This window comes from Symmachiella macrocystis, assembly GCF_007860075.1.
GTDB lineage: Bacteria > Planctomycetota > Planctomycetia > Planctomycetales > Planctomycetaceae > Symmachiella > Symmachiella macrocystis.
The window spans coordinates 3850590-3965932 of record NZ_SJPP01000001.1 but is presented as its reverse complement, the minus strand read 5'-3'; the positions used below and the strand labels follow the sequence as shown (position 1 = coordinate 3965932).

At 55.2% G+C, this 115343-nt stretch carries 94 protein-coding genes and 2 tRNA genes (2 of these 96 cut by a window edge); 52 read left to right on the top strand and 44 right to left on the bottom strand.

The window, feature by feature from the left end; translation table 11 throughout:
• The 5 genes from CA54_RS15365 to CA54_RS15345 form a co-directional block, all read right to left on the bottom strand.
• On the bottom strand, positions 1 to 528 hold the 5' portion of the coding sequence (locus tag CA54_RS15365) for a CoA-acylating methylmalonate-semialdehyde dehydrogenase (protein WP_146371711.1). The gene continues 954 nt to the left of window position 1, outside the view; the window shows 528 of its 1482 coding nt (coding positions 1–528); its start codon is at positions 526 to 528; its stop codon lies off the left edge, out of view.
• 64 nt (positions 529 to 592) lie between these two features.
• Complete coding sequence (locus CA54_RS15360; protein ID WP_146371709.1) at positions 593 to 1654, bottom strand: ComEC/Rec2 family competence protein; 1062 nt, start codon at positions 1652 to 1654, stop codon at positions 593 to 595.
• Between the two features lie 46 nt (positions 1655 to 1700).
• Complete coding sequence (locus CA54_RS15355; protein ID WP_146371708.1) at positions 1701 to 2987, bottom strand: AI-2E family transporter; 1287 nt, start codon at positions 2985 to 2987, stop codon at positions 1701 to 1703.
• Between the two features lie 195 nt (positions 2988 to 3182).
• A complete protein-coding gene (locus CA54_RS15350; protein WP_146371706.1) occupies positions 3183 to 4667 on the bottom strand; it encodes an aminotransferase class I/II-fold pyridoxal phosphate-dependent enzyme in 1485 nt (494 codons plus the stop codon).
• Between the two features lie 65 nt (positions 4668 to 4732).
• Positions 4733 to 5659 (bottom strand): MBL fold metallo-hydrolase, encoded by a 927-nt coding sequence (locus tag CA54_RS15345; RefSeq protein WP_197532482.1) that lies wholly within the window; start codon positions 5657 to 5659, stop codon positions 4733 to 4735.
• Positions 5660 to 5920: 261 nt separating this feature from the next.
• On the opposite strand from CA54_RS15345, the gene CA54_RS15340 reads away from it, so the two are divergent.
• From CA54_RS15340 to CA54_RS15330, 3 genes are all read left to right on the top strand, one after another.
• Positions 5921 to 7291 (top strand): DUF1501 domain-containing protein, encoded by a 1371-nt coding sequence (locus tag CA54_RS15340; protein ID WP_146371703.1) that lies wholly within the window; start codon positions 5921 to 5923, stop codon positions 7289 to 7291.
• A gap of 31 nt (positions 7292 to 7322) precedes the next feature.
• Positions 7323 to 8762: a DUF1501 domain-containing protein gene (locus CA54_RS15335; RefSeq protein WP_146371701.1), complete on the top strand. Its 1440-nt coding sequence runs from the start codon at positions 7323 to 7325 to the stop codon at positions 8760 to 8762.
• A 144-nt stretch (positions 8763 to 8906) separates the two neighbouring features.
• On the top strand, positions 8907 to 10412 hold the full coding sequence (locus CA54_RS15330) for a pectate lyase (protein WP_146371699.1): 1506 nt from the start codon (positions 8907 to 8909) through the stop codon (positions 10410 to 10412).
• Here the strand turns inward: CA54_RS15330 and CA54_RS15325 are convergent.
• On the bottom strand, positions 10409 to 10903 hold the full coding sequence (locus CA54_RS15325) for an SRPBCC family protein (RefSeq protein ID WP_146371697.1): 495 nt from the start codon (positions 10901 to 10903) through the stop codon (positions 10409 to 10411). The genes CA54_RS15330 and CA54_RS15325 overlap by 4 nt on opposite strands.
• 268 nt (positions 10904 to 11171) lie before the next feature.
• Here CA54_RS15325 and CA54_RS15320 point away from each other — a divergent pair, with 268 nt between their 5' ends.
• Both CA54_RS15320 and CA54_RS15315 read left to right on the top strand, forming a co-directional pair.
• Positions 11172 to 11906 carry a tetratricopeptide repeat protein gene (locus CA54_RS15320; RefSeq protein WP_146371695.1) on the top strand — a complete coding sequence of 245 codons (735 nt, stop codon included), beginning with the start codon at positions 11172 to 11174 and terminating at the stop codon, positions 11904 to 11906.
• Between the two features lie 134 nt (positions 11907 to 12040).
• Entirely contained in the window at positions 12041 to 12988 is a 948-nt protein-coding gene (locus CA54_RS15315) for a polysaccharide deacetylase family protein (protein ID WP_146371693.1), read from the top strand.
• Positions 12989 to 13002: 14 nt separating this feature from the next.
• Here the strand turns inward: CA54_RS15315 and CA54_RS15310 are convergent, their stop codons facing one another.
• Complete coding sequence (locus tag CA54_RS15310) at positions 13003 to 14217, bottom strand: M28 family metallopeptidase (protein WP_146371691.1); 1215 nt, start codon at positions 14215 to 14217, stop codon at positions 13003 to 13005.
• Between the two features lie 514 nt (positions 14218 to 14731).
• Here CA54_RS15310 and CA54_RS15305 point away from each other — a divergent pair.
• Both CA54_RS15305 and CA54_RS15300 read left to right on the top strand, forming a co-directional pair.
• Complete coding sequence (locus tag CA54_RS15305) at positions 14732 to 14986, top strand: hypothetical protein (protein ID WP_390816757.1); 255 nt, start codon at positions 14732 to 14734, stop codon at positions 14984 to 14986.
• 269 nt (positions 14987 to 15255) lie between these two features.
• Positions 15256 to 15327 (top strand) — tRNA-Gly (locus tag CA54_RS15300).
• Between the two features lie 216 nt (positions 15328 to 15543).
• Here the strand turns inward: CA54_RS15300 and CA54_RS15295 are convergent.
• From CA54_RS15295 to ppk2, 4 genes are all read right to left on the bottom strand, one after another.
• Entirely contained in the window at positions 15544 to 16956 is a 1413-nt protein-coding gene (locus tag CA54_RS15295) for a DUF1501 domain-containing protein (RefSeq protein WP_146372407.1), read from the bottom strand.
• A gap of 242 nt (positions 16957 to 17198) precedes the next feature.
• The gene (gene ruvA / locus CA54_RS15290; protein WP_145378841.1) at positions 17199 to 17819 is read right to left on the bottom strand and encodes a Holliday junction branch migration protein RuvA; all 621 of its coding nucleotides are present in this window, start codon (positions 17817 to 17819) and stop codon (positions 17199 to 17201) included.
• A 127-nt stretch (positions 17820 to 17946) separates the two neighbouring features.
• Positions 17947 to 18333 (bottom strand): cupin domain-containing protein, encoded by a 387-nt coding sequence (locus tag CA54_RS15285; RefSeq protein ID WP_146371689.1) that lies wholly within the window; start codon positions 18331 to 18333, stop codon positions 17947 to 17949.
• Between the two features lie 287 nt (positions 18334 to 18620).
• Positions 18621 to 19508: a polyphosphate kinase 2 gene (gene ppk2, locus CA54_RS15280; protein WP_146371688.1), complete on the bottom strand. Its 888-nt coding sequence runs from the start codon at positions 19506 to 19508 to the stop codon at positions 18621 to 18623.
• Positions 19509 to 19957: 449 nt separating this feature from the next.
• Here ppk2 and CA54_RS15275 point away from each other — a divergent pair, with 449 nt between their 5' ends.
• Positions 19958 to 20986 (top strand): KpsF/GutQ family sugar-phosphate isomerase, encoded by a 1029-nt coding sequence (locus tag CA54_RS15275; protein ID WP_146371686.1) that lies wholly within the window; start codon positions 19958 to 19960, stop codon positions 20984 to 20986.
• A 48-nt stretch (positions 20987 to 21034) separates the two neighbouring features.
• Positions 21035 to 24235 (top strand): LptA/OstA family protein, encoded by a 3201-nt coding sequence (locus CA54_RS15270; protein ID WP_146371684.1) that lies wholly within the window; start codon positions 21035 to 21037, stop codon positions 24233 to 24235.
• Positions 24236 to 24247: 12 nt separating this feature from the next.
• On the opposite strand, the gene CA54_RS15265 is transcribed toward CA54_RS15270, so the two are convergent.
• On the bottom strand, positions 24248 to 25000 hold the full coding sequence (locus tag CA54_RS15265) for an alpha/beta hydrolase-fold protein (protein ID WP_146371683.1): 753 nt from the start codon (positions 24998 to 25000) through the stop codon (positions 24248 to 24250).
• Between the two features lie 90 nt (positions 25001 to 25090).
• Positions 25091 to 26899, bottom strand: coding sequence for a M3 family oligoendopeptidase (locus CA54_RS15260; protein WP_146371681.1), 1809 nt, complete (start codon positions 26897 to 26899; stop codon positions 25091 to 25093).
• A gap of 526 nt (positions 26900 to 27425) precedes the next feature.
• Between CA54_RS15260 and CA54_RS15255 the strand changes: the two genes are divergently transcribed.
• From CA54_RS15255 to ruvC, 9 genes are all read left to right on the top strand, one after another.
• The gene (locus tag CA54_RS15255) at positions 27426 to 28343 is read left to right on the top strand and encodes a YybH family protein (RefSeq protein WP_146371679.1); all 918 of its coding nucleotides are present in this window, start codon (positions 27426 to 27428) and stop codon (positions 28341 to 28343) included.
• A 328-nt stretch (positions 28344 to 28671) separates the two neighbouring features.
• Positions 28672 to 29508 carry a hypothetical protein gene (locus CA54_RS29845; protein ID WP_231963075.1) on the top strand — a complete coding sequence of 279 codons (837 nt, stop codon included), beginning with the start codon at positions 28672 to 28674 and terminating at the stop codon, positions 29506 to 29508.
• A gap of 158 nt (positions 29509 to 29666) precedes the next feature.
• The gene (locus CA54_RS29840; protein WP_231963074.1) at positions 29667 to 30443 is read left to right on the top strand and encodes a tetratricopeptide repeat protein; all 777 of its coding nucleotides are present in this window, start codon (positions 29667 to 29669) and stop codon (positions 30441 to 30443) included.
• A gap of 154 nt (positions 30444 to 30597) precedes the next feature.
• A complete protein-coding gene (locus tag CA54_RS15245) occupies positions 30598 to 32145 on the top strand; it encodes a hypothetical protein (protein WP_146371677.1) in 1548 nt (515 codons plus the stop codon).
• Between the two features lie 162 nt (positions 32146 to 32307).
• On the top strand, positions 32308 to 32811 hold the full coding sequence (locus CA54_RS15240; RefSeq protein WP_146371676.1) for a hypothetical protein: 504 nt from the start codon (positions 32308 to 32310) through the stop codon (positions 32809 to 32811).
• A 434-nt stretch (positions 32812 to 33245) separates the two neighbouring features.
• Positions 33246 to 34436: a pyridoxal phosphate-dependent aminotransferase gene (locus tag CA54_RS15235; protein ID WP_197532481.1), complete on the top strand. Its 1191-nt coding sequence runs from the start codon at positions 33246 to 33248 to the stop codon at positions 34434 to 34436.
• A 154-nt stretch (positions 34437 to 34590) separates the two neighbouring features.
• A complete protein-coding gene (gene ispF / locus CA54_RS15230) occupies positions 34591 to 35085 on the top strand; it encodes a 2-C-methyl-D-erythritol 2,4-cyclodiphosphate synthase (protein WP_146371673.1) in 495 nt (164 codons plus the stop codon).
• 164 nt (positions 35086 to 35249) lie between these two features.
• Complete coding sequence (gene cysS, locus CA54_RS15225) at positions 35250 to 36803, top strand: cysteine--tRNA ligase (protein WP_146371671.1); 1554 nt, start codon at positions 35250 to 35252, stop codon at positions 36801 to 36803.
• 113 nt (positions 36804 to 36916) lie between these two features.
• The gene (gene ruvC, locus CA54_RS15220; protein WP_145378853.1) at positions 36917 to 37453 is read left to right on the top strand and encodes a crossover junction endodeoxyribonuclease RuvC; all 537 of its coding nucleotides are present in this window, start codon (positions 36917 to 36919) and stop codon (positions 37451 to 37453) included.
• 14 nt (positions 37454 to 37467) lie between these two features.
• Here ruvC and CA54_RS15215 read toward each other — a convergent pair whose 3' ends face one another.
• Entirely contained in the window at positions 37468 to 38217 is a 750-nt protein-coding gene (locus CA54_RS15215) for a TrmH family RNA methyltransferase (protein WP_146371669.1), read from the bottom strand.
• A gap of 57 nt (positions 38218 to 38274) precedes the next feature.
• Positions 38275 to 39687 (bottom strand): type I glutamate--ammonia ligase, encoded by a 1413-nt coding sequence (gene glnA / locus CA54_RS15210; protein WP_145378855.1) that lies wholly within the window; start codon positions 39685 to 39687, stop codon positions 38275 to 38277.
• Positions 39688 to 39880: 193 nt separating this feature from the next.
• Between glnA and CA54_RS15205 the strand changes: the two genes are divergently transcribed.
• Positions 39881 to 40246 carry a DNA polymerase ligase N-terminal domain-containing protein gene (locus CA54_RS15205; protein WP_146371667.1) on the top strand — a complete coding sequence of 122 codons (366 nt, stop codon included), beginning with the start codon at positions 39881 to 39883 and terminating at the stop codon, positions 40244 to 40246.
• A 31-nt stretch (positions 40247 to 40277) separates the two neighbouring features.
• Here CA54_RS15205 and CA54_RS15200 read toward each other — a convergent pair whose 3' ends face one another.
• The 7 genes from CA54_RS15200 to CA54_RS15170 form a co-directional block, all read right to left on the bottom strand.
• Positions 40278 to 40535 carry an SHOCT domain-containing protein gene (locus CA54_RS15200; RefSeq protein ID WP_146371665.1) on the bottom strand — a complete coding sequence of 86 codons (258 nt, stop codon included), beginning with the start codon at positions 40533 to 40535 and terminating at the stop codon, positions 40278 to 40280.
• Positions 40536 to 40733: 198 nt separating this feature from the next.
• Positions 40734 to 42002 (bottom strand): hypothetical protein, encoded by a 1269-nt coding sequence (locus CA54_RS15195; protein WP_146371663.1) that lies wholly within the window; start codon positions 42000 to 42002, stop codon positions 40734 to 40736.
• A 78-nt stretch (positions 42003 to 42080) separates the two neighbouring features.
• The gene (locus CA54_RS15190) at positions 42081 to 42449 is read right to left on the bottom strand and encodes a hypothetical protein (protein WP_146371661.1); all 369 of its coding nucleotides are present in this window, start codon (positions 42447 to 42449) and stop codon (positions 42081 to 42083) included.
• 140 nt (positions 42450 to 42589) lie between these two features.
• Positions 42590 to 43693: a glucose 1-dehydrogenase gene (locus tag CA54_RS15185; protein ID WP_146371659.1), complete on the bottom strand. Its 1104-nt coding sequence runs from the start codon at positions 43691 to 43693 to the stop codon at positions 42590 to 42592.
• 157 nt (positions 43694 to 43850) lie between these two features.
• Positions 43851 to 45167: a Gfo/Idh/MocA family protein gene (locus CA54_RS15180; RefSeq protein ID WP_146371657.1), complete on the bottom strand. Its 1317-nt coding sequence runs from the start codon at positions 45165 to 45167 to the stop codon at positions 43851 to 43853.
• 153 nt (positions 45168 to 45320) lie between these two features.
• The gene (locus CA54_RS15175) at positions 45321 to 46208 is read right to left on the bottom strand and encodes a DUF1559 domain-containing protein (RefSeq protein ID WP_146371655.1); all 888 of its coding nucleotides are present in this window, start codon (positions 46206 to 46208) and stop codon (positions 45321 to 45323) included.
• A 405-nt stretch (positions 46209 to 46613) separates the two neighbouring features.
• Positions 46614 to 47051, bottom strand: a complete 438-nt coding sequence (locus tag CA54_RS15170) for a DUF2946 family protein (RefSeq protein ID WP_146371653.1) — start codon at positions 47049 to 47051, stop codon at positions 46614 to 46616.
• A gap of 577 nt (positions 47052 to 47628) precedes the next feature.
• On the opposite strand from CA54_RS15170, the gene ruvB reads away from it, so the two are divergent.
• Complete coding sequence (ruvB, locus tag CA54_RS15165; RefSeq protein WP_146371651.1) at positions 47629 to 48723, top strand: Holliday junction branch migration DNA helicase RuvB; 1095 nt, start codon at positions 47629 to 47631, stop codon at positions 48721 to 48723.
• Positions 48724 to 49030: 307 nt separating this feature from the next.
• Here the strand turns inward: ruvB and CA54_RS15160 are convergent, their stop codons facing one another.
• The 7 genes from CA54_RS15160 to CA54_RS15130 form a co-directional block, all read right to left on the bottom strand.
• Positions 49031 to 50806, bottom strand: a complete 1776-nt coding sequence (locus CA54_RS15160; protein WP_146371649.1) for an Hsp70 family protein — start codon at positions 50804 to 50806, stop codon at positions 49031 to 49033.
• Positions 50807 to 50893: 87 nt separating this feature from the next.
• On the bottom strand, positions 50894 to 51433 hold the full coding sequence (locus CA54_RS15155) for an O-acetyl-ADP-ribose deacetylase (RefSeq protein WP_146371647.1): 540 nt from the start codon (positions 51431 to 51433) through the stop codon (positions 50894 to 50896).
• A 56-nt stretch (positions 51434 to 51489) separates the two neighbouring features.
• Positions 51490 to 53280 carry a cytochrome c peroxidase gene (locus CA54_RS15150; RefSeq protein ID WP_197532480.1) on the bottom strand — a complete coding sequence of 597 codons (1791 nt, stop codon included), beginning with the start codon at positions 53278 to 53280 and terminating at the stop codon, positions 51490 to 51492.
• A 27-nt stretch (positions 53281 to 53307) separates the two neighbouring features.
• Complete coding sequence (locus CA54_RS15145; protein ID WP_197532479.1) at positions 53308 to 54675, bottom strand: S41 family peptidase; 1368 nt, start codon at positions 54673 to 54675, stop codon at positions 53308 to 53310.
• Between the two features lie 383 nt (positions 54676 to 55058).
• On the bottom strand, positions 55059 to 58412 hold the full coding sequence (locus CA54_RS15140) for a protein kinase domain-containing protein (protein WP_197532478.1): 3354 nt from the start codon (positions 58410 to 58412) through the stop codon (positions 55059 to 55061).
• A gap of 153 nt (positions 58413 to 58565) precedes the next feature.
• A complete protein-coding gene (locus tag CA54_RS15135; RefSeq protein WP_146371639.1) occupies positions 58566 to 59291 on the bottom strand; it encodes a hypothetical protein in 726 nt (241 codons plus the stop codon).
• A gap of 602 nt (positions 59292 to 59893) precedes the next feature.
• A complete protein-coding gene (locus tag CA54_RS15130) occupies positions 59894 to 60241 on the bottom strand; it encodes a hypothetical protein (RefSeq protein ID WP_197532477.1) in 348 nt (115 codons plus the stop codon).
• 704 nt (positions 60242 to 60945) lie between these two features.
• Here CA54_RS15130 and CA54_RS29835 point away from each other — a divergent pair.
• Positions 60946 to 61134, top strand: a complete 189-nt coding sequence (locus CA54_RS29835; protein ID WP_231961952.1) for a hypothetical protein — start codon at positions 60946 to 60948, stop codon at positions 61132 to 61134.
• A 77-nt stretch (positions 61135 to 61211) separates the two neighbouring features.
• Here the strand turns inward: CA54_RS29835 and CA54_RS15120 are convergent, their stop codons facing one another.
• On the bottom strand, positions 61212 to 62207 hold the full coding sequence (locus tag CA54_RS15120; protein WP_146371637.1) for an alpha/beta hydrolase family protein: 996 nt from the start codon (positions 62205 to 62207) through the stop codon (positions 61212 to 61214).
• Positions 62204 to 63817: an NCS2 family permease gene (locus CA54_RS15115; RefSeq protein ID WP_146371635.1), complete on the bottom strand. Its 1614-nt coding sequence runs from the start codon at positions 63815 to 63817 to the stop codon at positions 62204 to 62206. The genes CA54_RS15120 and CA54_RS15115 overlap by 4 nt, the downstream gene beginning before the upstream one ends.
• Before the next feature lie 362 nt (positions 63818 to 64179).
• On the opposite strand from CA54_RS15115, the gene CA54_RS15110 reads away from it, so the two are divergent.
• The 4 genes from CA54_RS15110 to CA54_RS15095 all read left to right on the top strand — a co-directional run bounded on the left by CA54_RS15110 (position 64180) and on the right by CA54_RS15095 (position 67874).
• The gene (locus CA54_RS15110) at positions 64180 to 65601 is read left to right on the top strand and encodes a phytoene desaturase family protein (protein WP_146371633.1); all 1422 of its coding nucleotides are present in this window, start codon (positions 64180 to 64182) and stop codon (positions 65599 to 65601) included.
• A gap of 147 nt (positions 65602 to 65748) precedes the next feature.
• Entirely contained in the window at positions 65749 to 66177 is a 429-nt protein-coding gene (gene fabZ / locus CA54_RS15105; protein WP_146371631.1) for a 3-hydroxyacyl-ACP dehydratase FabZ, read from the top strand.
• An 81-nt stretch (positions 66178 to 66258) separates the two neighbouring features.
• Positions 66259 to 66474, top strand: a complete 216-nt coding sequence (locus tag CA54_RS15100) for a hypothetical protein (protein ID WP_146371629.1) — start codon at positions 66259 to 66261, stop codon at positions 66472 to 66474.
• The gene (locus CA54_RS15095; protein ID WP_146371627.1) at positions 66471 to 67874 is read left to right on the top strand and encodes an amidase; all 1404 of its coding nucleotides are present in this window, start codon (positions 66471 to 66473) and stop codon (positions 67872 to 67874) included. The genes CA54_RS15100 and CA54_RS15095 overlap by 4 nt, the downstream gene beginning before the upstream one ends.
• 41 nt (positions 67875 to 67915) lie before the next feature.
• Here the strand turns inward: CA54_RS15095 and CA54_RS15090 are convergent, their stop codons facing one another.
• Together CA54_RS15090 and CA54_RS15085 are read right to left on the bottom strand one after the other, a co-directional pair.
• Positions 67916 to 68620 carry a hypothetical protein gene (locus tag CA54_RS15090; protein ID WP_146371625.1) on the bottom strand — a complete coding sequence of 235 codons (705 nt, stop codon included), beginning with the start codon at positions 68618 to 68620 and terminating at the stop codon, positions 67916 to 67918.
• 34 nt (positions 68621 to 68654) lie between these two features.
• Positions 68655 to 69335 (bottom strand): hypothetical protein, encoded by a 681-nt coding sequence (locus CA54_RS15085; RefSeq protein ID WP_197532476.1) that lies wholly within the window; start codon positions 69333 to 69335, stop codon positions 68655 to 68657.
• 374 nt (positions 69336 to 69709) lie between these two features.
• On the opposite strand from CA54_RS15085, the gene CA54_RS15080 reads away from it, so the two are divergent.
• The 13 genes from CA54_RS15080 to CA54_RS15020 all read left to right on the top strand — a co-directional run bounded on the left by CA54_RS15080 (position 69710) and on the right by CA54_RS15020 (position 83674).
• Complete coding sequence (locus tag CA54_RS15080) at positions 69710 to 70720, top strand: HAD family hydrolase (protein ID WP_146371621.1); 1011 nt, start codon at positions 69710 to 69712, stop codon at positions 70718 to 70720.
• A gap of 362 nt (positions 70721 to 71082) precedes the next feature.
• Positions 71083 to 71925, top strand: coding sequence for a DUF1571 domain-containing protein (locus CA54_RS15075; RefSeq protein ID WP_197532475.1), 843 nt, complete (start codon positions 71083 to 71085; stop codon positions 71923 to 71925).
• A gap of 170 nt (positions 71926 to 72095) precedes the next feature.
• Positions 72096 to 72587: a hypothetical protein gene (locus CA54_RS15070; RefSeq protein WP_146371617.1), complete on the top strand. Its 492-nt coding sequence runs from the start codon at positions 72096 to 72098 to the stop codon at positions 72585 to 72587.
• A 523-nt stretch (positions 72588 to 73110) separates the two neighbouring features.
• A complete protein-coding gene (locus tag CA54_RS15065) occupies positions 73111 to 73632 on the top strand; it encodes a hypothetical protein (RefSeq protein WP_146371616.1) in 522 nt (173 codons plus the stop codon).
• Positions 73633 to 73699: 67 nt separating this feature from the next.
• Complete coding sequence (locus CA54_RS15060) at positions 73700 to 74857, top strand: baeRF7 domain-containing protein (RefSeq protein ID WP_146371613.1); 1158 nt, start codon at positions 73700 to 73702, stop codon at positions 74855 to 74857.
• A 56-nt stretch (positions 74858 to 74913) separates the two neighbouring features.
• On the top strand, positions 74914 to 75345 hold the full coding sequence (locus CA54_RS15055) for a CBS domain-containing protein (RefSeq protein WP_146371611.1): 432 nt from the start codon (positions 74914 to 74916) through the stop codon (positions 75343 to 75345).
• Between the two features lie 80 nt (positions 75346 to 75425).
• Positions 75426 to 75947, top strand: a complete 522-nt coding sequence (locus CA54_RS15050; RefSeq protein ID WP_146371609.1) for a hypothetical protein — start codon at positions 75426 to 75428, stop codon at positions 75945 to 75947.
• A 110-nt stretch (positions 75948 to 76057) separates the two neighbouring features.
• Positions 76058 to 77071 carry a PRC-barrel domain-containing protein gene (locus CA54_RS15045; protein WP_146371607.1) on the top strand — a complete coding sequence of 338 codons (1014 nt, stop codon included), beginning with the start codon at positions 76058 to 76060 and terminating at the stop codon, positions 77069 to 77071.
• Positions 77072 to 77179: 108 nt separating this feature from the next.
• Positions 77180 to 78688, top strand: coding sequence for a mechanosensitive ion channel family protein (locus CA54_RS15040; RefSeq protein ID WP_146371606.1), 1509 nt, complete (start codon positions 77180 to 77182; stop codon positions 78686 to 78688).
• A gap of 242 nt (positions 78689 to 78930) precedes the next feature.
• A complete protein-coding gene (locus tag CA54_RS15035; protein ID WP_146371604.1) occupies positions 78931 to 79593 on the top strand; it encodes a class I SAM-dependent methyltransferase in 663 nt (220 codons plus the stop codon).
• 346 nt (positions 79594 to 79939) lie between these two features.
• Complete coding sequence (locus CA54_RS15030) at positions 79940 to 80236, top strand: DUF4118 domain-containing protein (RefSeq protein WP_146371602.1); 297 nt, start codon at positions 79940 to 79942, stop codon at positions 80234 to 80236.
• Positions 80237 to 80272: 36 nt separating this feature from the next.
• Positions 80273 to 83155, top strand: coding sequence for a hybrid sensor histidine kinase/response regulator (locus CA54_RS15025; protein WP_146371600.1), 2883 nt, complete (start codon positions 80273 to 80275; stop codon positions 83153 to 83155).
• 273 nt (positions 83156 to 83428) lie between these two features.
• Positions 83429 to 83674, top strand: coding sequence for a hypothetical protein (locus tag CA54_RS15020; RefSeq protein ID WP_146371598.1), 246 nt, complete (start codon positions 83429 to 83431; stop codon positions 83672 to 83674).
• A gap of 139 nt (positions 83675 to 83813) precedes the next feature.
• Here CA54_RS15020 and CA54_RS15015 read toward each other — a convergent pair whose 3' ends face one another.
• The 5 genes from CA54_RS15015 to pckA all read right to left on the bottom strand — a co-directional run bounded on the left by CA54_RS15015 (position 83814) and on the right by pckA (position 88503).
• Entirely contained in the window at positions 83814 to 84989 is a 1176-nt protein-coding gene (locus CA54_RS15015) for an endonuclease/exonuclease/phosphatase family protein (protein ID WP_231963073.1), read from the bottom strand.
• A gap of 354 nt (positions 84990 to 85343) precedes the next feature.
• Positions 85344 to 86087, bottom strand: a complete 744-nt coding sequence (locus CA54_RS15010; protein ID WP_146371597.1) for a phosphatase PAP2 family protein — start codon at positions 86085 to 86087, stop codon at positions 85344 to 85346.
• Between the two features lie 126 nt (positions 86088 to 86213).
• Entirely contained in the window at positions 86214 to 86444 is a 231-nt protein-coding gene (locus tag CA54_RS15005) for a hypothetical protein (RefSeq protein ID WP_146371595.1), read from the bottom strand.
• 172 nt (positions 86445 to 86616) lie between these two features.
• A tRNA-Lys gene (locus tag CA54_RS15000) sits at positions 86617 to 86689 on the bottom strand.
• Positions 86690 to 86919: 230 nt separating this feature from the next.
• Positions 86920 to 88503, bottom strand: coding sequence for a phosphoenolpyruvate carboxykinase (ATP) (gene pckA, locus CA54_RS14995; protein WP_146371593.1), 1584 nt, complete (start codon positions 88501 to 88503; stop codon positions 86920 to 86922).
• Positions 88504 to 88998: 495 nt separating this feature from the next.
• Between pckA and CA54_RS14990 the strand changes: the two genes are divergently transcribed.
• Positions 88999 to 89370: a hypothetical protein gene (locus CA54_RS14990; RefSeq protein WP_146371591.1), complete on the top strand. Its 372-nt coding sequence runs from the start codon at positions 88999 to 89001 to the stop codon at positions 89368 to 89370.
• Positions 89371 to 89390: 20 nt separating this feature from the next.
• Here CA54_RS14990 and CA54_RS14985 read toward each other — a convergent pair whose 3' ends face one another.
• Positions 89391 to 90938: an alpha/beta hydrolase-fold protein gene (locus tag CA54_RS14985; RefSeq protein ID WP_146371589.1), complete on the bottom strand. Its 1548-nt coding sequence runs from the start codon at positions 90936 to 90938 to the stop codon at positions 89391 to 89393.
• Positions 90939 to 91294: 356 nt separating this feature from the next.
• On the opposite strand from CA54_RS14985, the gene smpB reads away from it, so the two are divergent.
• Together smpB and CA54_RS29830 are read left to right on the top strand one after the other, a co-directional pair.
• On the top strand, positions 91295 to 91795 hold the full coding sequence (gene smpB, locus CA54_RS14980) for an SsrA-binding protein SmpB (RefSeq protein WP_146371587.1): 501 nt from the start codon (positions 91295 to 91297) through the stop codon (positions 91793 to 91795).
• Between the two features lie 378 nt (positions 91796 to 92173).
• Complete coding sequence (locus CA54_RS29830) at positions 92174 to 93181, top strand: fasciclin domain-containing protein (RefSeq protein ID WP_146371585.1); 1008 nt, start codon at positions 92174 to 92176, stop codon at positions 93179 to 93181.
• Positions 93182 to 93268: 87 nt separating this feature from the next.
• On the opposite strand, the gene CA54_RS14970 is transcribed toward CA54_RS29830, so the two are convergent.
• The gene (locus tag CA54_RS14970) at positions 93269 to 94012 is read right to left on the bottom strand and encodes a hypothetical protein (protein ID WP_231963072.1); all 744 of its coding nucleotides are present in this window, start codon (positions 94010 to 94012) and stop codon (positions 93269 to 93271) included.
• A gap of 608 nt (positions 94013 to 94620) precedes the next feature.
• Here CA54_RS14970 and CA54_RS14965 point away from each other — a divergent pair.
• From CA54_RS14965 to CA54_RS14955, 3 genes are read left to right on the top strand one after another with little or no spacing between them, the layout of a single operon-like run.
• Positions 94621 to 95091, top strand: a complete 471-nt coding sequence (locus tag CA54_RS14965) for a CBS domain-containing protein (RefSeq protein WP_146371583.1) — start codon at positions 94621 to 94623, stop codon at positions 95089 to 95091.
• A gap of 3 nt (positions 95092 to 95094) precedes the next feature.
• Positions 95095 to 95583, top strand: a complete 489-nt coding sequence (locus CA54_RS14960; protein ID WP_146371581.1) for a CBS domain-containing protein — start codon at positions 95095 to 95097, stop codon at positions 95581 to 95583.
• A gap of 60 nt (positions 95584 to 95643) precedes the next feature.
• On the top strand, positions 95644 to 96702 hold the full coding sequence (locus CA54_RS14955; RefSeq protein ID WP_146371579.1) for an ornithine cyclodeaminase family protein: 1059 nt from the start codon (positions 95644 to 95646) through the stop codon (positions 96700 to 96702).
• A gap of 254 nt (positions 96703 to 96956) precedes the next feature.
• Here CA54_RS14955 and carA read toward each other — a convergent pair whose 3' ends face one another.
• On the bottom strand, positions 96957 to 98087 hold the full coding sequence (gene carA, locus CA54_RS14945) for a glutamine-hydrolyzing carbamoyl-phosphate synthase small subunit (protein ID WP_146371577.1): 1131 nt from the start codon (positions 98085 to 98087) through the stop codon (positions 96957 to 96959).
• A 218-nt stretch (positions 98088 to 98305) separates the two neighbouring features.
• A complete protein-coding gene (locus tag CA54_RS14940) occupies positions 98306 to 98710 on the bottom strand; it encodes an ArsR/SmtB family transcription factor (RefSeq protein ID WP_146371575.1) in 405 nt (134 codons plus the stop codon).
• Between the two features lie 592 nt (positions 98711 to 99302).
• Here CA54_RS14940 and CA54_RS14935 point away from each other — a divergent pair.
• The 8 genes from CA54_RS14935 (at position 99303) to CA54_RS14900 (ending at position 113898) form a co-directional block, all read left to right on the top strand.
• Positions 99303 to 100313 carry a Kelch repeat-containing protein gene (locus tag CA54_RS14935; RefSeq protein WP_231963071.1) on the top strand — a complete coding sequence of 337 codons (1011 nt, stop codon included), beginning with the start codon at positions 99303 to 99305 and terminating at the stop codon, positions 100311 to 100313.
• Between the two features lie 436 nt (positions 100314 to 100749).
• Positions 100750 to 101817, top strand: a complete 1068-nt coding sequence (locus tag CA54_RS14930; protein ID WP_146371573.1) for an AAA family ATPase — start codon at positions 100750 to 100752, stop codon at positions 101815 to 101817.
• An 84-nt stretch (positions 101818 to 101901) separates the two neighbouring features.
• Positions 101902 to 102813, top strand: a complete 912-nt coding sequence (locus CA54_RS14925; RefSeq protein ID WP_146371571.1) for a DUF58 domain-containing protein — start codon at positions 101902 to 101904, stop codon at positions 102811 to 102813.
• A gap of 65 nt (positions 102814 to 102878) precedes the next feature.
• Positions 102879 to 105101, top strand: a complete 2223-nt coding sequence (locus CA54_RS14920; RefSeq protein ID WP_146371569.1) for a BatA domain-containing protein — start codon at positions 102879 to 102881, stop codon at positions 105099 to 105101.
• A 66-nt stretch (positions 105102 to 105167) separates the two neighbouring features.
• Positions 105168 to 107969, top strand: a complete 2802-nt coding sequence (locus tag CA54_RS14915; protein ID WP_146371567.1) for a hypothetical protein — start codon at positions 105168 to 105170, stop codon at positions 107967 to 107969.
• A gap of 103 nt (positions 107970 to 108072) precedes the next feature.
• Positions 108073 to 112299, top strand: coding sequence for a hypothetical protein (locus tag CA54_RS14910; RefSeq protein ID WP_146371566.1), 4227 nt, complete (start codon positions 108073 to 108075; stop codon positions 112297 to 112299).
• A gap of 122 nt (positions 112300 to 112421) precedes the next feature.
• Positions 112422 to 112745, top strand: a complete 324-nt coding sequence (locus CA54_RS14905; protein WP_146371564.1) for a cupin domain-containing protein — start codon at positions 112422 to 112424, stop codon at positions 112743 to 112745.
• Positions 112746 to 112857: 112 nt separating this feature from the next.
• Positions 112858 to 113898 (top strand): potassium channel family protein, encoded by a 1041-nt coding sequence (locus CA54_RS14900; protein WP_146371562.1) that lies wholly within the window; start codon positions 112858 to 112860, stop codon positions 113896 to 113898.
• Positions 113899 to 113952: 54 nt separating this feature from the next.
• Here the strand turns inward: CA54_RS14900 and CA54_RS14895 are convergent, their stop codons facing one another.
• Together CA54_RS14895 and CA54_RS14890 are read right to left on the bottom strand one after the other, a co-directional pair.
• Entirely contained in the window at positions 113953 to 114645 is a 693-nt protein-coding gene (locus CA54_RS14895; RefSeq protein ID WP_146371560.1) for an MOSC domain-containing protein, read from the bottom strand.
• A gap of 47 nt (positions 114646 to 114692) precedes the next feature.
• Positions 114693 to 115343: the 3' portion of a prenyltransferase/squalene oxidase repeat-containing protein gene (locus CA54_RS14890; RefSeq protein ID WP_146371558.1), read on the bottom strand. 336 nt of this gene lie beyond the right edge of the window; the window shows 651 of its 987 coding nt (coding positions 337–987); its start codon lies beyond the right edge, outside the window — the gene reads right to left on this strand; its stop codon occupies positions 114693 to 114695.

The following is a 115343-nucleotide window of genomic DNA, read 5'->3' as shown; positions in this document are numbered from 1 at the left end:
GGATGGTTTGAGAATGAACGTGTTTCCACAGACCAGCGCGATCGGGAAAATCCACATCGGCACCATCACCGGAAAATTAAATGGCGAAATCCCCGCACAGACGCCGAGTGGTTGCCGGATGGTCTTGCCGTCTAAATGCCCGGCGACATTTTCTAGGCATTGCCCCATCAACAGCGATGGCCCGCCGCAAGCAAATTCGACAACCTCCATTCCCCGTTGCACTTCGCCGCGCGCTTCATCGAGAGTTTTACCGTTTTCCAACGAGACAAGTTGCGAGAGTTGTTCAAAGTCCCGTTTGAGAAGTTCGTGAAAGCGAAAAAACAAACGCGCCCGTTCCAACGGTGGCGTCGTACTCCAGGAGGGAAACGCGGCCGCGGCCGCTTCGACAGCACGACCGACGATCTCGGGCCCTTGCAGCGGAGTTTGTGCCAACTCAATCCCCAGCGACGGATTCCAAACGGGGACGGCTTGCTCCCCATCGGCGTCACACCACGTATCGGCAATCAAGTTTCGGACCGCGTAGGACATAGAAAATTCATCCTGCTGCAAGACTCAAGGAATGTTCGTGAAGCGGGAGGCCGCTGGCAACACATCATTTTTTCCGCGTTTTGTAGGTTGCCGGTTTGCCGTCCCGGCCAATCTGTATGGTGTAACTTTCTCCATCCGGGGCGATCGTGGCTTTGACGAATGTGCCGTCGCAGTAGTCGGAGGATCCCGCGGAGTTGGCGATGAATTCCGGCGGCGTTTGATCCTCTGCGGCGACCTTGATATTGCGGTGCAGTTGATACAACGCCTGTAGAGATTTCACACCTCGCAGCGTTTTCAACGTATTGGGATGTCCCCCCTTCACCGGGCCGTTGCACATGACCGCCACAACCGGATCGACGGCGTGAACCAAAACGGGATTGTTGCTGGCCGGCAGGCCGTGGTGCGTGACCATGAATAGGTCGACCTTGCCGATCGGGTTGTTGGGGGTCACCAATTTCGCTTCGACATTCCACGTCAGGTCACCGCAGCAGAGGAACCGGAAGTCGCCGAAACTCAGCAGAAAACTCAAGCTGGCGGCGTTGTCGCTTTCGTCGCGCGGCTTGGGGACGTTTGTTTTTGCGAACGGGTTGGGCGGACCGTCGTTGGGAATCACTTCGCGACTGGAAGTGATGATCTTGACTGCCAGCGGCGTCTTGCCCGACTTGAGCGGCAAGCTGTCGCCGGCGGCGAGTGCTTTGGAATCGTTCTGAGACGCAGCGCGATAAAAGCCGATCCGTTCCTCGAAATTGCGATCCTCCGCTAAGGTTTCGGGAATGCCACGGTCCCAGAAGTTTTTGATTTCGATCTCCGACGCGAGCGACGCGTGATTGCCGAAGTGGTCCAGATGCCAATGTGTGACAGCGGCGTGGTCGAGGTGATCCAAGTGCGCTTCGTCACGTAGGACTTTGAGAATTCGATCGCGATCGCGGCCGTTGTTGTCAGGATATCCCGAGTCGATCAGTAACGATTCGCCCGCGGGAGTGACAAACAGCGTAGCGGCGCCTCCTTCGACATCGATGAAATAGATCGTCAATGGCCCGTCGGCGGCGATTGCCGGCGGCGCGGCTGCGGAGACAAGTAGGGTGGCGATGATGGTGCTGATCGCAAAAAGAAGTTTCTCGCGCATGGTATTTTTCTCGTTGAGAAATGGAGTGAGTCAAAAGACTGGTTCGTTATCGTTTCCGACGGCGTTTCGCCGGGCGTTTTTTAGGCGGCTTTGATTCCGGTTGTTCAGGGGTAGCGGGCGGCGGTGTTTTTTCCTCGCCGGCCATGTCAGGGGGTATGGTGTTGTGCGTCATGTCGCTTGCGGTTTTGGCTTTGATATTGGCGAATTTCTCTTCGGAGAACGCCTTGAGTTCCGTATTGAATATTTTGATCAAAGCATGCAAGCAACTGGCCACGGTGGGACCGACGAAAATGCCCCACAACCCCATCGCTTGCAGGCCTCCCAGTACGCTGACAAAGGCCAACAGCGGATGCAGTTTTGCATCGCTATGCAGGACATAGGTGCGGATAATGTTATCCAGCGTGCCAATGAATATTGTGCCGTAAGCAGTCACAAACAGCGCGCTTCCCCAATGACCGTCGGCCGCTAACCAGATCGCCACCGGAGCCCACACCAACCATGTGCCGATTAGTGGGACCATGGCGGTCAAGGTACAGACAATGCTCAACAGGAAAAAATGACCGACGAAAAAATAAAGGACCGCCGCCGTGGCCACCCCCTGCCCCAAAGCAGCTGCGAATGTCGCTAACACGACCGCGCGGATCACCTTGTTAAAGCGGTGTAGGAGTTGCTGTTGGTAGTCCTGATTGACGGGTATCAATTCTCGCGTCGCCGCGAGCAACACCGGTCCGTCAGCCAGAAAATAAAACAGTCCGATAATAAACATCAATCCGCCGATAACACCCGAGACGATCCGGCCCACGATGCCGAATGTGGAAGCAGCAAATCCCATCGTCCGCTCCGCCACGCGGTTGAGCGCAGCTTTAGTGTTGGCGCGGATGTTGGTCTCGACTTGTTCGTGAAACCGATCGCGGCGGGTTTCCCATTCGGCAAGTTGATCTTTGTCGGTGGGCGGAGGACTGAAGCTATCATAGACGCTGTCGATGATTTCGTCGGCGTCGAATCTTTCGCGAAACTTTCCGTAGGCCGGTTTCCATTGCGCCGGCTCCAGCCGCTTCTGCGCAAAGGTGTATAACTCAGCCGTCGCGATCACCGTGCCGGTCGCTAAGGGAACGAAAATGATTGCTAGAATGGCAGCGGTTGTCAGTCCGGCCGCCCAGTGGGTCTTGTCATTGGTTCTGGTTAGGAAATAGCGGAACATCGGTTGGCAGAGCAATGCCACTACACCGGCTAAAAAGAGCGGCAGCAAAAACGGTGCGATCACCTGAAAAAAGGTGATGCCGAGAAAGACGATCAGCACCGTCAGCACAATGAGCGATACAAGCCGCGCCATGGAGAGTTGCCTAGCTATGAAAGGAAACACCAGCCTGCGGCTGAGCCGCGAAAAAATGGTTCAGCTAGTGTAACCAATTTCTCAGTGCGGCGCAATATGCTGTGCGACGTTGCAGAAGAGGGAATGACTCCTCCTGCGAAGGCGGGGGCTTAACAGCACTACTGGACAAGCTAGCAGTGGCACCCGATTTGTCATTCAATCGACTGCTAAGGCTTCGTCGAAGCGGGCAATCAGGTCTTCAGGTGGTTCCAGACCGACCGAGACGCGAAGCAGGTAGCGGGAGACGCCGCAGTCTTCAGCAAAATCGAGTTCGCCGTAATGCGCCAGGATCGTATAGGGGCAGACGAGCGTGTAATTGGTTCCCAGGTTGGGTCCCTTGCAGACGCGCAAGGCATTAAAGACGCGGGGAGCACGATTCGCCGGGTCGGTGATATCAACCGACAACAGTCCGCCGTAACCCCCGTCTCGTTTTCGAAACGCGCTGTATCGCTGTGGCGTTTGGAATTTCGGGTAATTCACCGCTGTGACACGCGGATGCTGCAGCAGATGATCGGCCAATTGTTCGGCGTTATGATTGATCTGCCGGACACGCGTTTCAAAATCGCGGGAATTTTCTTCCAGGACAAGCGCATCCTCACACCACAGCAAATCATCCTCCTGGCCGAGGGCTGTTTTCAATTCGTTGTAAAACGGACCGTTGGCATTGAGCACGACCGATCCTGCGGTGACGTCACCGGCGCCGGAGAAGAATTTGGTCAAACTGGAACAGACAGCGTCGGCCGCCGAGAGGACATCGGCATTCACAAAAGTGGCGACGGTGTCGTCGACGACCAGCGGGCAACGGTGGGCACGCGCCAGTTCCGCCAGCCGCGCCAGGTCGGGGCTTTTCAATAAAGGATTCGAGGGAAATTCGGTGTAAATCCCGCTGATCGGTTCGTCCGCCAAAACCTCAGCCAGCTGATCCAAGTCTGCCGATTCTCCGTGAGGATAAAAATGCACGCCCGTGCCGCACGTTTTTTGGATTTTGAGCGTATCGACGTAAGGAAAACCGAACTGCACGCACTTGCGATCCGGAAAGGTTGCTTCCAAGGCGCGATAGACGGAGAATATTGCATTCATTCCGCTGGGGAAGAGAAACACGTCCTCCACAGCGGCGCTGGCAGCATCGGCGATGCGCTGCCGGAGAATTTGCTTTGCCTCCGTCGCATCGGGAGCGGAGCGGCCTACGAGGCAGGCTTCAGCATGCCGGGAGGAGATCCCTTCGCCGAGGTGTTGCCATCCTGCTTTGGCGGTATCGGCAAATTGCGTCGGGAAGCAGGCCGCTTGGACGCCGTGTTGGCCAAAGTCACAGAGACGCGGTTTTTGCCCAGTCTGTTTGGCAAAGAACTTGGCAAAACGCTCAGCGGCGATGACCGATGGAAAAACCAAACAGGATTCGTCCGCAGCGGCGAATTTTGTATGACACTCCGCAAACAATTGTTGGCAGAGATGATGGAAGACAAACCGCGGGTAGCCATTGTTCAATTGCTCAATGACGCGAGGCGTTTTCTCTTCGTAGCCAATGTTGTCAGCCCACGTCGGCAAGCAGACAGAGACGGCGTGCGGAGAATCGGGGATAGGCCGCCCCAGGTCAGCGGCGTTGCACAACGGGGTTTCAAATAGAGGATCAAGCACGTTCATGGGTAGCGGAGGGGACTGTCCCGCGGCAAGTCCGGGGGTTGGGAATAATAAGGAGAAGAATTGCGTTAGCGTGAGGTCAATTCACTATAGACGAACTCAATGTTTTCCGTCCGTTCTTTGACATCCACGCCTGTCCACTCTTGATAAAACGGCAGATCGATATCGGCTTTGATCTCATCCAGCGATTTGCCATCGTCGATCGCCTGCTGGATGGTTTCTCGCAATTCAACGAAGTAACGTTTTTGCAGCGGCACCAGTTTTTCGTCACCCACTTCCCCGTGGCCGGGGGCGACGGTTTTGATGGGGAGCGTTTGGATTTCCGTGAGCACGCCGACCCAACTGGCTGTGTTGCTATCGCCGGTGTAATTGAAGGCTCCGTTTACGACGGCATCACCACTGAACAAGATCCCCTGTTTCGGCAACCAGGCAACCGCATCGCCGGCGGTGTGGGCATGGCCGAAATGCAACAATTCCACCCGCTGTGTGCCGTCGTCAATCACCATTTCACGGGGGAACAGTAACGAAGGTTTTTCGTAGTTGAGCGGGCCGTATTCCTCGGGCTTGCTTTGTTGCGACTTGCGAAATCCGTCGAGGCCCTTGGTGTCGAATAACAGTTGGCTATTCTCTGAGGCGATGGCAGTCGCTCCCTGGGCGGTGTAGATCATGTTGCCGTCCGCATGATCGCCATGGTAGTGCGTGTCGAAGACGTAACGGATCGGTTTGCCCGTATGTTTTTTAATCAACTTCGCCACTTCGGCAGCCTGATTGGGGAAGTTGGCATCGATGACCAACACGAAGTCCTTGAATTCGACCCAACCCTGATTGCAGCCCAGAAAGACCGGTTCGGTTTGCGATTTACGGAAAAAGACGCCGGGCGCCAATTCCGTGATCGTGGTTTCATTTGGTGTAAACCACCCGGCAGCGTACCCCCCGACGGACGTCACGACCAGCGTCGTCAACAGCGCGATCCATCCGCGTCGTGAGTATTTCATAGGTTGTTGCGCCTTCATCATGTCGTAAATGTATGAGTCGGTCATGCCGTGCATGACGAATCGGGCAGCGTTGAGCGTTAGTTATAGCAACGTCATGCACAGCATGACCTACGAGAGCAAGAGTATAACGTCTCATGCCGTGCGAACGCGAGTAACCCCAGGGGCCCCAAAACCCATAAAGGGTTGCCGATGTTTATTGTCATACGGTAGGATGTTAGCGTCGTTTGTTTGCAGAATCCCGAATTTCACCAGGATTTTTGTATGGTCCCTGCTCGATGCCCCGGTCCGGTCAATCGCCGCGAATTCCTGCGGATCGGGTCGTTTGCGCTGGGGGGAGCGACGTTATTCGACATTGCCGCCGGGCGCGCGGCGGCGGGAACGCTGAGCAGCGACACGTCGGTCATTTTGTGCTATCTGCACGGCGGTCCGTCGCAACTGGAAACCTACGACCTCAAGCCGCACGCACCGGTGGAAACACGCAGCGTCTTCTCGCCGATTTCCACGTCAGTACCCGGAATGGATATCTGCGAACACTTTCCGCTACAGGCGAAGATCGCGGATAAGTTTTCAATTGTCCGCTCGCTGAACCATGATGTCGGGATTCACAGCGATGGGGGCATTATTGTTTGCACCGGGAAACGGCCGGCGGTTCTTGATCCTACGTCGCAATCCAAAAGCGAACATCCCGACATTGGCAGCATTGTCAGCCGCGTGCGAGGCGGGCATCGGTCGGGGATGCCGCAATATGTGGCAACCCCCTCTTCGTTTTATTTCACACGTCCGACGTACTTGGGTGTTGCGCAACAACCATTCGTGGTCGGCAATCCGGCTGCAGAAAACTACGCCCCGCCCGAATTGAAGATCGCGCCGCAACTCCAAGAGCGGGGACTGGATGACCGCAAGGCACTACTGGCGCAGTTTGATCGATTTCGTAGCGACTTGGATCTCAACGAGGCGCTGGCTGGGACGAACGCGTTTCGCCAACACGCCTTCAATATGCTGACCACTCCGCAAGTGGCCGATGCGTTCGATATCAACCAGGAACCCGACAAGCTTCGCGATCGATATGGCCGCAATATGTGGGGGCAATCGTTTTTGCTAGCGCGGCGTTTGGCCGAAGCGGGGACGGGGGTCGTGAGCCTGATGATGAACTCGCCAAAGCGGGGCGACGAATTCACGAACTGGGACGACCATCCCGGCAATGCCGGCCGCCCGGGACATTTTGCGACCTTCATGCGGACACGCTTGCCCTATCTGGATCAGGCGTTGACGACAATGATCGAAGACATTTGGGACCGCGGGTTGAATCGCCGGATTCTGGTTGTGGTGGTCGGCGAATTTGGTCGCACACCACGGATTCGCAAGGGAACACCGAATGACTCCGTCGGCCGCGATCATTGGCCCAATGCCTATTCGGCGTTGATTTCGGGCGGCGATTTGCAAATGGGGCGCGTTATCGGAGCCACTGACAGCAAGGCTGCCTATCCGGTCGAGTCGCCGCATTCGCCGCAAGATTTGTTGGCGACCGTTTATCGGCATCTGGGCGTTGATTATACGCAGCAGTTCGTCGACTATGGAGGACGCCCGATATCCATTTTGCCGTTTGGCGAACCGATCGCGGGATTACTTTGAGTTTGCGGCGACACGTTCCAGGAATGATCTCATGCCGACTCCGGCCAATTGGAAATCGATATTAACGCGGCGGCATTTTTTTGGCCGTTCCGCCAGCGGCATCGGTGTGGCGGCTTTAGCATCACTGCTGAATGAATCCCCCACTGCGCAAGCGGCCGACGGAGGGGGATTGCCGGGGTTTCCAAATTTCGCCCCGCGTGCGAAGCGAGTGATCTATTTATTCCAATCGGGCGGTCCCTCGCAGATGGACCTGTTCGATCACAAGCCAAATTTAGGAGAACTCCGCGGCACCGATTTACCCGATTCGATTCGCCAAGGGCAGCGCCTGACCGGAATGACCTCGCGGCAAGCCCGCTTTCCGGTCGCGCCGAGCAAATTTCGTTTCGACAAACATGGCGAAAGCGGGCAGGAAATCAGCGAGCTGTTGCCGCACACAGCGAAGATTGCGGATGATATTTGCATCATCCGTTCGCTGAACACCAAAGCGGTCAACCACGACCCGGCGATTACGTTTTTTCAAACAGGAGCCGAACTCGCCGGGCGGCCCAGTATGGGATCGTGGTTGGCTTATGGTTTGGGCAGCGACAATCGTGACTTGCCGGCGTTTGTGACGATGGTTTCCGGCGATGGCGGACAGCCCCTCTACGATCGTTTGTGGGGCAGCGGCTTTTTGCCCACGCAGTACCAAGGCGTCAAATTCCGCTCCGTCGGCGATCCGGTGTTGTTCCTCTCGAATCCACAAGGAATCGACGATCCCACCCGCCGCCGTGTGCTGGATGACTTGGCGGAAATGAATCGACTGAAGCTGAACGAATTCGGCGATCCCGAAATCGCCACCCGCATCGCCCAATATGAACTCGCTTATCGCATGCAGACCTCGGTGCCGGAATTGACGGATGTCTCCAGCGAGCCGCAACATATTTTTGAGCATTACGGTGCCGACTCCAAGAAGCCGGGAACGTTCGCCGCGAACTGTTTGTTAGCGCGGCGGCTGGCTGAGCGCGGCGTGCGGTTTATCCAATTGTTCCATCGTGGTTGGGATCAGCACCTCAACTTACCCAGGGATATTGGCAAGCAGTGCGCTGCCACCGATCAAGCGTCAGCGGCATTGGTTCAGGATTTAAAACAACGTGGCCTGCTGGAAGATACTCTCGTTGTCTGGGGCGGAGAATTTGGCCGCACGGTTTATTGCCAAGGCAAACTGACGGCCGACGATTACGGTCGCGACCATCATCCCCGTTGCTTCTCGATGTGGCTGGCCGGCGGCGGTATCAAAGGCGGGCTGACTTTCGGCGAGACGGACGACTACAGCTACAACATCACCGCCGACCCGGTGCATATCTACGATTTGCACGCCACGATGCTGCATTGCTTAGGGATCGATCACGAGAAATTGACGTACAAATTCCAAGGCCGCTATTTCCGGCTGACGGACGTGCATGGGAAAATCGTGCGCGAGCTGTTGGCGTGATTTTCTGTTGTGCGTTTTGTATGGGATGGGGAACGCAATTTGTTGTGCGCGGCTCAGCGTGAGCTTCGCCCTCCCGGGGCGCGGGTTTCCAGCATTTGAAATCATTTGAGACACGAGTTTTTGTTTGTTGAGGAGTGAGATTCTGTGCGGCGAACTACGATGGTGATTGCCTTGATTGCGGTGATGATTCCTTCCACGGCCACGGCGGACGACTTGAGCGTTGACGAGGCTCAACAGGCTCTGCGGCGCGGGGTGGAATACTTTCGCGACCATGTGTCGATCGAAGGGGGATACTTATGGCGGTATGCGGCGGATTTTAGCGAGCGCGAAGGAGAAGTCCCCGCATCCGCAACAACCGCTTGGGTGCAACCACCAGGAACCCCGTCGGTCGGGGCAGCCTATTTGGATGTTTACGAACTGACCGGCGATAAATATTATCTCGAAGCAGCCCGGGAAACGGCACGCGCTTTGGTACAGGGACAACTGCAATCAGGCGGCTGGGACTACCGAATCGAATTCGCTCCGGAAGATCGCAAAAAGCACGCTTACTGCGCCGATAAGAACCAAAGCGACGACCAAGACAAATCCAACGCGGATGAAACACCGCATCAGAAAAAGAAAAAACGTCCGCCGCGGAATACGACGACTCTGGATGACAATACGACACAAGCCGCGCTGCGGTTTATGATGCGGATTGATCGCGCGCTGATTTTTCAGGATCAACCGATTCATGAATCCGCGCAGTTCGCACTGCAATCGCTGCTGGATGCGCAATACCCCATCGGCGCATGGCCGCAACGGTTTTCGGCGGCGCCTGACTCGGAAAAATTCCCCGTCAAATCGGCGAGTTTTCCTGATGAGTGGTCACGAACCTACCCGGCGATCGATTACCGCAGCTATTACACTTTCAACGACAACACGATCGCGGACATGGTCGACCTCATGTTTCGGGCGGCGGAAATCTACGATGACCCCCAATACATGGCCGCTGCGGAGCGGGCGGGTGATTTTATCTTACTGGCGCAACTGCCCGAACCACAGCCGGGTTGGGCACAACAATACGACGCGGAGATGCACCCCGCTTGGGCACGCAAGTTCGAACCTCCCGCGCTCACCGGTGCTGAGTCGCAAGGAGTGATGCGGACGCTGTTGCGGTTGTATGACCGGACCGGCAAGGCAAAGTTTCTTCAGCCGATCCCGCGTGCCTTGGCGTATTACCAATCCGGCGTCTTGTCCGATGGGCGATTAGCACGGTTCTATGAAATCGGGACCAACACGCCCTTGTACTTCACCAAGGATTATCAGCTGACGTACAGCGACGACGACATGCCGACGCATTATGGATTCAAAACCCGCAATAACCTGGACGCGATCGCCAAAGAATATGACAAACGAAAAAACAGCAATCATCCAGGCTCTGCGAAACCGCTTACCGAACTCAAAAAAGCACCGCGATTGTCAGCGAAATTGAAACAACGAGCCGCCGCTGTTGTTGACGCCCAAAAGGAAAACGGCGCCTGGATTGAACCCGCTCGCCAGCGCAATCGCAGCAACATTCCAGCCAATACGCCTTGCATCAATAGCCAAACCTTTTCCGATAACATCGTCAAGTTGGCACGATTCATTGCCGCATCGAAAAACTCACGCTAATCGGCTGCGATCAGTTCACTGGCAAAGCGTTGACTGATTGCCTGTTGTCGGTACGAGAAAATTCGTTCCAAGTCACGTTTCACTAACAGGCGATGAATCATTGCTCCGCCGGGAACGGAATAGTGGACGGTGTCTCCCACAATCGTTCCGCCATTGTCTGTGCGGAACGTATGCTCGTGTTCCCAGTGCTTGTAGGGACCTTTCCGCTGAGAATCTATGAACCGGAAAGGAGGTTCCCAGACAGTGATTTCGCTCTGCCACCGCATCGGAATACCGTGCATGCGGAGCTTGTAATCAATTAGGGTGCCGGCGGTAATTCCGATGGGAGAAGGGGTTACGACATGGAAATTCAGCCAGGGGGGCGTAATCGACTCCAGTGCACAGGCATCGGAAAAAAATTCGAAGACCTCCTCCAGCGGGACAGGCAGTCGTTGTTCGCAATGGAGAATGAAACCGCCACGTTGCAGGTCAGGGATGATCGTTACAGGCATAATCTAAGGATCTATCTGATACGAATGGCTAGCGGCTAATTAGTAGAATTTTAGGCAGCAGCGGGATGACGACAACTTTTTTTCCGCAAGATTCATCGAGGAATGAAAAAGCGCTGGCTGTTGCACCGTTTTTTTAAAACCATGGGTAAACTGCCTTGCAGCAGGTTGTGAATGTCGTGACGATAGGGAGTCATAAATTGATTTCTAGTTGCAAAAACCGAATCATCAAAAAGAAACGGCGGACGCCCTGATGTTGAAAGGTCTAACCATGAACCGATTCATCTTAGGATTGATACTGGCTACCGGGTTGTCCTGCATGGTGGCATGCCTGGGGACTAAAGAGGAAGTCGAGAAACCCGCAGAGACCGTCCCTGCCCCTCCCAAAATCGACCCAAGGCACCAACCGCAAACCGAGCGAGTCGATAAGGCTTCCGTCGAGCTCAAATCGATGGAACGCGTGGGGACCGAAGAGCACGCGTCGATTGCAGCGGAGTTTTTTGTCAAGCGATTTGTGCAGCAGAAATATCGCGCCAACGGCGACTATCGAGATCCGCTGATGAAGTATTTCCCCAAGACGGAAGAGTGGTCCGCTTTCGGGGTCCTTCAAGGCAAGGAACCGAATTTGCCCCGTTACACGGTGGAATGTTTTGTGCACCTGAACGACCAGGACGACTGGGAATGCCGGTTGATGCGGATCGACAAACAACAGGTCTATGCCATAGATGCCCCCGACCCGGATGTGACGTTGCCAAACATTAAGGTGGGTCCCAACGGAAAAGCCAGTCCGGTGAATGATAATGCATCCGTCGCTACCGAAGGTGACCCCGAAACGCCGCAGCGAACCGCCGAGGCTAAAGCCGCTGGCGATCTAAGAATGGCCAAATCCTTGATGAAGCGATCCCCGGAGAAAGCAAAACAACGGTTGCAAACAATCATTGATGAATTTCCTGAGACCCCGGCAGCCGCAGAAGCCAGTGAATTGATCCAAACGATCAAGGATTGAGCGGGGCGAATACGACTCAGACGAAAACACTCGACAGCACAAAATGGCGGCGCGACGTGTCACTACGACGCGAGCGCAAAACACAAATCTTAATTTTTCAAAGATCATCATCAACGCGTGAGGAGTGCGGCGAAATGAACGGTTTCCGAGGAATTCTAGCGATCTGCTGCGTGTTAGCGTGCAGCATCACTGCGGCTGTTGCGGAGGACGAGAACAACGGCAAGCGTTATTTGATTATTCATTCTGATGATGCGGGGATGTCGCATTCGGTCAATCGAGGAACGATTGAAGCGATGGAGAATGGGATTGTCTCCTCGGCAAGCATCATGGTCCCCTGCCCTTGGTTGCCAGAATTCGCCGCCTATGCCCGCGAAAACCCAGACAAAGATTACGGCATTCACCTGACCGTCAATTCGGAGTTTAAAAACTACCGTTGGCGGCCGGTCGCCGAGCGGAACAAGGTTCCCAGCCTGTTGGATGAAGATGGTTACATGTATCGCGGCGCCGAAGCAGTTGTCGCCAATGCGCGTGCAGATGAGGTCGAAATCGAACTGCGTGCACAAATCGACCGTGCCAAGGAAATGGGAATTCCGCTGTCACACCTCGACACCCACATGGGAACGCTGCTGATGCGGGCCGACCTGTTTGAGATCTATGTGCGATTGGGAGTCGACTACAATTTGCCAGTCTTGTTCATGGCGAATATTCCTCCCGAACGTTTGAAACAGTACCCGGGACTCAAAGACAACTTCGACGCCAAAAAACAATTGCTGCAGTCCAACGGCCTGCCGGTGTTGGATTTTGTGACCATGTATTATCAAGGCGGCCCGCACGAAGTCCGTAAGGCCCATTACCTGAATGTGATTCGCAATCTGAAACCAGGGCTCAGCGAAATCATCATCCACTGCGGCTACGACGGACCGGAACTTGAGGCGATTACCGGGAGCTACAAATTGCGAGACGACGACCGCCGGATCTTCCAAGACCCGGAAGTCATCGCAGAGGTCAAAAAGCTTGGCATCGAAGTCATCACCTGGAAACAGGCGCACGAGATGGCCGCGAAACCACAGGCTGCCCAGTAACGGCGGTTGACGTCTCAAAAGACGGTGAGCAGCAGAAATTGGGCGGAGCGGATCAACCAAGGGCGTTCATTGGAACGTAGTTCCCCCCGCTCGATGATGCTGCCGAATTTGGTGTGGATGTTCGAGACGAAGAACTTTTGGACGCCGCCCATTTCCAACGAGCCGTCCTCCGACGCTGCGAGGATTTTAGAGGTGATTTCGTAGAGTGTTTTCACCTCTGCGATGTCGGGTGTCGTTTGCGACGTCCAACGAGGCGGCTCATCCCCATTCGCCACACTTTGAGAAATCCGGAACACCAAGCTGGAAATGCGGGCCAGTTGCTCATAATTGATACGGTCGGCCGTGTCGCGGGGCGTGTGATAGTCGGGATGTTCTCCGGTGGAGAAAAACAAAAACGGAATCCGCCGATCGTGAAACGGCCCGTAGTCGCTGCGCGTACCAATCAAATCGACGCCCAACCGATGCACCTTCAATCCGTCGGGCTGTCCCACCTGTTGCATGTGATCGCGCAAATTCGGCGCAAGTTCGCTACCGATCACGAACACCGATCGTAAGGGAAGATCCCCCAACGAACGTCCGAGCAAATCGGCCGTGATGAACAGCTTAACGCGTTCCAACGGCCACGGAGGGTGTGATGCAAACCAACGCGACCCCCACAGCATGTTCTCTTCGAGATCGAAGTTGAGAAACACGATGCTGCGCCGGGGCGGCTTGGCAGCGGATGTGAATTGTCGCGCCGTTTCTAAGACCATCGCCACGCTCGAGGCATTGTCATCCGCTCCAGGATAGACTTTGCCTCGCCGCACACCGAGATGATCATAATGCGCGCTGATGATCACGAACTCGTCGCGTAACTGCGGATCGCTTCCGGGCAACCAAGCACCAACATTGTATCCGCGAACCGTAGGCTGGCCGTCAGCGGTGGGCGATCCAGAAATCGGCTGCAGGTAACTTCCACCGGAAAAGAGCGGTTTCAGCCCACAATGGGCATATTGTTTAATGAGATAGTCACGAGCAACCCGTTTGCTCCGCTCATTGCCGCGCCCCTCCAGGCGCGGGCTGGCCAGAAAACGTACGTGAGGTTCAACCTCTGCCGCTGTAATAGGGCCGTTAAAGCTGGTGGACTGACGAGAGTTTGCCGGTTTTTCGGCCGCTGTCAGCCGTGGCAGCGACACACAAAACAGCAGTAAAACAAGCAAATATCCGGATAATTTACGGCTCAAATACATGCAAAACACTCCGGGAATTTCCGTCGAAACGGCGGATGGCGAGGAGTCGTTAAGTTAGTGGGACGTTTGAATTTGGGCAATACCGAATCACCAAACGTCTCACCCGCGCGACTCGCAATCGAACGGCATCGCCAATGGGCTTGGCAAACCGATGGTGCCGAACTTCCCGTTTATTCCTGTTGCAAGGGACGGTAGGGCGCCGATGAATAGTGTGGTCGCGCCGCTCATGCTCGGCTTGGTTCCGTTGATTCGGGACACAAAAGACTACAGACGAAAGAACAATCGTTCGGGGGATGAAACGGAGCATCATCCCGCCCTACGAGACGGAGGACCAGCCGGTTCGGGTAAGACCTTGAATTCGGCCGGGACGCGGTTTGAGTCGTGCCGGACCCATATTCCGTCAACGCACGATAAAAACATCATCAGCCGTTTTGGGTACTAAGGAGAGATCCCCATGCGTCGGACCCTATTGGCAGGATTAATTTTCCTGTCGACTATTATTGGCATTCCCACGATGGATTGCTCAAACAGCACGGCCCAAGTCCACGCCGCCGGCGTTGGGCAACCCAATGATTGGGGCCGTTTTTACCACTATCCGTATGTGTATTATCCCCGCAACTACAGCGCACACATGCGATCCTATGACAGCTTGTATCACCGTTATCCGCCGGAAATGCGGATCCCGGTCTACAATCCCGCTTGGCACAATTTCTACCCGACCGAACGCCCCTACCACTCGGGGAACCACTTCAAATTGGATGTGTTTTAGCAATCGTTCACGGATAGAATTCGCCACAATTACGCCGCCGCCATCAATGGACTGAGACAGGATGTCTCACGAAGGCGGAACACACGGCATTGATGCCGTCGACGGGCAAGAAGCCTATCGACGGCATTTGGCGTTGGTAGCACAACAATCTTCCTGCCAACTCACACCGCCCCACCACAAAAGCAGCTACCGCCTGTCCCTTGAATGCCATCCCATGCACGGTAGAATCAAGAAAGACATCGCATTGACCGCTAACTCGGCGTTTTTTTGCGGGCGTAGCTCAGTGGTAGAGCGTTAGCTTCCCAAGCTAAATGTCGTGGGTTCGATCCCCATCGCCCGCTCTGCGGCGGCTCAGGCGGCGTGGCCGCTTGGTGCGAGCTGCCGCTCGGAGGGGGAATTGGCGTTGGGCAACGCTGCTGTACTCTCGATGGGCATTTGGTAAATGCTCCCCTCGTACGTGACTCGGCAATAATCATCACCCAACCACCACCCGCAGCGACCAACGGGAGCGACCTACCCCACCCCGAGCGGAAGCTCGAACCAAGCGGCCACGCCGCCTAGGCGAGGATTTTGTTGATGACTTGGCCGTGGACGTCGGTGAGTCGGCGGTCGATGCCGTTGTGGCGGAAGGTGAGGCGCTCGTGATCGATGCCTAGCAGGTGCAACAATGTGGCATGGATGTCGTAACAATACGCCGGGTCCTCGACCGCTTTGTAGGACCATTCGTCGGTCGCTCCGTAGGTTACGCCCCCTTTGATCCCGCCGCCGGCCAACCAATTGGTAAAGCCGAAGGGGTTGTGGTCACGGCCCACGTTGCCTTGGCTGCAAGGCATGCGACCGAATTCCGTGGTCCAGAGGATAATCGTATCATCCAGCATGCCGCGCTGTTTGAGGTCTTTGATGAGCCCGGCGATTGGTTTGTCGATGCTGGTGCCCAGGATGCCATGGTCCCGCTCGACGTTTTCGTGGGAATCCCAATTCCGTCGCGGATGCCCGTTGTCTGCTCCGCTCCAAATCTGTACGAACCGCACGCCTCGTTCCAGCATCCGCCGGGCAACGAGACAATTTCGGCCGACTTCAGCGGTCTCGGTTTGGTCCACGCCGTAGAGTTTTTGCGTCGCTGCGGTCTCTTCGGTGATGTCCAATACTTGCGGAGCGCTGACTTGTAGCTTGGCTGCCAATTCGTAGGAACGAATGCGGGCCGATAAACGCGAATCGCCCGGCCGTTGGTCCGCATGTCGTTGATTGAGTTTGGCAAGTACGTCTTGCCCGGCGGCATCGCCAGCGGCGGTCACGTAGCCTGCTTCGGGAGGAAACAAATCGGAGATTGGGTTTTTGGCCGAGGGGCGAATCATGGTGCCTTGATACGATGCCGGCAAAAATCCAGCGGACCAGTTTTGCGGGCCTGAGGGCGCAAAACCGCGACTGTCGGGCAGCACGACGAATGCGGGGAGATTGTCGTTTAGACTCCCCAGTGCGTATTGGACCCACGATCCGGCGCTGGGAAATCCGGGGAGTACAAAACCGGTCGCCTGCATCAATGTGGCAGGGCCGTGAATGTTGGATTTGGCGACCATCGAATGCACGAAGGCAATGTCGTCGGCGCAGGAGCCGATGTGCGGGACGATGTCGCTGATCATCTTGCCGCACTCACCATGCGCCCGCCACTTCCAAGGGGACTGCATGACTTTGCCGGGGCTGGATTGGAACAGCTCAACCTTTTCGCCGGGATCAAACGGCTCGCCATTTTTCTTGAGCAGCGCGGGCTTGTAGTCGAACAGATCGCATTGGCTGGCAGCACCCGACATATAAAACTGCACGACCCGCTTCGCACGCGGCGGATGATGCATGATCGGCTCGAGGCGTCCGCTGGAAGTTTCCGCTAACAGCCCGTCGCGATCCAGCAACGACGCCAGCGCAATCCCGCCCAGTCCACCGCCATACCGCCACAGAAATTCGCGTCGATCAATCGCCACAGGGATTCCGCCTTTCACCAAACCGAGTTCGCATACCTTCAAGAACCATTATTCGCGGTTTTGGTGTGGTGGGCAAGCGAATAAAGATATTCACCACGGAGGCACAGAGTTTACTAGACCATAGGCTATAGACCGTAGGCTTTCGGGTTGGATTGCCAATGCTATTCCTATGGACTACGGTCTAAAGCCTACAGCCTCTTTCCGTCTCCGTGCCTCCGTGGTGAATCTACACAGCATCACTTCTGCTGCCGATACACCTCCGCCAGCAAGTCCTCGATCGATTTGAACTTCTTGCCGCTTTCGGCGACCGTTTCGATTTTCAGACGGGCGTCGGCGGTGGAGTGTCCTAGGCTGAGCAGGGCTTCGTAGGCCTCGGTGAGGATGTCGCCGTCGGTGCTCTTGTCGTCGGGGAAGTCGCGTTCGATCATCAGTGCGAATTTCGCCATCTTGCGACGCAGTTTGGCGACGATGCGTTCGGCGACCGCCGGGCCGATGCCGGGTAGCGCGCTGAGTTGTTTGACGTCTTGTTCCTCAATAGCGGTCGCCACTTCGCGAACCGGTCGGACGATCGCCCGCAACGCCTTTTTGACGCCCACGCCGTCGACGGAACAAATCGCGTCGAAGAACTCCCGCTCGACGTCGTTGGCAAATCCGATCAGTCGCGGCGTAAGGCGGCCTTTTTGCGGATTGCCTTCGATGTATTCGATGGTCTTTAAGCTGACTTCTTCACCAATTTTCGACTGCAACTGTCGTCGCACGAATTCGGGAATGAAGACTTCATATTCAAACGCCCCCACGGCAATCGTCGCTTCCCCAGCAGAAAGCCGCACCAACGGACCGGTAATTTTGGTTCTCAATGTCGTTCCCTCTAGTATGCTGTGCCGCGTGTGTAGGATGCGTCATGACGCACCATTGTCGCTTAGTACGTATAATTTGCCCTCGCCCATATAAGCGATACAAAAAGATTACGATGCGACTGGCATTCTAAGACGGCGGCGGTGAATCGCAAGCCGAGTCGCGGTGTACGGTGTCGGGAGAAAATGCCGGTAGGCAAACGGCGATGTACTCCGCTCCGCCCTCACCCGGCGTGCTATACCGCACCCATTCCCCCGGCTGTGCCACAACGGCTTGGCCGACCTGGACATCTAACTCCCCGGTTTCGTGTTCGACGTGCAACGTACCGCGAATCACGACGGAGATTTCTTGAAACTGCGGTCGCTGTCCCGGTTCCACCCAACCGGCCGGCGAAACCATTCGGGCGACGCTCACATCCGATTGCCCCGTGTTCACCCGCCCAGCGAATTCCTGAATTTCCTTGGGCAAATTCCCTGCTGCTTCAACAACGGTCGGTTGGTTGATCAACGTCGGCATAGACCACCGTCTCCAGAAAGAGTTTTAGTTTTGTAGCATGCGTCGTGACGCACCTTTCTCGCACAAGAAAGGTGTGTTCTCCCAATCGCGCACGGTAAACGCAATCCAGATAGTGAACAAGAGACAAACGGGGAACGATCACTCAAGCTCTGTCGCTAAATCCATTTCAGCAACAGGTGTGCGGCGAATTGGTTCGTGGGGACAATCTATCGTCCTGCAAAGAAAGGTGCGTCGCGGCGCACCCTACATTCCCTCACGCCTGTCTCCTCAATCCTCACGTCTACTCTTCACTTCTGTTCAGCGAACATGAAACGGCCTTCCAGCGGTAGCATGGTTGAGACGGGGCCGACGATGAGCGGGTCGGGTGCTACGGCGATTGATTCGTTTTTGTCAGGATAAGGCAGCCGGTTCAAAAACTCCTGCATGGCGCCGATGCGGGCGCGGCGTTTGTCGTCGGAGCGGATGATCGTCCAGGGGGCATGGTGGGTGTCGGTGAATAGAAACATGCCGTCGCGGGCTTTGGTGTAATCGTCCCAACGCTGCATCGCTTCATAATCCATCGGGCTGAGCTTCCAATGCTTGAGCGGATCCTCCTGGCGGGATTCAATGCGGCGGCGTTGTTCTTTGCGGCTGACGTCGAACCAGAATTTGAAGAGGTGCAATCCGCTGGCAATTTGTGCCGCTTCGAATTCCGGCGCCTGGTGGATGAAGCGTTGGTAGTCTTCGGGAGTGCAATACCCCATCACCGGTTCGACCCCCGCGCGGTTGTACCAGGAACGATCGAAAAACGCGATCTCTCCGCGGGTGGGAAGGTGTGCCACGTAACGTTGAAAGTACCATTGCCCCAACTGGGCTTCGGTTGGTTTCGGGAGAGCGACAACGCGAGCCAAGCGAGGATTGAGGTGTTGCAAGAACCGCTTGATTGTGCCCCCTTTCCCGGCAGCATCCCGGCCCTCAAACACGATGGCGATCTTTTGATTGGCGTCCAGCACCCATTTTTGGACCTTCATTAATTCGATCTGCAGTGCCAGCAGCAACTTGTCGTATTTTTTGGCTTTTAATTTTTTGTCGTAGGGATAGGGACCATCGGCCGACTGAGGATGCGGGATTTTTTCTTCAAGACGGGGCGCGCCGTTTTCCTCTTGAAATTCGGATTGAGATGGTTTGGTCGCCATGGAGATTCACCGATTGCTGAAGCGTTGAGAGATGACAAAAAAAGAGAGTGGTGTCAGTTCCATTATAGGCATACGTACGGGCGGAAAGTCGAATCAAAAATTGTAGCGACAGCGAGTCAGTATCAATGCACGCGTCTCTGAAATCGTGCCGCCTGGGACCGACACAACGGCTCGTTTATTTCCTGTGCGGAAAAATCGTTAGGACCGGTGGGAAGTTTTGAGACGCCGCCGCGAAATTGAGATAGCGCATGATCGGACAACTTGTGAGGACCGACGAACATACGCGTGCTACAACCTCTTTCACAGACAGGTGTTACAAGACAGGACCGCCAGCAAGACCACATTGACCGGTTTCCGTGCGACCGATATACTCCCGCCCCGTCTCAACTATCCCATGCCAAGCCATCCCACGCTGGGCTTGCTCTCATTTTTGGTCAAGGACGACCCGCATGAGCGCGTTACAACCCGCATTAGTCATCCCCACCGTCGAGGTGGCGCGGCTTCGCGCGGGAAAACAGATTATTCGTGAGGAAGCTACTGCGCTCAATTGTGTGGCTGAGAATTTGTCGGTTCAGTTTTCGCACGCGGTCGAGACGATATTGGCATGCACCGGTCGCGTCGTGGTGACCGGCATGGGCAAGGCGGGGTGGATCGGGCAGAAGATTGCCGCCACGTTGTCGTCGACCGGCACACCCGCACAGTTTTTGCATCCCGCCGAAGCGGTACACGGCGACCTGGGGTGCTTGCATGGTGGCGATGTCGTCTTAGCTTTGTCCAACAGCGGCGAAACGGATGAAATCTGCCAGTTGATTCACCATCTGAAATCAATGCCAACCCACTTGATTGCCATTACCGGGCGAGAAACTAGTACCTTGGCTGCGGCGTCCGATATTACGTTGTCGTTAGGACCTGTGGGCGAAGCGGGGCAACTAAAACTTGCCCCGACGAATAGCACAACGGCCATGTTGGCCGTGGGCGACGCGCTGGCGATTGTGCTTAGCGAAGAACGAGGATTCACCCCCCAAGATTTCGCCCGGTTTCATCCAGGCGGAAGTTTGGGCAACCGGCTTAAAACAGTCGCGGAAACCATGCGACACGGTACAGATTTGCGGATTTCCAACGAGACGCGATCGATTCGCGACGTGTTGGTCGGTCTTAGTCGTCCAGAACGCCGCACCGGTGCGGTGATGTTGGTCGATGCCGACGGCGGCTTGACGGGAATTTTTACGGATAGCGATTTGGCGCGGCTGTTAGAACAACGCGCCGACGAACAACTTGATCAACCGATCAGCAACGTCATGACGCGGCGACCGGTTACGATTACTGCTGATGCCATGCTGACTGATGCGCTTGCGATACTCTCGCAGCGACGCATCAGTGAATTGCCGGTCGTCGATCCTGAGGGTTGCCCGGTGGGACTCATCGACATTACGGACGTCATCGGTTTGCTGCCGGATGTCGCCGCCCGCCCCGCCTGACGGTTTCATTCGCACGAACACCCCTTAACGAATCATTTAGGAACTGCTTTGTTTAAACGTCTGGCGATCACCATTTTGGCCACCGGCTGCTTGTGCGGCGCATATGGGTTGTATGCGCTGTGCGTCACGCCGATGGTGCAGCGGGAGATGCCGGTCGTTAAAAAGCAAGTGAAGGCAAAAGTTGATCAACCTGGCAAACGCGGGCAACGGAATGAGATTTCGACCAAGCATCTGCCAAATTCAAAATGGGCCTGGGATGCGCTGTATCAATTCCATGACGGCAACCGGTTTATCTTTACTGAGAAATGGGAACGAAAACCTGAAGCGCCTTCGAACGGTCCTGGTACGAATGGCACCAAAGGGGAAATTGAATTCACTCCATTTGCGATGGTCGTCATCAACGAAGACGACCCGAGCGAGCCACCCTATACACTGGTGAGCCGTTCGGCCGTGCTGCAATTCGAAAAAGGTTTTGAATCGACGAATTACAATCCGGGACGGATTGTTGGCGGGGCGTTGAAAGGCGTGTACGAAATCCGCGGGCCCCAAGGCTTGTGGGCACGGGGGCGCAACTTTTTCTTTCAAGAAAATCCTCCACTGAATCCACAATTCGCCAATGCGGGTGATGCGTCACCATTAGCGTGGAGCGACGACAAGGTCGTCTTTGAATACGACGGTCATCGCGGGACCGGCCACGGGTTGGAGCTGAAGCTGATTCCCGATAACAAGACGGACAGCCGTGATAAACCGGCAATCGCAGGAATCCATACGATCCGCTTGCGTGACCATGTCGAAATGCATTTGCTCAAAGAGGGCAACCGCCCGGGGCAACCGGACGAGCGGGTGCAAATTAACAGCGACGGTCCGTTTGTGTTTGACATGATATCGAACACGGTCTCTTTTAGCGAAGTTGTCAAAGTCATTCGCCGTACACTGGAGGGCAACGATACCTTGGATAGCGATATGCTGCATATCGTTTTCCGCGAAGCCAAAAAAATCGTTCAACAGCCTGCCGAGGAATCGGATGCGTCTCCACCGCGCAAAAAGAAATCCTCAAAGCGGGAGTTCAGTCGGCTCTTAGCGACAGGCAAGCGTGTCTTACTGAAGTCCCAACACAATAACGTGAATGCGACGATGCAGGAATTGACTTACGACGGCGACGAAAAACAAATCGTCATGAAGGACGGTCATCGGGTCCACGTTCGTCAGAAAAACAACGATTTCTACTGTCCGGAATTGACGATCAACCAAGACGAGAACAACGAAATCATCTCCATCCTGGGCCGGGGTGTGGGCTTTATGACGTCCAGTGACCCTGACACGCACCAAGTTGCTTATCGTGCCGAGTGGCAGAAGCAGATTTGGAAACGGCCCGATCCGAAATCGAACCAAGATATTCTGGAGTTCCAAGAAGGCGCCCGCTTGCTTCAGGCGAATAAAATGGGGATTGAAGGGGAACTCATTAGAATTTGGTTGGAAGAAGACGAGACTCCGCGCACAGCGAAAACAGCGCGGGTCGACGAGGATGCATTCGGTTCAAGTCGAAATATAAAAATCCAGCGACTCATGGCGCGCACCAATGTGGTCTTTGCTGCCAGAGATCCGGAAATGTCCGGCAGTACCAAAAAGCTAGAGGTCTGGTTCGAGGAAGGTAAGATCCCTCGAGTCGACGAGACCGCGTTGACTACACCCGCGGCACGAGAACGGCTCGTCAAGTTGAATTATCAGCGTCCACAAAACAGGCAGCGCGGGCCAATTCGTCAGACCACGGCGGCCAGCAAGGCATCGCAGCCGCCTCGCCGTTTGACGAACCACGGTCGCGGTCAAGCATTGGCCTCCACAGAAGATGAAATCTCCGCCGACGCGCTCGACGCTCAAGCCAGTCCTGACAAGGCCGCTGCTCCGCAACAACAACGCCGACCGCCTGTCAGCAAACAAGAACCCTATAGTATCGATGCCGACCGGATTCAAATTCGCGTTATCCGCGAAGGCGAGGAGCACCATGTCTCTGAATTGCGTACTGTCGGGCATGTGTCCATTATCCAGGAGCACAAAAACGGTGATGAGCCGCTGACCATCGATTGTCACAAAATGACGATCCATAACGAAGATATGACCAACGATCATCAGAAGATTTGGATCGAAGGCACACCTGCGGACGATCACACGCCGGAAATGCGTGCTCACCTGCGTGATAAAGGCATGCACGTCGAAGGAATGGAGATCTTCACCAATCGACGTGAGAATCGTATTCAGGTCGGGGGAGCGGGGCTGATGCAGCGACCGGTCTCAAACCGGCTGGATGGCCAAGAATTGAAAACGCCGGAATTGCTCACCGTGTGGTGGAAGGAACGCATGACGTTCGACGGGTTACATGCACGGTTTTATGACAACGTGCGGATCGTGCTTGAGGACAGTGAACTGACGTGCGGGCAGATGGACGTTGAACTCACCAATCGCATTTCGCTGATTGAGCGGGATGGTGATCCGCGACAGGTGGCAGAAATTCGTAAAGTCATCTGCCGCGATGGCGTCCAGATGAATAGCAAACAATTCGAGGGGAACTTGCTCGTCGGAACCCATCGCGGTGAAATTTTTGAACTGGCGATGAATCAGGTGACCGGAGAAATGACCAGTTCGGGCGGCGGTTGGATGGAATCTTGGCGGCGGGACAACGGCAAGGGAGGGGCGCTGGGGCCGGGAATTTCAGCATCCTCGAACCGCTCCGTCCGTTCGGGTGACGTGCAGGAATGGAAATACACAAAAATCACCTTCCGTGGCCACATGGACGGCAACGTCTCCAGTTTCAGCGATTCCAATAGCTCGGCCATGACGAAATTCCACGATGACGTCGTCGTGGTTTATGGGCCTGTCAAACGCCCCACGCAAGTGATCGATCCCGATGACTTGCCGGAGATGGGGGGCATGCTAGCGTCCGATACGTTGCGATTGCGGAGATTGGCTGCCGCGGATCAATCGTCCAAGCCCTACATCACTCTGTTGGCCACCGGCAATGCCCGACTGGACGGACAAAAATATTGGGGACGGGCCGACGAGGTCACCTATGATGGTTCCAGCGAACAATACACGCTGCGAACTGCCCCCAAACATGGATTCGCGGAGGTTTGGGTGCGAGAACGCTTTCAGGGAAAACGCGATTTTCATTACCAAGGGCAGCAAGTCATCGTCAATGAGTTGACGGGAGAGGCTCGGATCATCAACGGAGCCTCGCTAGGTGGAGGGTACTGACCGGTAGGCCGGTTAGTCGCGAAACTTCAAACGTTCTCGTTCCAGCCGCCGGAATAAGAACTCCACCGTTGCCGGCGCAATGTGGTTAAAGTACTCCCAACTGTGCCCCCCAGCAGAGGTAGTCAGGTCCTTTTCATAAAGGATGCCCGACGAGGAGAGCTTGCTGATTAAGCGGTCGGTGCCCTCGAAACAGTCCGCGTCGCGCGGGTCGCAAGCAATGAATTGTTGCGGCGGCCAATTCAGCGGATGGATCTGCAATGTCACCGTGTCTTGACGAGCATCGAGCGCCGACTCATACATTTCGTCTAGCGGAATCCCCTGCCCGAGCCAATTTTGAAAATCGACTGCCGGCGCTAACGCGGCGACCACGGGAAACTCCTGCGGGTACCAGTACGCCAGTCGCAACGCCCCCTGCCCGCCCATGCTCACTCCACTCACCGCGATTGCCGGCGGCTCCGCCCCGAACTGTTCATTGATATAGGGCATCAGGTGCTGGCGAATATACTCAACCGGCGAGATCTGCGCGTCAAACTCAGTGCAGATGCGTTTGCCCCACCACGAGCGTTTCCCATGCGGGCAGACGGCGCGGAGTCCGTATTTTTCAAATTCTGCTGTATAGACCGCATTGTTCCGCAACGTCCGCCCACCGTGTCCATGCAGATGCAACACGACATAATTGTGTTCCGACGGTTGCGACGGCTCGTAGACATCGACCGCTTTGTTGGCGACTTCGACTTGTTTCCAGGTTCCGAGGGATTCGCTCATGATTTTTTTATGTGGGAAGGATCGAAGCAAAATGAGAAATGCTCTGCGGCGGAGTAGCAGAGCTCTATGGATTGTGATTGCGGCGGCAACTTAAGTCGCGGCGATCAAGTCCAAGAATTGTTGCGCGCGTTGTTCAACGACATCCAGGCTCTTGTTCCAGAAATCGGGTTGCGTCAAATCGTAGCCAAAGGTCGACCGGACTGCGTCTTCCGCCGACATGCAACCGGTGGCCATGAGGAATTCTCGGTATTGTTTGGGGAAGTCCCCGCCCGAATCCTGCGACAGCTTGTATACGCCCAACGACAACAAATATCCGAACGTATAGGGAAAATTATAAAACGGCAATTCGCTGATGTAGAAATGCAGTTTGGAGGCCCAAAAATTCGGGTTCCAACCCTCTTCGGCCAGGGCATCACAATACGCTTTACGTTGGGCGGACTGCATCAGATCGTTGAGTTGCTCCGGCGAAAGTTCTCCCTGCTTGCGTTGGACGTGCAACTCGTTTTCGAACTGGAATCGCGCATGGATATTCATCAGAAACGCCACGGCATCACCCAGCATGGAATCGAGGATCGCAATTTTTTCATCGCGACTGTCGGTCCCCGCTAAACGCTGCTCGGCGACAATCGCTTCGGCGAACGTCGATGCGGTTTCAGCCAGATTCATGGGATAGTCCTGCAGCATCACCGGCTGATCCTTCAGAACCCAACTGTGATAGGCATGTCCGAGTTCGTGAGCCAACGTAGAGAGCGCGTCCTCGGAGTTGGTGAACGTCATAAAAATTCGCGATTGTTTGTGTCGCTCGAATCCGGTACAAAATCCTCCTTGCCGTTTGCCGCCACGATCCTCTGCCTCAATCCATCCTCCGGCGCAGGCCAGTTCGGCGAATTCCCCCAAATCGGGACTGAAGCGTGCGAACGTCTCCACGATTTTCTGAACAGCCGCATCATACGTGACGTCCTTAGCCGTCACATTCGTGGGATAGGCCGTAGACAGGTCGTACCAGGCCGGTTTACTCAAACCCAACGCGGCGGCCTTTTTTTGCAGATAGGTCACCAAAACCTCTTTGCGCGCATCGATGGCCGACCACATGGCATCCAGCGTTTCGCGCTGCATGCGATTTTCGTGCAGCGGCACGACCAAATGGTCTTCCAAGCCGAGATGGTCGTAGAGCGTCAAGCGGGTTCCGGCGATGTGATTCAAGGCGTCGGCGCAGCTGCCGGCGATAGAGTCCCAGGCCTTGGTCGCTGCATAGAAATTGTTTTCGCGCACTTCGCGGAGCGGCGCGTCGAGGCGAATCTGCCCCGGCGATTTCCGGACGACGTTCCCTTTGTGCATGACCTCCACGCGCAATTCGCCCGAAATCCTATCATACATCCGCCCCCAGGCATGGAGACCGTCGACCGACAAATCGGCAAAGAGCGTTTCCTGTGGCTTGGGCAACCGCAAAGCTGCATGCCGGCGAGATTCGCCAAAAAAGAACGCGCTGTCGGCCAACTGAGGGGCCGCTGCTAAGAACGCTTCGAATTCAGCATCCGTGGCATCCTTCAGCGCAAACTCGAGATTCGTTGCCATACGTTGTTGATATGGCGTTAATGCTGACAGCGAGGCTTCGAACTGCTGATAGCATTTGTTCTCCGCATCAGCCGCGCAATGACAGCCGATGAATGACTGCAACTCATGGGCACGGCTGGAGATGTCTTCGAAATTCTGAAAGAACTCTACCCAAACCGCGACTCCCTCCGCTGCCCCGCTCACTGCGGGGAGTTGGTCTGATTCATCGGCGACTTTTTGCACGTCGGCGCGAAAGGCATCGAAGACAGCGGTAAACTCAGCGGTGGAAGGTTCTGGGTATAATACGTCAAGATCCCAGTTCAGCGGATATTGATCGGTCATCATGGGGCTTCCGCAAAGTATTAGGAAACTACGTTCAGTCGGCATCGCCTCTGAGTGTAATGTGCGGCGGCGTGCGGCTAAAGCGTCTGCGTAAAATCAGTGACTCCCCCAGTGAGAAGAGCAAACGGAATAAGTATCGCAGGCCACCAATAACCGGAAAAATGCAGCCGAGGGCATTGCAACGATTGTGGTTTGTGGATCCAGACCACTACAATCCCAACTGCTAGGGGGGGAATCCAGACCGGGCGTGGCAAAAAAGCCGGCCTGCGGAGTAATCTTCGAGATGCGAATTCGCACGGCAGCGAAGCGATCTCCGTTCCGTGGAATACGTCAATTCCATCAATTCCTAATGCGATCGGTTGATACATCGCGGCGCGAACATCTTTCAAATTCGTTTGCGTACCGAGTCTCCTAACCCGTATGACGCATGTGAGCCGTTGCAACAACGCTTGAAATCCCGCGATTCCGCAATAAATCTGCGAGAACGCGAGAGGTGGACACTACATCTAAAGAAAAGGATCGGATCATTATGTCTAAATACCTGTTCCCGGCCTTGGTTCTGGCAGCGGCGGGGTTTTCCGCATGCTGTCTCACATCTGTTGCGGACGAACCGTCACAACCGCAAGAGAATCAAGCAGCCATCCAACAGTCAGCCGAAAAATTCACAAAGGCGTTCAATGCGGGCGACGCAGCCACTATCGCTGCACAGTTCACCGAGAATGCGGAATACCTCTCGCAGGACGGCAGTGTAATCGCCGGCCGCGAGGCGATTCTCGAAGATTTCACAGAAACGTTTAAGCAGTCGCCCGGTTTGAAAATTGAAACGACCATCGAGTCGATTCGTTTTCTCGGCAAAGGGGTGGCTATCGAAAAAGGAACAACATGGGTGACCCGCAAAGAGGGGGAAGAGCCGATTCAAAGCGGTTACGCCGTGCTACACGTCAACACCGGCGAAGGTTGGCAAATTGCCCATGTGCGTGAAATCGCAGCTCTGCAACACTCGAACTATCATCGATTGAAGGAACTTGAGTGGATGGTCGGCGAATGGGTCGATGAAGGGAGCGATTCGTTGGTCGTCACTTCTTGCCGCTGGTCGAAGAATAAAAATTTTCTATTGCGTTCATTCAAAGTTCGTATGGCTGGACGAAATGAGCTGGAGGGGACGACCCGCATTGGTTGGGATCCCGAGGCAAAGCAGATCCGTTCCTGGACCTTCGACAACGCTGGTGGATTTGCTCAAGGATTTTGGACAAACGACGGCGACCGCTGGATCATCAAGATGACCGGCATCATCAATGACGGACAAACCGCTTCGGCAACGAATGTTTTTACATTCATTGATGGCAATACGTATACGTGGCAATCGGTGGATCGTATTCTCGGCGGCGAAGTCTCGCCGAACATTGAAGAAATCACGATTGTCCGCCAGGCGCCACCACCTCATTAGACTGATAGATTAACGAATCACAAATACGCCCATTGCTTCTCGCAATACCTGAATTTCCATCTCGCCGTTGAGGCGACTCACAATCCGCTTCTATGCGAGTTTTCCGTTTGAGGAGAAGGTTCGATGAAAAAATACATCTCGATCACCATGGTCATCATCCTGGTCCCCCTGCTGATGAGCGGTGACGCCTTCGGCCGCGGTGGACGTGGCGGCGGACGGGGTGGAGGCGGACGCGGTGGCGGTGCTCGTTCTGGTGGAGGACGTTCTGGTGGAGGACGTTCTGGTGGAGGACGTTCTGGTGGAGGACGTGCCGGTGGAGGACGTGCCGGTGGTGCACGTCCTGGTGGTGGATCGCGTAGCGGCGGTGCCAATCGGAGCGGATCCTTCAGCCGTCCCAGTTCAAGACCGAGCTCACGCCCCAGTTCACGTCCCGGTGGTTCACGTCCCAGCACGCGTCCCGGTGGTTCACGTCCCAGTACACGTCCCGGTGGTTCACGTCCCGGTGGTTCACGTCCCGGTGGTTCACGTCCCGGTGGTTCACGTCCCGGAGGTTCACGTCCCAGCACGCGTCCTGGTGGAAGCCGCCCCGGTATTGGAAGTGGGAACCGCCCAGGTGGCAGTCGCCCCGGTACTGGAAATGGCAACCGTCCCGGTGGAAACCGCCCGGGCATCGGAAATGGTAACCGTCCCGGTGGCAACCGCCCCGGCAACGGAAATCGTCCTGGAGGAGGGCGCCCAGGTATCGGTGATCGCCCGGGCAACCGCCCCGGCAACGGCAACCGCCCTGGCAATGGCAACCGACCCGGCAATGGCAATCGCCCAGGCAACGGGAATCGACCGGGTAACCGTCCCGGCGATGGAAACCGACCAGGCAACCGACCCGGCAACGGTAATCGACCGGGCAACCGCCCCGGCGATGGAAACCGACCAGGCAACCGACCAGGCAACCGACCCGGTAACCGGCCAGGTAACCGGCCAGGGTACGGCAATCGCCCGGGGTACGGTAATCGCCCGGGTTATGGGAACCGTCCAGGTTATGGGGGAGCACGATGGAACTACCACAATAACCGTTACAATAACTGGCATCATGGGTACTGGAACGGACACCGGGGATACGGCTGGCGTGCATATCCGGTTGCATGGGGTTTCGCCGCTTACGGTCTAGGCAGTGCGATCTATAACTGGGGATATGTTCCGTATAGCAATCCGTATTATGTCAGTTCTCCCAGCACTTCTGTCGTTTATAACTACTCGCAACCGATCGAGGTTGCTGCCCCTGATGAATATGGTGAAATCCCAGCGGAATCGGCTCCCGATCCGGCGATGGATGAATTTGATCAAGCCCGTGAAGCCTTTAAGCAAATGGACTACGAACGGGCTTTGCAACTCGTCAATTCGTCGCTGAAGGAAATGCCCAACGACGCGGTCTTGCATGAATTCCGCGGATTGATTTTGTTCGCGATGGGGGATTACGACCAAGCGGCCGGTGTAATTTATGCCGTGCTCTCCGCAGGGCCGGGATGGGATTGGACCACGTTGAGTGGCCTGTACGCCGATCCGGCAACCTATACCGCGCAACTGCGGAAGCTGGAGGAATATCGCAACTCCCATCCCGATTCGGCCAATGTGCGATTCTTATTGGCCTATGAGTACATAACCTGCGGTCACAACGAAGCCGCGGTAAAAGAACTCAAAAAGGTCGTTGAGTTGAACCCGGATGACCAATTGTCGGCCCAATTGTTGGCCGGCATGACCGAAGGCAGCGATGGAGAAGATCCTCCTGCCGAAGTCGAGCCGCCCCCCAGCAAACCCCAGCCGGAAGGCGCAACGGTCGACGGCAAATGGCAGGCAGCGCGTGGCGACGATCGATTTGACTTGGACCTTGCCAAAGATGGCAAGTTCACCTGGGTCTACACCAGCCAGGGCAAAACCGACAAGTTTTCCGGTACTTACACCGCAGGCAACGGGATATTGACTCTCGTTCCCAGTGACGGAGGCGGAGCAATGGTCGGCGATATGTCGTGGGACGGACCTGAGGGATTCAACTTTCGCATGACGGGCGGAGCCCCCAACGATCCGGGGTTGAATTTCAAAAAATAGTCCAATCAGTGCGATTCGGCAGCAGTTTCAGCGAAAATGATGTTGGCGCGAGCTAGTCATCATTTGCGTTCGGGGTCCGCCCACGGTAGCATGAATTTTGCTCTCCACTGGTTATTCAACCCGGAATTCTCCCAGCACTTGAGGATCGTCTACTATGATAATGAAATCTCACCACCGAATCCCTTTGGCGGCCATTGTTGTCGCGACGTTGGTTTGCACGACCAGCCGAGCCGAAGCACAACTCAAAAAACTTTCAACCTATCTGCCGGCCGAAACGAACTCGCTGATCGCGATTGATGTCGAAGCGCTGGAGGCCACGGAAATGGCCATAGCAGAAAAGTGGAAGGAACAGCGGCAAGCGGTCCGCGAACAAGCGGGGAGGACGGGTCCGCATTGGAAACAGGTCCTGATGGGCGCGCTGGTTCAGCCGATGCACCTTGAGTCGACGTGGGAGATCACACTGATTGAAACAGATACCGCGCCGAACATGGAGAATTTGGCCGACGAACTTGAGTCCAACGTCGACAACATCGAAGGCATTCCCGCAGTGGAAACTGGAGGCGAGTCGTATGTCGTTCGCATCGGGGAAAAACAAGGGGCGATCTTGAATCCGGCCAACCGGCAAAAAGTGGCTCGTTGGTTGCGGGCCAAAAAATCCTATGCGCTCAGCGAATATCTCCAGGATGCTCTAAACCGGGTCACCGACCGTACGCCGATTGTTATGGCATTGGAACTGCGGGACGTTACGACGCCGGCGAACGTCCGCGTGCATATCGCCGACCATGAAGCCTTTGAAAAACACCAAGGCCAAGTTGAAGAAATTTCTGAGATTATTGCCAGCGTCCAGGGTTTGTCTTTAGACGTGCAGATTTCGAAAAATGCCGCGGCGATCTTACGGATGGATTTCGACAAACCGGCCGGTCCGCTCAAAGATTACAAGGATCTGATGATCGACCTGTTAGCTGACATGGGTATTCACACCGATGAGTTCCGAGAATGGAACGCAAGTGCGTCGGGCAAGACATGGATGCTGCAAGGCAAACTGACCCGCCAAACAATCGACCGCATGTTTGCGATGGTCGACACGCGGTTCCAGGCCAAAATGCATGGAAAAGGGGAGTATCCCGGCGGTAAAGAACCCGAGGATGAAGCGAGCAAACAGGCGAGAATGGCCCTCAATTACTATCGTGACATTGAGGATATCGTGGCCAAGGTTGGAGACTACCGAGGAGCCGTTGCGACAATGTACGCTCGCTGGTTCCGCGAGCGGGCTGACGACCTGGAAGCCCTTCCCACCTTGGGTGTCGATCCGGAATTGGTTGATTTCGCGCTCAATGTTGCTATTACCCTCCGGCAGACTGCTGGTACGCTCCGAGGAACGTCGTCCCGCAAGGTGCTGCAACAAACCAGCGTGAACCTTAGCCGCGGCGGTTCGTACGGTGCATTCTATGGCGGTTCACGCTGGAGCGGTGGCTGGGGCGGTTGGGGCGGCTCGAGTTATGGGTATTCCCGTGGAGGTGGCCTGTACAATGCCAATGCCGAAGCAGCCGGCCGCGCGCGACGTGGCACGCAGAAGCGGATGATCAGCGTCGAGCAACGGTCCAAAGCGGCCACTGCCACCTTCAATACGCTGGATGCCATCGCAGAAGAGATGGCCAAACTACGGCTGAAAATGACGGACAAATACATGGTTCAGTTTTGAACCGACCGTCCTGAAAGTTGCGCGACATGAAACGCGCTGCTTCTACTACTCATCAATGCAAACAGGCTGGACCCATGGTGGTCCAGCCTGTTTTTTGTTTGTCACGCTTGCGATCGTCACCGATCGGCAACGACTAATTACTTAGCAGCCTTGCGTGTGCGAGTGGCCCGTTTCTTGGCCGCAGCCGGTTTGGCTTTGGTCGAACGTGTGGCCGTCTTGCGTGTAGTGGTCTTGGCACCAGCCTTGGCTTTCGTCGAACGAGTCGCCGTTTTACGTGCCGTGGTTTTGGCGCCGGCTTTGGCTTTCGTCGACTTGGCAGCGGTGGCTCGTTTAGCCGTCGCTGGTTTGGCCTTCGTGGTCTTTGCAGCGCCGGTCTTAGCCTTCGTCGACTTGGCAGCGGTGGTCCGCTTTGCTGTTGCGGTTTTGGCTTTGGTCGATTTGGCAGCTGTGGCCCGTTTGGCCTTGGCCGGTTTGGCCTTCGTGGATTTTGCAGCTCCTGTTTTGGCTTTGGTCGACTTTGCAGCTGTCGCCCGTTTGGCGGTTGTCTTAGCTGCGCCGGTCTTGGCCTTTGTCGACCGGGTTGCGGTCTTGCGTGCGGCGGCCGGTTTTGCGGGGGACTTTGATTTCTTCGCAGCTGTACGTGTTGCCATATTCCGTGGCTCCTAGACTTGAAAAAGAAGGCACCGGCTGTCTTAGAGGTGCTTCTCTTGGGCGCCCAATACAAAGAGAAGCGACGGTTAAAACACTTCATCGCAAAGCGTGCGATGTTTACACTATTTCTTTTGCAGCCATTTAATCCGATCCATCTGCGCGCACTTATAATAGCTTGCAAAAAATCCGTCAAGCGGAAATTCTTGCCATGTAAGCCGTTGCTGAATTTCTGCTGCCCGTAACCAACGAAGTAGCGCAACTTTGAGATTGACGTAACTCGATGGCGGCTAACTTTAGTGTCCCCCACCGATGCGAAAAATTAGGATTTTGGCACGTGAGATGGCCAAGGCACTTGACGCCTCGACACCCGGCGAGAACAATCGACCCTGGGCTCCAGCGAGCCTTCGATTTGTGTTTCACGCTATCTTAAAACGAAGTTCAGAATCGCCATGAAGATCTCCGCGTCTATTCGCTCCCTGAAACCATCCGCCACGATCGCCGCGGCCGCAAAGGCCAAAGAGCTGAAAAACAAGGGCGTTAAGGTTTATGAATTCACGTTAGGCGAACCGGACTTCACCACCCCGCAGCACATACAAGACGCGGCCATCGCCGCCATGCAAGCGGGCCATACGCACTACACCCCCTCAGGGGGAATCGCCGAATTGAAGCAGGCGATCTGCAGCGCGTACGAACGGGATCACGGTCTGCAGTATCAGCCCAGCGAGGTCTTGGTTTCCAACGGCGCCAAACATTCGATCCACAATCTGCTCACCGCCACCTGCGAACCGGGCGACGAGGTCATCATCCCCACCCCTTACTGGGTCAGCTACAGCGCCCTGGTCGAACTGACCGGCGCGACACCGGTGATGGTCGATACCACCGAGGAGAGTGGATTTTGCATGTCGGCTGATCAATTCGCGTCCGCCATCACCGACAAGACGCGTCTGATGATGCTCAACAACCCCTGCAATCCAACTGGCGCTGCCTATCCCGTCGAGGCCTTGGAAGCTATCGCTCAAGTGGCCGTCGAACGTGACGTGCTGGTGATGTCCGACGAGATTTACGAAAAACTGATCTACGAAGGCTCCGAATTCCGCTCGCTGCCCACACTCCGTGAAGGGATGCGGGAACGAACGGTCGTGGTGAGCGGTGTGAGCAAAGCCTATGCGATGACCGGTTGGCGGATTGGTTGGGCAATGGGCCCGGCAGAGGTCATCAAAGCGATGGACAAGCTACAAAGCCAGGAAACCTCGAATCCCTGTAGTATCAGCCAATACGCTGCCATCGAAGCTTTGAATGGTCCGCAAGAGTGTGTGGAAGAGATGCGCAAAGAATTCGCCGTGCGGCGGGAATATGTGCTTGAGCGGTTGCGTGCCTTGCCAGAGGTGACCTTCGCCGAACCGGGAGGCGCGTTTTACGCGTTCTTTAATGTCGCAGCACATTTCGGTCGGCCATTGGGCGGCGGTAAAGTGGTCGACAATGCCAGCGATTTCTGTACCGCGTTGTTGGAAGAAGCGCACGTCGCCCTGGTGACGGGCGATGCCTTTGGTGCCCCGGGATACGTCCGGTTGTCGTTTGCGACCGATTTGGAGACGCTCAAGGCGGGCTTTGATCGGCTCGAGGCGTTTTTGTCGGCCTAATCGCAGAGCGGTCATTTGGAACGGCCGGCGTCAGGCAGGTCACGTTGCCCTGATCCGGCCCGCCCGCTATGATGCGCAACCGGTATACTCCGCCGGGGTTGCGCGGTTTATCTGCCGCTGAAATCATAACCGTTTTCGCAAGAAATGACTCTCCATGAATCCGCCAGATCTCCGTGTGGGGATGGGTCACGATACGCACCGACTGGAAATGGGACGCCCATTGGTGCTCGGTGGTGTGTCGGTCGAATTCGATCACGGACTGGCCGGACACAGCGACGCCGATGTGTTACTGCACGCGATCATCGATGCCCTGCTGGGAGCAGCCGGTATGGGCGACATCGGCGAAGAATTTCCCAACACGGATGCCCAGTTTGCCGGAATTGATTCAGCGGAGTTATTAAAGCGGACCTGGGAAAAGGTCCGTGCCGAGCGTTGGCAACTCATGAACTTAGATTGCACGATTCACGCCCAACAACCTAAGCTCGCACCCCACAAACCACAAATCCGTCGACGTTTGGCCGAACTGTTGGGCATTGATGAATCGATCGTCAACGTGAAAGCCAAAACCGGCGAACACGTAGGGCCGATCGGCCGCGGCGAATCGATGGATGCGACGGCGGTGGTTTTGTTGTGGCGGGAGAATTCTTAGCCACAGATTGAACACAGATTCGCGGGCGGGGAACTGAAAAGTCCCAAACCGACGGCTTGCCGTCGTTCAGAGCGAGCCTTAGTTTTTTTAACTCTCCCAATGTCACTGAGACAATAGTAATATTCAGCATCCTATTCCTTAAAACGACACGACACGGAAGACCTATGACACTGCGCGTTTACAATACGTTGACTCGTCAAAAAGAAGATTTCCAAACCGTCGTGCCCGGCAAGGTGGGCATGTATTTGTGTGGGCCGACGGTCTATAAACCGGCGCACATCGGGCACATGGTCGGGCCGGTGATTTTCGACACAGTCAAACGCTATTTGACCTACGTCGATTACAAGGTCACCTTTGTGATCAACATCACCGACGTTGACGATAAGTTGATCGTGCGGGCGAATGAAAACGGCACGACCGTCGAAGCTCTCGCCAAAGAAATGACACAAGACTACTACGACAACCTGAATACGATGGGCGTCGAATCGGTCGATCTGTTTCCGCATGCGACGGAGCATATTCAGGAGATGTTGGACATCATCTCGAGCTTGATTGAAAAAGATGCTGCCTACCCGCTGGAAGGGGATGTCTATTTCTCGGTCGATGCGGATGAAGATTACGGCAAGCTCAGCCGCCGCAACGTCCAAGAAATGATGGCCGGCACCCGCGTCGAAGCCAACGATCGCAAACGCAATCCCGCCGACTTTGCCTTGTGGAAAAAATCGAAGCCGGGCGAACCCGCCTGGGACAGCCCCTGGGGACCGGGACGACCGGGGTGGCATATCGAATGCTCGGCGATGAGCATGAAATATTTGGGCGAAACGCTCGATATTCATGGTGGCGGCTTGGACTTGATGTTCCCGCACCACGAAAACGAATTGGCCCAATCGGAAAGTTGCACCGGAAAACCCTTTGCCCGTTATTGGCTGCACAACGGTCTGATGCAAGCCAGCGGTGCTCCGGGAAAGGTCGGCGGCGGACACGACCGGCACGGCGATGCCACCGATCAAGCAGCGCAAGAAGCCAACAAACTCGCCGGGTCCAAAGGGGCTGCTTCGGTGAAGGAATTGTTCGCCGTACACCAACCCGAAACGGTCCGCTTCTTTCTCTTGGCAACGCACTACCGCAGCCCGATTGATTTCGGCGATGAACGGATTGCCGAAACCGGCAAAGGTCTCGACAGTTTCTATCGGTTGTTTGAAGCCTACGAGCGAATCAGCGGACAAAGCTTCTACGACATCCAAGCTCCGTCGAAACGGGAATCGACCACGCCCCTGAAAGGGGGTCCCCCCGAGTTGTTCGAAGAACTTGAGCATCTGCGTCGCCGGTTTTTGGATGCGATGGATGATGATTTCAACACAGGCGGCGCCATCGGCACGTTGTTTGAAATGCGCAAAGCAATCAACGGCTATATCAATGCCAACAAACTGGCCGACGGCGGTGCGAATGAGGAGTCAATCGCCACACTGACCACAGCCTTGACCCTGCTCAAGGAATTGGCCAACCTGCTCGGCGTATTTATCAAACCGCTGGAAAAAATAGGTGGTGGCGCGGACGACGAATTCGCGGCCGCCTTAATGGACTTGATCCTCGACATCCGCGGCGAAGCACGTGAAACCAAAAACTGGGGTGTTGCTGACAAAATTCGCGACAGCTTGGCGGCACTGAACGTTGTTGTTGAGGACCGGCCGGACGGTGTGCAATGGAGTCGGTCGTAGAAGGAGTGGCCAGTGGTCGGTGGCCAGTGGCCGGAAACAGGGAGCGTGTTTCTTTTGCCGCAGCGATATCTTGAGGTAACGAACTCGCGGTCGCGCTAACTAAGGATTCCACTATGGATGGTGTTCCGACTCATACGATTCCGCAACTGGGCGAGCGGTATGTGGGGATTGATCCTGGACTGCATCGCACGGGTTATGCGGTGCTGGAACGTGGGCGTCGCGAACCCCGCTTGCTTGAAGGAGGGGTGATTTCCTCGACAGTCGAGAACTCGCTGCACAAACGCGTGCACGAGTTGAGTGTTGGCCTTCAAGAAGTGCTTGATGAGTTTCAGCCTGGTTGCATGGCGATCGAGCAGATTTTCTCCACCGGCAAATATCCCAAACCGGCGTTGTTGATGGCTCACGCGCGCGGTGCGATTTTATTGGCGGCCGCAGAGCGGAACATGCAGGTCGTGCACTACACGCCGACACAGATCAAACGTCTACTCACCGGCAGCGGACGGGCCTCGAAGGAACAGATGCAGCACGCCATCAAAAATGAGTTGCGTCTGGAGGCGATTCCCGAACCCAACGATGTGGCCGATGCCTCGGCTGTGGCGCTGTGCCATTACTACAGTAGCCGCATCACAAACATCAACGCACTGACGTGAGTCTCCAGCGGACGTTATGGGTGATAAACATCCAACGGCTCGTCGCCGCGCCCCAGGCGGCGCAGGTATTTCTCGCCCGCTTCCCCGCGATAGCGTCGCACCCATTCGTCGTACAACTGTCGCTGTTGTTCGTCGCTCAAATCCCCTTCAGTGGCGTTTGTTAATGCTTCTTGCCGCAGCGTATAGAGCGTAATCGCCGCGGAGACCGAGACATTGAGGCTTTGTGCGAATCCGACCATGGGGATCAAAAAACGCATGTCCGCCTGCGAATCGGCGAACTCACTGGCTCCGGTATGTTCGTTGCCGAACACCAGTGCCAACGGTTGCGACTTTAATACGGGCAATAGATGTTGCGGTCCCGCTAACGCATCGTCTGAAAGCCCGCTGACCGCAATTTTGAATCCATCGCGGCGCAACTCCGCATACGCCTCTTCGATATCGACGTGCGTACGGATGTTGACATGATGATGCGAACCACCGCTGACGCGTCGATTCACTCGATAGGGCGTCTCACCCACAATGACATGCAGCCGGTTGATGCCAAACGCGTCGCAGGTTCGCGTGACAGCTGTGGCATTGTGCGGATCGTGGCAGTCCTCAACGACGACTGCGATTCGTCCGGTCCGTCGCAACAGCACTTGGCGATATCGCGCAACCCGTGCAGCGGTCATCTGCGCATCGAGTGGATGTTCAGGGACGGGGCTGGCCAAAATCGGCAAGTCGCGAACCGCATCGCGCGTGCGGCCATTGGCGGCTTTGGGCATGGTGACATTCGTTCCCGCAGGGCAAACACAGTCCGCCCGTCGGCCAACTGCTTCTGTTCACACGTCGTAGTACATGGCGAATTCAAATGGATGTGGTCGGGCACGGAGCGCCTCCACTTCATGTTCTGTTTTGTACCAAATCCACGTATCAATAACATCCTCAGTGAACACGTCGCCGCGCAACAGGAATTCGTGGTCATCCCGCAAGGCATTCAATGACTCTTCTAAAGAGCGCGGCGTCTTGGCGACCGTCTCCAACTCATCGGCCTGCATGTCGTAGATATCCTTGTCCAACGGCGGGCCGGGATCGATTTTGTTTTGGATACCGTCCAAGGCCGCCATCAACATGGCTGAAACCGCCAGATATCCGTTGGAGGAGGGATCGGGGCAACGGAATTCAAAACGCTTTTTGGCCGGACTGGGGCTATAAACAGGAATGCGGATCGCTGCGGAACGGTTTTGACTGCTATAGGCCAGATTCACCGGTGCCTCAAACCCCGGCACCAGCCGCTTGTAGCTGTTGGTCGTCGGAGAACAAAAGGCCAACAATGCCGGAGCATGTTTCAAAATCCCACCCATGGCATACATCGCCACGGGGCTCAACCCCGCATAGCCGCTGCCGGCGAAGAGCGGTTCGTCGTTTTTCCATAATGAGAGGTGGATGTGCATGCCCGATCCGTTGTCATTCCAAATCGGTTTGGGCATGAAGGTCGCTGTCTTGCCGTGCCGCGCTGCCACATTTTTGACGACGTATTTATACAGCAGCAGGTTGTCCGCCATATTGACCAGCGGCTGATATTTCATGTCGATTTCGCACTGGCCACCGGAAGCGACTTCGTGATGTTGCGACTCGACTTCGACGCCACAATCCATCAAAGTCAGCATCATCTCGGTGCGGATGTCCTGCAGCGTATCGGCCGGCGGGACGGGAAAATAACCTTCTTTGTAGCGGATACTATAGCCCGCATTGCCCGCTGCCCCTTCGCGGCCGCGATTCCATTGGCCTTCGCTACTGTCGATGTGATAATAGCCTTCGTGTTCGTTTTGCTCGAATCGCACGCCGTCGAACAAAAAGAACTCCGCTTCAATACCGAAAAAAGCAGCGTCGGCCAGACCGGTCGACTTCATGTAGTTTTCAGCTTTGCGAGCGACATTGCGGGGGTCCTTAGCGTATTCTTCGCCGGTGACGGGATCATGAATGTTACAATACAGTGCCAACGTGCTTTGCATGAACGGATCGACCATCGCCGATTCCGGTACGGGGATCAGCAGCATGTCTGCTTCGTTGATCGCCTTCCAGCCGCGGATAGAGGAACCGTCGAAACCGAATCCATCCTCGAAGCTTTCCTCCGTGAGCGCTTGCATCGGCACGGTAAAGTGCTTTTGCATTCCTGGAAAATCCATGAACCGTAGATCGACAGCTTTGATTTCCCGTTCGCGGCAGAGCGCGAGAACTTCACGTGGGGTCATGGAATTTTTCCTGACAGTCAGTTACGTCAACATGTATGATCGCAAGTCGAAATCTAAGGCGGCGACATCATTGTGGGGGATGTCCCAATCCTGCCTGTGGCCTCTGGCACGGCCAGACAATAGCCCACCAGAATACCCGAACTAGAGCGAAACACGCGCCCTTTGACGAAAAAATTGGAGTCAAAACCCAAAAATGCCTAATTTTAAGGCAAAATTTGCAGTACTCGTGCATGATTGGCCCGAATTTCACTGGGACCTCATGCTCGAAAAACAGGCATCACTGCGCACTTTCCGGCTCTCCCACCCGCCCGATCAACCCGGCGCAGTCGTCGCGGAGCCGCTCGCGGACCACCGAAAAGTATACCTAGGCTACGAAGGCGAGGTCAGTGGTAACCGGGGAACCGTCACCCGGTGGGACAGTGGTACGTACGAATTAGTCTCCGATACGGACCTGCGAATCGAAATCCGCTTAGAGGGCGAGCGATTGACCGGTACAGCGGTGTTATCGCGGGAAGCGGATGAGGACGACTGGACGTTCGCTTTGACGTCCGCCTCGTGAGCTGTGGATTGCAACAGATGGCCGCGACAAACTACTCGGCCGATTCGGTTTCGAACGTCGCCAGTTGGGTCGGCGATTCGTTCAGCTCGGTGGACTTGTTGAGCAGAGCCATTTTTTGCGACGTATATTCCGCATCGGTCAGCGCCCCGGAGTCAAAGGCCGCTTTGAGATGCGTCAATTGCTCGCCGACCGAGGGAACGACAGTCGTCTTTTCACCGATCGTTAAGGCCAAGCAACCGATCAGCAAATTCAACATCAACAACGCTCCGCACAGCAAGGCAGGACGCATGGATCGACTCCGCAGCATTGAGAAAGGTGAGGCGCAATTTGGAGTAAGAGCGAGGAGAGGGGCGGGAATTTAACCGGGCGGTCAAAACCGGTCAAGGCGAATAGCGACCGCTTATCTCAATGAGCGGAGCTTGTCGGCAGCACGTTTGCTGGTGTGCATTGGGTGTTGATAGCAACTCTCGTCAGGCGGCTGCCTGATTTACGGGACCTGTTTGACGAAACTATCTCGGTTTTTCTCCCACCACTCTTTCCAAGCGACCTGCATCTGTTCACCTTCCTGGGACGTTGGCCGATCGGGGCGATGGCCTTGCCAGTCGTGTCCGAAAGATTGTTTCGTCCAAGCGCGCAAATGGAACTCTGCGGTCGACCGCGCGATGTCCGATTCAGCCGTCAAGTCCTCAATGAATTGGGGAATAAATTCGGCCGCTTCGGCGCGCGTTGTCGGGTCTGACCTCCAAGCATCGGCTGCCTCCCAGATATAAAACCGCTGAAACGGGTGCCCTTCGTAAATCGTGTATTGTCTATTCCATTCCTGCATTTGCGGCAGAAAATCATTTTGCAGGGAGTATCGCCACGCCCGGCGAATCGCCGGCTTCTGGTCACGATGATTTTCGTGGGTTGAATCCTCGCCCGCCGCAGCAAGGTCGGTCCATTTTTGAATCATGCGCGTATATTCGTCGGGCGACCATTGCTTGATGTGGATCTTGAACTTGGCGAAATCCGTGACTGAATTGGCGCCGCCATAGTTTCGCTGTTTGAGTTCTTTCAGGACGTCCGGAGGCATCTTTTTTGCGAGCGGCGAGGGCGGGTATTGATTGTCCCAGCCGACGTGCATGCTTTGTTTCATACAGAAGATTTCATATTGTCCAGGCTCTGTGACTGCACAATATTGTTGAACCGGTAGATAGTGAATTTCCGGGACCTGCGACGAAAAAACACCGTCCGGACCATGCCCTCCGCCCAACCGACGGATGAGATCGAAACGATCGGGCAGCCAATTGCCGTGCTCGTCGCGCATGAGGATGATGAACGTTTCGTCGCGATTATTGACATAAAACCAATCGTCGATTTCCCATTCACCGTCGCCGGAAAATTCAATCTGGAATCGTACCAAGATCGGTTCCCCCAGCAGGAACGTCGTTTGGTCCATCGAGAATGTGCGGCGGAACAATCGTAGATTCTGTTCCGACCACTCAATTCCCTGGTCTGGATCAATTTTAGACCAAAATCGGTGTGGAACAGCAACTGGTAGGGCGGAGATCGTTTCAACGCCTTGCGATGTTGCCGAGAGTGATACCCAGCCCCGTTTTTGTGGCGATTCGGTCTTTGCTGGCGGTGTCTCTTTTTGTGCTACGGGAGGTGCTGGTGCGGACTGTTGGCTATCTGCTGGTTTCTCCGGTGCTTCGTTGCAACCGATGCAAAACGAGACTCCCACCAAAACGATCAAGCATGGATTACGAACTTGCATGGGAAGCGCCTCCCGCTGCTGATGAAAGATTCAATACATCACAAATCAAATCAGCGCCCCCGTAGAATGCGGCTGCATCTAAGCCGTTTGACGCGCGGCATCCGTCTCATTTGATTTCACTTGCAGGTACGCCTTCTGCCAATAATTAAACGTAATCGGGGTCACAAAAAACAGAAATATGAACGCGAGTCCCCAAATGAGTTTGTCGTATCGTCCCGGAAAGCAGTCGTCGGGCAAGAGCATCAACGTGATGAACCGCCGGAACCATTCGTAGAAGAAAATCGCCAATACCACCAGCAGGAAGAAGAAGATATCCATGCGAAACCCCAATCCCAGTTTTTTACCTTGTGTGAACGCGGAGCGAAGACGTTGCTGTTCGCTCAACAGACTGTAGCGAAATTTCGTGCGGAGATCACGGGTAATTTTGTCGGCGGGCGTTTTCAACATCGTAGGTCAGGCGGCTGCGTGACGAAACTGACGTTGGACTTCCAATGTGCACCGCGTCAGGCGGCTGCCTGACCTACGCCTCTTCGGTTGTTTGGCGTATGGGTGCGGCCCCCCGGCGGAGCCGGGGGCTGGGGGGCCCGTTAGCCTTCGGCGACGTTGACGTACACCTTCAGCGCTGATTTCTCTTCCACCAACAACCGCATCATTTCGGCGTAGTTCTCCAAACCGTCGACCGGGTTGGTTAGAATTCGCTCGGTGACGCCGGGGTAGGTGACTTCGCCTAGGGCCATGTCGGCGATGCCTGATTCGAAGTGGCGGTAGTTGGCGTTCACTGAGCCCAACAGTAGCTTGTTGCCCAATACCCAGTTGAGGTTCACGTGGTCTGAGGGGATTTGGATGTTGCGTTGGCCACCGGTGATGCTGGTCCAGACGATCGCGCCGTTGTGGCCCAGGACTTCCATTGCTTCAAAGGCGACTTGGCTGCTGCCGGTGGCTTCGATGATTAAGTCCGGCTTGCCGACCTGTTCGACCAACTCCTTGAGCGATGTCTCGCGGGTGCTGACGTAGGTTGCGCCGTAGGCTTCGGCGATTTCGGCTTTTAGGCTGGGCTTGCCGCTGCGGGCGATTGTGTAGACTTCCATGCCTCGCAGTCGCAGGATCAATGTGGCCAACAGGCCGATTTGCCCGGCACCGGTAACGAATGCTCGCTCCGGCTTCCAGACCTGCAATCGCTTTTGCGCTTCGAACGCCTGCTCGACCGCCTTAGCGGCGCAACTCATCGGTTCGGCCAGTACGTGCAGGTGCTTAAGCCCGACCGGCACGCGGACAATGAATTCCGCGTCGTCGACGAAGTATTCGGTCAGATAGCCGTGCAGCAGGTTAATCCCCCGCTCGTAGTAGACCTCTTCACTGGTGATGTCGCTACGGCCGATTTGATCGAAGATCGAGCCACCGGGACGCCGCACGGTGCAGGTCACATAATCGCCCGGCTGCACATGTTTGACGGCTGGGCCGACTTCTTCGACGATGCCGAACGATTCGTGTCCGAGAACCAAAAAGTCGTACCCTGGCGGCGAGGCACCATACAGGGCGTCATTGATTTCTCGGTCGGTGGCATCAACGCCAATTTTCAGTACACGGACTAACACCCCCCGCCCGTCGGGTACATCCGCGACAGCAGGCTTGGGCAACTCGGCCATGTGAACACTATTGGCTTGACCAGGACGTACGGCGATGGCTTTCATTGGTTTCCATTAGAAGCAGTGGTTAGTGGCCGGTGGCCAGATAAATAGCTGTGGAATGCCACCGCCAGGGAGGTGGCTTGGTCGCAAACCGGCAGCCTGAGAATAGGTTAAAAACTTCGGAGACTGGCCACTGACCACCGGTCACTGACCACTCATGTCAAAGAGTCCATCCTTTGCGGTATTCGCGTTGGATGTATTGATCGGCTTCGGGGGCGTTGGTGGCTTTGAGGTTTTCCGCGTCCCATTGCAGTTCCTTGCCGCCGGTGCGGTAGGAGACGTTGCCCAACAGGGCTGCCTCGGCCAGTGCGCCAGAGTAGTCGAAATTGCAGGTGGTCGGTCCACCGGTTTTGACAGCTTCGACGAATTCTTTGTGATGGCCGATAGAGTTGGGAATCGTTTGTTCGACCGGTTCCGCTTCTTTACCGTTGTCGAGAAAGACTTTTCTGGACCCATAATCGGCGAGGATGCGGCCTTTGTCTCCTTCGAAGAGCACGGCCGATTTTTTGTTGTAAACCTCGGCCCCTTCGGGCATCCAGCCGCCGTGGTACCAGGTGAGGTGTACCGGGGGTTGGTCGCCCCGGGCGGGGAATTGGTAGTCGACCTGCATTTTGTGCGGCACTTCGTTGTCGCCTTCGTGCGCCTTTTCTCCTTTGGCAACCACGCTGGTTGGGTAGCGCAAATCGAGAGCCCAAAACGGCAAGTCCATGTAGTGGCAGCCGAAGTCGGCCAACCAACCGCCACCGAAATCCCACCAATACCGCCAATCGAAATGGAAGTGCGAGACATGAAAGGGGCGATAGGGAGCCGGTCCGAGCCACAGGTCGTAATTGATGCCTTTAGGAACTTCGGCTTTTTTGACACGTTTTCCCACGATGGTCGGTCCATTGCCTAACCAGACATGCACGCGTTTGACGTCGCCAATAGTTCCCGCCTGAACTTCTTCGACCACACGACGGTAGTTGTCGCCGGAATGAATCTGTGATCCCATCTGCGTGACCGCGTTTTTCTCAGCGGCCAGATTGCGGATGACGCGGCATTCATGCACGGAATGCGCCAGTGGTTTTTCGCAGTAAACAGCCATGCCTCGCCGCAATCCCTCGGCGACGGGAATCGCGTGGGTGTGGTCGGGCGTGCCGACGATCAAGATGTCCAGGTCTTCGTAATCGAGAACATGGCGAAAGTCCTCGAAGGTTTTTGTCTTGGGATACGATTTTGAAGTTTCCGCCATGCGGTTCGCATCAATATCGGCCATGGCGACGATGTCGACACCGGCTTTGGAGATTCCATTAATGTTGGCACGGGCGCGGGCAAATGTGCCGACTGCTCCGGCACGCAGCCGTTCGTTGGGGCTATTCGAAGCCGAGCAGGCTGTGGGAACGACTGCAGGCAAGGCAATACTGGTGGCAGTCGCTAAAGACGCTGCCTGTTTCAAAAAACGGCGGCGGCTTTGGGGATCGTTTGTGAATTCACTCATGGGGCAGCTCCTTGGGGCAAAAATACGCAATCGCCTGTTTATTAACGCGGATTCGGGCGTTTGAATCAAGGCTCAAACAAATCACCCGCCCCCCCGAACAAAGCCGGAAGGGCGGGTACATCGAATCCTTGCATAATAGACGATTTTTATTGCTTAGAATTCGCCCAGTATCTCTCCACCGGCAATCGTGCACAGTCCCTGATAGACGCCCAGGTCGATCGATTCGGAGATAAACTTCACACGGCCATCGCCGAAGGCACAAAAAATGCCGCCCGTGTGCATGCTGCTGAAGTCATCAAGGTGCGCGTCGGGATGATTGGGGGTATGGTCGGCTGTTCCCAAAATCCGGGCAAAAGCTTCTTCCCCTTCCGGCACGACCCCCAACCAAGTGGACATGTCGATTGCCGAACTCCGTTCGGAAGCCATGATCACATTGCTGGTCCCATCGGACATGTTCTTCAGTCTGACCGAACTGTTGTGATAGAAGGTCCCGTCTCCGCTGCAGATAAAGCCGGGAGCCTCCCCTTCACAGTCTTCCATTTCGACGGTCCCGATACAGCCGACATAATTGGATGTCGCCAGTTCCGTGATCGGCATGCCGGTCCCTTCGTTATCGATCGTCCAGGTGGGGGGGCCGGGGTCGGTCGGACAGCGAAAGGCGCTGAGCACATACACCCGCTCCGGGTCGTTGGTCGGATCCAGCAGCGGAGCCTGTAAGTCGATCGCTTTATACAGCGGGTCTTGTTCGAGCATCGGCAAAATCATGGTTGCCCAGCCCCAACCACCACCCCCTTCGACCCAGGGAAGGTTTGTGGAACCGTCGACGCCGATCCAGCCTGAGGGCAATGTCAAATGGATGTCGTGGTAGTTGTGGAGCGCCAAACCGATTTGCTTGAGGTTATTGCGGCACTGGGTCCGCCGCGCGGCTTCCCGCGCTTGTTGCACAGCGGGAAGGAGCAGTGCGATGAGGATTGCGATGATCGCGATCACCACCAACAATTCGATCAGAGTAAAACCCCTGCGTAAGCGTTTGGAATGCATGTGACGTACCTTATGAAGAAATTTTATGAGAAAATAATGACGTAATGATTTATGGGAATCGCCGCGTATCACGGTCCGCTCCGCGCAGGTGCGAACCCAATATCGCTATGATGACTGATAGTCTGAATCGACCACTGCTGCTGCCGAATATTGCGAAGGAGGTGCGCGCCAATTTAATGCGTCACGCTGCGGCCTGCCCCAAATGTGGAGGACGGAAACGCGGACGTTTTAAGGAATCGACGCAACGCACCTGGCGCTGTCGGCTAGCGCGGAGTCGCCTGTTGAAAACCAGCGTATACTGGTGAAACGAGTACCACCGGCGGATCATCCACCAATGTTCGCGCAGGTCGCGCGGTTAGGCACTGGCGGGCAAGCTGCCAAAGGCACCCTGATTCAACGGGCGGATTACGCAGGCGGTGCGCGGGGGTTGCCGCCAAACGGTTGATAAATCGTTTGCAGCGGCACTGCTGTGGCGACAGACACCGCGTCCCGGGGCGCTTCGGGCAGTTTCACCGTGTCGGCAACAATGGCCATATTCAGAGCAGTGAAATGGCAAATGACACAATCATGATCATGCCGATGATGCGGCGCGTGATCATGATCACTGTGAGGCAATGATGTTTTGTTGGCCTCAGTCTGAGCAGTCTTGTGCACATGGCCATCGTGGTGATGATGATGTCCGTTATGAGCAGCGTGCTTGGCTGATTCCGGCACGGCTGCCGAATGGGCCGCATGGTCGTGATCGCAGGTGACGTCATGCAATGCATGCCCGCCCACGGCCAGCCCGACATAGGCGGTGACCGCGACGATTGCAATACATTTGCGTACGTAGCGAAGGACCATCACTGGAATCCCGTTGGTAACAAAAAAACGAATCGTTGCGGAGTACGTTGTTGATTCGTGAACAACTTGCCGCTAATTGATTATGGCGCCATCGCAAACCAATTGCAATATCGCAATTGATGCAGATACGACAATTCTACAGATTCCCATGTTAAGAAAACAACGATTGCAACATATTGCTCGCACCGTTGTTCTCACCGCGTCATTTCACGAGGGAACGCGGAATTTCTAGGAACTGACTGGCCGATAAGAGTTTTTCTTATTGCGGCATATTTCTGGTACGTTCAAATGGTGATTGAGAGCTGTTTGAGTCGTGGTGCAGACCAATTTCGGGAGGACCGCGTCTCATCCCTTCTTGCTGATAACTCAGTCAATTGAGTTTCAGCCATCACATCTCAACGCACGGCTCTGACCTATCTGTTCAGATTTTCATTTCGGCCCGTAAACCACGGGGCTATGGTGATCCCCTCTACAAAGGTATACTTTCGCGAGTGCAACACTGTTGGCGAAAAACGTCCGTTCCAGTTCCTTTTGGCGAAATCGGAGCGGGTAGCCTGTTTTACTTGCGAGGTCACGGATGGTGCGGAAACCGATCATTGGCGGTGACAATGACGATCAACACGACGTTCATGAAAAACAACTCAGCGAAGACAACAGCGGTGGGTTAGGGACCCCGTTGTTTGACGAGGACGGCCTGGACGACCTTCGGCCTCAACGGCTGGCGGACGTAGTGGGGCAGCAGGCTGTCGTCGAACGGTTACAGATTATGCTCAACGCCGCTCGCAAACGGGATGAGCCGCTCAGTCACCTGTTGCTTGACGGTCCTCCCGGTTTGGGAAAAACCACCTTCGCGACCGTGCTACCCCGCGAACTGGGAACGGAATGTCAAATCACCTCCGGCCCGTCGCTCAGTGCTCCTAAAGACCTTTTGCCGTATCTGACTAATGCGAGTCACGGTTCGGTCTTATTCATTGATGAAATCCACCGCATGCCCCCGTCGGTCGAGGAATTTATCTACCCCGCGATGGAAGACTTTCGCGTGGACATCACTCTGGGCGAAGGACTCAATGCGCGCACGATTAACATGAAGCTCAAACGCTTTACCCTGATCGGAGCCACTACACGGAGCGGTATGCTGACCGCGCCGCTGCGAGATCGTTTCATCAATCGCGAACACCTGGAGTTTTATACCGTCGAGGAACTGACGGAAATCGTCACCCGCAATGCGAAAAAACTGAACGTCGAGATCACACGTGAAGCCGCAGTCGAGATCGCTCGTCGCAGCCGAGGGACGCCACGTAACTCAAATAGTTTCCTACGCTGGACACGGGATTTCGCCGATAGCGAAGCGGATGGCCGCATCTCTACCGAAGTGGCTGTGGCGGCACTGAAAAAACGGGAGATCGACGATACCGGCCTGGATCGCCAAGACCGTCGCTACCTGGAAACGCTGATCCGCGTCTTCGACGGCGGACCGGCCGGCGTAGCAGCACTGGGACATAGCATGAACATCCCCCCCGATACGCTGGAAGATGAAATCGAACCGTTTCTGTTGCGGAGCGGATTCATCAAACGCACCCCCCGCGGCCGAATGATTTCCCTATCCGCCTTCCAACACCTCGGCCTCGCCACCCCCGTCGACGACGGATCAGGGCAAGCAAAACTATTCTAATGCGGCACAGCCGCCTGGTGTGAGCTTCCGACGGCATAACCGCTTGGTGTGAGCTTCCGCTCAATTTGGTTAGGTCGCTTCCGTTGGTCGCTGCGCTTTGGGGTGGTGGTGTTTTTGGGAGGGCGAAGCTCCTGCTGAGCCGCATCGTTGCGTTGGACTTGGTGTGGGAATCTTTGAGCGAATGACACTTTTCGGTAGCGCGCGGCCGGAGCCTAACCCTCCCGGGAACGCCATATTCAAATCCCCAGCGACCAACGGGAGCGACGGTCGCCCATCGAGCGGAAGCTCGCACGAAAAAGTGCCGCCGCTAGTTGGCGCGGACGTTGAATTCTAGTTTCCAGCGTCCGTCGTTGGTGGTGCTGACACCCCACAATTCGAACATTCCGAGTTCGGTGATTTTGGCGTGGAATTTGACGGGCACGTAGCCCTCATCGGTCTCGGCGGATGCCGGTAATGTGGCTTCCAGCGGATCGGTCTCGGTGATTTCGTCGGTCGTCCAGGAGGCGATGACGTTGCCCGGTTGGTCGTCACGGCGCGTGGCGGAGCTGAAGAAGCGAAAGTGCGCGGGTTGGCCAACGACCAAACCGATTTCTGCGGAGGGCACGTCGACTTCGGTGCCTTCTTCCATTCCCAGTGCAGCGACGCACAGTGCGCGTAAGGGACGGGGCACGCCGGGAATCGCTGGGCCAGAGGTTTCGATCCCGACGTAATACGCATGCGACGTTCCGCCACGAATGCGAATGCCGCGGCCTTGTTTGGCGCGGGCATAATAGGCAGCACCGCGTGCTACGGCGTAATCAAGATCGTGTTCGCCATCGAGCAGCTTCGGTTTCACTTCGGACCAACCGGCGATTGTTTGTTGCAGGCGTTTGCGCAATTCAGCGGCTTTGAAGACACCGCCGTTGAACAACAGCCGCGTCGGTTGCACCGCTTCGCCGTCGCCCTGCGCGCTGAGAAATGCCGCCAAGTGCCGCGTGACCGCCGTGTCTGCTTCGAAGGGCAAACCGATTTCTTGGAATCCGGAAGTCGCCGTAGCTTGCGGTTTTTCCGTGATGTCACACTTGGGGAAAAAGCCATCCAGTAGCAGCGACGCCGATTTTTTGCGGTCCATGTCGATGGACACGGTGCCGCCAATCAGTTTGCTGCCGCGTCCCAGAACGGTGACCGGATGCGTGTCGGGGCCTTCGGCGGCGAAGATCGTTTCTTTGGCGTTGCGACAGGCGTGCCACAATGACACGGACTGCCAAGCATCGAGTTGGGTTCCTTTTTTCGCGAATTGGGCAGCCGCCTGATGTGCCAAGGCGAGGTCCATGTTGTCGCCTCCCACGAGCAGGTGATTGCCGACCGCACGGCGCTCTAGGGTTAGCGCGCCGTCCTCTTCGTTGACTTCAATCAATGTAAAGTCGGTCGTACCCCCACCCACGTCGCAGACCAATAGGATGTCGCCGACCGCCAATTCTTTACGCCAAGCATCACCGGCGGCGGCCAGGTAGGCATAGAGCGCTGCCTGTGGTTCTTCGAGCAACACAAACTCTTCGGGCAAGCCAGCGGCCAAGGCTGCTTCACGGGTCAAATCCCGCGCACTGGCATCGAACGACGCGGGCACCGTAAGTACGACGTGCTGTTCGGCTAAAGGGGCATCGGGATGGGCTGTGTCCCATGCGGCGACGAGATGGGCCAAATATTGCTCTGCCGCGGAGACGGGCGAGACCTTGGGAATGTCCTCCCCCGCACCCCATGGCAGGATGGGCTCGTGACGATCCACGCGATTATGGCAGAGCCAGGATTTCGCCGAAACAACGGTTCGCGCGGGGAGGTCGGCTGCCTGTTTGTGGGCCAATTCGCCAGTCGTCACGACTGGGTGATCCTCCCAGGGGAGCGCGAATGCTTTTCCGGCATTTTCCGTATCGGTGGGGATGTATAGAAACGACGGCAACGCTTTTTTCACGTCCACGGTCCCAGCCGCCACGAGTTGGGGGATCGGCAGCAATTGGATCTCCGCATCCTCGCTGTCCAGTGAGGAATAGGCCAATACACTGTTCGTGGTACCCAGGTCGATGCCAACGGCAAATTCAGTCGTCATGGAATATCAATACTTCATTTCAGGTGAGGACGTGCGTGCCGCGCATTCTAACGGGCTCGGGACGGCATGCAAGAACCGCGCGGCGTTTCAATTGGCCATCAATTCCAACACGCGGGCAAATGCACCATAACTCCCGCCGCTGAAGAGAACAAACCGGACCAACTCCGGTCGCCCCTGCTCTTGAAGAAAGTCACGGACAACGGCCAGTGAGGTTTCGGCAGCCAGATCGATGGGATAACCATAGACGCCGGTGCTGATGGCGGGAAATGCGATGGATCGACAATTGTGCTGGACCGCTAGTTCCAGGCAGCGACAGTAAGCACTGCCGAGCAAATCAGCCTCGTTCTGTCCGCCGCCCCGCCAGATCGGACCGACTGCGTGGAAGACGAACTTAGCCGGTAATCCGTAGGCTGCCGTGGCGACTGCCTCACCAGTGGGACATCCATCGGGATAAACGCGGTCCGTTTCCTGCATCAATTCGGGCCCGGCGGCGCGGTGAATCGCACCGTCGACCCCGCCGCCGCCATGCAGTCCGCTGTTGGCCGCATTTACGATCGCGTCGACCTGCTGTGTGGTAATGTCCCCTTGCGCGAGTTCCAAGCGACTCTCGCCGAATTGCACCAACATGATTTGAATTTCTCTGCTACGAAAGTCACCACGGAAATGATAGAGCCCCCTGAAAACTATAGGCTTTCTAAAAACCGAACCAGATCTTTGAACTCTTGTACCCCCAAGTCGCGATCCAATTGATGTTGGTAATCGGTAAACACAGCACCGAGTGTTTTGGCACGTTTGTCGTGAAAAAATCCTCGGCGTCGGCCCACGCCGCGCAGGGAGGGTGGATTGAACTTTCGGTTGCCAACCTCATCCACCAGATCCACGTCAAAGACACCGCCAGTCGTGTAGGTCACCGGCGGGACGTGGCACTGAATACAATTCATCCCATGAAACAGCGTCTGGCCGCGGGTGAGACTCGCTTCGTCGGCCGCATCGATTGTTCGCGGCCGTAAGGGGGGTGGCGGTTTGAGGGTCTGCAAGTAGGCGGCCAGATCGTTCACGTCTGCCCCGCTGGGGGGATCGCCGTGCAGCGTGGTGCGAATCGATTGATCGATTTGATCATGAAGTTCCTTCATGCTGCCATTCCAGGCCCACAGATCGGTTTGCGAGACCCCGAGTAAAGTGGGAATGCGTTTCGGTGCACCGTACGAACCGTCCCCCAATGTGTCGGCCGTCAATCCGCTCGTGTGTCCGTCGGTGTGGCAACTGTGGCAGCTCATCCAGCTGTCGTGCGAAATGCCGGCGTCGAAAAATAACAATTCCCCTCGTGTCTGTGGGGATGGCGCGGGTGTCGGACCGAGGGAAATGTTTCGCACGGGTGGATCAGCGGCCGGGTCGATCACCGAAATGGAATCGGAAAGTGTGTTGGCCACGATCACCTCACCGGAATTAACAGTTGCCAGCAGCGCAGTGGGTCGGCGCCCCGTTTTGTAGCGCCGCATGTCGCGGCCGGCAAGATCGGTAATCGCCACTTCGCCCGTACCGGCGAAGGCAATGGCAATGCGCCCATTGTCTAGCATGGCGATATCCGCTGGGTCAGCTGCGCCGTGGCCCACGTCTCCCAAACGGACAGCCCCTCGCCCGTCGAGCAAGTTGGCCGTCGGCGACAACAGCCGCTGGACCGAAATCGGGCGGGCGACGTTGTTGGAGAGCATGCCCCAGTGCAGATCGTTGAACGTCGCACGCGCCAACGGATTGAGATGTTGATGCGTGATCAACACCGAATCCTGCGCATGATTGAGCGTCAGGCCTTGTAGGTTGTGCGCAGGGAGTTCGCGAATGGATCTGACTTCACCGGTTTCGGCCTCCACAACCGCAAGCTGTCCGCCGAACGCGTCGGCGACAATCAACATCCCGGCGTCGCCGAGCAACAACAGCTTTCGCGGCTCGAATGGCAACGCGACGGTTTTGAGGATTTGCAATTCGACATTCGAATCGCTTTGCGTCGAGACACTCACAATCGTCAACCGCCGCGACCACAGCGATGCCACGTAACAGCGCGTAGCGTCGTCGTTGAGAATCAAATCCACGGGAAACGGGCTAACGGGGAGGCGCGAGGTTTCCTGCAGTGCATCGTTGTTGTAGCGTAGCGCAATCAATTCATGCCCCGCCTCGTCGGTGGCCAACAGTTGTCGTCCCCCCGAGAGAACGGCCAGGTCTGACAATTGTTTGCCGACCGGGAACTCGTTGATCACGCTCCACGTGTCGGTGTTGAGCAGACTGACAGTGCCGCTTCGGCGGTTAGCGACGGCGAGGCGCGCTGCGTCATCAAGCAACCCCAAGGCGACCGGACGGCGCAGCTGGGTGGGCAACGGCGCGGGCTTTGGGGCCGCGACGTCCTGCGGCTCCCCAGCCCAGGCGGGTATCAACGCGCTGAGAAACAAAAAGGCGCTCAGGAAAATGCAGCGAGCATTCATAATCAGCATCTCTATTTGGCCTAACATTTAATCGGCGGTCGGTTTTGTTTTTTTGAATTCCTTCAACAAAATCTCCGCCGCTTTTGTTTTGATGTCCGCAGTAGACTCTTCCTCAATGCGTTTGTTTGGCACGATCGGTCCTGGAGGATATGGAATTCTTTTGCCATTCCGGGGCAACACTTTTTGCCGCCGCCCGTCCGGAGTCCTCCGGACCAATGTCAGGATGTTAGTCGGCTTACCGGTTCCGACAAGCGAAATGCCGTCGGCACGCAGCAGTTCAGACGTTGATATGGTGAGCATCCGATCTGTGTCGGGAATCGGGAACGTCGAATCTCCGTAACCGTGCCCGGCGGTCTTCGCACCAACGATCAAGGCACGCTTGTGATCCTGCAGCGCCGCCGCAACCCATTCGGCCGTTCCGGAGGTGTGGCGGTCGACGATGATGGCTATCGGCAATTTCGCAAATAAAGCCTCGCGTTCTGCTTGATAACCGCGTGATCCACTGCGCGAACGCACCTGTCCGATTTCACCGCCATCAAGAAGCGCATTGGCGAGTAACAGGGACTGGTGTAGGTCTGCTCCGTGAACCATACGAAAATCCAAAACGATTCCGTCGACGTCCTGTTCAAGCAGCGTTTTTTCGGCTTGTCGTAGTTCATGCACGAGGGCAGCGGAAATCCTTTTGATTTTCATATATCCGATCAATTTTGGGCCAGGAAGTTGCAGGAGTTCCGGTTTCGACAGGGACGGGAAATTGATCACGCCCCGCTGGAAGGTTAGCGTTCGCGGCGGTTGGTCCGGCTGATGCACGACAAACGTGATTTCGCTGCCGTCAGGCCCGCGAATCATCTCCACAACTTCGGACAGCATTTTGCCTTTCGTGCTGATGCCGTTGACTTCAATAATCAGATCGCCCTTTTCCCCGCCCGCCAGTTCCATGGGGCCCCTGGGAACGACATGTGTAATCGTCGGCCGATGGTCCGTGCTTGACATTCTAAGTGCGATCCCTGTCCCCACATAACGATTTGAGGCGATCTGTTCGTTCACGGTATGCTTTCGCACAGCGGTGATGCGGGCTCCGCCGGGCAGGTTGGAAACCATGTCGGTCAAGGACTCTCGCACGAGCGGTTGAAATGGCTGCGAGGACCGACGAGCCACTTCCTCCAGAGTATCGTTTAAAAAATCGGGAACCTGTTCTAGCGATCGTCGGGAAATCAGTTGGGGCATGTCGGGCGGCATCTGCAACTGTGCCTTTTGATACACGTGGCGAATCACATCGACCACCATTTGTTGGCCGGTTGGCGGCGCGATGTGATGCTCCAATACCATGTTGACAACGTGCATGACCTCGTCGACGGCTGTTTTAACATCGCCGGCGCCGTCAGGGTTTGTCACTTCGGCGTCCTCTCCGTGTGCCGGGAGGTTAAGTCCGGCTATCAGCAGCACCGGTATCCAAATTGCCGGAAATCGAATGAGGGCGCGTCTCATTTTTTCACCTCTGAGCTTTGGGATGGAATGGGAAGAGGATCGCTCGAGCGAGTTGCGCCGCCAATCATGCGGCGATGATCAATCTTCATCAGCGGTGATCAAGCGCTGTTATCTCTTAGAACGAGTTTACAAATTAACGTTTTACAATTGCCATCCAGCGTCCCGGGAGGGCGAAGCTCCTGCTGAGCCGCATTGTGGCATTTGGTGTGGAGATTTCCATGGCCAAGGCAAGCAATAGGGTTCATCGCGGCTCGGCAAGAGCCTCGCCCTCCCAGTTTGAAAACACACTCTTAGGTATCATTATCAGCGGGTCGGGAAATGTCGTAAATGACGATCGTCCCGTTGCCTAACAGGCAGACCAGCCGCTGGCCGTCGGGTGAAAACTGGACTTCCGCAATCCCATCGGCTTCGGTGCCGAAATCGAACAGTGGTTGACCGGTTTGGCAGTCCCACAGTTTCACCACTTGGTCTCTGCCGCCGGTGACAATCGTATTGCCATCCGGTGAAAATGCGACAGTTTTGACTTTATCGCCATGAGCGATCACCGAGTACAGCTGCTCTCCGTTGTGAGCATTCCACAGCTTTAAAGTTCGATCATGGCTGACCGTGGCAATCAAATCGCCACTCGGATCAAAGGCACAGTCTGACAATGTGCTGGAGTGCTTGGACAAACGCAATAGTTCCTTATCGTGAACGATGTCCCTCACGACCAGATCATTCATTGTTCCGTAGGCCAAGCGATCTCCATCGGGAGAAAAATCGATTGCATGGCTTTGCTTGGCGGGAAAACTCAGGATTTGATCCGGCCGATCTACATCGTAGATCTCGATATAGTCAACGCTTGACCACCAAGCGGTGGCAACTTTTTGCCCGTCGGGCGACACGGCCATTTGTGGGTCATCAAGCTCAGGAGAAATCGGCCAGGACTGGATGAGTTGTTGTGAATCGAGATCAAACATGCTTAACGTTTTATGGTCGGTGGCCGCCATCCGGCGACCATCGTTGGATGTCGCTAACGACATCCAACGCGGTTGCGGGGTTGAAAAGGCGCTAGTGCCTTCGCGGCGAGCCAGGTTATATCGGATGATTTCATTGCCAGCGATATAGAGTTGATTGCTATTACCCAACGCCATGCCCATCACGCGCAGTCCGGGGGTCGCAATTTGCCACTCGGCGGACTGTGGATTAGTCGTCCACATGTTGATGACACCGTCAAGCCCACCTGATACCAGTAAATTGCTCCCGGGAGTCACAGCCAACGCTTGAACGCGACCAGTGTGCGCTTTCCAGTAGGGCATGATTTTCTTCTCTGACATCGAGTTATCCTGACCGGCGTCCGCGGTCACCGGCCAAAGATGAATCGTCGCGCCACGGTCGCCGGTCGCTAGCCAATCGCCGTCGGACAAGAATGTTACCGACTCCACACCATCGGGTTGACTGCCCAGCTTCCGGTGCGTGTTGGTTTTTGTATCGACCAGAAACACTCCCCCGTGTACGGTGCCGGCGGCAATATGGCGGCCATCTTGGGAATAGGCCACACACAACACGCGTGAATCATGGAAGTCCCAGATGATCGGCGGTTCTTCTTGGTTCTGCAGATCCCACAACCGCAAGGTGCCGTCGCTACTTGCAGAAGCCACATATCGTCCGTCGGGGGAGACCGCAAGTTGTTCTGCGTCCCGTTCGTGTCCGGCGAACTCCCCGATTTTTTTGCCGGTAGCGCGGTCCCAGCTGTAGATCATTTCGTCGCTGCCGGAGGAGACGAGCGTTGCATCACCTGGCAGATAATGCAGGCAATACACCTCTCCATCGTGTGCATCAGTCGACTGCACTTGCATTCCGTCGGAGACGTTCCAGGTTTGGATACGGCCGTTCGCATCGGCAGTCGCAACCTCCGTTTGATCGCTGGTCCAACATACGTAATTGGCGGACTCCGCCCCGGTCGATATTGTGCGGACTGCCTTACCCGTCTGCACATCGAAGATGTAAATATTGCCGTCGCCACAAGCGGCTGCCAAGAGCGATCCATCGGGAGAGGGTTGCACACAAAAAATGCCGTCAGGGCAACTCATCGTTGCATGGCTGGGGAGTTCTACGAGGCGGTTCATGTAATGCCATTCAAAACCGCGCAGATCCTCCATTCCATGAATTGGTAGATGGTGGTTCAATAACTGAACGGCCGATGGAATGTCTTCGCGGCGCAGCGCATCGGCAGCGACCTTCATTTCCGAGACGTATAACAGCCTTCGTATGCGGCTGTTGGCATGTTCTGCTCGCTCTCGTTGCCAATCGGCAGTTTCGGAGCGTTCGTCGGCAACTTTCCAGGCGTGGTGCATTTCCAATGCCTGCCACGTACTGACGGTGATGCCTAGAATTAAACTCAATGCGATCGCGGCGGCGGACCCTAAAGCTGCCCGGTGTCGACGGGCAAATTTCCGTAAGCGATACGAAGCCGACGGAGGCCGTGCAGCGACCGGTTCATCGTTAAGAAACCGTTGCAAATCGTCGGCAAATTCGCCCGCTGTTTGGTACCGTCGTTGAGGATCTTTTTCGATCGCACGAACGATAATCCAATCCAAATCGCCACTGAGGGTTTGGCCCAATCGCTTGCGATCCGTCCGGCGACATTCCATGACATCGGTCAAAGTTGCTTTATCCAACGTATTAATGCGACTACTAGGTCGCAGCGGTTCGTCTTCGCGAATGATCCGCCGCATTTCGTCCTGAGTCACTTCATACAAAGCCTGCCGGTCAAATGGCGTGGTGCCGGTTAACAATTCGTACAGCAGGACGCCAAGCGCATAAATGTCGGTCCGCGTATCAACGTCCGCCCCTCCCCATTCCGCCTGTTCGGGACTCATATACAGCGGCGTCCCCACAAGTTGCGCAAACAACGTATGTGCAGTCTCCTCACTACTTTCCTGATTGATTGCCTTAGCGACGCCAAAATCAATAATCTTAGGAACGGGAGTTCTATCGTGATGCGTGACCATCACGTTGCTGGGTTTGATGTCTCGGTGAATAATCCCCTTTTGATGCGCATGCTGGACCGCGTAGCAGACTTTGATAAATAGCCGCAAACGATCCCGCGCGCGCAGCTTGGCGTCATCGCAAAAATCGGTGATCGGCTTCCCCCGCACCAACTCCATGACGAAATATGGTCGGCCCGATTCGGTTTCACCCGCGTCAATAACATGCGCGATGTTGGGGTGATCCATCATCGCCAACGCCCGTCGCTCGATTTCGAAACGGGCGATCACCTGCTTGGTGTCCATTCCTGGTTTGACAACTTTGAATGCCACCTGCCGCCTGACCGGCTGAAATTGATGGGCGATGTAGACAACTCCCATCCCGCCTTGGCCAATCTGTTCGGCCAACTGATAACCATCGACAACGGTCCCCGTGAGATTGCCCATGGACTGCGATTTGCCGAGGGACGCCAAGATCGTTGGAGGTTTGTCGAAGTATCCCGATACGATCTTGTGTGCCGCAAGCAGTTCTTCGACGCGCGATTGAAGCGAGGCATTCTCCCCACAGGCCTCGCGCACGAATTGGTCCCATTGATCAGCCGGAATCTCATCGACGGCTTTAAGAAATATCTGTTGTGCGAGCGCGGACTCTGAATCGGCCAACGGATCTTCCATGCCCAATCCCCCCCCCACTGGAAACCTTGACTTGCAAGACCAGTCAGCGATGACGGCTGATCGACAGCACGACATCGCTGTTGGCACAACGATCCTCAATCGTACTGCACAAGTTGAGCCGTCACAATGCTGTTTAGCAGGGGGGAGAATGCTTTAGCGACCGGAGAGTGCTTCCCGCTCCGATTGCCCTAGAAATAATTCCGCCAATGTGATATCGCCGAAGTTGAGGCGGCGACCTGCGACATAGAGCGAACCGGGGCTCACTTGCAGCGATTCCAAGACAGGCTGTTGAAAACCAAACTGTCCTAAATCGACGAGGATCACCTGATTTCCGTCGCGTTGTGTCCAAACATGCAGGCACCCCGATTCGGTCAACATGCGCGACATTTCAGCCAACACATCGTCCATCGGAAGCGGAATTCCGCCGGCACGCGCGCTGGCGAATTCTACTGCCAGACAATCCGTGGTTTCGATATCGGGCTTCAACTGCACGCTAATCACCGCATCCCAGTATTCATCTCGGTAATGAAACGCGAGGTGGATCGTATCCTCAGTAAAATGTAGACGTGGTTCACTCACACCAATCGGCAACCAGTGCGCGCGATGTTGGGGAAGTTCCTCGGCCAGCCAACTGTTGATTTGGCTTGCGGTGAATTCTTGCGACCATTCATCGGCGTGATAAATGTCGTCAACTAGACGCAGCGTCCGCTGCTCCAGATGCTGGGCTTGTTGTTGCCGTTTTTCGGGATCGGCTTGTTGGTCCAAGGCGTCTTGGTAAAACCGGGGCACTTGGTGGAATGACCATCCCGTGGCCGCCGCGACAGCGGTCAGTAACAGGACGACCAAACAACCGCCGATCAATGCATGTGATCGTTTCATGAGCAATTCTCCCGGCGGATTCCATGTTAAAATGAAGTCCGCGTCGAACGGTCATCAAAACTACCTTGCGCGTGTCAACATCAGCGGTATCTTGCTATCGCCGAAACTCGCTAAGTCGGTTTTGTACCGCGTTGCCGTATTTCACTTTGGGCGGAGACGATTGTATCCGTACACCACACGGCGCATGGAAACACAACGAGGCCCAGATTGGCTGGGCAAAGGACTCAGGGGGACTCCGCGAAAATCCAACGTTTGAGGGATCACGATATGGAGACAAACGCCAGCCGACTTGTCACCGATGACTTTGCGACCGTCGTGTGAGGCGGGAATGCCTCAACCGAAAAGAGGGGACTGAACTTGTGACTGATTGCGATGAGAAACGAGTGCACGCCCATGCGAACACCGGAAAATGCAATTGCAACGTGCTGTGAAGTTCGTCAAAAAAGAGATGTGCATTGCCGCGCGTCGCCCCATCTGGGCGAGAGTGCGCGGTGGAATCCTACGGCGGAAGGTGAAATGGGTCAAGATGTGTCCGCTGGCGAAAGTTGACACCGACCACACAAGTTGGAATCAATTTCGCGAACTGCTAGAAAATTATCGCTTTAGGACTCGCCCGATTCGCCTTGCAATGGCACGTCGGAGAGATCATCCAGCGGCTGGATTGTCGGCATCGGGGAATCGTTTTTCAAAAATTTCCGATCACGGTTAATGATGCCGCGGCGTATGGCACACGTCAGGCAAAATCGCTCACCACCATTTTCGAGATAGATTTCACCCGTGATGAGTAAATGGAAAAAATCCTGGCCGGGGTGTTGGGCAAAACAGCGTTCTGTGCCACCGGAATGTTTGATATGCGCCGACCAGCCTGTGGAGTGGGGCACGTACAGTCGTTCGTCGACCGCCGGTTGCGTATCCTCAAGAACCATTCCATCGTGGTCGCTGTTAGCCATGCCTCACTCCCGAAGTAAATCGATGTCATTGTGCGGCGAAAAAATCTACATCTGGTTTAGTCAGTGTCATCATCTCAAAACGCACCCGCCGGCGCCTAGCATGGCACCTGATTCTCGTGCGGACCGCCAAGACCAGCACGATCCCAAACGGTCTCTCAACCGCAACAATTCTTCTAAACCAAACAACCCGTTGCACGGAAGGGCTAACGTTCTCGGTCCTGTGGCCCTATTCCCCCAGTAATACTTCCGCCGCTAATAAGAGTATAGGGCAATTTGAGCGATTGGTGCAGTCTAGTCAACGGTGATCCCAGTTCGGCTCGCCCGGCAGCGGTCGGCTGCAGCTAAAATTCCAGAGATCCAATTGCGCAAACCACAACGTCCGCGCAACGGGTACCGGTCGAAACGCCGGTCACCATCAACGCCAAGCCCGAGGGACGGAATCGCCGATACCCGTATCGCTAAGTCAAGACGATCACAGCAAAACGCGACGGGGAGGAACCGCGATCGGCATGCACGCCGGCGCGATCTGTCGGTTGGAAAACCGAACTCTCCTTGCGTTCGAGAAACACGCCCCTCCGAATGACTCAGAGGTACCATACACGATGTTAGAATGCGTTGACGAGATTCGTTGTTTGGATGATTTGCGAAACTTTATCCATCACAAATTGTGTGAATGCGAAAACCTGGTTCTCGAACAATTTTCCATGAGTGAGATGCAACTCACTCGCCGGGGCCGCGACTGCGGATTGCAATTCTCGCTGCAAGGCCCTCGTAGCGTCCGCTTGGGAGCCATCTGGGCTTCTGATCACAATATCATTTATTTCTATGACGCACGCGGTATCCGTTACCTAAAGGTCAAACTCCGCCAACGTTTGCTACCGCAAGCGGCGTAATTCGAAGCGGCAAGCCGGATGGTTGGCGGGACAGGTCTTGGGAACGCATCGTTTAGCCCCCCTGTCTGACCCGCAGACTATTCAGTCGTCGCCCGGCGTTGTTTGGCCAGCCAGGCGCAGCATGCTTCGGGCAAACCCTCATGTCCGCCTTGAAAGATGGTGACCCGTGCGTTGCCTGATTTGCGCCGCAATATTATATCGCGGCCATAGGTCGCGTCGGTCACCTGATCGCTCGCCTGAGGCGCTGACAGTTTTTGTGCCGTCCACAATTGCTCAGCCTCGTCGTCAGAGACCCCATCATCGCCGTTGGTTGTCGCGATGCGATTGAAGGCGTTCAGTGAATGCGCGATCGGGACCGAACCGGTGTGCCCGTCTTTGACCCCGGCCGCGATGTCGACATGCAAGTCGCCCACTTGATGCAGAAAATGAATCGGCGATCGCGCGCGATAATAGGCGTCGATTTCCTTCGATTCCCCCGGTTTACCACCGCAGACAGCCAGAATGTCGAGCGCGTACTTCGAGGGCTTGCCTTCGGGGGCTTGATCGTGATACCACTGAGTCACATCCGTAATTCCCACCCAGGCCGAAACCGCTGAGAATCGCTGCGGGTAGTACCCCGCCATCAACAAGGTCATATGTCCTCCACCGGAGGCGCCGGCCAGGTAAACCCGCTGCGAGTCGACCTTATAGTGCTGCTCGACATAATCTAACGCGTCGATGATGTCGGTTCTTGCTAACTTCGATCCGCACGCCTCGGGGCGTTTGTTGGGGCCGCGAAAATTGGGCAACAATAAAATCCAACCGCGACGGACGGCTTGCTTTTGATACTCCAACGAGGCTTCCTGCCGATAATCCGCGCTCCAGGAATGTAACCAAATCAGCAGTGGTGTTGGTTGCTCGCGGGCGGTCTCGGGTGCCCACAACAATGATGTTTGCGGCGTCTTATCGAGCGAACTGGTTACTTCAATCTTTTCGAGCATGGGCAATGGGTCCTCACCACGGCAGACGGAATCCGGCCGTCCTATTCCGACGACTACCAACAAAGCGAACAGCACGCCGACGGCACGACTCATTCCACGGTCTCCTTGGTTTTTTGTAATAATCCAATGACAAAGAATACAGCGGCAAACAACACATATCCTACAGCAATCTGATTGGCGCGAAATGCCAATGCCCCTTGCATCGGTTGGGTCGCTGTGAACAAATAATCGAGCGCATTGCCGCTAATTTGGTAGGCGTGTGTCAATCCACAATAGGCGAATGCCGCAGCAAACAGTGACCAAATGGCTGCCGTATAGAAACGTTGCTCGATCAAAAACACGGAGATGGCAGCCAGCATCATACAGGTAAAGATATATCCGCGTTCCATCACGAACATGCCATGCAGCAAAAAACCATTGACTGCGACGGCGGGGTTGGCTTCCAACGCTTTTTGCGCCGAGCCTGCCGCTTGGGTGTAAGCACCCAGCACAACGGTTGCGCCCCAGGCGGCGATGGCCGGAAAGAGTCCGACTGCCACGGCCGGTGCATGTTCACGCGGCGTGCTTTGAAAGGCCTGGGCCGTAATGATGATGCCGATCCACAAGACGATCGCAATCCCGGCTTGCATCGGAATCAGGCTATTGATCAACGCCACCGTTCCGGTCAGGCACATCAGAGCAATCACCACGCCGTTGAGCGTCGAATAGCCCGCCCGCGCGCCGAGCCCTTTCCAACCGGGGTGTCCGATGTAGATCGTCGTCGGGAAACAACTCCCAAATCCCGCCGCCAACATCGTTCCCACGCCATTGACGGCCAACGAGGAACGCGTGTCGTAGGAATCGCCGGCAGCTTCGGCCGATTCAATGTTCTGCAAACTACCAATGACGTTGAACAGCCCCATCGGCACAATCACTGAAAGATATCTTAACCAATGACTATCGGCAGTCAGCAGTTGCCAAATCTCGGCGCCGGCGAATTGCGGGGGGCACCAGCCGCGTGACTCCCACGCTTGGGTTGTTTCATGCAACCCGACGGTCACTCTCGTTATGTCGGCCGGCAGTACCCAGGCAATCAGCGTGCCCAGCGTGACCGCAATAAATCCGCCGGGCAATCCCCAGGGCAACGAGATCTTGGAGAAATAGGTGATCAATATCACCGCCAACGGTAGCATTGCCACGAGCGGGTATTGAAAAATCTCCAGCGCGAAGGTCATCGAAATAAAACCGATGGCGATCCCCGCTAACGTCGATAACAATGCGGCTCGGGGCGTGTTGCGGCGAACGGCATCGGCTACGAGTGACCCTGAAAATTCGATCAACCCGCTCCCCAAACAGGCGAGCAATCCCATTTGCCAAGCAGCTTCGGCACTCTGCGTGTCGTCATAGACCGGTTTGATCACAAAGAACACGAACACCAGTAGGGAGACCGTGTTGATGCCGTAGGGCAATGCGGTGACATCATCTCGGCCTGTCCGCGTTGCTAGTCGATGTGCCTGCCAGGCATAAAACAGATTGCCAAAAACGATGCTGACAGCCGCGCCGGGGAGGATATGTAGATACAAATACCGGGCATCCTCACCCGACATTCCGCACAGACCGGTACACAGACTGATGATCAACAACAACTGCACCAGGTTGTCGACAAACAACCCGAAGAAGCCATCAAGATCGCGGCGGACAAATAATGGATAGCGTGTGGACATAGCCCAGGCAGCCTAGCGGGCAGGCAAAGGGGGCGTCAAGTTAGTCCCGGCGCGAGGCTTGCGGCCGAAGTGCGACGGTGGTTCTCGATTGTGAGAACAATTCAGGAAGTGTTAGTCACCATTGCCAGGGCGGCATTTCTCGTGAAAACGGGGTGGAATCGGCAGCGGTCCGCTGAAATCGTGCCCTTCAGAGTTGATCAGCCCTCCGGTCAGCCGCTAAGCTTGTCGCTTATTCACCACCGAACAATAACCGTATCCCGGACGAGGCTGGATCGCATTGCGCCCATGTCCCGCCGTGAACCAACCCCCTTATTACGGGAGTCGGCGACCGACCGTCGATTCACAGAGAGCACACGCAACGTATGGCCCGCGATTTTCTTAAAGACGCCCGTGATCATTACGACGTGATCGTCATCGGTAGCGGATTGGCCGGTCTGACCTCCGCCAATATTCTGGCCCGCGCCGGACATTCGGTCTTGTTGCTCGAGCACCACTACCAACTCGGTGGAATGGCGACATGGTTCAAACGTGCCGGCGGCCATATTTTTGATATTTCACTGCACGGCTTTCCGGTCGGCATGATCAAAAGTTGCCGAAAGTATTGGACGCAGGAAATTGCCGATTCGATCGTGCAGCTCAAAGGCATTCGCTTTGAGAATCCGCAATTCTCATTGACGACCACCTTCAATCGCGAAGATTTCACCAAACTCCTGATCGAAGAATTCAAAATCACTCCCGAGACCGTCACGCGGTTCTTCGACACGGCGCGGAAGATGAACTTCTTCGACGATCAAGCCAGAACCACGCGTGATTTGTTCAACGAATTTTTCCCCGGACGAGATGATGTCGTCCGGCTGCTGATGGAACCGATCACTTACGCCAACGGTTCTACGCTCGAAGACCCCGCCCTGACGTATGGCATTGTCTTCTCGAATTTCATGAGTAAAGGGGTCTTTACCTTCCAAGGAGGCACCGATCACCTGGTGAATCAGATGAAGGCCGAGATGTTGGCCAACGGCGTCGATTTGCGGATTCGCTGTCTGGTGGAAAAAATCGAAGTCTCCCCCGATCGTAAAGTCACCGGCGTTGTGGTGAATGGACGGCGCATTGGCTGCAACGCAATTGTCTCCAACGCCAACGTCAAATCGACAATCCTCAACCTTGTGGGCGAAGACAAGTTTGACCAGTCCTATGTCGAAGAGGTTAAAGCGGTTCGTCTGAATAATAGTAGCTGCCAAGTTTACATCGCTCTGAAACCGGGTGTCGGATTTGAGCCGTGTGGGGATTTGCTGTTTCACTCCGAACACCGTGGATTCGACGTCGAGGCCATGCTCAGCCGCGATGTCAGCAGTCGCACGTTTTCGTTCTACTACCCCGAAACCCGCCCCGGCAGCGACCGGCATTTAATCGTCTCCTCGACCAACGCCAACTACAAGGATTGGGCGGAGTTGTCGGAAGAGGAATACCAAGCGGCCAAGAAGGACCTGTGCGACACCACGCTCGACTGCTTGAATCAATACGTGCCGGGCATCCACGAAAAAGTGGCGCACGTCGAAGCCTCAACACCGCGCACCTTCGAACACTATACCCGGCACATGCAAGGCGCGTCGTTCGGGACCAAATTCGAAGGCCTCAAAGCCAGCAAAGAATTGTCCGAGCAAATCAGCGGCCTGTATCATGCCGGGTCGGTGGGCATCATCATGTCCGGCTGGCTGGGCGCGGTCAATTACGGCGTGATTACGTCGAATGAAGTTGATAAGTATTTGACGCCGGCGATGACGTGATTCCACGTGGCCGGTGGCCAGTAATAGTAGGCAGTAGACGGTAGGCAGAAAGACAGTGATTGGGCGTTGCTTGGTCGTCCTCAAGCCTGTTGCCTCACGCCAATCGTCCCACAGCCTCATTCCCCCAACGCAGAGGTTTTTACCCCCGTGGATAGCTCTGAGATTGAAAAACTTATCCCGCATCGTGATCCTTTTTTGTGGATTGATCGCGTTACGGAGATCACTGAGACGGGGATTCGGGCGACGAAAGAGATTGATGCGGCGCTGGATGTGTTTCGCGGGCACTATCCACACTTTCCGGTGTTGCCGGGCGTGTTGATTTTGGAGGCTTGTTTTCAAGCCGGGGCGATTTTCATTAGCCGCACTGCTGAAATCGATGCGGGAATGGTGCCGGTGGTGACCCGGGTGAACAACGTCAAATTCCGCCAAATGGTCCGTCCGGGCGATACGCTGGATATCGAAGCGGAATTGACCGAACAGCTTAGCAACGCGTATTTTTTCACCGCTAAGGCGACCGTTGCCGGCAAGGTCGCGGCTCGGGTTGAGTTCGCCTGTGCCGAAGCGCCGGCGGAATGATGGGCAGCGCCGACGCCCGGTGATACAATCCTATGCCGGTGTCCCGTCATCCCACGGTTGTCATAATATTCGAGCATTCCCATGGCCGACGATCCCAAGATCACTGCTGAGACCGTGAAACAGATGGCAGCTGAAATGCTCGCGCTGCCTCTAGACGAATCCGAACAGGAGATGGTTGCCGGACTGCTCAACTCGCTCCACAAGGACATGCGGGCGCTGCAGCGGATGGATATGACCACGGCCGAACCGGCAATGCTCTACCTACCGGGTGAAGGGCCGGGAGAAGGGGACGCATGACATACCAGCCTCCCCATGTGATTGAAATCGCAACCGCCGTGCGTGAACGGCGGACCTTAGCCCGCGAGATCATTGACGAAGCTCTCTCACGCATCTCACGTTTTCAAGAACCGTTTCATTTGTTCACGGCCATCTTGCCGGAGCTGTCGCGGCAACAAGCCAAAGCTGTCGATGCTCGCGTGCTCAAAGGGGACGACTTGCCGTTGGCAGGCGTGCCGTTTGCTGTGAAAGATTTGATCGACGTCGCCGGCGTGCCGACCACGTGTGGTTCGCGGGCGTTTGCGAATCATAAAGCGGCGGCTGATGCCACCGTTGTTAAGAAACTGGTCGACGCCGGGGCTGTGTTGTTGGGCAAGTTGAACATGCACGAATGCGCGTTCGGCTTTACTGGCGAAAATGCGATCTACGGCAATTGCCCCAACCCGTGGAACACCGAGCGGATCGCCGGTGGATCGAGCAGCGGGTCGGCGGTCGCGGTCTCATTGGGAATCTGCGGGTTCACGTTGGGGTCCGATACCGGTGGATCGATCCGCATGCCGGCGGCGCTGTGCAATCTGGTGGGCCTCAAACCGACCTACGGCCGCGTCAGCCGCGCGGGGGTGATGCCGCTGTCGTGGTCGATGGATCACATCGGCCCACTCGCCCGCACAGCAGAGGAAACCGCGGTTGTGTTGGGGGCGATGGCCGGGGCGGATGGTCTTGATGAATCGAGCAGTGCAAGCGGCGTGCCGGATTACTCGGCCGAGTTAGGCCAAGAAGTTCGCGGCCTAAAAATCGGCGTTCCCCGCAACTGGTTTTTCGATTCGCTGCAACCGCAGGTCGCCCAATCAGTCACAACGGCGATTGATCGGATGACGGCGCTGGGAGCGAAGCGGGTGAAAGCCACCTTGCCGCACCTGCCCGAAGTCCTCGGTTCGCACCGGGCAATTATTCTTTCCGAAGCGGCCAGTGCCTTTGAACCGTATCTGCGCGACCGGCCGGAAGATTTCTCGGTCGATATTCGCACGCTGCTGCAAGGGGGGCAATTCATTCCGGCGGTCGATTACCTCAAAGCCCAGCGGGTGCGGCGGATTGTGCGACGGGATTGGGCCAAGGAGTTTGCACGCTTCGATTGCCTGGCTACCCCTGCATCGGCGACGGTGGCGACAAGTTACGGGCAATCGAAGGTCAAGCTTCCCGGCGGCGATACGCCGTTGCTGAACGCCTATCTAGACATGACGATGCCATTCAACCTCAGCGGCCAACCGGCGCTAACCGTCCCCTGCGGTTTTTCCAACGACAATCTGCCGATCGGCCTACAACTGGTCGGCGCTCCCTTCAGCGAAGCCATGCTGCTGCGCGTCGCCCACCAATACCAACAAGAAACCGCCTGGCACCACCGCCACCCCCCACTGGGCTAAACCAAATCCCAAACCGACGGCTTCGCCGTCGTGCGCGGCGCTCAATCGTCCAATTTGAACCGGCTGGACAAACGGCGTTGCAATCGCCATTCGGCCTGTGAGGTCACGTTTGTATCGTACAACGAAACCACCTCCAGGTTTTCCAGCCAATACAAATGCCGCAAGCCTTCGTCGGATATCGAAGTTCCGGAAAGGTAAAGCTTCTGCAAATTGAACGACATGGAGAAATGTCCTAGTGCCTCGTCGTCAAACGCTTTGTCGCTCAACGACAAGACTTCTAAATGTTCGAATTGCGAGAGCTCTTTAAAACTCCAGAGCGTTAGATTGTTACCGTCAATCGCAACGGTCCTTATTCCATGGAGATCATCCAGGGGGACAACGTAACGAATAAACACGGCGTCGGTTAGTTTCTCTTTTGGTGGGCCAGACTTCACCCCCGAGAGACTTGGCAACGTCCAAGCCCCCGATAATCGAAACCTTCTCCAACTCACTTCGTACGGGGCATCAAACGGCTTCATCCACTCATTGCCCACAATATCCCGCAACCATTGGGAGCCACCCTGCTTGAAGCCAACACTCCCTCCATGCGCCTCAATCCCGGCGATCAACTGCCGCGTGCGATAATACCTCCAACCGAACGGCACCAACACCGCCGAGAGCAACAAACAAACCGCCAGCGCAATCAACCACCCCGGCCGGTAAAGCAGCCGCTTCCACAATCGCGTTTTTGGAGTTTCGTCGTTCATCTCCTCCGCCCCTCACCGCCGTGATCGGCAGCTATTAATCGTCGGAAACATCCAACCCCGGCAAGTGCCGCTGCAATTCCGAGACCCCTTCGTCGGTGACGTCGGTGTTGGACAGGGATAGCGATTCGAGGTCCTTCAAGCCTTGCAGATGCTGTAGTCCTTCGTCGGTCACGGATGTGCCTGAGAGATCGAGCGAACGGAGCTTACGGGCGTTGGCCAAGTGCGCCAAAGCGTCGTCGTTGAATGCCTTGCTGCCCAGCCCAATTTGTTCCAAATCATCGAAGTGTGCTAAAGCTTTAAAGCTTCGATTCGTCATTTGACTATTGCAGATGCCAACACGCTTAAAGCCGTAAAGATGGTTAAGCGGAACGACGTAGGCTAGGAATTCTTCGTCGTCGAATTCTCCGACCTTGTACCATGCTCTCCCAGCCGATATCGGCGCCGGCAATTGGCAAAGAAGTTCGCTGGGAATATCAAACGGTTTCATCCACTCATCTCCAACGATATTCCTCAACCAAGTCGGACCGCCTAGCTCAAATCCCACTCCCCCACCACAAGCCTCAATCCCCGCAACCAGCTGCTGTACGCGATAGTATCGCCAACCAAACGGCACCAACACCGCCGAGAGCAATAAACAGACCGCCAGCACTGCCAACCAGCCCGGCCGGTGGAGTAGTCGCGTCCACCAGCGCGGTTTTGGAGTTTCGTCGTTCATCAAATCATTGTCCAGCCGAGTAAGTCGGATCGTCGAAACCACCTCGACGCGTGAACCGTCCGTGCGTGCGGTGAAGGCGCTGAAACGGCCTTGCGTCATACCGCTCCAAGAGTACGCTGGTAGATCATATCGGACGGGATGGAACAAACGCAAAAGTATTCCTGACTCCGCCCGTTTTTTTGACCAGCCGACACGCCCATTTCCCACTGTTGAAAAACTGCGGCGATTCTGATTTGTTTTTAGCGCAATGTGCCCGGAACTCGGTTATCATTCGCAGAGATCAATTGAGCGACGTATGTCGCGAATCACTGGATCGTCTGCTGAGCAGAAGTCGCGGCGTCCAGGGCCACCGATAGACATAAGGAGACCCAACCATGAAGTCGCTACTCGCCACGATTACTTTTGCAACACTGGCCTTCGTCACTTTCACAAACGCTCAGGCACAGGACCCGTTACCATCCTGGAATGACGGGCCGGCGAAACAAGCGATTCTCAACTTTGTGCAGGTCACCACAGATAAGTCCAGTCCACAGTACGTACCGACAGAGCAACGTATCGCCACGTTCGACCAGGATGGCACACTCTGGACCGAGCACCCTATCTACGCGCAGGTGACCTACTGCTTGGATCGCGTTCCAGCGGTCGTGAAGGCCAAACCGGAATTAAAAAATGTCGAGCCGTTCAAGACGGTTCTCACTGGTGACCGAGCTGCAATTGCCAAGTTGGAGCTGAAGGATCTCAAGACGATACTCGCTGCAACGCTTACGGGCATGACGACCGAACAGTTCCGCGCGGACGTGAAGGCCTGGTTGAAGACGGCCCGCCACCCGCGGTTTGATCGGCCATATACGGAATTGATCTATCAACCGATGCTCGAAGTCCTAAAGTATTTGCGGGCGCACGGATACAAGACGTACATTGTCACGGGCGGCGGACAGGATTTTGTCCGTGTCTACGCCGAACAGGTGTACGGCATTCCACCCGAGCAGTTGGTTGGCACCATTGGAGAAACCAAGTACGGCTATGCAAAAGATGGCAAACCGATTTTGACCAAACAGCCCAAGCTGATCCTCAACGACGACAAAGGTGGCAAGCCGGAAGGGATCCACATGATGATCGGTCGTCGCCCGTTTGCCTCGTTCGGAAATACACCGGGCGATCAGGAGATGCTGGAATACACCACCGCCGGCGAGGGCGCTCGACTGGGAATGCTCGTCCTGCACGACGACGCCAAACGCGAGTATGCCTACGGTCCGGCCCAAGGGCTGCCCGAAACAAAAGTCGGTGCCTTCCCGCAAGCCCTCTACGACAAAGCACAAAATCGAGGTTGGTTTGTGATCAGCATGAAAAACGACTGGAATCGCGTGTACCCGTTTGATAAGTAGCCCCGGTCTAACAACAACACGCATTGGCAGGTCGAAGTGCGGTCGTTCTCTTAAATCCGGTCGACGACGTATGTAGTCGTTCGGCCGGTCGCGTGGGGATGATATGCGACTGCCAAGCTGAGCGTCCAGCGACCAACTCCTCTCAAAACGCAAATTTCCCTGAGAGCAGCTCGCCCCGCTTTTTACTGAGTCACTTTCCGCAATCCACATATATGGAACGACTTGCGCTCACAGGTGGATTTCTTTACGGCTTACGGTACACAACTTGCAAGTGGTGTTCATTCCTAATGAGCCAGCCCCTCTTTAGATGTCCAATTTATGGAATCGGGGTGGCGGGTTCATGCCAATCTAAGGGGAACACCATGTTTTACCGTATTGCACTTTCAAGCGGCCTGGGGCTCGTTTTAACCGCATTGGCCATCAATTACAGCAGCAGCGACCACTCGGAACTTGCGGGCGCCGACGTGCAAGGAATGTCCGTCGCAGACGATCGTCTGTCTCAGTCACTCGACGTATCAGATACAAAACAGTCACAAGAAAACCAAAAAGCATTGCTCGCCGATCTCAAACAGGCACGCGAGGCAGTTGGTAAAATGCAAGGATACGAAGCACGCTTCATTCGCCAAATCCGTAAAGACGACGTTCTGCGCGATGCGGAGGAGATTGACTTAAAACTGCGTCACCATCCCATGAGCGTTTATCTGCGTTGGAAAAAGACTGGCAAAGAGGCGTTGTACGTCCAAGGTCAAAACGACGACAAACTGCTCGTCAAACTCGATGAGGGTTTGCTGAGTTTTGCCGGAACGCTGGCAATTCAGCCCGACGAGGAAAAAGCGATGAAAGACTCGCGGTATCCGATTACAAAAATTGGTCTTCTGCAACTGGTGGAACGCATCCTCAAAGAAAACAAAGGTTTGGAATTAAAAAAGACCACGTGCAAAGTGCAAAATGAGTTTTTAGACGACATGGCCTGCGTTTGTTATACGATCGAATTCTCCGGGCCTGACGTGCATCCGGAATACTCCAAAACCGTGCTGCACATCTGTGAGGAATCGAAGCTTCCAGTCTGCATCGCGAGTTACGGTTGGGATGACCGCCAACCGGGTGGACTTGTAGAACGGTACGAATACCGCGATGTCAAAGCCAATCAGAACCTCACCGACAAAGACTTTGACTCGGCCAACGAAGCTTATAACTTTGAATAAGCTGAAGTGAACCTTGCTCGTCGGTATTCAGAACTATCTACTGCCTGAAAATCGACGAGAGGTTCACGAATTCCTACAAGTCGTTTCAAAACCCTCTGGCGCGTCCCGCTGACTCTGACCTGCAAGTTCAGGGGACAAGCCCAACCGGGTTTTGAAACTAGTTCTAGAACATGAACGACATTGATTTGGGGTGCCTGATGGAAACCGCGAAACCCAAAGATAACGCATTGCTGGAACACCTGGAACTGTTAGAACGTAGCCTCCACGTCCCTCTCGTTCCGGGTGAATTGGGGCGCTGGTTGGAAGCTGTGCAAACGGAATTGGATAGCACAGAGCGTGTATTGCATACATGGATTGAGTCCAAGCATGCGAAACAATTTCAACAAATCGGCAGCGAAGATCCGGCACTGTTCGGGCGCGTCCGGGAAATGAAACACACCGATCAAGAGAACCTCCAGCGATGCGCCATCCTACTCACGAGACTGGCCAAACTCAAACCGCTTGCGGATGCAGTGGGCGCCGACGAAAAACAGCTCGAGGAACCGATCGAGAATATCGTTCAGCACGGCCTGGAATTCGTAACAGAGGTACGCAAGCAGGAAACAGTGATCGATACCTGGCTGATGGAAGCGTATGATCGCGATCGCGGATTCGGGCACTAGCAGTGACCGCGACTGGCCACTAATGCTCTAAGCCCGTGTGCATCGTGCACTGCGTGAGAGCAGGAGCAGTTGATAAGCTCCCGTTTGGTATTGCCATTCTTCCGATGCGTTTCGCGCCGCATTTAGCGTTTACTCGCAATACGCCCCTTTCTCGCGCGCCTAGGCTGAGTTGAGCGCAGTCCTCCAATTCTTGATCTAGCAGTGAATCAATCAACGCTTGGGCGAAGTTCTCAGCATTGCCTAGAGTGCGGCAGCGATGGATCGTGGAGCGTTATCCGCAATCTTCACTCGCTGCAGCACATCACCCAGCCTCTTTTCTGGGTGCTTGTCGACCACGTCGCACGCCGAACGATCAACTCCGCGGGCGAATAGGCATGGTTTTCGGGGAATCAGAACTTTAAATCCGCTCGGCATCAATTGTGCAGAATTCATTTACATAGAACGTCGCTAACGGGCAACACGGTAACGAGAATTGCCGGCCCGCACGACGGATTTTTCAACGGTCTTAGGAATAGGTGAAAACATGTCGACTTCAATCAACTACGAGCCGATCCGCGCAGGCATATTTATAACCGTCGAAAACGCAGACCGCGCCGTCGCAAATTTGCTGGACGCCGGTTTTCAAAAAGAGGAAATCACTGTCATCTGTTCCGACGAAAGTAAGGAACAGCACTTTGGCGCATTGCGTCAAAGCGAGGGAATTACCAAAACCGATCAAGAAGGAGTGGGCAAGTCTGGGGTCATTGGCGGCGTACTGGGTGCACTAGTCTCACTGGCTGGTGTGGCAACGACGGGGGGAATGGGAATCGTTGCCATAGGCCCCATTTTCGCCGGCGGGCTTACGGGAACCTTGTTGGGGATTTTTGTGGGGAGCGGCGTCGAGAACGAACTGGCCCGCTTTTACGATCAAGCCGTCGCTCAGGGAAATATTCTCGTCGCCGTTGATCTTTCTGACGAGGATGCTCAGAAAGCCGGCCACCTCACACAAGCTGGCCAGATACTTGAAGAAAGTGGCGCCTCACCGTTACCGCTGAGCGAAGGCTGAGCAAATCAGCGCATTCCATCGGGCAGCTCGACAACTTCACCCTACTCGCACTTTGATTTGAAATACTATGGATTCATTCACACAACACAATCTCATGCAACTCGTGACTTGCAACGACGGTATGAAAGCCTCGCTTTACATGCCGACTGTACGCGCTGGTCGGGAAGTGCAACAAAATGCCGTCCGCTTCAAAAATCTGATCACAAGCGTCAAACAAAAATTGAATGAGCAAGACGTTGATACAACGCGTATCGACGAACGCGTTGACGAGTCGCTCAATTTGGAGGCCAATGATGATTGGTGGCAACATCAAGGTGATGGCCTAGCCATGTTTTTGGCCGATGATCTCATGGAATGTTATCGCCTACCTGCTGATCTGCCCGAAATGGTCGTGGTCGGTCCGCGGTTTCAGATCATACCGTTGGTGCGGTTATTGCAAGGCGATGGACAATTCCACGTTTTGGCAGCCAGTCAAAACCAGGTACGTCTTTTTCGGTGCACGCATTACGAAATCACGGAATTGCAACCGGCCGAACTTCCCTCGGACCTGCGTTCGGCTCTCAACATCGACGAATATACCAGCACTTTGCAGCACCATACCGCAGGCGCCTCGCGGGCGTCCGGGGGAACGATCTTTCATGGGCAAGGGGCGGCCGACCTGGATGTGCAAAAGAACAACGAAATCTCGCAATACTTCCAGGTCATCAATCGAGCGCTGAGTAACTATTTTGACGACGAACGTGTACCGCTGGTTTTTGCCGGCGTTGAGTATCTGTTTCCGATCTTTCGTGAGTCGTGCAAATACAACGGCATCTATGACCAGCCGGTAGCAGGCAATCCCGACGATCTCTCCGCCAAAGAATTGCATACGGCAGCGTGGCGACTCGTTGAACCGATGTTTTTACGTGACCGCGAATCCGCTCTGACGCAGTTCAATAAGTTCGTCGCGAATGAAAATACAACGACCAAGCTGAGCCAGATTGTGAGTGCGTCGCAGGTGGGGGCGATCGAGACCTTATTGCTGGCCGAAGATGAGCAGTTGTGGGGCCTGCCCGGCAACTCCGGAGCAGCCGTCGACAGCCAAGAGGAAATCAAAATGGAAGAACTGCTGAACTATTCGGCCGTGCAAACGCTCACCACCGGGGGAACAGTTTATACGTTACCGAAAAGTCGGATGCCGCAGGAACAACGGTTAGCGGCAACATTGCGTTTTCTGCCCGAATAACCACAGCCATCCCTATCCAGAACACCGAGGAGATCCAGAACACTGAGGAGCACGAGATGAAACTCTTAGACATAATGACTGAGAACGTCGAAGCCGTTTCCGTGGAAACCTCATTATCAGCTGCCGCGAACCTCATGGCGCAACACGACATTGGATTTCTACCAGTCGTCGAGTGGGACAAATTGGTCGGAACAATCACTGATCGTGACATCATTGTCCGCGGACTCACCGAGAGCCTCAATCCGACTACCACCCATGTCGCTGAAATCATGACGAAATGCCTGGAGACATTGTCACCCGAGGATGATGTGAAACGAGCGGCGACATTGATGCAGGAAAAGCAGATTCTCCGTTTGGTACTGCAGGACTGTGATGGCCGGTACGTCGGCGTCGTGTCGTTGGGTGACATCGCTCAACACGCGCACGATTGGAAAATGTCCGGTGAGTCGCTTGATAAAATTTGTGAACCGGCGGCCATAGCTACGTAACCTTCAGTGCGCGAAAGAAATGGCGCATCTCTACACGATTCTCTCAGAAATCATTCGTCAGACAATAAATGGAGTTGATCATGGGTATTTATGTAATTGCGAAAAAAAACGTTGCTGATCTTCAGACAGCGGTATTCTACGCTGACGAAGATGGTCAAGAAGAAGCGGTGGCTGTGTTTACCAGCGACGACAGGGCACGCGTCTACATCAGCGATTCCGATTGGGACCAAACGGAGACCGTTGCCGAGTTGACTCCCATTGATTTCCTGCAATGGCTCACCTCGATTCGTGGCAAAGGGACTCAATTTTTAGCAGTCAATCCTGTCCGTGACGATCAGGATCAAGGGATTGCCCAACCGGTGCTGAATATAGAAGAGCAATTGTTAGAGTTGGCGGCCGTATTAGAAGGCAAACTCGAAGCCCCCGCTCCACCTCCACGGATGGAAACCCAGGAAGTAGAGATCTTCCATTGCGAAAAACGTGGCGAATTCTTGCGGCAACCAGCAGGGCGCACAGCTCCAGCCTGTTGTGATCAGGAAATGCAGCAGCCAGCAGTTGATAAAGTGACAATCCCTTACCGCGGCAGGGTCTCCAGCGCCTGAGCCCGCAAACAACCGCTGTCCACGTACCGACTTGGGGGTGTGCTCTCAGTCCATCAACTGTTGGTCGGCAACCATGAAAAAACCGAGCGTCGTACATAAAGGAAGACCTGATGAACTGTCTCAAACATCGAAATCCCAACAGTCGGATACTTTTCCCCCATTTCCGATTCTCCGATTGGCACGAAACGCTCCTTTTTGCAATGGGGCTCGCCATCTTAGGCACGCCGTTACTGCTCGGAGATGAGTTGCGCGACGCAGACACAGCGGCAAACACTTCAAGGCGTGGATTGGCGGACATCAAAGTTACCATCGACAACGGCCACAAGGGCTCCCCTGAGGGACCAGTGAGTTTCGATTCCGAAAAGGCTCCATCCAAATCCGCCTGGATTTTTCGATCCAGTGCTATTCTCAATACTCCCGTAGTGAGCGAGACGGGGCAGGCACTGGGGCATGTTGAAGAACTGGTGATTAACGTTCGAAACGGCGACGTGCGCTATGCAGCTGTAGAGCTGCCCACGCTGCTCGGTCGCGAAAAGCTGTTGGCGATTCCTTGGAACTCGCTGGTGCTGCATAGAAACGAGCAGGGCCGTCTGCACTTCGTCGTCAACATCCCTCTCGATAAACTCAAGAAGGCACCGGGATTTGACCGGGACCACTGGCCCAATGTGGGCAATCGCAAGTGGGCCGATGAAATTGCCGTTTACTACGGGGTCATCATCAAGGAAGGAGATTTGAAGTCTAACTTTGGTACAGACGTCAAAGCGCTTGATCAGGTCCCCTACTTAATACGTTCAAAACAGATGGTCGAAATGCCGATCAACGATTCCGAAGGTGAGACCGTCGGCCATGTTCACGATCTGTTGGTCGATTTCGCGACTGGCTCAGCCCGTTATGCCATTTGCTCTCTCGAAGAAAAAAGCAAACAGCACAAAATGATTGCCATACCGTTATTTGTTTTAGAATTTCAAAACGACTCGCAGTCTCCGCATTTCATTTTAACCATGGAACGCGAACGCCTGTCGGAAACGCCCAGCTTCGAAAAATCAGCATGGCCCAACATCCGCGAACCCATGTGGTCCCAATATATCGATGCGTTTTATCAAGCCAATCTCAATACCAAATAACGGTTGCTGCACAAGCAGAACCGACGGGAGGGTAACGAGTTGTTCAACCGGTGTCACTTAGGTCCGCAATCATCCCCAAGACTGTGGCCCGCTGTTTTTCAGCAAGGCATGGCAATCGACAACCATCGGCGCGCCTACCGTTGGATGTTGAATGCTCTGGTTTGTGTGGTCACTGTGACTGCATTGTCCACACATGCTCTGTCGGCTCAGGAAACCGAGTCCACCGGCGAAGCACAGCCCGCCGACCCACAGCCGCCGGTTGAAGAACCCCAGACCGACGAGTCGGCACTCGCCACGCCCGACAAAGTCAACGTGGAGCAAATCGTCGGTGATGACGCGATCAAAGCACGATTGCAGCGGATTCTCGTCGCCACGGAATGGTTCGAAAACCCCCAAGTCCAAGTCGAAGATGGAATTGTCTTCCTCGCTGGATCGACGCAAGATGAGAAGTATCGCGAATGGGCTGGCAAGGTCGCCGGAAACACGCAAGACGTGGTTGCTGTCGTCAATCGCGTGAATGTCGCGACCCCCTCAATCTGGGACATGTCACCCATGTGGGTGGTATTAAAAGACCTCACCCGCACCACTGTGCAATCCATACCGTTGCTCATTATTGCAGTGCTCATTCTCGGCATCACAGGGATACTGCTGAAACTCACAGTGCTTATCGCCGACAAGTCCGTGCTGAAAAGTGTGGATAACAATCTATTGCGCGAGGTCGCACGCAAGGCCTTGGCCGTGCCGGTCGCGATGCTGGGCCTGTATCTGGTGTTGAAAGTCTCCGGCATGACCCGCTTAGCGATGACGGTACTTGGCGGAACCGGTCTGGTTGGTCTTGTGATTGGCTTTGCATTTCGGGATATCGCCGAAAACTTTTTGGCCAGCATTTTGTTGAGCGTGCAAAACCCGTTTCGCTACGGCGATCTCATCGAAGTAGCCGGTTACGAAGGCTATGTCCAGCGAGTGAACACCCGGGGAACGTTGTTGATGACCATGGAGGGCAATCATGTACAAATTCCGAACTCGACGATCTATAAAGAAACCATCAAGAATTATTCAGCAAACCCCAATTGCCGTTTCGATTTCGGCATTGGGATCGGATATGACGTACCGATTACGCGCGCTCAAGAAGCCGCAATGAATATCCTCACCGACCATCCCGCTGTCTTAAACGACCCCGAGCCACAGGTACTCGTTGAAAAACTCGGTGCAGCGACCGTTAACCTGCGAGTCTTTGCTTGGGTCAATGTGCAGAAACATAGCTGGATTAAAGTTAGGTCGTCTCTGATCCGTTTGGTCAAAAGCGGCTTTGAAAGTCAGGGGTTTGAAATGCCCGATGAACAGCGCGAAGTCATCTTTCCCAATGGAGTGCCGATTCTTGGAGCGGTTTCAGTCCCCCAAGATGACGAGCAGCGCGCATTGCCGGATTCCAGCGGTAATGGTCAGCCCCAGCGGTTGGTCGCAACTGATTCCGAACAACTGACGAACTCAGCCGAGGGCGAGTTGGCCAGTGAGGAAGAAACAGTCAGGCAACAGGCACGTCAGTCACGCGACCCAGAAGATGGAAGCACTGACCTTCTCGAAACCCAAGCCAACGCATCGCCGCCAAATCCATAATTTGGCCAGTCCACTACCCAGGTGGTCAACGCCCCCCGCAATGGAGGTTGGTCGATCACCATCCCGTCAGTGATAGAATTCCCTGTGTTATAGATAATCGCTCAGCAGGAACCAACCGGTCCGCCTTGGTGTATCCCTAGATAACCCTTTGATTGTTCGTGGTTAATAAGTTGCATAAAATGAGTATGCCCCGTTGTGAATCGGCCGGTCGCCGTTTGGAGAATTGACTACAAAGGGTTCGCATGTCTGAATTGCACACAAACAAAGTGTCGTCGCCGGGGGATTGGCTGCGATTTGTACGTGGATTTCTTGCCAATCCGAATATGGTGGCGTCCATCGTGCCTAGCTCACAATATCTGCAGCACCGTGTTAGTTTGCTGCCATGCGTTCAATCGGCAGAATTTGTTGTCGAACTCGGTCCGGGAACCGGCGAGACCACACTGGCCTTGCTCCGCCGGATGCCGCGAACGAGCCAATTATTGTGCATTGAGGTCGTTCCCGAATTTGTCGAACATTTACGGCAGATCAGCGATCCGCGACTGGTAGTCGTTCAGGGGAATGCTTTTGACCTTGCCGACATATTGGCCGAGCGGAATTTACCGATGCCCAATACCGTTGTTTCAGGGATTCCCTTTTCTCACATCTCGCTGGCGGAAGGCCGGGATTTGGTACGGACCATCCATTCTGTCCTTGCCCTGCAGGGCACGTTTCTCGCCTACCAATTTCGCGACCGCATCAGTGAACTCGCCAACGAAGTCTTTGGAGAACCGCAGACTTCTTTCGTTTTCTGGAATATTCCTCCACTGCGCATCTGGCAGTGGGAAAAGGACAGTCATCGAGCCCCACTCGTCGATCCCACGTCTCGAGGAACCGTTTCCATGGTCAGCCTCGATGACCGGACTTAAGGATATGGATGTCAGCGCTATCTATTCGTCTCCAACATCTTTTGTGAACAAACTAAATCCTCGAACCAGCTTGCCATAAGTTGTTGCACAAAGGAAACGGCACCGTTCAACGAGGTGTTCCATGCCCCCAAAGTGGACACTCGGTATTTCTCGGCGTAAAGCCAGAATCAGTGATACCGTTTCGAATGCGTAGCCCTGTTTGTCAGACAGGTGCACTCGAATCGCCCCTTCTCGATCGGGAGCCGTGTTTCAACGACCACACTCGATTCGGACGTGAGTATTTTACGAATTCGTTGGAATCGATTTCTCGGGAGCGATAGAATCAGGGGAATGGGACCTCTTGCACATGTGGGATCTCTTTGTTGAAAATCCACTACCAATGAAAATCAATCCACAGTCCGCCTTCGCCAGTTACGGTTTGGCGGTGGTCTTCACAGGATTGGCAACGGGACTACAACTTTTCGCTCATCCCTATTTTGGCGGTGTCGTCCCCTACTTTCCCTTTTGTCTGGCGGTTTTCGCCACCGCCTTAATAGCCAAAGCGGGCCCCACGTTACTTGCCGTCGTCTTGAGCGAGTTAGCTGTCCTGTATTGGTTCATTCCGCCAGCGGATTCGCTTTTTCCGGCTGAAAATGCCGCTTAGCTGGGATTGTTGCTCTTCAGTTTCTTTGGAATCGGTGTGGCGATCTTGAGTAAAGGCAAACACCGCAAAACGGAGCAATTCCGGCGTGAGCGCGAACGTTTTTTGGTCACGCTGTCGAGCATTGGGGATGGGGTGATCATCACGGACAGCAACGGGCAGGTCAAATTCCTCAACGCGGTAGTGGAACAGATCACAGGCTCAGGCAACGCTGATGCTCAGGGGAAGCCACTGGATGTCATTTTTCGCGTGATCAACGAACAATCCCGACAGCCTGTCGAGAAGCCCGTCGACAGAGCAGAAAGGCAAGGGCAAGTTGTCGGCCTCACAGATCAGTCCCTCTTGATCGCGAAAGATGGCACTGAAAAAGCGATTGAAGACAGTGCCGCCCCCATCCGCACTACAGACGGAAAATTCGCTGGTTGCGTGATTGTGTTTCGGGACGTGACCGAGCGACGGCGACTGGAACGGGAAGGTACTACAGGCGAAGAGACCTCTCGACTGTTGGCAGCCATCATTACATCTTCCAATGACGCGATCATCAGTAAGACTCTAGATGGCATGATTCAGAGTTGGAACGCCGCCGCTGAGCATATTTTTGGCTATACCGCAGAGCAGGCAATCGGTCGCCACATTTCCATGTTGATTCCTGACGAACGAACCGAGGAGGAAGACCAAATCATTTCAAAATTGCGAGAGGGTCAGCGTGTGGAACATTTCGACACAGTGCGACTCAGGAGCAATGGGGAAAAGGTTTTCGTTTCGCTGACAATTTCGCCAATCAGGAATGCGGAGAGCCGCATCATCGGGGCCTCCAAAATCGCCAGAGATATCACCAAGCAAAAGGAGGCCGAAGAGCGGTTGCGAGAAAGCGAAGAACGCTTTGTTCAGTTGGGGAATGCCATCTCTCAGTTGGCGTGGATGGCCCAGCCCGATGGACACATTGATTGGTATAACGACCGCTGGTACGAATACACCGGCATGACATTCCAGGAGATGGAAGGTTGGGGTTGGCAGAGTGTGCATGCCCCTGACGTATTGCCAGAAGTCATCCATGGCTGGCAGAAGGCTTTAGAATCTAGCGAACCGTTTAACATGGTCTTTCCTTTACGAGGAGCGGATGGGGAGTTTCGACCATTTCTCACTCAGGTTCTGCCGTTTCGTGACGGTGACGGCAAGATCACCCGTTGGTTCGGCACGAATACAGACATCAGTGCGATCAAGCGGACTGAAGATGAGTTGCGAGAGGCGCGCTCCCGTCTCGAATCCACCTTAGCAGCAGCCGATATTGGAACCTGGGAATTTGATTCGGTCAAGAGTATTGTCCGAGCCGACTCGAACCTAGCACGCATGTTCGACGTAAATCTTGAAGACGAGTCCAGCGGCTCGCTCGAAATTTATATCAAGGCAATCCATCCCGACGACAAGGAAAGGGTTACAGCGGGAATCCAACAGGCGATAGCAGCAGGATCAACTTACGAAAACGAATTTCGAATCATAGGCAGTGACGAAAAGATTCGGTGGGTTGTCGCCCGTGGTCGAGTCGATCGAGACGATGCGGGACAGGCGATCCGCCTCCCCGGTGTCGTGATGGATATTTCAGAACGTAAACAAGTTGAAAAAGCCCTCCAAGAAAGCAAAGAGCAACTTCGCATTGCACTCGATTCCGCAGAACTTGGCACGTGGAATGTCGACCCAGCCACCAATCATCTCACATCTCACGATCGTTTCCGCATCATTTTTCACGGCTGCGTCGATCCCATTACTTACGAACAGGCATTTGACGCTATCCATCCAGATGATCAACAACGGATTCGTGATGCTATGGCAGAGGCAACTCGTCCCGAAAACCCGACTCGCTATGCTGAAGAATACCGGGTGGTTCATCCAAACGGAATTACTCGCTGGGTCTTCGGAAAGGGAAGCGCTAACTTTGAGCCAACCGATGCGGGACGGCGACTTGTTAGCTTCGATGGAACTGTGATGGACATCACGCAGCAGCGAAAAATGCAAGAGGAACTCCGTGCACTTGCGTCCCGTCTGTCCGAAACCGACCGTCGCAAAGATGAGTTCTTGGCAACGTTGGCCCATGAACTTCGTAATCCGCTGGCTCCGATTCGCACCGGGTTGGAAATCATGAAATCCGTGATGGATGACCCCGCCACGATGGAAGAAATTCGCTGCACGATGGAACGGCAGACGCAGCAGTTGATTATGTTGGTCGATGATCTCCTTGACGTGTCACGTATTAGCAAAGGCAAGCTCGAACTTCGCAAGTGCCGGGTCAAACTGGCCGATGTCATTCAGAGTGCGGTCGAAGCTTCGAATTCATTCATTGTTGAGTCCAACCACAAACTGATAACGGCCATCCCCGCAGAGCCGATCTACATGGATGCCGACCCAAACCGTTTGGCGCAGGTCGTGTCCAACCTACTCAAAAACAGTATTAAATACACCCCCGAAGGTGGACGCATCCGATTGTCCGCAGAGCGACACGGAAATGATGTCGTTATTTCGGTTGAGGACAACGGCCTCGGTATTCCTGCCGAGATGCTCGACCGTATTTTCGAGATGTTCGCCCAGATCGACCGCCCCCAAGAGAAAGGCCACACGGGGCTCGGCATTGGTCTTTCGCTTGTCAAATCGCTGGTCGAGATGCACGAAGGCCAGATCGAAGTTCACAGCGAAGGCACTGGCAAGGGAAGTCTCTTCAGTGTTCGACTGCCTATCCATATCGAGACGCACGCACAAGAACCATCCTTGCCTCGGATCGACCAAACAGCCACGGTCAGCACCAACCAAAAAGTGCTGGTCGTGGACGACAACAAAGCGGGTGCAAAGATGTTGAGCATGATCGTTAAAATGCTCGGCAACGACGTCCGCAAGGCCTACGATGGACAACAAGGGATTGAAGTGGCCTAAGACTTTCTGCCGGATGTTATCCTGATGGACATTGGTTTGCCCAAAATGAACGGCTAGGAAGCCGCCCGTCACATCCGACAACAACCGTGGGGCACTAAGATAATGTTGGTTGCCCTCACGGGGTGGGGTCAAGAAGAAGACAAACAGAAAACAAAAACGGCAGGTTTTGACCACCACTTGGTCAAGCCCGCCGAACCTGCTGCCATTCAGAAATTACTCGAAAACGTCAACTCGAATCCCAAACAATGAAAAGATTGCAGCGGAGAGATTTGCATGAGTTTAGAACAAGATTTGCCGCCCTCATCCCATGAAGAACGCCCAGAAATACTTCGGCGACTCGCGCACGAAATCAAATCTCACCTTGGCGTCGTGACGATGGGGATGCAAGCCTTGAAATTAGTACGGGAGGATCCCGATGAATTTGCGGAGATACATAAATCGATTGAGAAGGAGGGAGTTGAACCATTGAAGGCAATCGTGGCTCAAATCGTCGATCTTGCCCTTTCGGAAACAGACTGATTGCATGCACAATCTCATCGCCGCCGATCCTGTTCTTCTCAGGGCATGTGATAATTCATGACAGATATGTTGTTTACACAGGCCCAATCCTTGCCCGGCCCTGTTGCACCACGATTTGCAGCCGACGATCACTTGCAACTTACTCTTCTGGTTGGTCGGTCGCATGAGGTTCCTTCAGCGCCTCGACTGCTGCTGCAGCGTCCTTTTGGTCATCGGCATCAAGGTCTGGACCCGACTGCGTATTCTCAGCAGCGGGTTCATAACTCAAGACAACCGACAACGGCAGATGATCCGACCCGATGGGTGGCAACGTCTGCAACGACACGACTCGAAAATCGTCGGAGTGAAACAAGTGATCCAACGGATACCGCCAAATCCACGATTTCGCATTAAACGTCGGATACAGCCCGCGCCCCTTGCGTGGATCGAGTAACCCGCTGACCTCTTGAAACAGGTCTGTCGTGCGTGACCAGCCAACGTCGTTCATGTCTCCCAGGACAATCGTGCTCTCACCGTCACGAATTTCTCGCCCAACAAGCACCAATTCACCGTCACGCTTAGTGGTGTCCTCCCCCGGCCGCGGCGGATTGGGATGGATCACAAACAGTCTGACCGGTTGTCCCGACGGAAGTTGAATCGTGGCATCGATCGATGGGATCGATTCTTTGACCATGGCTCGAATCTCAGATGAGACGATTTCGAGGTTCGAATACATGGCGAGACCGTAAGTGTTTTCCATCGGTTTTTCGACATGGTATTTGAACTGCTCACGGAGTGACCCAATATCATCGATCCAACGTTGGTTCACTTCACAGAGAACAACCAGATCCGGAGATTGCTCGTCGATCAAACGCAGCAGTGCGGCTGCGTCTTCATTTTCTTGAAGAACGTTCGACATCACAATCCGGAGCCGCTCGTCCTGGTCTTGCGACTGGGCCCACTCCACTTGATTCGGGGCAACGGGCAGATACGGAAAGATCCAGTACAATTGAATGACGATACTCGCCACCATCAACACCGCCGCCGGCTTCGCGTAGGGCTGTTTGTACAACACTCCCAATACCAGCAGCCAAAACAAATATGCGACTAGCAGCTGAACGCGCGGGAAGTCACCAATCCGGACCCACCACCAATCCACCGGCAAAAGCGGAGCGAATGCTGTGACGGCTAAGATTGCGGAGATAAACAGGACGAAATACATGAGCTTCCAGTTTTGTTTGTATGCAACCCCTCCGTCGGTCGCTTTGCCTTCGTCAACCGAGGGCGTCTGACCACCGGGAGGGGATGTTGTCGCAAATGAATTCGGTTTCACCATCAGCAGATCTCTAAATATGGCATGATTCGCGAACCGCCATATCCTTGTTTTCAATCCGCAAGGTTTCATGGTTACCGTCTTTTCTCAATATCCGTCCCTTGAGCAAACTGCAACCCCTGTGCCAAACTGCGGGATTGTGGCCCTGCCGTGCTTTACCATAGGGACTGTGATAAAAAACGCTCAGCGCGATCGACAGCTAGATCGAGCGTAGAAGTCGTGGCAAGTGTCAAAGACAGCTGAAAAGAATGACACAAATCATGCTCTTGGAAGTCAATCCGCTACAACCACGCTGCGCGACGAACGCCTGTCCCAATAGTGGGGCTAGCGATTATTTATGCCCCTCGACCGTAGTGTTTAGTCGGGGGCTGATGGTTCTGGTTGGGTCGATACCACATCGCCCTGGCGTTGTAGATAGGCCGTAACCATCCAACACAAAATCGCCCAGCATGCTCCCAGTGTCCAACCCGCTAACACATCACTCGGCCAGTGCACGCCGAGGTAAACGCGACTCATGCCGACGCTGATCGAAAGCAGTGCAGCTAGGAGCAGAAAATAGGCTTTGAGTCGTCGCCCGGTATGTACGCGAGCCAACAGCGCACCGAGTGTCAAATAGGTCGTAGCCGACATCATGGCATGGCCGCTGGGAAAGCTAGCTGTGAGAACATGAGAACCATGCGGCACCAGATCCGGGCGTGGACGTGCAAACTGCCACTTCAATAAATAGCTCACGACAAGTCCTCCGAGGACAGCTACCAGCACCAGCAGTGCCGCTGAATTGTTTCGCTGCAATAATAAATAACCAACGACGGCCAGAGTAATCAACGTGAGCACGCCAATGCCCCCCAAGGCCGTCATGTCGCGGACAAGTTCCTCGACCCACCGCGGTCCCCATGGATCGGAGAGATCACTTTGATCCCGCAATGAGAGCAAAATGGTACGGTCCACATGTTGGGTTTCCCCTGCGCGGACCTCCCCGGCAAGCTCAACAAATATCCATAATCCTGCGGTTAAGAAAAGAAAACCGACCAGCGTCGAAAGTTCGTGACTTCCCAACCAGAACATGAACCGGCGAAATCCGCTTGTGAACCTGTCGTACATCGTTTTTTATAACCCTTTCCAAACTCAGCCCGACCGCGTGAGGTCCTCTCAATTTCGTGACATTACCGCGTGCACAGCACAGAACTTCCCGCACAGGCCGTTGCATTCCAAGTTCAGCCACAGGCATTAAACAACCAGGGGAACATTGCAGCGTTCACGACCTTGAGTCATGCCCGAGTTGCATCCGGTCCCGATCACAACAGGCAATTTGCGAGCCAAAGTACTGGCGATCGCCAGAAAGCGGTATATTCGCTGCAAATTAGCAGCGGTCCCCCAGCTCGCCGCCTGCCGCTCGATCACAATGGTCGACGCGCGATCATCGAATTCGGGAACCACAGCATAACTATGATTCGCCAAGCAGCTTTTTCGATTTAAGAGGCGCAAGAACCGATAGGATTTCCATGAAGCCCCCGGCAGCGAGTTGCATGACAAGCAGCCTAAGAAATCGCCACTCACACCATGTGCCACCCGTCCAATTTGCACCCCCAAAGAACGCAGTAAGCCCATGTAATACATGGGCTTACGCAAATGAGGGCGCAGGGGCTCGAACCCTGGACCTACGGATTAAAAGTCCGTTGCTCTACCAGCTGAGCTACGCCCTCTGGGGTGATCGAATGCGCTTCGATCGGCGTCGTTCGACGCGATTTGGCGTCGTTTGGCGGGTTTTTTAATAATCCGCCAAACGGGTCGCTAGCTTAGCAATCGAAACACGATTCTAAAAGGGACCCGATGCCAGAAGTTGGCGGATTGGGGCACGATTTTTGGACTCTGGGTCGCGATTTTGTCCACCGGCACGCTTCATAGCCGACGGATCGAGCTGCTGGGGCACAATTTAGATCTGCGGACCGGCTTCGAGGATCTCTGAACTGGCTCCGGCGGCGTAGTTTTCGAAATTGCGGGCGAACATCGTCGCCAACTTTCCGGCCGTCTCCTTGAAAGCGGTCGGGTCTTCCCAGGTCTGCCAGGGCAAGAGAATTTCATCCGGCACATTGGGGCAGGTGGTGGGGATTTGAAACCCAAAAACGGGGTCTGTTTCGCATGGAACGTCGGCCAGCTCGTCGCTGTGGATGGCGTCAATGATGCCGCGGGTGTAGGCCAGTTGCATGCGTGCCCCGGTCCCGTAGGCTCCTCCGGACCAGCCGGTATTGACCAGCCAAGCGGAACTGCCGTGCCGTTGCATTTTTTCGGCCAACAATTCGGCGTATTTCGCCGGGTGCCAAACCAAAAAGGCTGCTCCGAAACAAGCTGAGAAAGTGGCTTGCGGCTCGGTGACCCCCATTTCGGTGCCGGCGACCTTGGCCGTGTAGCCGCTGATGAAATGGTACATTGCTTGCTCGGGCGTGAGCTTGCTGACCGGGGGCAAAACGCCGAACGCGTCGCAGGTGAGCAGGATGATGTTGCGGGAATGTCCGCCCACGCACGGGGTTTTGGCGTTGGGAATAAACTCGATGGGGTAAGAGGTCCGCGTATTTTCCGTAATGGACGAGTCGTGGTAATCGACCTCACGCGTTTGGGGGTCCATGACGATGTTTTCTAACACCGCTCCAAAACGGATTGCCGAATAAATGGTCGGTTCTTTTTCGGCGGACAAGTCGATCGTTTTGGCGTAACAGCCCCCTTCGATATTGAAGACGCCGTTGTCGGACCAGCAATGTTCGTCGTCTCCAATCAGAGCTCGGGAGGGATCGGCGGACAGAGTGGTCTTGCCTGTTCCGGAAAGCCCGAAGAACAGCGAGACGTCGCCCTCTGACCCTTCGTTGGCGCTACAGTGCATCGAAAGCACGCCAATCTTGGGCATCAGATAGTTCATGACCGTGAAGACGCCCTTTTTCATTTCACCGGCGTACTGTGTGCCCAAGAGCACAAATTCGCGATCTTCGAAACTGAGAGCGACACTCGTCTTGGAGGTCACGCCTGCAATATCGGGATCGGCAGCGGTGGCGCCGCTGTTATAGATGACGAAATCGGGCTCGCCGAATTCGGCCAGTTGCTCCGCCGTGGGGCGGATAAGCATGTTATGCATGAACAGCGCATGATACGCCTGGCAACAGATCACTCGCACCTTCAACTGATGTTCCGGATCCCAGCCGGCATAACCATCGAGGACGTAAAGGTATTTGCGGGAGTTCAGATACTCGACCGCTCCGGCACGGAGCTTTGTAAAGCTATCATGTTTGAGCTTGATGTTGACGTCACCCCACCAGATGTCGTCGCTGGTATTTACTCCATCGACGATGCGTTTGTCTTTGGGGCTGCGGCCAGTCTTTTCGCCGGATAGTGTTGCTAAAGCGCCGGTGGAGTTGATCTGGGCGCCCGCGCGGGTGATTGCTTTTTCATACAAGTCGGCGGGGGCTAGGTTTCGATGAATGGTCTCAACAGTGATGCCGTACTGTTTCAGCTCGACGTCCATGGCCATGATGATCCTTGTTGACAACGATGTGTCGGGAGTTTCCAAAGAATGAGTGAACTTATTCCTGTCCGTGATTTGGATGCAAGCCGACACATCCGTCGGGCGTCCGCCGATCGTAAGCGGCCCCTGAAGAGATTGTCCCAGTGTCAAGATGGGACGATGATTTTCATCATAATAGGTACAAGGAGAGAGATGTCAAACCCCAACATTTGGGGATTCTGCACAAGCAATAACTAGACACTAACGTGAGGCAATACGCGCTAGAAGGCTAGAAGGACTGGGTCGCGCCCCCATAATCCAACCATTCGGATTAAGTGGTGCAGAATCTTGTTGAGCGGAGAATTTAACGGGGCGAATTCCGGCACGGCGTGATTTTTGAGGCTAAACTTTGACGCGTAACCCGAGGAGATTCCTTCCCCCCAAACCTCTCCTCACCGCCTCCCGCCGTTTTTCGAAAGAACTCGGTGCGGAGGCAATTTCCCACCCCCGGGAGTCAGAGACATGCACCCAGCTCAATCCTCAAAGGCAAAGCCCTCTGCCAACGAACGCCCCTTAATCAGCCGCAGCACGATTGTCATTCTGCTCAGCTATCAAGCCGGCATGCTGATCGGGAACGGAATTCCGACGACGCTCTCAGCCATGATGTACTTGGCAGTCACGGTCGGCCTGATTTCCTACTTGGGCTTTGCGCTCGCGCGTCAGGAAAGCGTGCGACGGCGCGAGGCAAACAAGCATCGGCAGATCGCCCAGCAAATCGATCGCCGCATTCAAGCGCACATCGTCGACCCGCCTGTCCGGTCACCCAAGGCGCCAATCCAACCCAAGCTGCGTGCGGATACCGATTTTATCCCGGTGGTCAACAATTGGGCGTAAGAGCTCACTTGCGAGGGGGCTTACGGTCCCCCGAGGGGATATTCTCGCAAGAAGGCGGCGACCATTTCGCCGCGAATGCGGGCCATCAATTCAGGTGTCATCAAGCTGCCGTGATCTTTGCCGGGATAGATTTCGACAACGGCATCGCTGCCAAGTTTTTCCAGTGCTTCTTTGAGTCGCACGGTCGCCCCGTTGAGGTAGAACGTATCCTCGTCTCCCATGAAGACGTGAATTTTTCCCACCAGTTTGGGGCCGAGCGTTTGCCAATTCTGCGCAAGAATTAACCGGATGTCGTAATTCTCCCAGGTTTTGGCCACCGCGGTATCGACCGCACCGGTTTCACGGTCCCAGACGGACAGAGGCTTCCCATCTTTTCCACGGGGGCTGAAAACGGCTTCGAAGCTGTGCAGTTGTCCGCCATAATCCAGCGCCCATTCCATGTCAGCGAAATCCTGATACCACAACACCGGCTGATTTTTGATGCGGGCCAGCGGACGTTTTTGCCCATCGTGATCGACATACATATTTTCGCCGTCGTTGTATAAGTCGATTTGTTGAAAGTCGCGAAAATCGACCGGGTCCGGAGCAGTGCTCCAGGTGCCGCCGAAAAAGTCGGGATAGGCCACCTGCAACCACAGGCTCGACCAACCGCCTGAGGAATGCCCGGTGAGAAACCGCGCAGCTGGTTGATCGATAGTGCGGAATTCGTCATCAATGTGGGGAATCAATTCTTCGGTCAGCGCCTGCCCAACCGGCCCGTTGTTGGCCGAGTCGGCGAAGACGTGGTGTCCGCGAGGGCAATTGGGATCAAGCATCACGCGCATGAACTCCACCCCTTCCTCGTTGTTCTCCGCAACCGGTTCGTTTCGCCGGCCGTGGAAGTGCGTGCCGCTGAATCCGGGGATTTGATAGATCACCGGATAAAGCCGCTGCGGCTCGTCGTAGTAGCTGGCCGGCAGAATCACGGCGGCCTTCATTTCGACATCGCGGCCGTAAAAATCGCTGAGCAGCGGGCTGCGCATCACGACTTCTTTAGACCACTTTGATTCTTTGAATTTCGGGGGCTCGACCAATTGGTCGACGCGTAGATGCAGTGTTTTGGCCGGTGACTTGGCATCGACCCGCACCACGTTGCTGAATCCATTTCCAGCGCCTTGACCGACTTCGCGCTCATGGGGATTGAACCGCACGACCGCTTGAGCATGCAGGCCGTCCAGCGAGACCTCGGCAAATGATTTCGGAAACGTCCGTAAATCTTCCAGGTTGCCGGGGGCGATCTTGAGCGGTGTACCGGGTTGCCAATCCTTGACTTGCGTTGAAAGAAACGGCTCTGGGCGAAACCAATTGGGACCAAAACGTGGGGCAGGGGCTTCGCGTTTACTGAAAAACAAATAGACGCGGCCGGTAAATGGTTTGTCGTGGATGGCCGTATCAAAACTGACTTCAAATGCAAAATCCGAAGCTGCCGCCGGGGCGGGCCGATCCGACAGATAAAAGAAGAGCAGCCAAGCAAAAAAGAATAGCAGCGTCTTAGCTGACCGTCTGAGGAAACGACGTGAATTCGCCATGAGTTTGCTTTCAGTAGGGGCAGCAGTTGTGCTGATGGGCGCATGCGGCCAAGAGGGGGGCTATGCTTACAGAGCGACATTGCGATCTATCAAATAGTTTATGTCCCACACAGAAGACTTTCCAGCCCGGTCACGGCGGGGTGCTATTCGGCGCCTCGGTCGCCTATAATAGCGAACCTGGTTAGTCGAACTTGTCTCCAGACTGGCAAATTCGGGTGCGTTACAAGGCACTTTTCGAAGTAGGACAACAGACGCAGATCACGAAAATAGCGCGAACCACCAAATCTGGGTTCAACCTGTGATCCCTCCGTGACAATAAAAAGAACCCGCGAACTGCGCAACTTGGGAACACTGGCATGGGCAAAAAGAGCAAAAAAAGTAAAAAGAAAAAATCGACCGAGGATCCGAATTTCAAAACGATCGCCCGCAACCGTAAAGCGCGGCATCAGTATGAGATCCTGGACGAAATGGAGTGCGGCATCGTCCTGCAGGGGAGCGAAGTCAAAAGCGCGCGAGGAGGCAAGGTCTCGTTGGACGAGGCCTATGGCCGGGTGCAAGGGAACGAAGTCTATCTGGTCGGCTGTGATATCGCGGAGTACCCGCAAGCCAATCTCATGAATCACGAGCCAAAGCGGACGCGCAAGCTGTTGTTGCATCGCCGCGAGATCAGCAAATTCGCCGAAGCTGCCAGCCAAAATGGCCTAACACTCGTCCCCACGGCCATGTATTTCAAGAAGGGTGTCGCCAAAGTCAAACTGGCCACTGCCCGTGGACGCAAACTGCACGACAAGCGGGATAAGCTTAAAAAGGATACCGCGCAGATGGAAATCCGCCGAGCGATGACGCACCGCCGGTAGTGGGCCTAAGTAATATAGCTGAGTTGAGCCTGTCTTGCCCTTGGCAGTTCTGCATTGGAAACACCATTTTGGTGACGTGGAAAGCACGACTGGCATTACCGTGGTGAAACCGACCAGATCTTTTTAGTGGGATCTCAAAAAACCGTGTTTCTGCACGTTGTCAATTGCGCGCTCCGGCCTAGAAAGCCGCTGAGCGATGGGAAGTAAGTGGATGCGAGACATCCGCTTGTTTCCGTTAGTCGCTGACATCACCTTCTGCTGCATGCGCGATTCCGACAGCTAGACGGATTCGGCTAATCAGCGTCTGCGAGGTTTGGAACCGGGGCGAAATCTGGAACCGACGTTCGCTAGTCCACATCACATTTCTTGGAGACCGTTATGCGCATTCTGCTTTCACTTTCACTCGTCGGACTGACCTGGACAACCGCTGTCGCCGGTAACTGCCCCAATAGCCGACCCGTTCAACACACCTCGCCGCAGCGTGTGGCCTACTACAATCCCGCTCCACCTGCCGCTGCTGCCAAAAAGTCGAAACAAGCTGACATTGTCGACACAGCAGTCAAAGCCGAATCATTCAAGACGTTGGTCGCCGCCGTTAAAGCGGCCGGACTTGTGGAAGCACTTAAGAGCGATGGGTCGTTTACTGTATTCGCACCCACCGACAAAGCCTTTGCCAAATTGCCGGAAGGGACAATCGCCAATCTGCTCAAACCGGAGAACAAAAAAACACTGCAAGCGATTCTGAAGTACCATGTGGTGGCCGGTAAAGTGGCTGCGAAGGATGTGGTTAAACTCTCCAAAGCCAAAACGTTACAAGGCGATGATGTGGCAATCGCTGTCGCGGGCGGCAAGGTTAAAGTCAATAACGCGAACGTTGTGAAAACCGACATCGTCTGCAGCAACGGTATCATTCACGTGATCGATGCCGTGATTTTGCCTCCTGAGAAGACTCCGGAAGCATCGAATACGTCTAAAGCCAAAGCAGATGTTGTAGATACCGCTGTTGCCGCTGGGTCGTTTAAGACGCTGGTTGCTGCCGTCAAAGCGGCAGGCTTGGTGGAAACACTCAAAGGGGACGGCCCGTTTACGGTCTTCACACCCACGGATAAAGCTTTTGCCAAATTACCGAAGGGGACTGTGGAAGACCTGCTCAAACCGGAAAACCGTGAACAGTTGCAAGCGATTTTGACCTACCACGTCGTTTCTGGTCGCGTCATGGCTGCGGATGTTGTGAAGTTGCAGTCGGCCAAGACGGTCAACGGCGAATCGGTTTCGATCGCCACCAAAGATGGCCAAGTTCACATCGATGAGGCAACGGTTGTCAAAGCCGACATCGAATGTGCGAACGGCGTGATCCACGTAATCGACGCAGTCATGTTGCCGTAGGGGTTGGTTAGGGCAGTACGTCAATAGGGCGCCGGTGGCTATTACCCACGGCGCCCTATTTTCGTCATGATCAAGATTTCACCGTGTTCAATGAGGTGCGTTTTGGTCGCGGACCTGCACTTGCAACGCGCCGAGCATGCGGGTGAGTTGTTCTTCCTTACGATTGATGAAGAACACATTCTCCAGAATGATCGCTCGGCTTTCGCCGCGGGCCTGTAGGATCAGTCGTCCTGACCGCAGCAACACATACTCGAAGACGTCGTTGATCTCCTTGTCAATCCGTAAATTCGGTGCGGAGTAGCGTTTCAGGTCGCTGAGTATGCCGTGGTGATGCAACAGTTCGTTCGGGCGGACTTCCCAGTAGTCGAACTGCACGTTGATCGCCACAGCGATGAAGATCAGGCCGATCATCGTGGCAAAGAAGTAGAAAAAGTGGGAATTGGCGTAGGGGTGGAAAAGTTTGAGAAAGTCCGTGATTGCCGGGACCAAGTCGGGGTAGGAGCGAAACAACAACACGCCGCCGGTGATGATCGCCGCAACGAAGAAAAACAACGTCAACGAGGTCGTGCGGGGGAAATCGAAACTGAGCACGATCATATTGACCGCCAGGACGCACAGAAACAACGTCGTCACCAACACCCCGCTGGAGTCGGCCGGCTCGGCGCCCGAAAACGTCATGTACAGCCCGCAGAACAAGGCCGCCAAAAATGTCGGGTAGAGAAAGACAACTTTCGGATACGAAATCAAAAAGATGCTCTTGGGAATGCCGCTGGACGCAACCGAGGCGTCTTGGCTGATTTCCGGTGACGGTGATGTCGCTTCATCTGCCATGAGTATGTGTCCTTCCAAATGTTAGCAGAGGCTATGCAGGATATTCGTGGCAGCAGCCACGGCATTTTCAAACTTTAACCATCTTGCGGCAACGATGCCAGAGTCCGCCGGGAAACTTCCGGTAGTGACAACCGCCCACAGTAGGAACGCAATATCGGTGCGGTTGGATCACTCGGTTTTACGACGGCAGTTTAGAACAATAAGCTTGCCCTAAAACGCATTTGTTAGGTATACTCAAAATTGGTGGTCGAATGACTTGCTCGGCAAGATTCCGTTCTCTGCCACAGGCTCCTCCTGGATCGTGTTTTTGATCGGTGATGGAGTTGGCCCATGATGGGTCGCATGCGTTGGCGCGCCGCTGAGCGCCACATTGTGGAGCAGGTTTGCTCCCGCCGAATTGTGTTGCCGCGATGGCAGATTTGACCAATGGTAACGCCCCCGCGTAAAGCGTTTCCTGCCCCTTGTGTCGGACTGAGTGGGAACCTCCCTATCTGTTCATCGAACGCTGGGCTACGCAACTGCTGTAACCACCGGCAACTTGCTGTAGTGGGGAGCGGGGTGGACCTTCGTTTTGGACTGACGGATCTGGGTTTTGAAAAGGAGCAATCATGGGGCTATTTGAAAACGTCAAAAACGAGACGGTCAGCCGCTTGGCGATGCGGCCGGTGTTGACGATCAAGACAGGGTCAACAGTCCGCGATGTTGTCGAGAAATTGCGCGAGGCCCACTTGGGCTGCGCCATAGCTGTTGATGCGACCGGAAAGCCGCAGGGCATGTTTACCGAAGCGATGCTCCGCGGTCTGCTGGCGCGGGATCCGGCGACGGTCAATGATCCCATCGAGTCGCACTTGGCAAAGACCTTTCCCTGGGTAAAAACCAGTGACCCGATCGAAACCGTCTTAGCAGCGATGGAAACAAAAAACATACGCTTCGTTGTGGTCGTAGACGAAGACGGCGCGGTCGCCGGAATCACGGGCCAAAAAGGGCTGATGGAGTATGTCGCGGAACACTTTCCCGGCGAGGTGCTCGTGCAGCGCGTCGGATCCACAGGCTATCCCGAACAACGAGAGGGGGCTTAGACCATGGCCAACGAAAAACAAAACGAAACGCCCTTCCAAGATCCGTTGGAAAACTATGATCCACCGACATTTGACGATCCCATCGAGCAGGCATTGCACGAGGAAACCGTGATGGCGATTCAGTCACGGCCCTATGCCTGCGTCCCCATCGACACAACCGTAGAGGAAGTGCTGCAAACATTGGTCGGTGAAGGGATTGCTTGCGTTTTGATTGAGAACCAAGGAAAACTGATGGGGTTGGTCAGCGACCGGGACATTCTAGAAAAAGTGGCGCTGGAGTACGACGACGTTAAGAACAAATCAGTGCGGGAAGTGATGACCGCCAGTCCGATCTATGTCGACGAATCTGAATCGGCCGCATCGGCACTGGCAGTGATGGCGGTTAGCGGGTATCGGCACGTGCCTGTCGTAGACCTGAAAGAAAACATCGTAGGTATCGTCAGCCCGCAGCGGGTCACCAAGTTCCTGCGGAAATGCATGGACGACCAATAACATCCAATCGATTTGCTGCGGTTAGATGCCGGCGGCCGATTCCCAATAGAAAGACGAATCATGTTTTCTCATGAAATTCACTGCCAATACTACTCCCAAGAAGACCTGCTGGGAGCGGGGTGTTTGGACATTCGCATGGCCATGCAGGCGGCAGAGGAGGCGATCATTGCCTTTGATCAGGGGGACGTAATCTTTCCTGATAAAATCGTGCAGATTTTTAACGATGAAACCCAGGAGCGAATCAACTGCCTGCCGGCGACGTTCAAAACTCGCAAGATTTGCGGTGTGAAGTGGGTGTCGGTCTTCCCGCCCAACCCGGTCAAACATGGCATTCAAAACCTCTCGGCAGTGATCATTCTCTCGGAAATCGAGCACGGATTTCCGATCGCTTTCATGGAAGGAACCCTGTGCTCCAACATCCGTGTGGGGAGCATGGGAGCACTCGCTGCGAAACACTTGGCGCGACAGGACGCGGAAACGATTGGATTCATTGGTGCCGGCGAGCAGGCAAAAATGCATTTGATTGCGATGAAGACCGCCCTGCCCTCGCTGAAAAGCTGTTACGTCGCTGCCAAACTCCCCAGCGAAGAAGCACAATTCCTGGCAGAGATGTCGCCGATTTTATCCGACATGGAAATTGTCGCGTGCGACTCCGATCTGCAGCGGGCCGTGGTCGATGCCGATGTCATCGTGACCGCTACCAGTGCACAGGCACCTTTGCTCAAAGCCGACTGGATCAAGCCGGGAGCGTTCTACAGCCACGTCGGGGGCTGGGAGGATGAATTCGCCGTGGCCAAACTGTGCGACAAAATTGTGTGCGATGATTGGGAGACCGTCAAACATCGCACACAGACCCTCAGCCGCATTTATCAAGCCGGGGAAATGACCGACGCAGACATCCATGCCGATCTGGTTGATGTCTTAATGGGCCGCAAACCGGGACGCGAAAACAACGAAGAGCGGGTCTATTTCAACGCCGTGGGATTGGCCTACGTCGACGTCGCCATCGCCGTCGCCATGTACGAACGAGCCGCAGAAGCGGGCATGGGACAGGATCTGAAGATCCAACACGAGATGATTTTCGAGCACGCGCATTTGAAAGATTGGGTCCGCGTGTGATGCCGCCCGGGCTTGAGCACAGTTCCCCGAAGCGAGCGCGCAGCAGGGGTTTCGGGGTAGCCGCGATGGCGCAGACCCCGGGGCGGGCGCAGCCCGCAAGAAGCCGCAATTTCCGCGCTCTGAAACGAGCAAAGTCTCGTTGACAGGGACAGTTGAAATTGCTGTCTCTTGTGCCTGCGGCACACCCTGTAATTGTTGCCCCGCTTAAAAAGCTACGTCGCGACGCATCCTACGGGGAGTGTCCCTCGCTCGGATCAATCATCGAGCATTGTTTGATAAAATTGCTCGAACAGATACCGGCTGTCGTGGGGGCCGGCGGAGGCTTCGGGGTGGTATTGGACTCCGAAGGCGGCGTGTGTTTTATGGCGGATGCCGGAAACGGTGTCGTCGTTGAGGTTCACGTGCGTGACTTCGACGTCATCGGGCATCGTTTTGGCATCCAGCGCGAAACCGTGGTTTTGCGAGGTGATTTCTACGCAGCCGGACTGTTTGTTCATTACCGGTTGATTCGCGCCGCGATGGCCGAATTTCAACTTATAGATTTCCATCCCGGTGGCCAATCCGAGCAATTGCTGCCCTAAGCAAATCCCGAAGATTGGCTTTTTGCCGAGCAATTCCTGGATGGTACGAATTGCATAATCCAGCGGTCGCGGGTCACCCGGGCCGTTGGAAAGAAACACGCCGTCTGGTTCGAGTGCTAAAACCTCGGCACTGGTGGCAGTTCCCGGCACGACCGTGACGCGGCAATTCATGTCCGCTAAATGTCGCGGGATGTTCCATTTCATGCCGTAGTCGATGGCAACGACATGTGGTTGCGGTCCGCTTGCTGGTTGTTTTTCGATCGTCGAGGCAACGTTGGCCCAGGGGGAGAGTTTCTCGTCCCAGTTGTATGACTTCTCGGGAATGACTTCGTTGACCAAATCGCGACCAACGAGACCTGGGCTGGCTTTGGCCTTGGCGACGAGCGAATCGTCGTCGAGATCGGTTGTGGACAACACGCCGGTCATGGCGCCGGCGGTACGGATATGTTTGACCAAGGCCCGCGTGTCGATGCCGGACATTCCAATCACACCGGCCTCGGCGAGGTAATCTTCCAGCGCAGCGGAAGAACGGAAATTACTGCGGCGGCGGCTGAGTTCGCGAACGATGAACCCTGACAGCTTTAATCCGGAGCTTTCGACATCCTCGGGATTGACCCCGTAGTTGCCGATCAGCGGATAGGTCATCGTGATGATCTGACCGCGGTAGGAGGGATCGGTGAGGATTTCCTGGTAACCGGTCATGCTGGTATTGAACACGACTTCGCCGGAGATTTCTCCAGCGGCACCGAAGTTTTCTCCAGTAAAAACGGTCCCATCTTCCAGTGCAAGTTTGGCGGCGGGCATGGGCGGAGTCTGGCTCAGTTCATCATCCGGGCGGGTGTCGCTGACATCGGCATTTCTGCAGGTTTGGCGCGGACACCGGGCGATCTGCCAAACGCTTCCGTTTTAGCAGACCGCCGTGCGGATGAAAAGCGACTCCCATCGTGGAAATCGACTTGAGGCTTGAGGGGACAGGATTGAGGACGTGTACCGCGCTCGTTTAGCCCCACTCCCTCGCTGTGTTAGCCTTCTGCGTGTGTGAGGACAAAATCCTCAAAGCGAATTTCACCGTTGCCCGACAGACCAGCAAAGGCTTCGGACATCAGGCGATAGAAGTGTTGCCGACGAACATGGTAGAAATTGTGTTTTCCGTCGCGGCGAGCTTCGATCAATCCAGCGACGCGGAGTAGCGCCAAGTGATGGCTGACAGCCGGTTGGCTTTGGCCCAGGCGGTCGCACAATGCGGTGACGTGTAATTCGCCCTGCTGCGTGAGATACAGCAGAATCCGCAATCGCGTTTCGTCAGACAACAATTTAAAGACTTGAACCAAGTCTTTTTCAAGCTGCTCGGGAAGTTGCGGAGCGTCGGTGTCGGAGCTCGAATCATCGACAGCGGTTTCGTCGTGGGGGATGACGTTGGAGATCATAATCTCCTCTTAGCTTTCAGACTGTGAGAACGTTTAACCGGCGATTCCGGCATAGTTCTCGAGTGAACGGTAAAAACGATGCGACGAGCACCAAAAGTTGGCCCGGAAATGCGCATCACAACGTTGGGCGTACAGACAACGTGGACGCCCTTAGGGAATCTTTGGATTGGTGAAAAACGATTAGACTGGCTTTTAAAAAAAGACGTGCCCATGGCGCAGCCCAAGAAAAGGGTGCCGCCACGAAATGCTCAGTACGCGTTTTTCGCCGTTACGATAGAGAAGAATTCTCTCAAGATAGGGTGCTTTAATACGGCGCGACTTCGTACCTCGCTACTCTACTGTTAAGGACTCAAATTACCTCTTCATCTCGCATTATTACCGTCACATGTGCAAACGTCAATAAGATTCGCCTAATTTTGCAATTGAAAGTCCTAGAACGACGTCCAGGCAGATCCCGAGAATTGAGTCAAAACCGTCGCCGCGCGAACTGCTGCGTGTTATGTTAGCGAGCAGAACCGATGCCAAACTTATCGCCCAACGGAAGATAATATTGTGTGGCGCGGAGGTCGCACACATTAAGGAGACGTCAACTTTGAAATACATCATGCTCACCCTCGTCGTCCTGTCCTGCAGCAGCGGAGTTGTACTCGCGCAAAGTGATGCCCCGAATTGGACCAAGGTCACCGACAAAGCGGCTTGGCAGCCGCGCGACTCGCAAGGAGAGGTCGTCTTCAAGGATCAACTCTGGGTGCTCGGGGGTTGGTTCGGTTCCTATGAAGCGCCGCCCCGCGATGTTTGGAAATCCGCCGATGGGAAGAACTGGTCGTTGGTCGACAAGCAGGCACCGTGGAAACATAGCGACTTGCCGATGACCGTTGTGTTTAACGACAAGATGTGGTTGATGGGGGGCTGGTACAACGGACGCTTGCCCGGCCACTCCGCCAGCAACGAAGTCTGGTCGACGAGCGACGGTTTGAAATGGGAGCAAGTGACAGACAACGCCGGTTGGTCGCCGCGTCTAGCTGCCGGACTTGTCGAATTCAAAGGGAAGATGTGGATTCTGGGCGGCACCGAAAATTATTACTTCGGCGACGAAAAGAGCTTGAAGAACGACGTCTGGTCATCGACCGACGGCAAGACGTGGGAATTGGCCACGGACAACGCCCCCTGGTCGCCGCGGGCGTATCATGCGGCGGTGGTCCACGACGGAAAAATGTGGGTCCTGGGAGGCGGGAACTACGTGCCGGAGTATTCGGCAAACAACGATGTCTGGTGTTCCGAGGATGGCAAGAATTGGACACAAGTCACGGCAGAAGCCCCCTGGGGTCCGCGACTTTGGTTCTCAGCAGTGGCCTATCGCGACCGCATGTGGGTTTTGGGAGGATGGTCCAACAATCCCTCGACGAATCTGGGGGACGTCTGGTATTCGCGAAACGGTCGGGATTGGACGCAATTGAAATCAGAGATGATCTGGAAAGAACGTCACGAACATTCCGCCTACGTGTTTCAGGACAAACTGTGGATTGCCGGGGGACACGCGCGGCCGCTGAATAATGAAGTCTGGTCGCTGGATGTTAGTTCCGAATGGCTCGACGACCATTGAGACCAACGGTCGATTCCAGGCAAAAGCCTGACGGCGTGAAAAAACTTGACTGCGTGAAAAAGTTCGGTACGATGGCGTTCAGGTGTAAGCCTTCACGTAATTGGTGCGATGCGCTGGATCAGTGCGTGCAGGAGTTTGCCACTCGACATCCCGTCCTTTCATGAGGTGCTCGTCATGATTTCTGTTTGGCCTGCAAACCGTTGCACTTTCAGCTCGGTCAGCAATCGATCTCTTAGTGCCTCTCCGCTCTTGCGCTCGAATTCTCACGGTCCGGTTTCTCACAGACCGCTTCGCAAATACCGCTAAACCTATGGTTTTCCCTAAGTCCGTCGAAGAAAGTTAGACAATTCGCGAACGACAAGAATCTTAGTTCTTGAGTGATCCGAATTTAGAATCCTTAAAACACCCCTCCTGTAATTTCTTATAGAGGCCGCTCATGACCGCAGCGAATGAAACCCCGGATGTTTCCGCGTCGCCGGAGGAAATCCAAGCCGTCGACCAATTGAATGCGCAGTACCAACACATCTGCGGACAAATGGGAGGCGTGATCGTTGGGTTGGAGGATGTGGTCGAGCAAACGATGATCGCGATCCTGTGTCGCAGTCATTGCATTTTGCAGGGTATGCCGGGATTAGCGAAAACGATGTTGGTCTCGACGCTCTCGTCGCTGTTGCACCTCTCATTTCGCCGCATTCAATTCACACCCGACCTGATGCCGGCCGACATCACCGGGACCGACGTGTTGGAAGAGGACCACACGACCGGCAAACGGGTGTTTCGATTCATCAAAGGTCCGTTGTTCGGCAACATCATTCTGGCCGACGAAATCAACCGCACCCCGCCCAAGACACAAAGTGCCCTGTTGGAGGCGATGCAGGAACGGCAATTGACCATCGGTGGCGACACCTATCCGCTCCCCGACCCCTTCTTCGTGTTGGCCACACAAAACCCCATCGAGCAAGAAGGGACCTACACGCTGCCCGAAGCACAGTTGGACCGCTTCATTTTTAAGATTCAGCTGGGTTATCCCTCCTTCGAAAACGAAGTCGAAATCTGCAAACGAGCGACGACCGAATACGCCGCCGAGACCCAACCGGTGCTGACCGCCGAGCAATTGATTCAGATGCAAAACGTGGTTCGCAAAGTGCCGGTGGCGGACCATGTTTATAAGTTCGCCGTCACGCTGGCGCGAATGACGCGGCCCGAGGAAGGGAAACTTCCCGATGACCTGCAAGACATGGTGCAATGGGGCGCCGGACCGCGGGCCAGTATTTTCCTCTTAATGGCCGCCAAAGCGCGGGCGATTCTGCACAAACGCTATCACGCGACCGCCTCGGATGTCGCCCACGTGGCACTGCCAGTATTGCGGCACCGGATCATTCCCACCTTCAACGCCGAAGCAGCGGGCGTTTCGACCGACGATATCATTCGCAAACTGATCGCACAATTGAAGCCGCCGCAGGCACGGCAAGAACGTTCAGGTGCTGCCGTGGCGGGGAGGTAGTTGGCGATAGTGGCCGGTGGTTAGTGGCCAGAGAATATAGTGAGACGGTGATCATTTTTCCTACAGTCTAAAGCCTATCCCCTTATGTCAACCGCGCCGAACGGTATTGAGCTTTTGGATTCCGAAGCCTTGGGCAAGGTCGGGAACTTGGAATTGTTGTCGACGAATGTCGTCGATGGCGTCTTGTCTGGGTTGCATCGTTCGACGCTCAAAGGGGGCTGTTTCGAATTTGCCGAGCACCGCGCCTATTCCGCCGGCGATGAAATCCGCCTGATCGATTGGCGGGTCTATGCCAAGAGCGATCGCTATTACATTAAGCAATTCGAAGAAGAGACGAATCTGCAAGCGGTGATGGTGGTCGACGCCAGTGGGTCGATGCAATACGGGCATTCAACGGTCTCGAAACTGGACTACGCGCGAATGGCATGCGCCTGTTTGTCTCGACTGATGTTACGGCAGCGCGACGCGGTTGGGATTGCCTTGATTGATCAAAAGATGCGGCAATATATTCCTCCGCGAGCGCACGCACATCATTTGCAGGCGATTCTCGATGCTTTGCGCAGGAACGAGGCGGGGGGCATGACCTCGTTGGCGGGGAACCTGCAGGAAGTCGCCCGCCGTATCAAACGCCGCGGTCTGATCGTGATTTTCTCCGACTGTTTTGGGGAATTGGAACCGTTAAAAAAGGCGATCCACCACCTGCGGTTGCGGGGGCATGAGGTGTTAATCTTTCACGTGCTGGCCCCCGAGGAACGGACGTTTCCGTTTGATCGTTTTTCGCAGTTTGAGTGTTTCGAAGAAGACGGCCTGCGGATCGATCTCGATCCCCCCTCCGTCCGGAAGGCCTATTTGGAGCGGATGCGGGTCTACTTAGAGGATCTGCAAGAAAGCTGCGCGCGGCTGGCGTGTGATTACGTGCCGCTCTCGACGGAAGACAATCTGGGAGACACGTTGGCGTATTACCTCAACCGCCGTGCGGCCCGGATCAAGAAATAATTCGCCCAACCGATCGATTCCAAAACAATTGAATTAAAAATCGGCATGCAGAGCACAACAAGATTATGAGTTTTCTGAGTGGCATATTTCTGTGGGCGTTGCCGTTGGTCGCGGTTCCGGTGTTGATCCATCTGTTCAATCGCCGCCGCCGCGAAGTCGTGCAGTGGGGGGCCATGCAGTTTTTGTCCGACAGCCTCACAAAAAAGCGGCGGATCATGCGAGTCGATGACTTGATCCTCATGCTGTTGCGGGCGCTGGCGATCTTGATGATCGTGGCGGCGCTCGCCCAACCGATGGTGCAATCCCAATGGTTCGGCAGTACAGCGGGGCGGGATGTGGTGATTGTCATCGATACGTCGCTGTCAATGTCGCGAGAACTCGACCAGGGAACTGTGTTCGACCGGGCGATTGAACGGGCGAATGACCTGTTGGCCGAACTGAGCGACGGAGATTCAGTGCGGGTGTTGCTTGCGGGAAATCGTCCGCACTGGTTGACCTCCTCCGCCGCGGTGGTTGATTCCGCTACGACCGACCAACTCAAGCATGCACTCTCTGAATTGGAGCCTACGTTAGCCACAGCCGATCTGTTTTCCGCGGTTCAAATGGCCGCTGATGCTGTGCCGGCGAGCAGTGCGACTTCGCGAACCATCGCCGTCTTGACCGACGGTAGTCGGCATGGTTGGCAAAGCGACGCAACGGCCGCTTGGACCGGCGTAGAACGACTCATCGAGCAAACCGCGATTCCCACGGTGGTGAACGTGTTGGAATTGGCGGATGTTGATACCGAATGGACGAACATTTCGGTGGACCAGTTACAAACCTCAAGAAAATTAGTCGGCGTCGAGGACGAATTCACCGTACGGGCGGTGCTGACCAATCGTGGTCCGCAACCGACTGCGGCTATGTTGCTGAATTGGGAGTCCGACGGCGAGCCATTGGGCGTCTCCTCCATTGAGCCGCTCGCGCCCGGTCAGTCGGTCACGATTCCTTTCCAACACGAGATCGAAGAGGCCGGCGTCAGTTCCATTCAATGTCGCATCGACGGCAGCGACAACTTGAACGCCGATAACGTCGGCTCGCTGGTGGTCGAGGCGGTCGAGCGAGTGCCGTTGTTGATTCTGCGGCCGCAAGACGACGAGATCAACGGCCGCAGCGAATCGAGTTATTTGCTGGCGGCTCTGGGCCAAGTTCAATCGATTGACGACGACGATGAGCAGGCGATTTCCGTCTTCCAACCAACCGTTGCCCAATTCGACGAATTAGAATCGTTGAGATTGAGCGATTATTACGCGGTCGTGATGGCCGATGTCCCACAATTGTCCGACGAGACCACCGAACAGTTGTCGGACTATGTGCGCAGCGGCGGCGGGTTGTGGATCGCGCTCGGTGAACAGGCCGATGCGGAGACCTACAATACTCTGCTGTATCAGGAGGGCCAAGGCGTCGCGCCGTTACTGCTAGAAGAGCCGACGGGCGATGCGAACAATCGCGACAAATTTGACATGGTCCATCCCCCCGAAGCTGAGCATGTCGCTACGGAATTGTTGGGCGATACGCAGCGATTGGATGTCGACGAAGTCAAAATCTATCGCCGCCACCAATTTCGCAATCCGGGATCCGACAGTGGAATCTCGGTGTTATTGCGTTCCGACCGTGGAGCGATTTTGGCGGCCGAAAAATACTCAGGCGAGGGGCGTGTGATCGCCCAGTGCATGCCGGTCGGGTTGAGTTGGAGCAATCTGCCGTTGTGCCAAGTCTATGTGCCGATGGTGCACGAATGGCTGTGGTACCTCTCCGAACCGGCGGTCGCCAAACGCAATCTGCAGCCGGGCGAACCGCTCCTGTTTTCTCAGGATGTCGGGCAAAAGGAATCGACGGCGTTACTGCAGCCGCCGGTCGGTGAGCCGATCGAGTTGTTACCCGAATTGACCGACCGCCATGAAGTTTTCGAATATCACCGCGCCTTTCTGCCGGGCAATTACTTGCTAACGGTTAATCCCGGGGCCAATTCCGAAGTCCTAGTGCCTTTTTATGTTCAACGAGATGCCGCTGAATCGGATTTGACGCTACTGGACGAACCACAACACGCACTCTTGGCCCAAGCGGGCGGACTACGATTTACCGAGGAGTTATTATCGGTGCCGGCGGGGCAGACTGTGGAAATCCGCCGTGAGCCGATTTGGAGTCTGTTGTTGACGGCGTTTTTGCTGTTCATCGTTGTGGAGATGTTGATTTCCGCTTGGTCGACCAACCGGCGGTACGCATACCGTGCGGCGCCGACCGTGTGATGAAGTTCCACCCCGCAATACCGTAGGCGGACTGGTTCACGTTTTCTCTCGAATTCATAAAACATAATGACAGCGCCGCAAACCGAAACGATTGAGAAATTTGCCTTTGAAGGCCCAATATCCGTCACACAAGCGGTGCTGTTGGCGGCCGTCTTGGCGGCACTGTTTGGTTGGACATTGTGGCGCGAAGGGCGATTAACGCGACGGTGGTTGATCCCCCTGTTTTGGGTGTTGCGAGCGGCCATGTTGGGGGTCGTGTTGTGGATGTTGTTGGGGCCGACGCATGTGACGATCAAACAGCATTCGACTCCCCGCACGATCGCCATCTTCGCCGACAATAGCGGCAGTATGGAAGTGGTCGATGCTCCGCGCGCCTTGGAGGATTGGCGGTGGGCCTTGGCTCGCCGCAAGAGCGCCGCATTGCATCCCTTAGAGGCGTGTGACCGAGCGCGGATTTCCGCCATTGCCGCCGAACGACATTTTCGCAGTGCCACCGATGCTCTCGAACGGGGCGTCCAGGACAATTCCCTCGGCCGTGCGGTGGCTGCGTCCCATCGCTCTGCGCAACGTCTGCAAGAATATCTGGACACAATCCAAGATCTTCCCGCCAGTTCGCGATTTACCGCAATCGTACAAGATCAACTTAAAGACATCGGCGTGCTGATCCCCGAATTGGGCACGCTTTCGGAGGAGCTACAATCGTCGCCGTTAGTGCCACAGGATCGCACAGGGAAGATGTATGCCATGTTGCCACGATTAGAACGGGTGACGCGCGGCGTGGAGCGAGTGTCGGTCATGGCTGATCAGGAGGGAGACGCGTTTTTCAATTCGCAATCCAATATCCCGGTACAAAACGAATTGGCCTACAGCCGCAGTGACAAAGTCATGCAGTTGTTGAACTCGGCCGAAGAGACTTGGTTGAAAGAGCTCTCCGAATCGGTACGCATCCGGCGGTATCTGTTATCCGATGCCGCCAATGCGGTCTCCGACGCGAGTTGGGAGATTCCTGAGGATCCCGCAACCGCTGAAATGAACGATGATCCGGCGCTACGGATCACCAATCTCACCGCCGGTTTGGAGCAATTGAGCCGCGATGCCGCCGGTGAGGATGTTGCAGCGGCCGTATTTTTTTCCGACGGACGGCACAACGCGGTAGAAGGCCGACCTCCCCGCAATGTCGCAGCGGGTTTGGGAAAACTGCCTGTGCATGTTGTTCCGTTGGGAATGGCCGATGTGTTGCGGGACGTCATTGTGCATCACGTTGACGCGCCGCCGGCAGTCGCCAAGGACGACCTGATCTCCATCGAGGCCATCGTCACCACGTATAAGTGCGAAGGCGAAACGTTGGATATTGAATTGTTGCATCAGGATCGTGTCATCGACCAGCAACAAATCAGCGTCACCTCGGACCGGGCGGACCACCGCGTGTTGTTTTCGAAAGTAGCGGATGAATTTGGACGGCATGCCTTTCAGCTGCGTGTGAAACCACTCGTCGACGAAACCAACAACGACAACAACTACGCAGCTTTCGAGGTGGAGACGATTGAGGATTCGATCCGCGTCTTATTGGCCGACAATCTGCCGCGCTGGGAATTTCGCTATCTGTCAAATCTGTTCACCCGCGACAAAAGTCTCGAATACGAACAATTGCTGTTTGCGCCGGAAATTGCCGGCACCGGGCGGTTGCAGCGGCTGCCGGAATTTCCCCGCAAGGTGGAGGAGTGGAGCTACTACCGCATGGTGATTCTGGGAGATGTGACTCCCCGCCAACTCGATCGCGATAGCCAAGAGGCGCTGCGAGAATATGTGACTCGTCAAGGTGGGACGCTGGTCATCATCGCCGGCCAGGAAGCAATGCCGCACGCCTTTCGGGGAGAACCTTTGGAAGAATTAATCCCTGTCGAGGAGTCAACGGTGATTGCCAATCGCAAAAATGGCTACCATCTGCAATTGACGGCCGAAGGAAAAATGGCCGACGCTCTGCAAATTGGCGAAGACGCTTTTAGTGGCGACCGGATTTGGCAAGAGATGTCGCATTCACTGCCGGTTTATTCCATGTCGGACTACAGTCAGCCCAAACCGACCAGTCATACCTTGATCCGCGCCGTTACGCCGGGTGGGACGGAGAGTGGAGACTCGGGACGGGCCTTTTTGTGCTGGCAAATGGTGGGCCGCGGACGGGTGGTTTATTTGTCGGCGCCAACGACCTATCAATTGCGGATTCGCAATGGTGATCGGTACCACCACCAGTTTTGGGGGCAACTCATTCGCTGGGCGATCGCCCGCGACCTGTCGACCGGTTCCAAAACGGTCCGCATTCAGACCGACAAATCGACCTACAACACTGGCGAGGGTGTCGAAGCAATTGTGCAATTGCGAAATTTGAAAGGCGCTCCAATTACCGGAGCACAGCTTGAGGCACGCGCACAACAAAACGGCAAAGTCGCAGCTTCAGTCCCGCTGACCGAGGACACCACCATCCCCGGCCGCTATACAGGACGCTTTGACGGGTTAGCAGTCGGTTCCTATGCCGTGGCCGTGACCGGCAGTGATGTCGAGGACCTGTTGAGATCCGAAAAAGCCGAAGGTCCGATTGAAACACTGATTTCGATTGATCCCACATTGTCCATGGAAATGGGCGACACCCGCTCCAACCGCCCCTTGTTAGCACAGATCGCCGAATTGACCGGCGGACAGGTGGTCCCACCAACCGCGGTGAGCGAAGTGTTGCAAACGATCAATCTCTCGCCGCACGTGACCGAAGAGACGTCGCGGCAGGCATTGTGGGATAGTTGGTTGTGTTTTTGGGTCATCTTTATTTGCTTGGCCGTGGAATGGACAATTCGCAAAATAACCGGCTTGGCCTAACTCTACGTTTACGTTGCCCCGCCCGTAAGTTGTTGTGGTTTCCGTCAGAAAACAGTTAAGATGAATCGTCCAGCCCAACGCTTGAAGTTGAAGGAGTCGAACAATGTCGACGACCACGCGCTCTGTTGAAGTGCCCGCTCCCGTCCGCCAAAAGTTGCGCGATGTCCGGGGCCGCAATACCAAGTTGCGTTTTCTGGCCGGCGCGATGACTGCGCTCGCGGGATTTCTGGCAGTAATGATGGGCGCCATGTTGATCGACTGGCTGTTCACACTGTTTAGCACCTCCATGCGTACGCTGTTGACGGTCATCTCGTTGTCCGCCGGCGGCGTGTTCATACTTGCTTGGGGGTTGCGTCCGCTGCTGGCGCGGTACCAATTGGGCGACGTGGCTCGCGAGGTCGACGAGGCAATTCCGGAACTGGAAGAACGTTGGTCAACAGTCGCGGAGTATTCAGAAAATGATGATCCGTTGGAAATGCGCGGCGCGGAGGCGATGATCCAAAAAGTCGCTCACGAAGCGGCCGATCTGGACGCTGTGGTTACAACAGATGCCGTCGCCAAAACAGACGGTGTACGGCACGGCGCTTATATTCTCGGCGGAATCTCCGCTGTGTTGTTATTGGCCATGGTCATGGATTGGCAACAGACGTCGGTGTTGATCCACCGCTTTTGGATGCCAGCGGCCAATATCAGTTTGACCGAAGTCACAACCGTCACGGGTGATACCCTGGTCGGCCAAGGCGAACCGCTGCACTTACAGGCGACCGTGAAAAACCGACCACAAGCCACGGCGCTTTTGTTCATGCGCTATGCCAACGGAGACGCCCCCGAACCTGTGGAGTTGTTTCCTCCTGGAAAAGGCGATCAGACAACTTTCACTCATGAAGTGCTGGCGGTCGAAGAATCGTTCGAATACCGCTTCCGCAGCGGCGACGGCCAAACGGCGTGGCACAAGGTCACGGTCGTCGAACGTCCACGAATCGCAGGGATTGATTTCCGCATCACTCCGCCCGCGTACAGTCAATTGGAAGCAGTGCACCAACAGGGCCTGCCCCGTAAAATCAAGGCGCTGGAAGGCAGCCGACTGGAGGTCTCCTTTCAAGCCAGTACAGCCTTATCGATGTTTGAAATGCTGCTGGGAGATGAGCAGTCCACTACGTTGTCGGCGAACGGCGAGGGGAAGTATGTTTTTTCCACACTGCTGACCAAACCGCTCACCCTCTCGCCGCTATTGACCAGTGAGCATGGTTTGAAAAACGACAGCCCGCCGACCTGCCGCGTGATTGTGTACCGCGACCGCGCACCACGCGTCAAAGTCACTACCCCCGATAGTGAAATCGCCGTCCGTCCCGACGACACCGTGACGGTGGAATTCGCCGCCAAAGATGATTTCGGCATCACCAAAGCCGAGCTTGTCGTCTATGACGGACACGGCCCCGATGCGAAAGAATTGAAGGTCATTGAAATTCCACTCGATGATCAAGCCGGCGCCGAAGCAGTTACCGGCGAGGTCGCCCTGGAGCTCAAGGAGTTCGACCTCAAGCACGGCACGGAAATCAGCTACGCCGTACGGGTTTTCGACACCAAACAAACCATGTCCGACACACGACCGGAGCAGGAAACGGACCTCGCCGATGCGCAACCGAACCAAGAATCAACCGACACAATAGCGGCATCCGAGACACAACCCGTGGATCAGGAACCGCAACCCCCGAAAACCAATCCGGAAAACCAAGATCAAATTACCAGCAATGATCCAACGGCAAACCCCAACACGACCAAAACAGACAACACAGCATCCGAGACTGAGAAATCAGCAGCCGATAGCGAATCGGAATCGTCAGATGATGCCGCCCCCGGTGCTTCACCGCCGCAGGATCAAGCATCGACAAAACCGAATAACGACGCGTCCGACGAAAACGACGGTGAAAATACTGGTAAGAAAACTGGTAAAAAAACCGAGAACAAAACGACCGGGCAATCCAAGCCAGCACAAGATTCCACCGGCAAGCAGCCCGGCGAATCTCAGCCGACTGCCAAGGGCGATCCTGCTGCGACTAAGCCCGGCGAATCCCAAGAGAAACAGCCAACCGATCCGTCCCAACCAGCTGCGCCGTCTCAACCGGGGGATTCCCAGCCCAACACAGCGGATAAACCTCCTCAGCCGGGCGAAGCCTCGCCGGCTGGCTCGCAAAACCCCCAAAGTCCCCCAGCAAAACCTGAGGAGGACGAACAGCAGAAACCAGGCGGCAAATTGGCGGGTGCCCCCAAACCGGGTGATGAGATGACCCGCCGGATGTTGGATGTCGGCCAACGCAGTTCCAGCAAACCGCTGCGACTGATGATTGATGAGTGGGCCGGTTCGTTCGCCGGGCAGGCTCGCGAAAAACTACAACTGCAGATCGACCCGGTATTAAAAGAATTAGACGAACAACTCGCCGCTGCCCAACAACGCGTCAACCCGTTGGTCTCCGATAGCCCCGACACGAATTGGGACTCAGGCAAAGCCGATGCGGCCGGTCAAGCTGACGGGCATCTCGCCGCCGGTAAAGCGACGATTCTCAAATTACGCGAGAAGTCAGTCGATACGCCCTATGCGTTTATTGGCCTGCAATTGATCAACATCGGCCAGGAACACGTAGGCCCGGCCCGTGAACATCTGGCAGCAGTCACTGCCGAAGCAGCGGAAGCGCGGGGCAAAGATCTGCAGCGTGCCCAACACCACATTCGCCGCGCCCGCGAGTTGCTGGAACAACTGACGCATAAGTACGAAGTGGTGAAACTCAACGAAAAGCTCGATGAGACCATGGCGCAAATCAAGAAGATGCACCAGTTTTATGTCGAAGGAACGTTTGCGTTACTGCAGTCCAAAAAGCCGACACTGAATCCCAAGAGCCGCAAGTTCCTGGAATACGAAATCGACGAAGAATTTCGTAAGAAATTCCAAGAACTGTTGGAACGCAAACGGGATATTCAAGCCGAGTTGGCCAAGGCCTTGGCCAATGATCCTCGCTTGCTGAGGCGGTATATGGCGGCCACACGATTACAGGCCGACACACTCAGAGATCAGTTGACGATCCTCGCGCGGCGGCAGCAGGAACTGAACAAACAGGTCGCTGCGTGGGCCAAACTGCCCGAAGCTGAACGGACCGAATTGGCCAAGCAGGATATTCGATCGTGGCAAGTGCGTTCCTCCACGGAAATTGCCGCGGGAGCAGCGACGATGCTCGATAATTACGTCACTTGGATTCCGCTGGACTTGGATGTCAATGAAGGCGAATTGGCAAAAATGCAAGAGGCGGCAACGATGTTGGCCACCACGGCGCGATCGTTGTCCGATGCCGCCGCTGGAGAAAACGCCGCCGCCGCACGGGAACAAGCAGAATCCTTGCACCGACAACTGAAGGAATTTCAAACGCGGTTACCGGACATTATGAACGACCATCCCGAACATAACCGTTTGGCGATACATGTTGCAAATCGCCTGGCCGAGGTAAAGAAACTCATCACACAAACCTCGGGATGGGTCTATCAGGCCAATACGGTTGCCGACGGCTTGCATCATCTGGCGGCCGATGTGGAGCAAAACCGCATCGCCATCGATACGGCGCATCTGGCCGTCAAACTCGAAAGCCTGGAATCGACGCTGGCCGGCATGCCGGATCATCTGATTCAATTGGCGCAAGATCTGTTTGTGACATTCGACGAATATCTGCTACCCGATCTGGTGGCAACACAATTGGCACTGCAACAGAATCAAATGCCCAAAGCTGTCGAGCAACAGATCACCGTCTCCCAGGATTTCGCCAAAGCCGAAGAGCAACTCGACGAGATCATGGACGGCATTATTAAAGAGTTGGACTCCGCTCCGGCGATTGCCAAGCTCGAGGGAGGGGACAATTTGCGAGCTCAGACCCTGGAAGAACTGCTGGCCATGCTCGAAGATGAAAGATTGGCGGCGGAAAATCTAGGAATTCCGCCCCGCCCCAATAACATCAACATCGAAAAAGATTGGCTCGCTCCGAATAGCGGACAGGGCAGCGGTGGTATGGCCGGTATGGCCCAAGGGCAAGAAGCCGCCAAGAAATCATCGAAACTGCAACAAGAACTGCGCAAAGCCAATCGGCGATTGAAACAGGTGGATCAGGCGAAGGCGAATCGCAAAAACCGCCGCGATCAAATTCGCTGGAACACACTGGCCTCGGAACTAGAAGACAAACTTCGCCAAGGCCGCGGCCACACTCCCCCAGAACAATACCGCCGCGCCATCGAACGCTATTTCGAAACCATCACCAAAGAAGATAATGCCAATGGCACTGACGCGCCCTAGGTTATCGGGTACGTCACGACGAACCTGACAGAGCGTGATCAGGAGATTCGGGTACAACATGTGTGCGCGGCTCGACAGGTGCCTCGCCCGAATTGTTAATTTCACAAACGACGGACCAGCTGATGCGGAATTTGTTTGCGGACATCCCCGCTGAATTGCCTGACGAACTCACCGAAACCGTGCTCAATGCCGCAAACGTCCGTATCGAACGGATCGTCTCCCACGGCCAAGCCAGCCCCGCTTGGTTTTGGTACGATCAATCCGAGCACGAATGGGTCATGGTGTTGCAAGGGGCGGCACGGTTGTTATTCGACGGGGACGCTGCTCCGGTCGAATTGCGTGCGGGCGACTACCTTGAGATTCCCGCGCACCGTCGGCATCGAGTGGAGTGGACCACCCCCGACGAACAGACCGTCTGGCTGGCCGTTTTTTATTCCGTGGGATAGCACCGGCGGGTTTCCTGGCGATGTTTGTGCTACGATACGCTGCATTTGCGGGAATCCCATTGGGGAACCCGGATCCATCGGCCGGCATTATTTTAATTTCCGACAAGACATCATGAAACCATTGATGCGTCGCGGTCTGGCAAATTTCTACTATCTGCGGCGGCCGCTGTTTCGCTTTTCGCTGTTACTGCTGGTGGCGGCGGGGCTGGTCGTGGTGGGCGGATTGTGCTTTCACGACTATTATCGCCACCAGCAGATGAGTTATAGCGAGGCGTTTTATACGACGTATTGCTTGATCTTCATGGAGCATATTTACGAGTACCCTGAGCATTGGCTGTTGCGATTGTTTTATTGGGGCTTGCCTCCGCTGGGTTTGGCGGTGATTCTCGACGGCATTGTGCAATTCAGCTACCACCTTCTCCGGCGCGACGAAAACAGTAAGGAGTGGATGCAGGCCATGGCCAAGACTTACAACGATCACGTCATCTTGTGCGGACTGGGACGTGTGGGATTTCGGATCCTGGAAGAACTTCAACTTCTCGGCGAGCAAGTGATCGTGTTGGAGAAAAACGCAGATTCAACCAACATTCCTTATGCTAGAAAACGCGGCATTCCGCTGTTTGTAGGCAGCGGTCGCGAGGAAGGCATTCTGGAAGAATTGAATCTGGCCGCAGCCAAGTCGATTATTCTCGCCACGGACGACGACTTGGCGAATCTGGAAATGGCCATCGATGCCCGAAAGCTCAATCCCGATGTCCGCATTGTGATGCGGATGTTTGACCAAGACCTCGCCTCTAAAATTCGTGAAACCTTTGGCATCGATCTGGTGTTTAGCACCTCGGCGGTGGCGGCCCCGCTGTTTGCCACCGCATCGACGGACCGTTCGATCACCAACTCGTTTTATGTCGACGGCAAACTGCTGGTGGTGGCTGAAGTCGACGTGGCCGACAACTCAACCCTGGTCGGCCGCGACATCCGCACGCTGCGCCGCAAACACGACATCTATGTAATCACTTGCAAACGCGCTGGCCGCTCAGATTTCTATCCCGAAGGCGATCTCAAACTGGCTGTCGCCGACCGCATCACCATTCAAACCGAGCCGGCCATGCTGAAACAGATCCACCGCTGGAACGGCGGCGAAATCGTGCAATGACGGGCATTCTGTTTTTGGAGTCCGCTCTCCCAGCTTTTTCCTTCAAACAGAAGCTTAAGTCCCAAACAACCGTTTTGCATCACTCGGCGACTTGCCACGGTTGGCACGGGTTTCCAGATTGGTTCTCCAAGACTCTGAGAGCTCCGGGCAACTCGCCAATCGCAGGTCGTCCTCATGCTGTCTTGGCTTGGCATACATGACCGAACTGGCCCAGGAGAGTGTTAACTCGGGGTGCAGTCGTTCGACGAGTTCAAACGGCATGTCGGCCGCGATCTCGCCTTCTTCCAGGACGCGGAGGTACCATCCGGTTCGCCCTGTTTTTTGGACCAACACCGACAGGTTGGGGACGTTCCAGCGTTTCGAGAGTTTCCAACAGGGCTGACGCGGTTGCGAGACCTGCAATAAACATTGGCCAACGCGGAATGTGTCGCCAATGCAGCAGCACGATTCATCAATCCCCGAGACGGTCAAGTTTTCGCCGAAGCCGCCGGCTGGAAACTCAACGTCCTCGATCTCAGAATTCCACGTGGGATAATGACTCGCCGCATACGCCAGAACGGCTTTGTCGGGTCCACCATGATGTTTGGAGTCAGCCTGTTCGTCGCCGGTAAGATTGGTGCGGCTTACGAATACCGGACCTAGGACGTTCATTTTGATGATGGCCGAGGTCCACGGTTTGGCGGACTCACCCTCGCCGTCGAATTGTTGGGGGCGGCCGATCTGAATGGATTCAATTCGTGGGGACATAGCAGCTGATTTCAACTCCGAAAGGACCGCGAATTCAATTCCGTTGGCTACGATGGCTTGTCACCGGTGCCAAGCAAACCCAAGACACCCAATGCATAAAAGGTATATTCCACGTCCGCCTGTTCATCCCAACCAGCGCCGCGAAAACCGCCGTCGGGAAACTCCAACGCATTGATAAATCGCTCGACGGTGTGCGGTTTGACCACGTTGTCGATGCCCAAATCCTGACAAGTCAGCAGTCCGGTAAAGGTCGACAGCGAATCAGAAAATGGGATACGGGTGTTGGCCTGAAAACCTCCCTCGTCGCCGCGGACTTCACGTAAAAACGCGCGGACATCTTGGTGGAATTCATCATCAAAGGCGTTGTACATCCGCAAGACGGCCACGGCAGCTGCGGTCGGGTTGGTGCCGCTGCGTTTCATGGGACCGATTTCAACAAACCCACCATCCTCCCGCTGCCGATCATAGATGAATTGCACCAACCGATCGGGATGGGGAATCGTGCGGCCGATCAATTCATAGCACAGCGCGATCAAAAACGTGTGATAGGTACTGCCAGCGGCCCCTTCATGGGTTTTGGCGTATCCACCGTCTTCGGTGCGAAAGCTTTCTAGAAACTCAGCCAAATGCACGGGCCAGTCCGGATCGTGCTCGGCCAGTACGTCGATGCCGGCGGTCGTTTGTACAATCAATGCGCA

Excerpts from the sequence above, each read along its gene's own strand:
- CA54_RS15360 (WP_146371709.1), bottom strand. The coding sequence starts at position 1,654 with ATGCGCGAGAAACTTCTTTTTGCGATCAGCACCATCATCGCCACCCTA.
- CA54_RS15355 (WP_146371708.1), bottom strand. The coding sequence starts at position 2,987 with ATGGCGCGGCTTGTATCGCTCATTGTGCTGACGGTGCTGATCGTCTTT.
- CA54_RS15350 (WP_146371706.1), bottom strand. The coding sequence starts at position 4,667 with ATGAACGTGCTTGATCCTCTATTTGAAACCCCGTTGTGCAACGCCGCT.
- CA54_RS15345 (WP_197532482.1), bottom strand. The coding sequence starts at position 5,659 with ATGAAATACTCACGACGCGGATGGATCGCGCTGTTGACGACGCTGGTC.
- CA54_RS15340 (WP_146371703.1), top strand. The coding sequence starts at position 5,921 with ATGGTCCCTGCTCGATGCCCCGGTCCGGTCAATCGCCGCGAATTCCTG.
- CA54_RS15335 (WP_146371701.1), top strand. The coding sequence starts at position 7,323 with ATGCCGACTCCGGCCAATTGGAAATCGATATTAACGCGGCGGCATTTT.
- CA54_RS15325 (WP_146371697.1), bottom strand. The coding sequence starts at position 10,903 with ATGCCTGTAACGATCATCCCTGACCTGCAACGTGGCGGTTTCATTCTC.
- CA54_RS15320 (WP_146371695.1), top strand. The coding sequence starts at position 11,172 with ATGAACCGATTCATCTTAGGATTGATACTGGCTACCGGGTTGTCCTGC.
- CA54_RS15315 (WP_146371693.1), top strand. The coding sequence starts at position 12,041 with ATGAACGGTTTCCGAGGAATTCTAGCGATCTGCTGCGTGTTAGCGTGC.
- CA54_RS15310 (WP_146371691.1), bottom strand. The coding sequence starts at position 14,217 with ATGTATTTGAGCCGTAAATTATCCGGATATTTGCTTGTTTTACTGCTG.
- CA54_RS15305 (WP_390816757.1), top strand. The coding sequence starts at position 14,732 with ATGGATTGCTCAAACAGCACGGCCCAAGTCCACGCCGCCGGCGTTGGG.
- CA54_RS15285 (WP_146371689.1), bottom strand. The coding sequence starts at position 18,333 with ATGCCGACGTTGATCAACCAACCGACCGTTGTTGAAGCAGCAGGGAAT.
- ppk2 (WP_146371688.1), bottom strand. The coding sequence starts at position 19,508 with ATGGCGACCAAACCATCTCAATCCGAATTTCAAGAGGAAAACGGCGCG.
- CA54_RS15275 (WP_146371686.1), top strand. The coding sequence starts at position 19,958 with ATGAGCGCGTTACAACCCGCATTAGTCATCCCCACCGTCGAGGTGGCG.
- CA54_RS15265 (WP_146371683.1), bottom strand. The coding sequence starts at position 25,000 with ATGAGCGAATCCCTCGGAACCTGGAAACAAGTCGAAGTCGCCAACAAA.
- CA54_RS15260 (WP_146371681.1), bottom strand. The coding sequence starts at position 26,899 with ATGATGACCGATCAATATCCGCTGAACTGGGATCTTGACGTATTATAC.
- CA54_RS15255 (WP_146371679.1), top strand. The coding sequence starts at position 27,426 with ATGTCTAAATACCTGTTCCCGGCCTTGGTTCTGGCAGCGGCGGGGTTT.
- CA54_RS29840 (WP_231963074.1), top strand. The coding sequence starts at position 29,667 with ATGGATGAATTTGATCAAGCCCGTGAAGCCTTTAAGCAAATGGACTAC.
- CA54_RS15245 (WP_146371677.1), top strand. The coding sequence starts at position 30,598 with ATGATAATGAAATCTCACCACCGAATCCCTTTGGCGGCCATTGTTGTC.
- CA54_RS15235 (WP_197532481.1), top strand. The coding sequence starts at position 33,246 with ATGAAGATCTCCGCGTCTATTCGCTCCCTGAAACCATCCGCCACGATC.
- ispF (WP_146371673.1), top strand. The coding sequence starts at position 34,591 with ATGAATCCGCCAGATCTCCGTGTGGGGATGGGTCACGATACGCACCGA.
- cysS (WP_146371671.1), top strand. The coding sequence starts at position 35,250 with ATGACACTGCGCGTTTACAATACGTTGACTCGTCAAAAAGAAGATTTC.
- ruvC (WP_145378853.1), top strand. The coding sequence starts at position 36,917 with ATGGATGGTGTTCCGACTCATACGATTCCGCAACTGGGCGAGCGGTAT.
- CA54_RS15215 (WP_146371669.1), bottom strand. The coding sequence starts at position 38,217 with ATGCCCAAAGCCGCCAATGGCCGCACGCGCGATGCGGTTCGCGACTTG.
- glnA (WP_145378855.1), bottom strand. The coding sequence starts at position 39,687 with ATGACCCCACGTGAAGTTCTCGCGCTCTGCCGCGAACGGGAAATCAAA.
- CA54_RS15205 (WP_146371667.1), top strand. The coding sequence starts at position 39,881 with ATGCCTAATTTTAAGGCAAAATTTGCAGTACTCGTGCATGATTGGCCC.
- CA54_RS15200 (WP_146371665.1), bottom strand. The coding sequence starts at position 40,535 with ATGCGTCCTGCCTTGCTGTGCGGAGCGTTGTTGATGTTGAATTTGCTG.
- CA54_RS15195 (WP_146371663.1), bottom strand. The coding sequence starts at position 42,002 with ATGCAAGTTCGTAATCCATGCTTGATCGTTTTGGTGGGAGTCTCGTTT.
- CA54_RS15190 (WP_146371661.1), bottom strand. The coding sequence starts at position 42,449 with ATGTTGAAAACGCCCGCCGACAAAATTACCCGTGATCTCCGCACGAAA.
- CA54_RS15185 (WP_146371659.1), bottom strand. The coding sequence starts at position 43,693 with ATGAAAGCCATCGCCGTACGTCCTGGTCAAGCCAATAGTGTTCACATG.
- CA54_RS15180 (WP_146371657.1), bottom strand. The coding sequence starts at position 45,167 with ATGAGTGAATTCACAAACGATCCCCAAAGCCGCCGCCGTTTTTTGAAA.
- CA54_RS15175 (WP_146371655.1), bottom strand. The coding sequence starts at position 46,208 with ATGCATTCCAAACGCTTACGCAGGGGTTTTACTCTGATCGAATTGTTG.
- CA54_RS15170 (WP_146371653.1), bottom strand. The coding sequence starts at position 47,051 with ATGGTCCTTCGCTACGTACGCAAATGTATTGCAATCGTCGCGGTCACC.
- ruvB (WP_146371651.1), top strand. The coding sequence starts at position 47,629 with ATGGTGCGGAAACCGATCATTGGCGGTGACAATGACGATCAACACGAC.
- CA54_RS15160 (WP_146371649.1), bottom strand. The coding sequence starts at position 50,806 with ATGACGACTGAATTTGCCGTTGGCATCGACCTGGGTACCACGAACAGT.
- CA54_RS15155 (WP_146371647.1), bottom strand. The coding sequence starts at position 51,433 with ATGTTGGTGCAATTCGGCGAGAGTCGCTTGGAACTCGCGCAAGGGGAC.
- CA54_RS15150 (WP_197532480.1), bottom strand. The coding sequence starts at position 53,280 with ATGAATGCTCGCTGCATTTTCCTGAGCGCCTTTTTGTTTCTCAGCGCG.
- CA54_RS15140 (WP_197532478.1), bottom strand. The coding sequence starts at position 58,412 with ATGGAAGATCCGTTGGCCGATTCAGAGTCCGCGCTCGCACAACAGATA.
- CA54_RS15135 (WP_146371639.1), bottom strand. The coding sequence starts at position 59,291 with ATGAAACGATCACATGCATTGATCGGCGGTTGTTTGGTCGTCCTGTTA.
- CA54_RS15130 (WP_197532477.1), bottom strand. The coding sequence starts at position 60,241 with ATGGCTAACAGCGACCACGATGGAATGGTTCTTGAGGATACGCAACCG.
- CA54_RS29835 (WP_231961952.1), top strand. The coding sequence starts at position 60,946 with ATGAGTGAGATGCAACTCACTCGCCGGGGCCGCGACTGCGGATTGCAA.
- CA54_RS15120 (WP_146371637.1), bottom strand. The coding sequence starts at position 62,207 with ATGAGTCGTGCCGTCGGCGTGCTGTTCGCTTTGTTGGTAGTCGTCGGA.
- CA54_RS15115 (WP_146371635.1), bottom strand. The coding sequence starts at position 63,817 with ATGTCCACACGCTATCCATTATTTGTCCGCCGCGATCTTGATGGCTTC.
- CA54_RS15110 (WP_146371633.1), top strand. The coding sequence starts at position 64,180 with ATGGCCCGCGATTTTCTTAAAGACGCCCGTGATCATTACGACGTGATC.
- CA54_RS15100 (WP_146371629.1), top strand. The coding sequence starts at position 66,259 with ATGGCCGACGATCCCAAGATCACTGCTGAGACCGTGAAACAGATGGCA.
- CA54_RS15095 (WP_146371627.1), top strand. The coding sequence starts at position 66,471 with ATGACATACCAGCCTCCCCATGTGATTGAAATCGCAACCGCCGTGCGT.
- CA54_RS15090 (WP_146371625.1), bottom strand. The coding sequence starts at position 68,620 with ATGAACGACGAAACTCCAAAAACGCGATTGTGGAAGCGGCTGCTTTAC.
- CA54_RS15085 (WP_197532476.1), bottom strand. The coding sequence starts at position 69,335 with ATGAACGACGAAACTCCAAAACCGCGCTGGTGGACGCGACTACTCCAC.
- CA54_RS15080 (WP_146371621.1), top strand. The coding sequence starts at position 69,710 with ATGAAGTCGCTACTCGCCACGATTACTTTTGCAACACTGGCCTTCGTC.
- CA54_RS15075 (WP_197532475.1), top strand. The coding sequence starts at position 71,083 with ATGTTTTACCGTATTGCACTTTCAAGCGGCCTGGGGCTCGTTTTAACC.
- CA54_RS15070 (WP_146371617.1), top strand. The coding sequence starts at position 72,096 with ATGAACGACATTGATTTGGGGTGCCTGATGGAAACCGCGAAACCCAAA.
- CA54_RS15065 (WP_146371616.1), top strand. The coding sequence starts at position 73,111 with ATGTCGACTTCAATCAACTACGAGCCGATCCGCGCAGGCATATTTATA.
- CA54_RS15060 (WP_146371613.1), top strand. The coding sequence starts at position 73,700 with ATGGATTCATTCACACAACACAATCTCATGCAACTCGTGACTTGCAAC.
- CA54_RS15055 (WP_146371611.1), top strand. The coding sequence starts at position 74,914 with ATGAAACTCTTAGACATAATGACTGAGAACGTCGAAGCCGTTTCCGTG.
- CA54_RS15050 (WP_146371609.1), top strand. The coding sequence starts at position 75,426 with ATGGGTATTTATGTAATTGCGAAAAAAAACGTTGCTGATCTTCAGACA.
- CA54_RS15045 (WP_146371607.1), top strand. The coding sequence starts at position 76,058 with ATGAACTGTCTCAAACATCGAAATCCCAACAGTCGGATACTTTTCCCC.
- CA54_RS15040 (WP_146371606.1), top strand. The coding sequence starts at position 77,180 with ATGGCAATCGACAACCATCGGCGCGCCTACCGTTGGATGTTGAATGCT.
- CA54_RS15035 (WP_146371604.1), top strand. The coding sequence starts at position 78,931 with ATGTCTGAATTGCACACAAACAAAGTGTCGTCGCCGGGGGATTGGCTG.
- CA54_RS15030 (WP_146371602.1), top strand. The coding sequence starts at position 79,940 with ATGTGGGATCTCTTTGTTGAAAATCCACTACCAATGAAAATCAATCCA.
- CA54_RS15020 (WP_146371598.1), top strand. The coding sequence starts at position 83,429 with ATGAGTTTAGAACAAGATTTGCCGCCCTCATCCCATGAAGAACGCCCA.
- CA54_RS15015 (WP_231963073.1), bottom strand. The coding sequence starts at position 84,989 with ATGGTGAAACCGAATTCATTTGCGACAACATCCCCTCCCGGTGGTCAG.
- CA54_RS15010 (WP_146371597.1), bottom strand. The coding sequence starts at position 86,087 with ATGTACGACAGGTTCACAAGCGGATTTCGCCGGTTCATGTTCTGGTTG.
- pckA (WP_146371593.1), bottom strand. The coding sequence starts at position 88,503 with ATGGCCATGGACGTCGAGCTGAAACAGTACGGCATCACTGTTGAGACC.
- CA54_RS14990 (WP_146371591.1), top strand. The coding sequence starts at position 88,999 with ATGCACCCAGCTCAATCCTCAAAGGCAAAGCCCTCTGCCAACGAACGC.
- CA54_RS14985 (WP_146371589.1), bottom strand. The coding sequence starts at position 90,938 with ATGGCGAATTCACGTCGTTTCCTCAGACGGTCAGCTAAGACGCTGCTA.
- smpB (WP_146371587.1), top strand. The coding sequence starts at position 91,295 with ATGGGCAAAAAGAGCAAAAAAAGTAAAAAGAAAAAATCGACCGAGGAT.
- CA54_RS29830 (WP_146371585.1), top strand. The coding sequence starts at position 92,174 with ATGCGCATTCTGCTTTCACTTTCACTCGTCGGACTGACCTGGACAACC.
- CA54_RS14970 (WP_231963072.1), bottom strand. The coding sequence starts at position 94,012 with ATGGCAGATGAAGCGACATCACCGTCACCGGAAATCAGCCAAGACGCC.
- CA54_RS14965 (WP_146371583.1), top strand. The coding sequence starts at position 94,621 with ATGGGGCTATTTGAAAACGTCAAAAACGAGACGGTCAGCCGCTTGGCG.
- CA54_RS14960 (WP_146371581.1), top strand. The coding sequence starts at position 95,095 with ATGGCCAACGAAAAACAAAACGAAACGCCCTTCCAAGATCCGTTGGAA.
- CA54_RS14955 (WP_146371579.1), top strand. The coding sequence starts at position 95,644 with ATGTTTTCTCATGAAATTCACTGCCAATACTACTCCCAAGAAGACCTG.
- carA (WP_146371577.1), bottom strand. The coding sequence starts at position 98,087 with ATGCCCGCCGCCAAACTTGCACTGGAAGATGGGACCGTTTTTACTGGA.
- CA54_RS14940 (WP_146371575.1), bottom strand. The coding sequence starts at position 98,710 with ATGATCTCCAACGTCATCCCCCACGACGAAACCGCTGTCGATGATTCG.
- CA54_RS14930 (WP_146371573.1), top strand. The coding sequence starts at position 100,750 with ATGACCGCAGCGAATGAAACCCCGGATGTTTCCGCGTCGCCGGAGGAA.
- CA54_RS14925 (WP_146371571.1), top strand. The coding sequence starts at position 101,902 with ATGTCAACCGCGCCGAACGGTATTGAGCTTTTGGATTCCGAAGCCTTG.
- CA54_RS14920 (WP_146371569.1), top strand. The coding sequence starts at position 102,879 with ATGAGTTTTCTGAGTGGCATATTTCTGTGGGCGTTGCCGTTGGTCGCG.
- CA54_RS14915 (WP_146371567.1), top strand. The coding sequence starts at position 105,168 with ATGACAGCGCCGCAAACCGAAACGATTGAGAAATTTGCCTTTGAAGGC.
- CA54_RS14910 (WP_146371566.1), top strand. The coding sequence starts at position 108,073 with ATGTCGACGACCACGCGCTCTGTTGAAGTGCCCGCTCCCGTCCGCCAA.
- CA54_RS14905 (WP_146371564.1), top strand. The coding sequence starts at position 112,422 with ATGCGGAATTTGTTTGCGGACATCCCCGCTGAATTGCCTGACGAACTC.
- CA54_RS14900 (WP_146371562.1), top strand. The coding sequence starts at position 112,858 with ATGAAACCATTGATGCGTCGCGGTCTGGCAAATTTCTACTATCTGCGG.
- CA54_RS14895 (WP_146371560.1), bottom strand. The coding sequence starts at position 114,645 with ATGTCCCCACGAATTGAATCCATTCAGATCGGCCGCCCCCAACAATTC.